Here is a 111,143-nt window from a genome sequence, read left to right as displayed (position 1 = left end):
GCGTTGTCACGCTATCGCCTATGCGCAGGCCGCCACGGTATTCCCCCTCAAGGGGGAACTGGTGCTGGAGATGCTGGCGGAGGTGACGTCCGAGCTGGCGGCGCAGCGCGCCGCCGAATTCGGTTTTGCGCGCTCGACCGGCGACTGGCGGCAGCTGGTGGCCGATCCGGCGATCGACGTGGTGGACATCTGCGCGCCCAATTTCTTGCACAAAGAGATGGCGCTGGAGGCGATACGTCACGGCAAGCACGTGTATTCGGAAAAGCCGCTGGCGCTGGACGCCGCCGACGCGGCGGAGATGGTGCAGGCCGCTCGCGCCAAGGGTGTGAAAACGCTGGTCGGTTTTAACTACATGAAAAACCCCACCAGCCAACTGGCGCGCGAAATTATCGCCAACGGCGAAATCGGTGAGGTGGTGCATTTTTACGGCACCCACAATGAGGATTACCTGGCCGACCCGCGCACGCCGATCGACTGGCACTGCCGCCGCGCCAGCGCCGGGCTGGGCGCGCTCGGGGATCTGGCGGCGCACATCGTCAATATGGCGCACTACCTGGTGGGCGATATCGTGGCGGTTTCCGGCGATATGCAGACCGTGATCAAACAGCGCCCGGATCCGCAAGACCCGACGCGTCTGCACCCGGTGGAAAACGAAGACCAGGCCAGTGCGCTGCTGCGTTTCGCCGGCGGCGCGATGGGCACTATCGAAACTTCGCGCATCGCCTGCGGGCGCAAGATGGGGTTGACCTATGTGGTCACCGGTACCAAAGGCACGCTGAGCTATACCCAGGAGCGGATGGCGGAGCTGAAGCTGTATCGGCACGATGAACCGGCGGAGCGGCAGGGGTTCAAGACGCTGCTGGTGGGGCCAAAGCACCCGGACTACGCGGCGTTTTGCATCAGCGCCGGGCACGGCATCGGTTTTAACGATCAGAAGACGGTGGAGATCCGCGATCTGGTCAACGGCATCGCCGCAGGCGACCGCATGTGGCCCGACTTTGAAGAGGGGTGGAAGGTGTCCTGCGTGCTGGATGCGATAGCTGCCTCCGCCGAACAGCGGCGCTGGCTGGAGATCAACCGCGATTGAAAATGAAATGGCGCTCTCCCGTGGACAGCGCCATTAATTTATTATGCTGTTAGCTTAATACCTTATTAAGTTAATTTTATAATAAGTTATTGGCTTGATAGCTTAGAACGAGAAACACGAACAGCCGAATGCGCCCCAGAAGGCATTCTCATCCGACACCGGGATGCTGGAGCGGCGAGCGATGTCATGCTGGTGTGCGTGCACGCCGCACGGGCCGCAGCATTGATGCGCCTGGCTCAATACCCCGACGCGGGCCGCCGCCGACGGCGGTGCGGAGCGGTAATGGCCCGGCACCTGGGTGACCGGCGACCAGTCCGGCAACACCGGCAGCGGTGGCGGCGCCAGTGGCGAGAAGCTGCCGGCGGCGTAGACCACTTTGCCGTCCACCACCGTCATGACCGACTCGATGCCTTTGATCTGCTCTTCCGGCACGCTGAAGTAGTCCTGCGACAGCACCGCCAAATCCGCCAACTGACCGACCTTGATCTGGCCTTTCTTGCCCTGTTCGGTGGAGAACCAGGCGCTGCCCTGCGTCCACAGCATCAGTGCCGTTTCGCGATCCAGCCGGGCGCTGTCGTCGTACATCGCCATGCCGCCGACGGTGCGGCCGGAAACCAGCCAGTACAGCGCCGTCCACGGGTTGTAGCTGGCGACGCGGGTGGCGTCGGTGCCCAGCCCGACCGGCAGCTCGGCCGCCAGCATTTTCGCCACCGGCGGCGTATGTTTGGTGGCTTCGATGCCGTAGCGGTCGGCGAAATACTCACCCTGGAACGCCATGCGGTGCTGCACCGCAATGCCGCCGCCCAGCGCCTTGACCCGCTCGATGTTGCGTTCGGTAATGGTCTCGGCGTGATCGAACAGCCAGTGCAGTCCGTTGAACGGAATGTCGCGGTTCACCTTCTCGAACACGTCCAGCATGCGGCTGATGGATTCGTCATAGGTGGCGTGCAGGCGGAACGGCCAGCGGTGCTCGACCAGATGGCGCACCACCCGCTCCAGCTCGTCTTCGGTGCCCGGCGGCAGATCCGGGCGCGGCTGCAGGAAGTCTTCGAAGTCGGCGGCGGAAAACACCAGCATCTCGCCGGCGCCGTTATGGCGGTAAAAGTCGGTGCCCTGACCCGGCTTGAGCATATCGGTCCACAGCTCGAAGTCTTCCAGCTCCTGCTTCGGCCGCTGGGTGAACAGGTTATAGGCGATGCGGATGGTCAGCTGCTTTTTCTCGTGCAGCTCGGCGATCACCTGATAGTCCTCCGGGTAGTTCTGGAAGCCGCCGCCGGCGTCGATGGCGCTGGTGAGGCCGAGACGGTTCAGCTCGCGCATAAACTGGCGGGTGGAGTTGACCTGCTGCTCCAGCGGCAGCTTCGGCCCTTTTGCCAGCGTAGCGTACAGGATCATGGCGTTGGGTTTGGCGATCAGCATGCCGGTCGGGTTGCCGTTGGCGTCGCGTTGGATCTCGCCGCCCGGCGGGTTCGGCGTGTCTTTGGTGTAGCCGACCACCTTCAGCGCCGCGCGGTTGAGCAGCGCGCGATCGTAGAGGTGCAGAATGAACACCGGCGTGTCCGGCGCCGCCTGGTTGATCTCGTCCAGCGTCGGCATGCGGCGTTCGGCGAACTGGAATTCGGTCCAGCCGCCGACCACCCGCACCCACTGCGGGCTCGGCGTGCGCAGCGCCTGTTCTTTCAACATGCGCAGGGCGTCGGCCAGCGAAGGCACGCCTTCCCAGCGCAGCTCAAGGTTGTAGTTCAGGCCGCCGCGGATCAGGTGCAGGTGCGAGTCGTTCAGGCCTGGAATGGCGGTGTGGCCGTGCAGGTCGATCACCTGGGTTTCCGGCCCGGCGTGTTGCATGACTTCGCCTTCGCTGCCGACCGCCAGAAACTTGCCGTCGCGGATGGCGACCGCCTGTGCGGTAGGATTTTGGCGATCGACGGTGTGAAACTTGCCGTTGGTGATGATCAATGAAGCGTGGTGGTTCATAACATTCTCCCGGCGAACCGCCTAGCGGCGGGTCAGCCATTGATGAAAAACGCGAGTCACGATAGGCATCCACAGGTACACCACCAGGGCGACCACGGTGGCGTCATTGAGAAAATGGCCGAGCAGCGTGCCGTCCAGCTGCGGCAGCACCAGCCCCCAAAACCAGGGCACCAGATTGGTGGATGGAAAGATCACCAGCAGGGTGATGATGAATTGCTTCCACTGGGGCGGCTGGCGCACGCTGGGGTTGGGCGGGGTAAACCAGAACTCCGCGCCGGGGCGGATCTCGATATGGTCGTTCTCCAGCAGCAGCGGGGCGACCTCTTCGATGTATTGCTTGCGCAGCGGCGAGTGGATCCAGCGGTACAGGTTGTCGAGATTGTCGAAGCGCACCAACACCGTATAGGCCTGTTCATCGCCGGAAGGGCGGATAACGTTGACGCCCAGATGGCCGGTGAAGCTTGCGGCATCCGGCATGATGCGGTTCAGCCAGGCCTCATAGGCTTGCTCGTTCCCCGGCGCCAAACGGTGGGTGATCACCAGCGTGACATGCTGCGGATGGGCCATAAAACCAACTCCTGAAAATACCCCGGCACAGGGCCGGGGCAAGGGGGGATTATTTCACCGTGCGCGCCGGTGCGTGGTGCACCATGGTGTAAGCGTAGTCGACACCCATGCCGTACGCGCCGCTGTGTTCGCGCACCAGCGCCATCACCGCGTCGTAGGTGTCTTTGCGCGCCCAGTCGCGTTGGTATTCCAGCAGCACCTGCTGCCAGGTGACCGGCACGGCGCCGGCCTGCACCATGCGGTCAATCGAACGTTCGTGCGCATCGACGGACGTGCCGCCGGAGGTGTCGGTCACCACATACACTTCATAGCCGGCTTCCAACGCCATCAGCGCCGGGAAGGTCAGGCACACTTCGGTCCACAGCGCGGAGATCACCAGCTTTTTGCGGCCGGTGGCTTCCACGGCTTTGACGAAGGCCGCGTCTTCCCAGGAGTTCATCGAGGTGCGTTCAATCGGGGTGATTTCAGGGTGTACCGCCAGCAGTTCCGGCCAGATGTAGCCGCTGAAGCTTTCGGTTTCGACCGAGGTGAAAAGGGTGGGGACGTTGAAAATCTTGCCTGCCTTCGCCAAACCAACAACGTTGTTTTTCAGTTGCTGACGATCAATATTAGCCACGCCGAAGGCCATTTGTGGTTGATGGTCGATAAAAATCAGTGCGGAATTGTCTTTATCAAGCAGTTGAAACTTGGACATAATTTACCTTCCCAGTGATATTTCGGTTGAACATCTGATGAGTGTAACGCCGATAAAACCCATGGTAGGCAGAGGGCGATTTCAAAGATACCGCAGAATTTTTGCCGACTTGTTGAGTTTTTTTATACACGGGAGAAAGCATGAGATTAAACCTGGAAGCGCTGCTGATTTTGGACGCGCTGGACCGGCACGGATCTTTCGCCGCCGCGGCCGCCGCACTGTTTAAAACCCCTTCGGCACTGAGCTATATGGTGCAAAAGCTGGAGAACGATCTCGACATCACCCTGCTCGATCGCTCCGGGCATCGGGCGAAGTTCACCGATACCGGCAAGCTGATGCTGGAAAAGGGGCGGGTGCTGCTGCGGGCGGCGCAGGATCTGGAACAGCAGGCGCGCTATGTCGAAAACGGCTGGGAAAGCGAGATCACGCTCGGGATTGACGCCTCTTTCCCGTTTGCCCGCCTGTTGCCGCTGATCGACGAGTTCTACCAACAGCATCACCATACCCGGCTGCGCTTCAGCCACGAGGTGCTGGCCGGCTCCTGGGAGTCGCTGGTCTACGGTTGCGCCGACATTATCATCGGCGCCATCTGCGAGCCGCCGTCGCGGGTGGGCTATGCGTTCAGCAGGCTGGGGCAGCTGGATTACGTGTTCGCCGTCGCGCCGCAGCATCCGCTGGCGGCATTGCCGGAACCCTTGCCGAAGGACGAAATCCGTCAGCACCGGGCGGTGGTGGTGCGCGACACTTCGCGGGTCAACGCGCCGCAGAGCCTGAATCTGCTGGAAGAGCAGGATACGCTGACGGTGTTCGGCTTCGACGCCAAGCTGCAGGCGCAGCTGGCCGGGCTGGGCTGCGGCTATCTGCCGCGTTCCTTGGCGGAACCTTACCTGAACAGCGGTGAACTGGTGGCGAAACGCGTCGAGTCTGAACGCTGCAGCGACGTCGCCTATTTCGGTTGGCGGGAAAGCGCCAGCGGCCTGGCGGCCAAATGGTGGCGCGAACGGCTGCAGCGCTACGCGGATGACGGCGAGGCCTACCCTTCGGGGCAGTAAGCGCCGTCATATAAGGATCAACAACCCGATAAGGACATAGGGAATGAAAAAGAGACTAAGTCTGTTGGCGCTGCTGCTGTTGAGCGGTTGCGGTACGAGCGCCGGGCGTCAGGCCGGCATACCGTTACCGGCGCCGCAGGCTGAAGCGTTGGCCACGACGCCGCTCAGCTATCCGGTGCGGGTGCATAATGCGGTGAGTCGCGAACTGCGTTTGCCGGAGCACGCGCGCGGGCAACGATGCACCATCGGCATTCGTCTGCTGCCGAACGGCAAGCTGGCGAGTAGCAAGATCGTAAGAGGCGATGCGCCCCTGTGCGCGGCGGCCAGCGCGGCGGTGCAGCAGGCGCAGTTTCCGCCGATGGCCAGCGCGACCGAATACGCGCTGTTCAACGCCGTGGTGCTCGATTTTGTTCCCTGAAAACCTATGACCGACGGGCCGCTTGCGCGGCCCGTTTTTTCTCGTTTCGCCGTTTGCATCTTCGCGCTTTTCCGCCAATAGTGTTCTCCGGACATGCAGCAAGGCGATTTTTCATTGGCCGGTCAACGGGAGAAAAAGGCATGAAAGGCGAGCATCATTATCAGGTGGCGGTCACCTGGCAGGGGAATTTGGGCGCAGGCACCGAAGATTACCGCGCCTATGGGCGCGATCACCTGATCGGCGCCGTGGGCAAGGCAGATATCGCCGGTTCAGCCGATCCGGCCTTTCGCGGTGACGCGACGCGCTGGAATCCGGAGGATTTGCTGGTGGCTTCGCTCAGCGCCTGTCACAAATTATGGTATCTGCATCTGTGCGCTACCTCGGGCATTTCCGTACTGGCCTATCAGGACAACGCCGTTGGGGTGATGCGTGAAGATGCGGCGCGCGGCGGCTTTTTCACCTCGGTGACGCTGCGGCCGCAGGTCACGGTGCGCGACGGCGACGATCTGCGGCTGGCGCAACAGCTGCACGAGAAGGCGCATCACCTGTGCTTTATCGCCAACTCGGTGAATTTCCCGGTGGCGTGCGAGCCGCAGGCCGAGTACGCAACCCGCTGAATTTTCACTTAGCTTTGCCATTTTCGTTATTTTGAACGCCGTTACGGCTCACGGATACTGGGGGGAAAATCCTCAACCGCGAGCCGCAGCATGTCCCACGCCCACTATTTGCATCCCGAACAGCGCGAACGCATCCGGCGGCTTCATCGGCGCTGGTATTGGCGGCTGGAGCTGCCCACCTGGGGAATGATGGCGGCAGTGTATGGCGGCTGGTTCGGCGTGGCGCACTATTGGCAGGCGTTGGGCCCGTGGCTCGGCGCACCGGCGCTTGTCCTGCTGACCACCTGGTACCTGTCGTTGCAGCATGAGCTGATCCACGGCCATCCGACGCGCTGGCCGCGCGTCAATCAGCTGTTCGGCCTGTTGCCGCTGGCGGTGTGGTATCCCTATGGGCTGTATCGCGATTCGCATCTGCGCCATCACCGCAACGATCACCTGACCGACCCGCACGAAGATCCCGAGAGCTACTATTTCAGCGCCGCGCAGTGGCGGCGCTATCCTCGCCTGTTGCCGCGGCTGGCCGCCGTGCGCAATACGCTGATTGGCCGAGTGTTGTTCGGCCCGGCGCTGGATATCGTCGCCACGCTGTTCGGCGCCGTGAAGACGCTTGCGGCGGGCGATCTGCGCGCCTGGGCGATGTGGCTGACGCATCTGTCGCTGTTGGCGATGCTGCTGAGCTGGCTGCAGACGCAGGGCATCGGCGCGGCGTTTTATCTGTTGGCCATCAGCTACCCGGCGCTGGCGCTGACCAAGGTGAGATCGTTTTTTGAGCATCGTGCCGTGGACGCACCGCAGGCACGTTCTATTATTAATGAGGCGGGCTGGCCGTGGCGGCTGCTGTTTCTCAATCTGAACTACCATTTAGTACATCACGATCTGCCCGGTTTGCCCTGGTATGGCCTGCGCGAAGTCTATCTGGCGGAACGCGAGGCGTATCAGCGCCGCAGCCAGGGATTCGTCGCGCAGGGTTATGGTGAGTGGCTGCGCGATTACGCGCTGACGCCGATCGACGTCGGCGTGCATCCGCTGAGCGCCGGTGAACGGCGTGAGGAACGCGATGCCCTGCCGAAGAAAAAATTTATTGCGCGCTGGAAGCGCGTTTCTCAGGATTTTCCAACCGAACTGGCCCATGAGCCGGAAAACGTATAACCAGAGGAAAAGTATGGCAATCACCTTATCACGCAGACGTTCCTTTGCCGTCGCACTGACGCTGCTGGCCACCAGCGGTCTGGCGCAGGCGGCCGACTCGGTGCGCGTCGGCTCCAAGATCGATACCGAAGGTTCGCTGCTCGGCAACATCATCGTGCAGGTGCTGGAAGCCAATGGCATCAAAACCACCAACAAGCTGCAGCTCGGCACCACCAAGGTGCTGCGTGGCGCCATCACCTCCGGCGAGATCGACATCTACCCTGAATACACCGGCAACGGCGCGTTTTTCTTCTCTGATGAGAAAGATCCGGCGTGGAAGAACGCCCAGGCCGGTTTCGAGAAGGTGAAACAGCTCGACTACGACAAAAACAAAATCGTCTGGCTCGATGCGGCGCCGGCCAACAACACCTGGACCATCGCCATTCGGCAGGACGTGGCGGACGCCAACCATCTCAAAACGCTGGCGGATCTCGGCAAGTGGATCAACGGCGGCGGCAAGTTCAAGCTGGCGGCCTCGGCGGAGTTTATCGAGCGGCCGGATGCGCTGCCGGCATTCCAAAGCGCCTACGGCTTCAAGCTGAATCAGGATCAGCTGCTGTCATTGGCCGGCGGCGACACGGCGGTGACCATCAAGGCGGCGGCCGAGCAGACCTCCGGCGTCAACGCGGCGATGGCCTACGGCACCGATGGCCCGGTAGCGGCGTTGGGGCTGCAGACGCTGGCGGACCCGAAAGGCGTACAGCCTATCTACGCGCCGGCGCCGATCGTGCGCGAGGCGGCGTTGAAAGAACACGCCAACCTGCCCGAGTTGCTGAAACCGGTGTTCGCCTCTCTGGACGGGCCGACGCTGCAAAAGCTCAATGCACAGATCGCCGTGGAAGGGCAGGACGCCAAACAGGTGGCGGCCGCTTACCTGAAAGAGAAAGGGTTTGTTAAGGGATAACGCCGAGGTGCCCCCTCTGTCGCCGGGAGAGGGGGTGAACCGATGGAGCCGGAGAGTTTCTTTGATTATCGCCGTAAAACATCGCGTCTTGTTGACGCTGTTCATGCTGTTGCTGCTGGCCGCCTTCGGCCTGCCGTTCCTCAGTTACGCCCCCAATCGTCTGTTGTCGGGTAAAAGCCTTTCCTTGTACTCCCTGCTGCACGGCCCGGCGCTGTGGCTGCTGTTGCCGCTGGCGACATTGGCGATCCTCAGCCTGCTGCCGCCGACGCGGGGGCGTGCGCTGCTGGCGGCGTTGGCCGCCTGTGGTGTACTGACGCTGGCGTTCTGGATCAGCGGCCAGGCCGCCGGACGTCTGGCGCAGGAGGGATCGCGGTTGGCTCGCACCTCCTGGGGCAGCGGCTGCTGGTTGACGATGGCGCTGAGCCTGCTGATCGCCGCCGACGCCATGGCGCGTCTCACGGCATCGCACCTGCGGCGGATGCTCGGCAATGCGCTGGTGCTGGTGCCGCCGGCGCTGCTGCTGTTCGGCCATCAGCTCGATCAGCTGTCGCTGCTGAAGGAGTACCATAATCGGCAGGAGGTGTTTGACGCCGCGCTGTTGCAGCACCTGACCATTCTGCTGGCGACGATGGCGCCTGCGCTGGCGATCGGTGTGCCGCTCGGGGTGCTGTGCTTTCGTTCCGAGCGCTGGCAGCGGCCGATCTTCTCCGTGTTGAACATTATCCAGACCGTGCCGTCGATCGCGCTGTTCGGCCTGCTGATCGCACCGCTGGCGGGGCTGGCGGTGGCGGTGCCCTGGCTGGCGGAACACGGCGTCAGCGGTATCGGCATGGCGCCGGCGATCGTGGCGCTGGTGCTGTACGCGCTGTTGCCGCTGGTGCGCAGCGTGGTGGCGGGGCTGCAAAGCGTACCGGCCGGCGTGATTGAGTCCGCTACCGGCATGGGGTTGACGCGCGGGCAGATCTTCCTGCGCGTGCAGCTGCCGTTGGCGCTGCCGCTGTTCCTGACCGGCGTGCGTATTCTGGCGGTGCAGACCGTCGGCATGGCGGTGGTGGCGGCGCTGATCGGTGCCGGCGGCTTTGGCGCCATCGTATTTCAGGGGCTACTCAGCAGCGCGCTGGATCTGGTTCTGCTGGGGGTGATCCCGGTGGTCATGATGGCGGTCATCGTCGATTCGCTGTTTAAATTTTGGGTTTCAATCCTGGACGTATCGCGCCGATGATTCACTTTGAGCAAGTCAGCAAAATTTTTCAGGGCAAGCCGGCGGTGGACGATCTCACGCTGCACATCGCCGAGGGCGAATTCACCGTGTTGATCGGCACCTCGGGCTCCGGCAAGTCCACCACGTTAAAAATGATCAACCGCCTGATCGAACACGATCGGGGCAAGATTTTCTTTGCCGGCGAAGAGATCCAGTCGTTTAAACCGCAGGATCTGCGGCGGCGCATGGGCTACGCGATCCAATCGATCGGCCTGTTTCCGCACTGGACGGTGGAGGAGAACATTGCCACCGTGCCGCAGTTGCTGAAATGGCCGCGCGCGCGCATTCGCGATCGGGTTAGCGAACTGCTGGAGCTGTTGCATCTGGAGCCGGATCTGTTTCGCCGCCGCTATCCGCATCAGCTTTCCGGCGGGCAGCAGCAGCGGGTGGGTGTGGCGCGCGCGCTGGCGGCCGATCCCGAGGTGCTGCTGATGGATGAACCGTTCGGCGCGCTGGATCCGGTCACCCGTGCGGCGCTGCAGGCGGAGATCGCCCGCATTCATCAGCTCTCCGGCCGCACCATCGTGCTGGTTACGCACGACATCGACGAAGCGCTGGGCCTGGCGGATCGTCTGGTGCTGCTCGACCAGGGGCGGGTGGTACAACAGGGCACGCCGCTGGAATTGCTGACCGCGCCGGCCAACGACTTCGTGCGTGACTTTTTCGGGCGCAGCGATCGCGGCATCAAACTGCTGTCGCTGGGGACGGTGGCGGAGCGGGTGCGGCCCGGCGTCGCCGCGGGCGAACCTATCGCCGCCGCCCTGAGCCTGCGCGAGGCGCTGTCGGTCTTTGTGGCGCGCGGCAGCGACTGCTTGCCGGTGGTGGATGAACGGGGCGAAGCGTTGGGGGTCTTGCATTTCAACGATCTGATCGCCGGGCAGGCGCTGTCATGAGCGGGCGCATCGGGCGCCTGCTGCGCGATCCGCTGCTCTGGACGCTGGCGCTGCTGTTGGCGCTGGTATTTGGCATGGATCATTTACGCGGTCTGTTCGCCGCCTGGTTCCCCGACCTGGATCGGCCAATTTACCAGCAAGACAGCTTCATCGCGTTGGTGGCAGCGCACCTGCTGCTGGTGGCGATCTCCAGCCTGATCGCGGTGGCGATCGGCGTGGCGGCCGGTGTCGCCGTGACCCGGCGCAGCGGCCGGGAGTTTCGTTCGCTGGTGGAAACGGTGGTGGCGGTGGGGCAGACCTTTCCGCCGGTGGCGGTGCTGGCGGTAGCGGTGCCGGTGATGGGCTTCAGCGAACAGCCGGCGATCATCGCGCTGGTGCTGTACGGCCTGCTGCCGATCCTGCAGGGCACGCTGGCGGGTATCGAATCGGTGCCGCCCGCCACGCGAGAGATCGCCCGCGGTGTGGGGATGAGCGCCTGGCAAATTCTGTTGCGGGTGGAACTGCCGCTGGCGGCGCCGGTGATCGTCGCCGGGATCCGCACCTCGGTGATCATCAATATCGGCACGGCGGCCATCGCTTCCACCGTCGGCACCAAGACGCTCGGTTCGCCGATCATCATCGGCCTGAGCGGGTTTAACACCGCCTATGTGATCCAGGGCGCGGCGGTAGTGGCGCTGTTGGCTATTATCACCGATATGCTGTTTGAACGTTGGGTGCGTTATCTCACCGCCTGGCGTCAGCAGACGCTGGCGACCACTCCGGCGGGGTAAGGGGGAAATGATGCAGGTGTCTCTACCGATGTACGGCGTTGGCCGGGAGCAGGCCGAATCCTTCTGGCAGGTTCTGCGCGACAAACTGCTGCGGCTGGGGTTGCCGGCCGCGCCGGAGCAGCTCAGTTGGCCGGACGATCTGGCGCAGCACTGGCGGCGCGAGGATCTGCTGCTCAGCCAGACCTGCGGTTATCCGTTGGTCAGCAGCCTGCCGCAGGTGCAGCTGATCGGCACTTACCATTACCGGGTTGAAGGGTGCGACGGGCCGAATTATCGCAGCTGGCTGGTGGTGCGCGCCGACGATCCCGGCGAGCGGCTGGCGGATTTTCGCGGCCGGACGGCGGCCTATAACAGCACCGATTCCCAGTCCGGCTACAACGGCCTGCGCGCGCTGATCGCGCCGCTGGCGCAGGACGGGAAATTCTTCGGCGCGGCTATCGCCTCCGGCGCGCATTATCAGTCGCTGAAGCTGATCCGCAGCGGGCAGGCCGATATCGCCGCCATCGATTCCATCAGCATGGAACTGCTGCGCCGCGCACAGCCGCAGGCGCTGGAGGGGCTGAAAATTATCGGCCGTACGGCGGCGGTGCCGGGTTTGCCGCTGATCACCGCCGCGGGCACGCCGCCGGAGCAGCTGGAAATTCTGCGCGCCGGCGCCCGAGCGATGCTGGATGAGGCGGTCAGCGATCGCCTGCTGATCGGCGATTTCAGCCTGGTGCCGCGTTCGGCCTACCAGATTATCACCGTGCTGGAACAGCAGGCTGCCGCGCAGGGCGTGACGGCGCTCTAGCCGCCGTTACAACAGGCCGCCGCCGTCGATGTCGATCACGCTGCCGGTGACGAAGCCGTTCTCCATCGCCAGCAGGTAACCCGCCGCGACGTCGGCCGGCTGGCCGATGCGACCGACCGGCAGACTGCCGCCAACCCGTTCGAACAGTGCCTGACGCTGTGCGGCGCTCATGCCGTCATAGGCTTCGGTGGCGGTGATGCCGGGGCTGACCACGTTCACCCGCCGCGGCGCCAGCTCCTTCGCCAGCTGTTTTCCGGCCGCTTCCAGCGCGGCATTGATGGCGGTTTTGACCAGCTGGCCGCCGAGGTATTTACGCGACAGCTGACCGGAGGTCAGGGTGATGGAACCCTGCGGCGCCAGCGTCGGCAGCGCGGCCTGCACCGCGCGCAAACTGCCCCAGAATTTGACGTTGAAGTCGGCCTGCGCCTGTTCAAGGGCGGTCTCCGCCAGCGGTTTCGCCTGCACCAGCGGCCCGGCGGTGATCACCAGATGGTCGAAAGCGCCGACGGCGGCAAACAGCGCCTGCAGCGACGTTTCATCGGCCAGATCGGCCTGCATCAGGCGCAGCGCACCGTTTTTCTCCCCGGCCTGAGGAAGGCGGCGCGAAGCCAACACCACTTCAGCGCCGCGCGCCGCCGCCGCGTAGGCCACCGCGGCGCCAATGCCGCTGGTACCGCCCAGGATCACCAGCTTTTGTCGTTTCAGGGGGGAATCGGGAATCGTCATGTTAAGGCCTCTTTTAGGGTAAGTTTCAACGTGATCTATCTTTCCTGATTGAAAATCACCTAACAATCGGCCTTACTGACAAACACTTGTTAATGAATTTTAAAGATCATGCCGCGCTAAAGCGGGCGTTTAACTTCTGATCCACGATAATCTCGAAATCGGTAAACAGCGCGCGGGGTTTCACCGAACGCCCCTGTTTTTCCAGCGCCACCAGGCCGTGCCCGCTCAGCGTTTTCAGCGTGGTTGACAGGTTGCTGACCTGGCGGCCCGACAGTTCGGCCAACTGACTGATGGTCTCTGGGCGGGCTGTGTCGATCAGACGCAGCAGGGCGATATTCTCGTTGCTGAGCACCTGGGCCAGCGCAATCATCGACGTGAACCACACGTTGGGCTCACGCTCCTGCGGCTGATATTCCCCTTTTGCGATCGCCAGTATGCGTTTGCGAATCAGTTCTTCAGGCATCACGCCAATCAGTGCTTTCATCATCAACCTCGATTTTCTCTCTTGCGTATGACTTCATCTATCCGGGTAAAAAAATCCTCCACCAACTGATAAGCGGAATAAAACTCGTAGGGTGAGCCTTCGTCCGTTGGGGAGTCGTGTTGGTGATCGTAAACGACGCGGCCAGAAAACTTTCCTTTGCGGGGCGTTTTAATGGCATGCGCGTTATCTATGCCAAAAATCCGGGTATTGTGGTTATCATGCAGGGTCAAATTGTAACGGATGCCATGAGGGATAAAGGCCGTTTGGGTCACCGTCCAGGCCTCTATTTTCCACCAATAGCCATCCTCACGATTAACCCGCGTGCCATGCAGGCTAAGGATGTAGTCCAGTCCATTGCGTTCATCCATTGCTCAAAACTCCATTTGTTATGATCTAATCATAATCATTGGGCGTTTTATCGTCAACCCGCCATGCCGCGAAGTCGGCTTTCTAAGAAGGGAAATGCATGACCTCATTTGTCGATCTCGAGGTGTTTGTCCGCACGGTGGATGGTGGCAGTTTTTCCGCTGCCGCGCGCGCGCTGGATATGACGCCGGCGGCGGCCAGCATTGCGGTGAAAAGGCTGGAGCAGCAGCTGGGCGCGCGGCTGTTGGTGCGTTCAACGCGCAGCCTGAGGCTGACGGAGGAGGGGGCGCGCTATCTCGACAGCGCGCGCCTGGCGTTGGGGGCGTTGGCCGAAGGAGAGCAGGCGATCCGCGAGAAGCATCAGGGGCTGTCCGGGGTGCTGCAGATTTCCGCGCCGTCGGATTTCGGTCGCAATCTGCTGCTCGGCTGGCTGGATGAGTTTCGGCTTCAGCACCCGCATATTCAACTGCAGCTCCTGATCAACGATCGGCAGGCCGATCTGTTTCGCGAGCCGGTGGACGTGGCGTTGCGTTTCGGATCGCTGGCCGACTCTTCGCTGGTGGCGCTGCCGATCTTGCCACAGCATCGGCGGTTGATCTGCGCCAGCCCGGATTACCTGCGGCGGCACGGCGAGCCGCAAACGCCGGCCGATTTGGCCAGGCACAGCATTCTGGTGTATCAACCCAGCGGCAAACGGCAGGTGGAATGGCGGCTGTGGCGCGGTGAGGAGCTGGTCGAAGTGCCGCTGAACGGCAGCTATTTTACCGATGACGGTGAGGTGGCGCGGCGCTGGGCGCTGGCCGGGCACGGCGTGGTGCGCAAGTCGGCGATCGACGTGGCGGCCGACATTCGTGCCGGGCGGCTGGTGCAACTGTTGCCGGAATGGCGCAGCGACGCGGTGCCGATCAATCTGGTCTGCCCGCATCGCTCGCAGATCTCGGAGCGCGTCAGGCAGCTGCAGCGCTTCTTACAGCAGCGCTGCCAGCGTTGGATGGACGATCACTTGGCCTGAAGGGTTTCGGTTTGCGCCGGCGTGGCGGCGGCGTCCCCGGCAGGCGCGCTTTCTTCGTGCGGGGTGGTGGAACGGGTGTAGATGTTCAGCCCGGCGAGGAACACGCCGCCCAGAGAACCGAAGGCGCACAGGGCGATGACGATGACGAACGCTTTTTTCAGCATAGGAATAATTTCGCAGGTTGCTTGGAACAGCGGGAATTATAGCCCCTTCGCCGGGTGAAACAAGAATCGTTTTTAACTGCGGCCCGCAGACCGCCCTTTGTGATCGCTACCGTTCGCTGTCGATGGCCTGCACGCGGGCCGGGCGGGCGAACAGGTATTTTCCCAGCGTCACCAGCACCACCGCCGCCACGATGATCACCAGCGCCAGCCACTCGCGCGGCGCCAGTGATTCGCCGGCAAAACCGATGCCGAGCAGCACCGCCACCACCGGGTTGACGTAGGCATAGCTGGTGGCGACCGCCGGGCGCACGTTCTTCAACAAGAACATATAGGCGCTGATCGCCAGCATCGAGCCGAAGACGATCAGATACCCCAGCGCCAGAAAGCCGCTGGCGCTCGGTATCTGAGTCAGGTGCTCGCCGCTCAGTTGGCTGGCGACCAATAACACTACGCCGGCCACCAGCATCTCCGCCGCACCGGCCATCGGCCCGACCGGCAGCGAGATGCGCGATCCCAATACCGACCCAAAGGCCCAGCTGGCCGACGCCAGCAAGATCAGCAGCGCGCCGGTCGGGTTGCCCACCAGGTTGTTGCCGGTGTTAAGCAGCACGATGCCCACTAGCCCGAGCGCGATGCCGGCCCATTCCAGTTTGGTGTTGCGCATGCCCCACAGCAGGCTGAAGCAGAGGGTGAACAGCGGTACCGTCGCCACCATCACCGCCGCGATGCCGGAGGGCACGTGTTGGTGTTCCGCCACCGTCACCAGGCCGTTGCCCACCGCCAGCAGCAGAATGCCGATGACGCCGGCGGCCAGCCACTGCTTCGGCGTCGGCAGCGCGTGACCGCGCCAGGCCAGGAAACCGAACAGCACGATGCCGGCTGTCAGAAAGCGAATGCCGGCCATCATCAGCGGCGGCCACTGCGCGACGCCGAGACGAATGACGAAATAGGTGGAACCCCAAACGATATATAACGTGAACAACGCCCCGATCAACGGCAGGACGCTACGGCTTTGTTGGCTAAGCATAGGATTGTATTTTGCAGGGATGATTATTATTAGAACGCTCAGTAAACCCGATCGGGCAACCGATAAGCAATGGCCTTCGGCATTATTTTTCCGGCTGCCGAAAGCCGTTCAATGGTCCTGCTGTTTCCACTGCAGCCAGCTGACTGCCGGCAGGTAAATCGACCAGCCGATGGCCAACAGCAGCAGCATGAACTCCGGCGGCACGCCGGGCAGCAAGGCGTCCAGCTTCCAGGACACGGCGTAGGCGAAGGGGCCGACGGCGGCGCCCAACACCGCCAGCGGCCAGGGCGCCGCTCTGACCACGTCCAGCAGCCAATACCACCAGCAGCCGAAGCCGATCCACAGCGCGATGGTCCAGAGCGGCAGGCCGTGTTGCCCGCTGTAGTGCAGCACGCCGCTGTAGCTCCACAGCCCATCCATGCCGATGCCGCCCAAGGCAGTCAGGGCTGCGCCTTTGCGGCGGGCAGCGGGGGTAAAGATCAATGCCAGCGCCGCGCCGGCCAGCAGTATGCCGTTGAGCCGATCGCGAGTCAGCAGCGCCAGCAGCCAGCAGACGCCCAGTCCCAGCGTCGCCAGCCAGAATCCGGCATGCGGCTTCTTCATCGTTCAACTCCCGTGGGGTTACTCTGCCGCTGCGCGCTAAACGCGCCGACGGATTTGCCTGAGCGGGCGCGAGGCCCGCCGTTTGCCTGAATGTTCGTTAATTAAACCTTAGAAGGGAAGGTGCAGGGTGCACAAGCAGAATAATCTGTACCGGTTGAAAACCGGGGCAAAAATCGGCGTTACAGGAGAGAAATCCGGTAGGCGCAGCGGCGCGAGCCGGCCAGAATGTGCTCGGCGCGTTCCACCTGGGCCTGCAGCACTTCGGTGAAGATGCTCAGTTCCGCCCGGCAGAAGCCCTGGCAGACGGTGGCGGCGGCGCAGATCGGGCAGTGGTTCTCCACCAGCAAGTAGGAACCGTCCTCTTCGCGGCCCCATTCGGCCATATAGCCTTCGCGGCAGCGGATTTCGGTCAGGCGCGCCACGCGCTCTTCCAGGTCAGCGGCGCCGATCATCGCCTGCTTGTAGTTGATGCGGTTTTCCTGCTCGCGGGTCTCGATCAGCACGTCGATCGCCTGTTCGCCCAGCTTGTCGCGCACGGTGCGCAGCAGCTGTACCGTCAGGTCCGCATGGGTATCGGGAAAGCGCGCGTTGCCGGCCGAGGTCAAATGCCACAACTGCACCGGGCGGCCCACGCCGCGCGTTTCGGCTACCGCTTCGACCAGTCCCTCTTTCGCCAGCTTGACGAACTGCTGGCGGGCCGCTTCACCGGTGGTGCCGAGCACCTTTCCTGCATCAGAAGCTTGCTGCGGGCCGCGGGTTTTCAATAGCGTCAGCAATCGGTCACTGACCGATTGTGCGGTGCCTCCGCCATTTTCCAAGTTTATTCTTGACATATTTCTCCGCCTCGCCCTAACTTATTCCAAGATAACTCTTGTTAAATTTAACGCAATCTCATGACCAACTCAATGCCATTCCTCTGAAAACAGGACGACAACCGTGATAACCCATGACGATAGCCGCTGGAGCGACCTTTTCTCCGGCAAAAATGCGGCCAGTGCGATCGCACTTTCGCTCGGCGTAGCGCTGCATGCCATCAATATTCTGGTCGCCACCACCATTCTGCCCTCGGTGGTGCAGGATATCGGCGGGCTGGATCTCTATGCCTGGAACACTACGCTGTTCGTGGTGGCGTCGATCCTCGGCTCCGCGTTGTCTGCCCGCTTGCTCAGCGGTTACGGCGCGCGTAGCGCCTATCTGGTGGCTTCGCTGTTCTTCCTCGCCGGGGCGGCCCTGTGTGCGCTGGCGCCGAGCATGCCGGTGATGCTGATCGGCCGCACGGTACAGGGTTTCGGCGGCGGGCTGATCTTTGCGCTCTCTTACGCGATGATCAACCTGGTGTTCGAGCAGCGGCTGTGGCCGCGCGCCATGGCGCTCATCTCGGCGATGTGGGGCATCGCCACCCTGGTGGGGCCGGCGGTGGGCGGCATTTTCGCCGAACTGCACGCCTGGCGCTGGGCCTTCGGCATTCTGCTGCCGATCATGGCGCTGTACGCCGCGTTTACCTTTGTGATCCTGCCCAAGGGCAAGGCGCAGCAGGCGGCCGCGCCATTGCCGACCGTACAGCTGCTGTTGCTGACCGTGGCGGTACTGGTGGTGTCCGCCGGCAGCCTGGCGCACAGCGCCTGGATCAACCTGGCGGGCATCGCGCTCTCGTTAGCGCTGATGGCCTGGCTGCTGAAACGCGAAGCGCACTCGCGCGCCCGCCTGTTGCCGCACGGCGCGCTGCGGCGCGGCTCATCGTTGGCGGCGTTGTACATCACGACTGCGTTGCTGGTGATCGGCATGACCAGCGAGATCTTCGTACCGTATTTCCTGCAGCTGCTGCACGGCCAGTCGCCGCTGATCTCCGGCTATATCGCCGCCACCATGGCCGCCGGCTGGACGCTGTCCGAGATCCTCAGCTCCGGTTGGCGCGGGGCGGGCATTCGCCGGGCGATCGTCAGCGGGCCGCTGTTCGTGCTGGTGGGGCTACTGGCGCTGGCGATCCTGATGCCGGTACCGTCCGGCGGCCACTGGCAGGTGCTGACGCCGATCGTCATTGCACTGTCGCTGGTGGGGTTCGGTATCGGTTTTGGCTGGCCGCACCTGCTGACGCGCATTTTGCAGGTGGCGCCCGAAGCGGACAAAGATATCGCCGGCGCTTCGATAACCACGGTGCAGCTGTTCGCTACCGCGTTCGGTGCGGCGCTGGCCGGGATGATAGCCAACCTGGCGGGGTTGAACGATCCGGGGGGCGCGGCGGGTGCGGCGTCGGCGGCGCGTTGGCTGTTCCTGGCATTCGCGCTGGCGCCACTGCTGGCGGTATTCAGCGCCTGGCGCTGCGCGGCGATTGCACCACCGGGCGCCGAGACGGGCAATTTTGTACAAAACCCGCCCTCGCGCGAGTGCTAGAATGCCTCTCATTCAGCGGAGGTAGGCAAGATGAAGGCGGAAGGCGCAGCACGCAAAGCATCCCGGGAACAGGCCCATTTCATGCACGTCGACGATCTCGGCGGGCTGGAAGTGCTGCAGGCCACCTACCGCCGCCAGAGCTTCTCGCGCCATAGCCATGAAGGCTTTTGCGTGGGCGTCATCGACGACGGCGCCCAGCGCTTCTACCGTACCGGCGGTGAACACGTGGCGCCGCTGGGCAGCATTATTCTGGTCAACGCCGACGACATCCACACCGGCAGTTCCGCCACCGAAGAGGGCTGGTCATATCAGGCGATGTATCCGACGCCGGAGCTGCTGGCCTTTTTGTCGCGCGATCTGAAAACCGGCGCCGGCGCGACGCCTTATTTCCCCAACCCGGTGGTGCATGACATCGGCCTGGCCGGTCAGCTGCGGATGGCGTTCAGCCTGCTGCGCAGCGATGAGAACCGGCTGATGAAGGAGACCATGGTATTCTCGGCGCTGACCTGGCTGATGTTGCGGCACGGCAAAAGCCGCATCGACCCTGCGCCGCAGAGCCGGGCGCAAAGCCAGGTGGCGCGGGTGAAAGCCTTTCTCGACGATTTTCCCGAGGCGGACATTTCGCTGCTGGAGCTGGCGGAGCGCGTGGCGCTCAGCCCTTATTACCTGCTGCGACAGTTTCAGCAGGCCACCGGTCTGCCGCCGCATGCCTATCAAATTCAGGCGCGGTTGCGCAAGGCGCGCGGCATGCTGAAGGCCGGCAGCAGCGTGCTGGACAGCGCACTGAGCTGCGGTTTTCACGATCAAAGCCATTTCCACCGCCATTTCCGCAAATCAATGGGCGTTACGCCGGGCGACTACGTCAAATCGCTGAAATAGCCGGGCAATCGGGTGCAATACCCGTGTGCACGCGCGCCGTAAGCTGGCTTCTTCAACCCAAGGAGAAGCGCATGACTGATTCAATCCCCCTCATCACACCGCCGTCCGCCCGCCTGCGCCCTGCGCTGCAGGGCGGGGCGGCGATCTTGCCGCTGTGCCTGGCGGTGGTGCCGTGGGGCGTACTGGCCGGATCGATGGCGATGCAAAGCGGCCTGACGCCGGCGCAGGGGCTGGGCATGTCGGCCATCGTGTTCGCCGGCGCGTCGCAGCTGGTGGCGATAGGCATGATCAAGGGCGGCGCCGGGCTGCTGGCGATCTTGTTATCGACCTTTTTCGTCACCGCCCAGCATTTTCTTTACGCGCTGCGGTTGCGCGAGCGCATCGCGCCGCTGCCGCTGCGCTGGCGGCTGGCGCTGGGGTTCTTGCTCACCGATGAGCTGTTCGCGCTGACCGGCGAACAGACGCCGGCGCGTTTTAACCGCTGGTATGCGCTGGGCGCCGGGCTGACCTTCTATTTGTGCTGGTTCCTCTCCACGCTGCTCGGCATTGTGGCCGCCGGCAGCTCCGGGGATCTGGACGGTTACGGGCTGGACTTTTCCATCGCCGCCACCTTTATCGCCATCGTGGTGCCGCTGGTGCGCAGCCTGCCGGTGTTGGCCTGCGTGCTGACCGCGCTGCTGCTTTCCATCGTGCTGCACCATTTTCAGACGCCGGGCGCATTGGTGATCGCCACCGTGGCGGCGATGCTGGTCGGGCTGCTGTGCAGCGGGGGGCGCGGATGATCTGGCTGACGATCGCCTTGATGGGGCTGGTGGTGTTCTTCAACCGCTACTGTTTTCTGGCGCCGGGGTTGCCGCTGCGCCTGTCGCCGCGCGTTAAGACCCTGTTGAGTTTTTCCGTACCGGCGGTGCTGACGGCGATTTGCGGGCCGATTGTCGCCTTCAGCGGCGACCAGCTGCGAGCCGCGCCGGACAATCCTTACCTGTGGGGCGCGGTGTTTGCGGTAATACTGGCATTTTTCCTGCGCAACATGCTGGCGGTGGTGTTGCTGAGCATGCTGATTTTCATCGCGCTGCGCGGCGTTTTTTAAAATCCGCTTGCCATATCTCTAATTTGAGATTATTTCTCTTATATGGGATTTTGACGCGGAGTATGAACGGTGGATAACGGTCTGGATCATGCCGACCTGAGGTTGGCGCAACGGCTGGCGGATTTGCGTCAGCAACGAGGGTGGTCGCTGGAGGTGCTGGCGCAGCGCACCGATCTTAGCCGGGCGACCCTCTCGCGGGTAGAGCGCGCAGAAACCAGCCCGACGGCGTCGTTGCTGAACCGGCTGTGCGCCGCCTACGGGCTGACCATGTCGCGCCTGCTGAGTGAAATCGAAGACGAACCGCCGGAGCTGCTGCGGCTGCAGCAACAGCCGGTGTGGGTCGATCGCGCCAGCGGTTTTCAGCGCCGCGCCGTTTCTCCTCCCGCCGCGCTGTATAAGGCCGAGTTTATCGAAGCCCGGCTCGATGCCGGCACGCAGATCGATTACGACCTGCCGTCGATTCCGGCGCTGGAGCATCACCTCTGGCTGCTGTCCGGGCAGCTGGAACTGACGCTGGAAGGGCGCGTTTTCCGGCTGTCGCCCGGCGACTGTCTGCGCTATCGCCTGTTCGGCGCCTCCCGTTTCCATGTCCCCGGCGCTGAGCCGGCCCATTACACGCTCGTTATCTGCAGGCCCTAATCATGATTGAACTGCAACAGTGGGACGCCGGCGCGGCGCAAAGCGCCATTGCCGACTTGGCCGAGATGCTGCACGCCAGCGTAGCGCACGGCGCCAGCATCGGTTTCGTCATGCCCTTTACGCTAGAACAGGCGCAGGCGTTTTGGCAGGGGCTGCTGCCGGCCCTGGCGCGGGGAGAACGCGCGATGCTGGTGGCGCTCGCGCACGGCCGGCCGGTCGGCACCGTGCAGCTGCTGCTGGCGATGCCGGACAACGGCCGCCACCGGGCGGAAGTGGTCAAGCTGATGGTGCACCCGCAGGCGCGGCGGCAGGGCGTCGCGCGGCTGCTGATGCAGGAAGTGCAGGCGCTGGCGGCGCACCATCAACGCAGCCTGTTGGTGCTGGACACCCTGAGCGGCAGCGCGGCGCAGGGGTTATACCGCCAATTGGGATTCGAGGCGGCGGGCGACATTCCGCAATACGCCCGCGCCAGCGACGGCGGGGCGTTGGAGGCCACCTGCTATATGTACAAACTGCTGTGAGGGTTAGCGCCCGCTCCAGGCGTTGATCGCCTGCTGGCGCACCTGCAATTTTTGCTGCGGCGTCAGCTTGTTGTAGTCGCGGGCCAGGCCGCTTTCCCAATCGCCGTACATCGGGTTGGGCAGCACGATGAATTCGGTGCCGAACTTACTCTGGTTCTCGCTGACGAACGCCCGGCGCTGCGCGTTATCCTGGTGGTAAGTCGCGGCGCCGAAGTCGTTCAGGTTGTCGCCCGCGTACACCACGATGTCATAACCGGCTTGTTTGATGGCGTCGAAGCGCGCCTGCTTATTGGAGGTGTCGGTGCTGAGCAGCACGGTTTTTTCCGACATGCCGGTGAAACCGAGTTTCTGCATGTTGGCCACCGTGGCGGCATATTCGCTCTGTTTGCGGTTCGAGACGTAGAACATCGTCCCCTGATGGCCGTTGACGTAGCGGGCGAACGACACCGCGCCCGGCACCGCGCGGGCCTGTTCGGCTCGCGTCCATTGGGCCCAGGTGGCGCCGTCGTACGGCTGGCCCTGCTGCGCCTGCCAGCCGGAGTAGGCGCTGTTGTCCAGCATGGTTTCATCCAGATCGACCACCACCGCCTTTTTGCGGCCCGGTGCGGCCCTGGCCTGATCGAAGGCGCGCTGCGCGCTGTTGAACGCCTGATGCGCCAGCGCCTGGTATTCGCCGGACTGCTGGAACCAGTTCACCGCCAGCACCGATTGATCCGCCAGCCGCTGCTGGGCCTGCGCATCGGTGCGCGGCGGCTGCGCGCAACCGGCCAATGTCAGCAGCGCGACGCCAATCGCCGCGCCGAGGGTGAGTTTCCGTACCTGTTTTCCTGCCATCGTTATCTCTCGCTTTTTATTGTGGACTGTCCAGCAGCATATCCATCTCGAACTGACGCAGAGGATCCTGCCGCCAGCCAAGATGCGTAAAGAAGGGGGCGGCCACCTCCGGCACAAAGACGTTGGCGGTCAGCGGCAAAGGGGCGAACTGCGCCTGCAGCGCGGCCAGCAAGGTGCGGGCATGCCCCTGGCCGCGGTGCTGCGGCGGCACGTAGATCAGGCGCAGCCAGCAGTGCTCGGCGCCGGGCATCACCACGGCGTAAGCCTGACGATTGAGCGTATAAGCTTGCGGTTTGCCCGGCAGTTTGAACAGCGATTCGGGGGCGATCAGCCAGGGCAGGTCGGTGGCGCCTTCCGCCGTCAGGCGATGGCTGACGGTCAACGGATCGACCGCCTGCAGAGTCGCCGTGCCAGACGGCACTTCCGCCGGCGCCTGATGGCCGGTCAGAGTGCGCACGATGCGCAGCCCGGCGCCATGATACAGCGCCAGCGCGGCGTCGTTGCCTTCGATCACCTCCAGCGACAGCCGCCGATCGCCGCGCTGGCGGGCATCCGCCACCAGCCGCCGCATCAGCGCCTTGCCCAGCCCCTGGCCGCGCATCTCCGGGCGCACGGAAAAGGCCGCCACCCGGCTGTGCTGGCCGCGGCGGGCGATCAGCGCCACCGCCACCGGTTCATGGCGATGGGTGACGATCAGGCTGTCGTTCAGGCTGAGGTCTTCGGCGCCGAAGCGGGCGGCGAAGGTCGGCCCGTCGACAACGAAGCGCACGATGTAGTTTTCAAAACAGTGGTTGAGGATGTTGGCCAGTTCGTCGCTGCTGTAGCGCAAGGCGTTGTGGTAATCGAAGCGTCCGTCGTTATGCATGGCTGATTCCGCTCGGGGGGAAAGCTATACATGTAGACCCGTTTGTTTGGCAAGGCAAGCCGGGGGATTCGTTGGCGGGAAAATAAAAACAAAAAAGCCGGACGCAGCCGCCCGGCGAAATAAAACTCTGGGTATCAAGTGACGCTAAAGTTTGCAGTGGTGGTTATTCATTCATCACATCAGAACTGATAGGTCAGGGCGACGGCAATCACGTTGTCGTCTTTCAGACCCAGCTTGTTATTGCTGTCGAGCTGGTTGATTTTATAATCGACATAGGTCGACATGTTCTTGTTGAAATAATAATACGCGCCCACGTCGATATATTTCACCAGGTCGGTATCGCCGATGCCTTCAATATCTTTACCCTTCTGCTGAACGTAACCCAGCGATGGACGCAGACCGAAATCGAACTGATATTGTGCAACCAGTTCCAGGCCTTCGGCTTTATTGGCGAAGCCGCTGACGGAGGTGGAACGGTTATTGATGGTGGCGGTGCCGGAAATAGGCGCGATGTTGCGGCTTTCCGAGTAGGTCGCGGCCAGGTAGACATCGTTATTGTCGTATTTCAGACCGGCGGCCCAGATATCGGCCTTGTCGCCTTTACCGAAGGTGCCCGCTTTCTGGCTGGCGGTACGGTTGGAAGAGGCATAGGCGGCGCCCACGCTCAGACCGTCGATGATTTCATAGCTGGAGGAAAGGCCCCAGCCGTCGCCGTTCGCCTTGCTGGCGGAGCGGCCGTCGTTTTCGTTTTTGCCCTGGTATTGCACGGCGAATTTCAGACCGTCGACCAGGCCGAAGAAGTTGTTATTACGGTAGGTGGCGACGCCGTTGGTGCGGCCGTTCATGAAGTTGTCGGTTTTGACGTAAGCGTCGTCGCCGAATTCAGGCAGCATATCCGTCCAGGCGCCGACGTCGTAAATAATGCCGTAGTTGCGACCGTAGTCGAAAGACCCGAAGTCTTTATATTTCAGACCGGCGAAGCCCAGACGCGTTTTAGTGTCTTTGGTGCCGTCAGATTCAGAATGGTTGGCGGCGATCTGATATTCCCACTGGCCGTAACCGGTCAGCATGTCATTAATCTGGGTGGCACCTTTAAAGCCGATACGAACGTAGGTTTTATCACCGTCGTTGCCGGCATCATCGGAGAAATAATGCAGGGCTTTCACACGACCGTAAAAATCGAGTTTGTTGCCGTCTTTATTGTAGATTTCTGCTGCCTGTGCCGCTTGCGCAAGTAAAAGTGCCGGAATAATAACGGCCAGAAGATTACGTTTCATGGGTTACCCTGCTTTATTCGATTAAAAGACGCTTATCATCAGTTGCATTGCTGTTTTACTGTGCCGCCTGACTGTTGGCGGCGGAGAATTTTTACCGTAGTAATGTGATCTATTTATGACAAAAAATTCATTTTCATGTCGAACGATTAAAAAAGTCGCGCAAAGGGTGAATTTTTTCTTCAGCCGACGGTCAGCGGCTGGTCTACAGTTACCGATACCTTGTTTCGCTGCCGGAGGAATCATGCACGATACTTATACGTTGTTCGGTACGCAGGGCTGTGGCTCGACGATCGTGGCCGCCGCGTTGGTGTTGACCACTTTCCCGTGGGGCTATGAGGAAGTGGATTACACGCAGGACGGCCCGGAGCGGGAGCGTCTGTTCGCCCTGAACCCGCTCGGCCAGGTGCCCACCTTAGTGTTGCCCAATGACGAAGTGATGACGGAGAGCGCGGCGATTATTCTGCTGTTGCACGATCGCGCGCCGCACGCCGAGCTGGCACCCCCTGGCGGTTCGCCGCTGTTGCCGCGTTTTCTGCGCTGGCTGTTGTTCATCAACGCGGAGATTTACCCCACCTTCACCTATGCCGACCATCCGCAGCGCTGGCAGCCGCAGGCGGCGGGGGCGGAACAGCTGAAAAACGCGGTAATGGCGTATCGCGAGCGCTTATTGCAGCAGCTGAACGCCGCCGCCGGCGCAGCGGGCCCGTGGTTTCTCGGCAAAAGCTTCAGCGCGTTGGATCTGTACGTGGCGGTGATGTGCAACTGGCGGCCGGGCCGTGCGTGGTTCCGGCAACACTGCCCGCGGCTGTACGCCATCGCCGAGCGGGTGGAGCAGCGGCCGGAGCTGAACGCGCTGTTGAGCGCCCATTTCGACGGCGTTGCCCCGCAGGTATCGTAAAATCCTCCCCGCCGCCGGCGGGGAACCCTCCCGTTTTTCTGAACCGAGCCTGCCGAAAATCCCGATTTTCACTCGCTGCGGCGGCGGGTAGCGTAAGGCTATCCGCAACTGACAGGAGAGTGTGATGCCATCAAAATCCCAGGCCGGGCAACAGGCGTTCGGCGATATCGCCCCCAAGCTGGCGCAGCTCAGCGACAGCGTCTTGTTTGACGATGTTTGGCAGCGGCCGGCGCTGAGCCCGCGCGAACGCAGCCTGATCACCGTCGCCGCGCTGGTGGCGCTTAACCGCGTGGAACAGCTGCCGTTTCACCTGCAGCTGGCGCAGCGCAACGGCGTGGCGCATCAGCAGCTGGCCGAGCTCATCACCCATCTGGCGTTCTACGCCGGCTGGCCCGCGGCGGCGTCGGCCGTGGCGCGCCTGCGCGAGCTGGAACAGGAGGACAACCATGCCGTTTAGCCGCATCGCCCTGCATCAGGGCAAGTCCGCCGACTATCTGCAAACCTTGTCCGACAGCCTGCATCAGGCGCTGGTGGAGGCCTTCGAGGTGCCGCCGGCGGACAGGTTTCAGGTTATCGATCAATACCGCCCCGGCGAACTTATCTACGATCGCGATTATCTCGGTGGGCCGCGCAGCGCGGATTTCGTACTGTTTTACATCACCGCCGGGCGGCCTCGCGACACCGACACCAAGCGGCGCTTCTACGGGCGGCTGGCGGCGCTGCTGGCGGAAAACCTGCGGCTGAATCCTGAGGATGTGATGGTGGTGATCACCACCACCCAGCGGGACGAGTGGTCGTTCGGCGCCGGGCGCGCTTCGATGATCGATCCGCAGGCGTAACTCGGGCTGACGTCGCCGGCGGTCTGTGGGACAATAGCGCCATCATTTCGTTTAGATAAGAGTTGAATGGCGCTCTCCTCCGCAGTTAAAGATCAGATTGGCCAGTGGTACAAAGCCCTGCAGCAGCAAATACCGGATTTTATTTCCCGCGCGCCCCAGCGCCAGATGATCGCCGAGGTGGCGAAGACGCTGGCCGGCGACTACCCGCGCCATCTGGCGATCGAGGCGCCGACCGGCGTCGGCAAAACGCTGTCTTACCTGATCCCGGGCATCGCCGTCGGGCGGGCGGAGAGCAAGCCGCTGGTGGTGAGCACCGCCAACGTGGCGTTGCAGGACCAGATCTACAGCAAAGATTTGCCGCTGCTGAAGAAGATTATCCCCGATCTGAAATTTACCGGCGCCTTTGGCCGTGGGCGCTACGTGTGCCCGCGCAACCTGGCGGCGATGAGCACCGACGTCAGCCAACAGGGCGATCTGACGCTATTTCTCGACGACGAGCTGGCGCCGTCCAGCGGTGAAGAGCAGGCGCTGTGCCAGAAGTTGACCAAGGCGTTGGCCCGCTTCGAGTGGGACGGGCTGCGCGATCACTATCAGCAGAGCATCGACGATCCGCTGTGGGCCAAGCTGAGCACCGACAAGGCCAACTGTCTGGGGCGCAACTGCCACTACATCCGCGAATGCCCGTTCTATATCGCCCGCAAAGAGATCGAAAGCGCCGACGTGGTGGTGGCCAACCACGCCCTGGTGATGGCGGCGCTGGAGACGGAATCGGTGCTGCCAAACCCGAAAGAACTGCTGCTGGTGCTGGACGAAGGCCACCATTTGCCGGAGGTGGCGCGCGACGCGCTGGAGATCGACGGGGAAATCACCGCGCTGTCGACCAACCTGCAGCTGGACATGATCGTGCGCCAGGTCGAGCAGTGCATGACGCAGTACCGGCCGAAGAACCCGCCGGGGCTGAGCAACAGCGAGCGGCTGAAGAACCATTGCGAAGAGCTGCGCGAACTGGTGCAGATCTTCGAGCATCAGGTCAGCGCCTACCTGCCCGGCGACAGCGTGGCGGCCGAGCACCGTTTTGAAATGGGCGAGCTGCCGGCGGAGATGGTGGAGAGCTGCGCTCGGCTGTTCAAACTGACCGATGCATTGCGTGGGCTGGCGGAGTTCGTGCTTAACGATCTCACTGAGCAGACCGGCAAGCACGACATCATGCGCCTGCATCGCGCCATCCTGCAGATGAGCCGCACGCTGGGCTATCTGGAGGCGATGAGCAAGCTGTGGCGGCTGGCGGCGCTCGACAAGTCGTCGAACGCGCCGATCTCCAAATGGGTCACGCGCGAGCTGCGCGATAACGTCACCCATCTGTATCTGCACTGCGTCGGCATTCGCGTCAGCGATCAGCTGGAGAAGCTGCTGTGGCGCAAGGTGCCGCACGTGGTGGTCACCTCGGCCACGCTGCGTTCGCTGAACAGCTTCGCGCGTTTGCAGGAGATGAGCGGGCTGAGCGAGAAGGCCGGCGATCGCTTCGAAACGCTCGCTTCGCCGTTCAATCACGTCGAGCAGGGCAAGATTGTCATTCCGCAGATGCGTTATGAACCGGCGCTCGCCAACGAAGCGGAGCACCTCGAGGAGATGGCGCGCTGCTTCCGCGCCGAGCAGGCGAGCGGCAAGCACAAAGGCATGCTGATCCTGTTCAGCAGCCACCGGGCGATGCAGACCTTCCTCAGCTACGTGACCGATCTGCGGCTGATGCTGCTGGTGCAGGGCGACCAGCCGCGCTACCGGCTGGTGGAAGAGCACCGCAAGCGGGTGGAGAAGGGCGTCGCCAGCGTGCTGGTGGGGCTGCAATCGTTCGCCGAAGGGCTGGATTTGAAAGGCGAGCTGCTGACCCAGGTGCATATTCACAAAATCGCGTTCCCGCCGATCGACAGCCCGGTGATCATCACCGAGGGCGAGTGGCTGAAATCGCTGAAGCGTTATCCGTTCGAGGTACAGAGCCTGCCGAGCGCCTCGTTCAACCTGATCCAACAGGTCGGCCGTCTGATCCGCAGCAACCAATGCCACGGCGAGATCGTAATCTACGATCGCCGGCTGCTGACCAAAAATTACGGTTCGCGGCTGCTGGCGTCGCTGCCGGTATTCCCGATCGAACAGCGCGCGGTGCCGGAGGCCGACAAGGCGCATCTGGCGGCGCTGAAATCCGCCGCCGACGCGGCCAAAAAAGAGAAGAAGCGCGGCAACCCGTTCGCCCGCAAGCGTCGGCGTTAATCAGAGCAGCGGCGGCAGGCGGCGTTTAACCGGCGTGGTTTTCACGATTGAGGTGTTGCTCTGCGCATGCTCGGCCAGCCGGTCGAGGGTGTGGTCGAGCTGCTCCATCGAGTGCGCCACCAGCCGCACGATAAAGCAGTCTTCGCCGGTTACCTTGTCGCATTCGACCACTTCCGGGATCGCCTGAATCAGCTGTTCGACCTTCTTCAGCATGCCCGGCAGCGGCTTGATGCGCACCAGCGACTCGAAGGCGTAGCCCACCGCCTGCAGATTGACGTTCAGGGTATAGCCCTGGATCACGCCGCTTTCCTCCAGCCGCCGCAGCCTTTCCGAAGTGCTCGGCGACGACAGCCCCACCTGCGCGCTCATCGTCTTCAACGACGCGCGCGCGTCCTGCGCCAAAAGAGTCAGGATCTGGCGATCGATATCATCCATAACGCCTCCGTTAGGTATTTTCTTGATTATAGCTACGAGAAAAAGGCAGTTAAGCATATCTGCCTTTTTTATGCCATGGAAAGCCGCCCCGCAAAGCCGCAAGCTATGTCTCTGGACCGATTTGGAGAAACGCACCATGAATGCAGAGATAAAACGCGGATCGCTGGAGATGACGGCGGCGATGTTGATTTCCGGCTCCATCGGCTGGTTTGTGCTGATGTCCGGCCAGCCGGTGGTCAACGTGGTGTTTTGGCGCTGCGCGGTAGGGGCGCTGGTGCTGCTGGCGGTGTGCGGCGTATTGGGGCAGCTGCGACGCGATGCGCTGACGCGCGCCACGCTGCTGCTGGCGATCGCCGGCGGCGTCGCGCTGGTGATCAACTGGCTGCTGCTGTTCGCCGCCTATGCCTATGCGTCTATCTCCATCGCCACCGCGGTGTACAACACCCAGCCGTTTATGCTGGTGGGGCTGGGGGCGCTGTTTCTGGGGGAACGGCTGACCGCCCGCAAGCTGTTATGGCTGGGGCTGGCGTTTGGCGGCATGATGCTGGTGGTGCTGGCGCAGCCACGGCAGGCGGGGGGACAGAGCCATTATCTGGTGGGCATTGCGCTGGCGCTCGGCGCGGCGTTTTTCTACGCCCTGATGGCGCTGGCGGCCAAGCGGCTGAAAGGCACGCCGCCGCACCTTATTGCGTTGATTCAGGTGGCGGTGGGAGCGGTGATGCTGCTGCCGTGGGTGGATTTTCATACCTCGGTAAGCGCTGGGCAGTGGGGAATGCTGGCGACGCTCGGCGTGCTGCACACCGGCCTGATGTACGTGTTGATGTACGGCGCTCTGCAGAAGCTGCCGACCAACCTGATCGGCTCGCTGTCGTTCATCTATCCGATCGCCGCCATGCTGGTGGATCGGCTGGCCTTTGGCCACCGGCTGGCGGTGTGGCAGCTGCTGGGCGCGGCGATTATCCTGCTGGCGGCGGCGGGCATGAACCTGCTGGGCGAACGGCGACCGCGATTGACGCCGCTGCCGGCCAGCCGGCGCGATGGCTGATGCTCAGTTCGGTTTTTTCAGCCGACGCCATAAAGTGGTGCGGCTGATCCCGAGCAATCGGGCGGCGGCGGCGTGGTCGCCGCCGCATTGCGCCAGCGCTGCTTGGGCGGAAAGGGGCGGCTCTGGCGCCTCGGGCGAGGTTGGCGCCGCCAGTTCCGGCAGCAGCCACTGCAGCGTTTCACCGCTTGGCGCGGCGCCGGTGCTCAGCATCAGCGCCAACCGTTCCATCATGTTGCGCAGCTCGCGCAGGTTGCCGGGCCAGGCGTAGTGACTGAGCGCGGCGTAACAGCCGGCCATGGCGGTGCGCAGCGGCTCGCTCAGCGGCACGTCGAGCGCCGCCAGCGACTGTTTCAGAAAGTGTTCCGCCAGCATCGCGATATCGTCGCCGCGCGTCCGCAGTGGCGGCAGCTGCAGCCGCAGGGCGCTCAGGCGGTAGAACAGGTCTGCACGAAATTCGCCCAGCTGAATCGCCTGTTCCAGCCGGTTGTGAGTGGCGCTGATGACGCGAAAATCGACCGCCACCGGCTGTTGCCCGCCGACCCGGGTGACGGTTTTCTCTTCCAGCACGCGCAGCAGCCGGGTCTGCAGATGCAGCGGCATTTCGCCGATCTCATCCAGAAACAGGGTGCCGCCGTTGGCGGTCTCCAGCAGCCCACGCCGGCCGCCGCGCCGTGAGCCGGTAAAGGCGCCTTCCTCATAGCCGAACAGTTCTGCCTCCAGCAGCGATTCGGCGATGGCGCCGCAGTTGATGGCGACGAACGGCGGTGTTGCGCCTCTGGACGGCGCGCCGCGCCGGGAAAAGTATTCCCGGTGGATCGCCTGCGCCGCCAGCTCTTTGCCGGTGCCGGTTTCTCCTTCGATCAACACCGCCGCCGGCGAGCGGGCGTACAGCATGATGGTGCGCCGCGCCTGCTCCATCTGCGGGGAGTCGCCCTGCAAATCGCCCAGCCCATAGCGCGGCTGCAGGGTATTGCGCGCGGCGTAGTCGCCGCGTTTGGCGTTGCCCAGCATCAGGCGCGTCACGTCCAGCGCATCGCTGAAGGCGGCGCGCAGGGTGGCGGCGGAATAGAGAAAAATGGCGGTGAGCCCGGCCTCTTCCGCCAGATCGCTGATGAGGCCCGCGCCGACCACGGCCTGAATGCCGGCGGCTTTCAGCTCGGCGATCTGGCCGCGGGCGTCCTCTTCGGTCACGTAGCTGCGCTGCTCCAGCGGCAAATCGAAGGTTTGCTGGAACTCCATCAGCGCGGGCAGCGGCGTTTTGTAGGTGATGACGCCGATCCGATCGGCGGTTCTGCGCGCCTTGCTCAGCGCCTGCAGCAGATCGAAGCCGCCGGGTTTGACCAAAATGACCGGCACCGACAGGCGGCTTTTCAGGTAGGCACCGTTGGAGCCGGCGGCGATGATGGCGTCGCAAGGCTCGGTCGCCAGGCGAGCGCGAATATGCTGCACCGCTTCCTCAAAGCCGAGGCGGATCGGGGTGATGGTCGCCAGGTGGTCGAACTCGAGGCTGATATCCCTGAACAGGTCGAACAGACGGGTGATGGAAACGGTCCAGATCACCGGTTTGTCCGGCGTGCGGGGTGGCGTGATGTGATCGCTCATAGTCTGTTACCGAATGAAAGTGGTTGCAGTAGGTGTAGCCTTGTTTCAGTCATGTTTCAAATATGCCGCGTGAAACAGCGATTGAAACGTTAACTGAAACGTTTTTTATCGCTTGGCCTGCCCAATGGCGACGCGGATTTTATAACTCACTTATTTTTATCGTTTTTAATTTTTTCCCTCACCGAAGTGCAACCTGGCCCGCCCCTTGCTCTGTCTGTTTCATCTAGCTAATCGGAGAGAACGTCATGACGCTGCGCTCACCCGGGCTCGCCTTTCGTCAGGCCCTGAGTAACGAAAAACCCCTGCAAATCGCCGGCGCGATCAACGCCAACCATGCCCTGCTGGCCCAGCGGGCCGGATTCCAGGCCATCTACCTTTCCGGCGGCGGCGTGGCGGCCGGTTCGTTGGGGTTGCCGGACCTGGGCATTTCGACGCTGGACGATGTGCTGACCGACATTCGCCGCATCACCGACGTCTGCCCGCTGCCGCTGTTGGTGGATGTCGACAGCGGCTTCGGCGCTTCGGCGTTCAACGTCGCCCGCACGGTGCGCTCGGTGAGCAAGGCCGGGGCGGCGGCGCTGCATATTGAAGATCAGGTCGGCGCCAAACGCTGCGGCCATCGGCCCAATAAGGCCATCGTTTCCACCGAAGAGATGGTGGATCGCATCAAAGCGGCGGTGGATGCGCGCAGCGATCCGGACTTCGTGATCATGGCGCGCACCGACGCGCTGGCGGTAGAGGGGCTGGAGGCGGCCATCGAGCGTGCTCAGGCCTACGTGGCGGCCGGGGCCGACATGTTGTTCCCGGAGGCGATTACCGAACTGGGCATGTACCGCCGTTTCGCCGAAGCGACCGGGGTGCCGATCCTCGCCAACATCACCGAGTTCGGCGCGACGCCGCTGTTCACCACCGATGAGCTGCGCAGCGCGCAGGTGGATATGGCGCTGTATCCGCTGTCGGCTTTCCGGGCGATGAATCGGGCGGCGGAGCGGGTGTACCGCGCCCTGCGCGAGGAGGGCACGCAGAAAAACGTCATCGACACCATGCAGACCCGCAACGAGCTGTATGAAAGCATCAACTACTATTTGTTCGAAGAGAAACTCGACGCTCTGTTCGCGCGCCAGCGCGACGAATAAGCGCCATTCACGCAATAGCCAAATGAGGACAGTATGAGCCAAGCGATCCCTCCGCAAAGCCCGACTGGCGATAAGCCGAAAAAATCCGTGGCGTTATCCGGCGTGCCCGCCGGGAATACCGCGCTGTGCTCCGTAGGGCGCAGCGGCAACGATCTGCACTATCGCGGTTACGACATTCTCGATCTCGCGCGCCACTGCGAGTTTGAAGAGGTGGCTCACCTGCTGATCCACGGCAAGCTGCCCAACCGCGACGAACTTCATGCCTATAAACATCGCTTGAAAGCGCTGCGCGGCCTGCCGGCCAGCGTGCGCACGGTGCTGGAGGCCCTGCCGGCGGCGTCTCACCCGATGGACGTGATGCGCACCGGCGTCTCGGCCCTTGGCTGCACCCTGCCGGAAAAAGAGCAGCACGGCGCGGCCGGCGCGCGCGACATCGCCGACCGGCTGCTGGCGTCGCTGGGATCGATGCTGCTCTACTGGTATCACTACAGCCACAACGGCGAACGCATTCAGCCGGAGACCGACGATGACTCCATCGGCGGCCACTTCCTGCACCTGCTGCACGGCGAAGCGCCTTCCGCCAGCTGGGAGCAGGCGATGCACGCCTCATTGATCCTCTACGCCGAGCATGAGTTCAACGCCTCGACCTTCGCCGGCCGGGTGATCGCCGGCACCGGATCCGATATCTATTCGGCGATCGTCGGCGCCATTGGCGCGCTGCGCGGGCCGAAGCACGGCGGCGCCAACGAGGTGTCGCTGGAGATCCAGCAGCGCTATGAAACGCCGGACGAAGCGGAAACCGACATTCGCCGTCGCATCGATAACAAAGAGGTGGTGATCGGTTTCGGGCATCCGGTGTACACCGTCTCCGATCCGCGCCATCAGGTGATCAAAGAGATCGCGCTGCGCCTGTCGCAGGAAGCGGGCGCGATGAAGCTGTATGACATCGCCGACCGGCTGGAGAGCGTGATGCGCGACACCAAAAAGATGTTCCCCAACCTCGACTGGTTCTCGGCGGTGTCTTATTACCAGCTGGGCGTGCCCACCGAAATGTTTACGCCGCTGTTTGTCATGGCGCGCGTCAGCGGCTGGTCGGCGCACATCATCGAGCAACGGCAGGACAACAAAATCATTCGTCCGTCCGCCAACTATACCGGGCCGGAAACGCGGGCGTTCGTACCGCTGGATCAGCGCTGAGCGCCGATCGTTATCGTGTCATTTTCACTATGGAGCCTTTGGGAATCATGATGCTTGAGTCTGCCAATACCCGCCGCCCGTCGTTCGATCGCGAAATGGTCGATATCGTCGATTATGTGATGAAAGAGGCCGTCGATACCCCGGCGGCGTATCGCACCGCCCACTATTGCCTGCTCGATACCCTCGGTTGCGGGCTGGAGGCGCTGAGCTACCCGGCCTGCAAGAAACTGATGGGGCCGGTGGTGCCGGGCGCCGAGGTGCTGAACGGCAGTCGGGTGCCGGGCACCCGCTTCCAGCTGGATCCGGTGCAGGCGGCGTTCAATATCGGCGCCATGATCCGCTGGCTCGATTTCAACGACACCTGGCTGGCGGCGGAATGGGGCCACCCGTCAGATAACCTGGGCGGGATCCTGGCGGTGGCCGACTGGCTCTCTCGCCAGGCGGTGGCGGCGGGCAAAGCGCCGCTGACCATGCGGCAGGTACTGATCGCCATGATCAAGGCGCACGAGATCCAGGGCTGCCTGGCGTTGGAAAACGCCTTCAACCGGGTGGGGCTGGATCACGTGCTGCTGGTGAAAGTGGCGTCCACCGCGGTGGTGGCGCAGATGCTCGGCCTGAGCCGCGCGGAGATCCTGAACGCGGTATCGCTGGCGTGGGTGGACGGACAGTCGCTGCGCACCTATCGCCACGCGCCGAACGCCGGCACCCGCAAATCCTGGGCGGCGGGGGATGCGACCTCCCGCGCGGTGCGGTTGGCGCTGATGGCTGCCACCGGCGAGATGGGTTATCCCTCGGCGCTGACGGCGCCGACCTGGGGGTTCTACGACGTTTCTTTCAACGGCAAACCCTTCCGCTTCCAGCGGCCGTACGGCGCGTACGTGATGGAGAACGTGCTGTTTAAAATTTCGTTCCCGGCGGAGTTCCATGCCCAGACCGCCGTGGAGGCGGCGATGACGCTGCATCGCCAGATGCAGGCCGCCGGCAAAACCGCCGCCGACATCGCCAGAGTGAGCATCCGCACCCACGAGGCCTGCCTGCGCATTATCGACAAGCAAGGGCCGCTGGATAATCCGGCGGATCGCGATCACTGCATTCAGTATATGGTGGCGATCCCGCTGCTGTTCGGGCGGCTGACGGCGGCCGATTACGAGGATCGGGTGGCCGAGGATCCGCGCATCGACGCGTTGCGCGGCAAGATCCACTGCCATGAAGATCCCGCCTTCACCCGCGATTATCACGATCCGGAAAAACGCTCGATCGCCAATGCGCTGACGGTAGAGTTCACCGACGGCAGCCGTCTGGATGAAGTGGCGGTGGAGTACCCCATCGGCCATGCGCGGCGGCGCGAAGAGGGCATCCCGCTGCTGATCGAGAAGTTCAAAATCAACCTGTCGCGCCAGTTCCCGGCTCTGCAGCAGCAGCGCATTCTCGAGGTGTCACTGGATCGGCAGCGGCTGGCGCAGATGCCGGTCAACGAGTACCTGGATTTGTGGGTGATCTGACGCGAGCGGCGCTGACAAGCCATGTCGGCGCCGCTATGATGAATGCTCCATTCCCGTCCGTTTTCTTATCAGGTGATTCATGATTGATGCCGCAACGCTGCTGTTGTTTTCCGGCGCCTGCGTGGCGCTGGCGCTCACCCCCGGTCCGGATATGCTGCTGATCGCTTCGCGCAGCGTCAGCCAGGGGCGGCGCGCCGGTTTCGCTTCGCTGGCGGGCATCCAGCTCGGTACGTACTGCCACGCGCTGGCGGCGGCGCTGGGGTTGTCGCAACTGTTCGTCGCCGTGCCGCTGGCCTACGACGCGGTGAGGATGCTGGGTGCCGCCTATCTGCTCTATCTGGCGTGGAAAACGCTGCGATCCGGCAGCAGTCTGCAGGCTTCTTCCGGGTTGCAGGCGGTGCCGACGACGCGCATTTTCCGTCAGGGATTGTTCACCAACATTCTCAACCCGAAAATGGCGCTGTTCGTGCTGGCGTTGTTCCCGCAGTTTATCGATCCGCGTGCCGGCTCGGTGGTGGGGCAGATGCTGGCGCTGGCGACGGTGTTGAATCTGGTGGGCTTGCTGATTAACGGCGGGGTGATCCTGGCGGTCAGCGGCATGAAAAGCCGCTTTGCCGGCCGCCGTTTCAGCGCCCGTTGGCCGAACTACCTGCTGAGCGGGGTATTCGCCGGGCTGGCCTGCAAACTCATTTTCGACAGTCGTCGTTAACCCTCGCGCAGCAGCGCTTCAAACGCCGCGCTGGCCGGTTCGTCCGGCAGCGCGCTGTACATCACCAGCCGCAGGTGATTCTCTTCGTCGACGATGAAAGAGGCATGGTCAAAGGTGACCGGGCCGATTTCCGGGAGGGTGAAGCTGCGCCGCCCCTGGCAACGCCCGTGAATGTCATGCTGCCGCCAGAGCTGGCGGAACTGCGGCGATACCCGCTCCAGCGCCTGCACCCGTTGACGCATCACCTCATCCTCCGGCGCACGGGCATAGTCGCGCCGGAAACTGGCCAGGATCTGCGGCGCCTGCGCCCGCCACTCCAGCAGGCGCGCATTGAGCTGCGGATCGGCAAACAGCATCCACAACATGTTGCGCTCTTGCGCCGGGCGCTCGTCGATGGCGAACAGCCGCTGCGCCGCCGGGTTCCAGGCGATGATGTCCCAACTGAGGTTCATGACGTAGGCCGGCCGCAGCGCCAGATCGTCCAACAGCCGCCGCACCAACGGCGAAACCTGGCACCACTGATGTCCGACCGGCACCGGTGGCCGCTGATGCGCCAATAAGAACAGGTGGTAGCGGCCGGCGGCATCGAGCTGCAGCACCCGCGCCAGATTTTCCAAAAACGCCACCGAGGCATTGATTTCCCTGCCTTGCTCCAGCCAGGTGTACCAGGTGAGGCCGACGCCGGCCAGCGCCGCGACCTCCTCACGCCGCAATCCCGGCGTGCGGCGGCGGCTGCCGCTCGGCAAACCGACCGCCTGCGGCGACAGCTGTTCTCGTTTTTGACGCAGAAAATCCGCCAGTTCGTGGCGGGTGCGTTCCAGGGTGCGTGGGGGCATGGCGGCCGTCCTGTTGCTGTTAGTAATAGTATAACTGGCTATATAGTAACAGTTTAAACCCTGTTCCATACTGCGGCCATCATAATCTCTGGAGGTGGTATGGAACATTCATTATCTGGTGAACGGCGGGGATTGCCCGGCCTGCCGGTACTGCTGTTGGGCGGTTTTGTCACGGTGTTCGATCTGTTTGTGGTCAATGTGGCGGCGCCGGTGATCCAGCAACAGTTCGCCGCCGATTTCGCCGCTATCGGTTTGATCGTCGCCGGTTATGAGCTGGCGTTTGGGGTACTGCTGATCGCCGGCGGACGCCTGGGGGATCGCTTCGGGCGTCGGCGTCTGTTCAGCCTCGGCATGCTGGGATTCACGCTGAGTTCCCTGTTGTGCGGGCTGGCGGGGTCGCTTAGCCTGCTGATCGCCGCCCGTGTTCTGCAAGGCGCGGCGGCGGCGCTGCTGTTCCCGCAGATCTACGCCCTGATGCGGGTGCTGTACCCGCCGCAACAGCGGCGGCGCGCTTTCGCCTGGCTGGGGATGACGCTGGGATTGGCGGCGATCTTCGGACAGATCCTCGGGGGTTTCATTATCGAGGCCAATCTGTTCGGCAGCGGCTGGCGCATGATCTTCCTGATCAATCTGCCGATCGGCGCGCTGGCGCTGTGGGCGACGCGCCGCATTCCCGAATCGCGGGTGGCACAGGCGCAGCGGTTAGACGGCGTTGGCCTGCTGCTGGCGGCGGCCGGCCTGTCGCTGTTGCTGCTGCCATTGCTGGAAGGGCCGGCGCGCGGTTGGCCGTGGTGGATCGCGCCGATGCTGGCATTGGCGCTGCTGACGCTGTGGGGTTTCCTGCGTTGGGAACGCCGCCTGGCAAAGCGCGGTGGCGATGCGGTGCTCGATCCGGCGCTGTTCCGCCAGGCGGGCTTCGCACCGGGCATGGCGGTGGTGTTGGCGATTTATGCCACCGCCTCCTCGTTTTTCTTGTGCTTCGCGCTGCTGCTGCAGGCGGGGGCGGGGCTGACGCCTTTTCAGGCGGGCAGCCTGTTCGCTCCGGCCAGCGCGGCCTTTATGCTGGCCTCGATGCTGGCGCCCCGGCTGGCGCTGCGTTGGGGTAACGATGTGCTGAGCGCGGGCGTGGCGATTTACGCCGTCGGGTTGGCACTATTGATGACGCAGGCGCTGTGGGGGGCGGCGCTGGCACATCCCCTGCGGTTGCTGCCGGGGTTGGTGGTACTGGGATTCGGCCAGGCGCTGAGCATGACGCCGCTGCTGAATCTGGTGCTCGGTTTGGCGCAGGAGCGGCAGGCGGGCATGGCGGCGGGTCTGGTTGCCACCGTGCAGCAGGTGGGGGGGGCGCTGGGCATCGTGGTCAGCGGCGTCGGCTTCGTGCCGCTGTTGGCGAGCGGCGGCGCGGCGGAGCGCTATGCCCAGGCGTTCGCTGGCGCCATGGTGTTTAATCTGTTGGCGATGGGCGTCGCCCTGCTGTTATTAAACCGGATCAATCGAAATAGCCGGAAAGCGGATCTTAAGTAGGCCGCCGGCGGGTGCTTTACTGTCGTCATCATGAGAGAGCGATAAGGAGCCACACTGATGTTTCAACCCGCCGCATTTCGCGAAGACGATCTTGATACCCAACTGGCGCTGGTGCGCGCCCATCCGCTCGGGCTGCTGGTCAGCCACGGCGAACAGGGATTGACGGCCGATCCGCTGCCGTTTGTGGCCGATGTCGAGCAAGGGCAGCTCCGGCTGCGGGGGCACCTGTCGCGCGCCAACGAACACTGGCGGCGGTTGCAACAGGTGGCCGAATGTCTGGTGATCTTTCAGGGCGTGGAGGGCTATGTGTCGCCCGGCTGGTACCCGAGCAAGCGCCAGAGCGGCAAGGTGGTGCCGACCTGGAACTACAGCGTCGTGCAGCTGTATGGCGTGCCGACGGTGACGGACGACCCGGCCTGGCTGCGCCGGCAACTGATCGATCTGACCGCGCAGCAGGAAGGGCGGCGTCCTGAACCCTGGCGGCTCGACGATGCGCCGGCCAACTACATCGCCGCACAACTTAAAGGCATCGTCGGTATTGAGATCGCCGTCACCCGGCGCGAAGGCAAATGGAAGATGAGCCAAAACCGCAGCGCCGACGATGCCGACGGGGTGATCGCCGGGCTGCGCGACGGCGATGAAGCGCAGCGGCGGCTGGCGGCGGAGGTTGAGCGGCGGCGCGGATAGGGTATGCTAACCGAAGAGTGAGCTGAGGGAACCTTCGGATGGATTACACCAAAATTATCAAAGAAATAGGCCGCGGCAAAAACCATGCGCGCGACCTGGACCGGCAGACCGCTTTTCAGCTGTATCAGGCGATGCTGGCCGGGGAGGTCCCCGAGCTGGAGCTGGGCGGCATTCTGATCGCGCTGCGCATCAAGGGCGAAGCCGAAGAGGAGATGCTGGGCTTCTACCAGGCGATGCAGCAGCAGGTGCTGCCGCTGCAGGCGCCGCAGGGGCGGCCATTGCCGGTGGTGTTGCCGAGCTACAACGGCGCGCGTAAGCAGGCCAATCTGACGCCGTTGCTGGCGCTGCTGCTCGCGAAGGTGGGCCTGCCGGTGGTGGTGCACGGCGTGCTGGACGACAGCACCCGCGTGACCAGCGCCGAGATTTTCCGCGCGCTTGGGCTGCCGTGGTCAGAACAGGCCGATCACGCCCAGCGGCGTCTCGATAGCGGCGAGGCGGTATTCATGCCGGTTTCCACGCTGTCGGCGCCGCTGGCGCGGCAGCTTGGGTTGCGTTGGCGCATGGGGGTGCGCAACAGCGCCCATACGTTGGCCAAGCTGGCGACGCCGTTCGGCGAACAGGATGCGCTGCGCCTCGCCAGCGTTTCACACCCGGAGTATGTCGGCCGGGTGGCGTCGTTTTTCCGCCAGATCGGCGCCCGCGGGCTGCTGATGCACGGCACGGAAGGCGAAGCTTACGCCAACCCGCTGCGCTGCCCGCAAATTCACCATATCGTCGGCGGCGAACAGCGCATCTTGCTGGAACGCACCTTGCAGGATGAAACGCCGCTCTTGCCGGCGGCGAAAGACGCGGAAACCACCGCGCGCTGGACCGAGCGCTGCCTGGCCGGCGAGGTGGCGATCCCGCTGGCCATTCAGCGGCAGATCGCCTGTTGTCTGGTGGCCACCGGCGAAAGCGAGACGCTGGAGCAGGGGCTGCGGCGCCTGCATCAGGCCTAAGCGAGACTATACTGGGATATTTCCTCATCGGCTGAGAAGGACGGTTATGCAACAGGCTCTCGATTACTTCAATCAATTGAACCAGGATTACCTCGACGTTCACCGTGCCAAAGAAGAGCTGTTCTGGCAAAACTACATGGGCACCGGCGGCGAAGACGTCTCGGCGCGCTTTTCCGCCGCCGAAAGCGCCTATAAGCGCTTTATCGCCGAACCGCGCCGGCTCGGGGAGATCCGCACTCTGCTGGCCGGGCTGGAGGCGCTGCCGCAGGAGACGCAGCGCGATGCGCTGATCCACGGCCTGCAGGGTTGGCTGCGCTTTTTCGACTGCAACGCCATTGAAGATCCTCAGGCGCAGGCGCTGTTGGATCAGATCATCCACGCCGAGTCCGATCTCTACTCGCGCCGCAAGGGCTATCAGGTCACCCATCTGAACGCCGACGGCCAGCGCGTGGCGGCTTCGCTCGGCGAGCTGTTGACCAATCAGGCGACCAACCCGAACGAAGAGTATCGCCGCAGCTCGCAGCAGGCGCTGCGCGATCTGGAGCAATGGCTGCTGCATAACGGCTTGCCGGAGCTGATTGGCCTGCGCAACCGCTTTGCGCGCCAGATGGGCTATCGCAACTATTTCGACTACAAGGTGAACAAAACCGAGCGTATGACGCCGGAACAGCTGTTCGCCATTCTGGATCGCTTCGAGCGGGAAACCCGCGAGGCCAACGCGCGCAGCCTGCAGCAGCTGGCGGCCGAGAAGGGCAGCCAGGCGCTGGAGCCATGGAACGTGCGCTTCGCCAGCGCCGGCGACGTCACCCGCCAACTGGATCCTTATTTCCCGTTTTCCCGTTCGTTGGAACGCTGGGTCGACAGCTTCAAACGCCTGCACATCGGTTTTGGCGGCGCGGAGATGAACCTCGATCTGCTGGTGCGCAAAGGCAAGTATGAGAATGGCTTTATGCATGGCCCGGTGCCGCCGTTTGTGCGCCAGGGGGAATGGGTGCCGGCGCGCATCAACTTCACCAGCCTGGCGCAGCCGGGGCAGGTAGGCAGCGGTGCCTACGGGCTCAACACCCTGTTCCACGAGGGCGGCCATGCGGCGCACTTCGCCAATATTCGCCAGAACGCGCCGTGCTTCTCGCAGGAGTTCCCGCCGACCTCGATGGCCTATGCCGAAACCCAGTCGATGTTCTGCGACAGCCTGCTCGACGACGCCGACTGGCTGAAACGCTATGCGAAAAACGCCGCCGGCGAAGCGGTGCCCGATGCGTTGATCGAGGCCGGCATTGCGGCGCGTCAGCCGATGCGCGCGTTCAATGAACGCCATATTCTGTTGGTGCCGTACTTCGAATGGGCGCTGTATCAATGGGATGACGCGCAGCGCACGCCGGAAGCCATCACCGCGCTGGCGCGCGAGATCGAGCAAAAAATCCTCGGCATCAGCGGTAGCCCGCGCCCGACGCTGGCGATCCCGCATCTGCTGTCGCTGGAGTCAGCCTGTTCTTACCAGGGCTATCTGTTGGCGATGATGGCGGTGGAACAAACCCGCCAGTTCTTCCTGCAGCGCGACGGTTACCTGACGGACAACCCGGCCATCGGCCCGGATCTGGCGCGGCACTATTGGTTGCCGGGCAACAGCGTCAGCCATGACGACACGCTGCGCAGCCTGACCGGCGAAGGGTTCAACCCGGACTATCTGGCGCAGGCCTGCAATCAGACGGTAGCGCAGGCGTGGCGGGAAGCGCAGCAGACGATGGCCGCCGCCGCCGAGCGCCCGCAGCCGCCGGCGGATTTCGATTTGCAGGCGCATATTCGGGTGGTGGACGGCGAGACGGTATTGGCGGATAACGCCGACGGTGACGAACGAATGTGCCGCGACTTCGCTGCGGCGATAGAGGCGCGCCTGGCTTAAGGCGGATAATAAAATCCACGCCGCGGCGTGGATTTTATTTAATGGCTAAACCGGACGCTATGTTATTCGAAATAGACGTCGGGATTATCTGCCAGAGACACGAAGCTCTTGGTGTTTCTGTCCAGCGTGCGAATTTCGCCGCTTTCGATGTCATAGACCCAGCCGTGCAGGCGCAGCCCGCTGTTGCGCAGACCCACAGCCACAGAAGGATGGGTTTTGATATTATTTAGCTGAGCTATAACGTTCTCTTCAACCATAGCGTTAACTTTGTCTGTTTCGCTATTCCAGGTTTTCTTCTCGACCACCGCTTTTGCCGCATCGGCATAGTGTAGCCAGTGGGCCACGGCCGGCATCGGATCGAGGCACTGACAGGAAGCGATGGCTTTCATGGCGCCGCAGTTTGAGTGGCCGCAGATAACGATATCAGTCACGCCCAGCGCCACAACGGCATACTCGATGGTCGCGGATACCCCGCCCGGCTCCGGGCCAAAGGAAGGGACGATGTTGCCTGCGTTGCGGATAACGAAAAGTTGCCCCGGTTCTTGCTGGGTCACCAGCTCGGGCACCAGACGGCTGTCAGAACAGGAGATAAAAAGCGCTTTAGGATTCTGGCTGGAGGCAAGGCTGCGAAACAGTTCCTTACGCTGTGGGAAAATCTCTTTCTGGAAACTGAGGAAACCTTCAATGATATGTTGCATACAACGCTCTCTGCATCTGTAGTCTGCGTAACATGATTAATCATCCTTCCCCGTTAGTCCAGCAATGGCTAGGTAAAAAATGTGTGCTCAAGCCACCCTGCAAACCCCATTGAATACAGGGTTTCTGCCGATTTTCGGCAACATGACCCGGCTCGTTTGCGCGTGGGTTGTCGATAGTGCGGACGGCCAGGCGCGCGCTGTCGTACCCATTCAGCGCCGAGGCACGCAAACATAAAAAAAGCCCGCCGGAGTCATATCCGACGGGCTTTCTGACGACTGGGGCAAGGATTATTTGTAGATAACCGCGGTCGCGTGCATCAGGTTATTGCCGCTGGTAGAGGTGATGGTGAAAGCCTTGGCGCCTGCGGCATCGGCTTTGGCGGCCAGCTGAGAGGTCAGGCTGCTCAGGTCGGTCGCGCCGCTGGCGACGATCACGCCGGCTTTTTCGAATTGGGCGGCATCCTGGGCGCTGACGTGTTCAGCGGCGAAAGTGGTGAAAGAAACGGTAGCCAGGGCGATAGCGGCAGCAAAAGTTTTGATGGTTTTCATGTTGGTCATTCCTGTCAAAGTGAATTAGGGAGAAAGGGGTTTGCCTTTCGATGGGAAGATTATTGCGCAGTGACAGGCGGGATGAAATCGGAGAGTGTTGACTGTTTTATTCAGATTTTTTGATTGTTAATTCCCCCGTTCATCTTCTGCATAAACGGGGGAGACGATCAGCGCATCGGGCGCGTCAGGTCGAACCGGTGCTGTTCCGAAATGCCGTAGTAGGCGGTCGGGCCGCCGGCGCGCAGGATAGGTTCGGCGGCGGCGGTCTGATACACGCCGTGTTCGTCCAGCAGCGCCGGGTCGAGATGCACCGCCACCACTTCGCCCAACACCAGCCAGGTTTCCACCTGTGCGCCATCGGCGGTTTGCAGCTGAATGCACTGGGTCAACCGGCATTCGAAGTTCACCGGGCTTTCCGCCACGCGTTCGGCTTTGACCCGCCGCCCGGGCAGCGGCGTAACGCCGGCGAAGGCGAATTCGTCCTCGCCGCGCGGCAGGTTGATGGCACTGTTGTTCATCGCTTCCGCCAGCGGGCGCGTCGCCAGGTTCCAGACGAACTCGCCGGTTTCCACGATATTCGCCACGCTGTCTTTCCAGCCGGTGCTGGCGAAACCGATGATCGGCGGACGGTAGTTGAAGCAGTTGAAAAAGCTGTAGGGCGCCAGATTGCGCTGGCCGGCGGCGCTGCGGGAAGATATCCAGCCGATCGGACGCGGGCCGACGATAGCGTTCAGCGGATCGTGCGGTAGGCCGTGGCCGGCGGCGGGTTCATAATAATAACGAGATTCACGGCTCATGGGGGACCCTGTGGCAATCGATGAAGCTTTCATTGTGCCGGGTTTCCCGCCGCTGCGCCATTGCGGGCCGGATGTGTTATCTTACGCGCCGGAAATACCTTCAAGAGAGCCCGTCACGGTGGAAAAAAAGAAAACCTTCCCGCAGCAGAAAAGCGGCCTGCATCCGCGCAACCGTCATCGTTCGCGCTACGACTTCCCGGCGCTGATCGCCAGCTGCCCGGCGCTGGCGCCGTTCGTAAAACCGAACGCCTGGGGCGATGTCTCGGTGGACTTCGCCGATCCGGCGGCGGTGAAAATGCTCAACCGTGCGTTGCTGCAACACTTTTACGGCATCGAACACTGGGATATTCCGGCTGATTACCTGTGCCCGCCGATCCCCGGCCGTGCCGACTATCTGCATCACCTGGCGGACCTGTTGGCGACCAGCAACGGCGGTGAGATCCCACGCGGCAAGGGCGTGGCGATCCTCGACGTCGGCGTCGGCGCCAACTGCATCTACCCGATCGTCGGCCTGCGCGAATACGGTTGGCGTTTCACCGGATCCGAAATCGATCCGGTGTCGCTCAACTCGGCCAAAATGATCGTCGAGATGAACCCGACGCTGCGCAACAGCGTGCGTCTGCGGCTGCAGAAACAGCCGGAGCTTATTTTTACCGGCATTATCGGCGCGGCCGAGAAATTCGACGCCACCCTGTGCAACCCGCCGTTCCATGCCTCTGAACAGGAAGCGCGCGCCAGCACCCGCCGCAAGCTGCATAAGTTGGGCAAAGGGGAAGTGGCCGACAAGCCGGTACAAAACTTCGGCGGCAAGAACAACGAGCTGTGGTGCGAAGGCGGCGAAGAGGCCTTTGTGCGCAAGATGGTGGAAGAGAGCGTCGGCAAGGCCAACAACTGCCTGTGGTTCACCTCGCTTATCTCAAAGAACACTACGCTGCCGGCCATCTACCATGCGCTGAAGGTGGCGGGCGCGGCCGAGGTGCGCACCATCGAGATGGCGCAAGGGCAGAAGATCAGCCGCTTCGTCGCCTGGACCTTCCATGACGCCGAGCAACAGGCCGCCTGGGCGGCCGAACGCTGGCGTTAATCCTTCCGGCGCCGGCTATCCTGTCGGCGCCGACAAAAATCCGCATTTTACCTTTCAATTTTCATGGCTTACGTTATTCTCAATACGAGTTTAATAATAAAAATCTTAGTCTGTTGGTTTATTTAAAATCGAATAATTACTTTACTGAATAAATAAATTTAATCCGGTTAATAGCAATAACCAGAAGGATCGGCGTTGCCCGCTCCTTCCGCAATGGCACGTCTGCGTGTGGGCGCGGCATGTGGCCAGGAAAATAAGAAAAGCGCCATCATCTGCCACAAGGACTACACCTTATGCTGTTACGATTCAGTCAGTTAACTACCCACACCGGCGCCGAACTGAGCGCGATAGAACACGCCGTGCCAATGATCGTATTCTCGCCAGAGGGCAGGGTATTGCGCGCCAACGATCTTTTTCTCAGCACGCTGGGATTTCAGCGTGATGACGTGATAGGCCAGCATCACCGTATTTTCTGCGATCCGAACTATGTCGCCAGCCCGCTGTATCGCAAACATTGGGAGACGCTGAATCAGGGGCAACCCATCACGGACACCATAAAGCGCATCGCGAAAAACGGCGAGGCGGTATGGCTGCAGGGCACTTACGCGCCGGTACTGAATAAACAGGGTAAGGTGGTGGAAATCGTCAAGATCGCCAGCGAAGTGACCGAGCGAGTGACCCAGGCGCAGGAACATCGCAGCCTGCTGGCGGCGCTGAATCGATCGATGGCGATGATCTCTTTTACGCCGCAGGGCACCATTGTCAGCGCCAACGACAATATGCTGGCGCTGATGGGTTATCGGCTGGACGAGGCGCGTGGGCAGTCGCATGCGGTGCTGTGCCTGCCGGAGTTCGTCGCTTCCGACGACTATCGGCGGCACTGGCAGCGTCTGGCGCGCGGCGAGTTTATCACCGGGCGTTTTGAACGCATCAATCGGCGCGGTGAGCGAGTATGGCTGGAGGCCAGCTATAACCCGATCCTCGACAACGAAGGTCAGGTGGTGAAGGTGGTGAAGATTGCTCAGGACATCACTCGGCTGATGCAACAGCAGCAGCATGAAGAAGAAATGGTGCGCAGCGCCCATCACCTGTCGCTCGATACCGATCGGCAGGCGGCGCAGGGCGCGGCGATCGTGCAGCAGGCGGTGCAGGGCATGCAGCAGGTTGAAGCGGCGGCGCGTGAAACGTCGGCGGTGATCACCGAACTGGGCCAATGCTCTCAGCAGATTGGCACCATCGTCGAAGCCATTCGTAAAATTGCCGCCCAAACCAACCTGCTGGCGATTAACGCCTCCATCGAAGCCGCCCACGCCGGTGAGCACGGGCGCGGCTTTGCGGTGGTGGCCAACGAGGTACGCACGCTGGCGGAACAATCGCGCAAGGCGGCGACCGAGATCGAACGCATGACCAAGTCTATCCAGCAAGGCGTGGCGGCGGCGATCGCCGGCATGGCGACCTGCGTGGAACAGGCCGGCGGCGGTGTGGCATTGACCCATGACGCCGGAGAAGTGATTAACCAGGTCAACATCGGCATGCATGACGTCGTGAAGCTGATGCAGGCGTTTACTTCGGTGAAGCAGGGCGACGCGCTGCACTGAGTTTGCCGGACGCCGCCCCTGAAAACGGGGCGGCATTTGTCCCCTCCCTCCGATCTCTGCGCCGTTGAGCTGCGGTTCAACGTTGCCATCCTATGCTATGCTTAAAAGTGAACGAACGTTCGTTCATTAATTTATATTCATTTGTGGCGCCAGGCGCCCCTTTCACCGTTTCGGAGCTGCCGATGGGAAACCGAGAAAAGATTGTCGACGCCGCGCTGCACAGCTTTACCGATAAGGGATTTCACCAGACCAGCATGCGGGATATCGCACAGGCGGCGGGCGTCAGCGTCGGCAACCTCTATAACCACTTTACCGGCAAGGAAGCGCTGATCGGCGAAATTGCGCTGCTTGAGAACGACGTATTCACCGAGCTCGCCGCCGGATTGCAGGGGGACAGAAAACGGCCGAAACAGGCGCTGTCGGCCTTTTTTACCGCCTATCACGCCTTTGTCTCTGCCCCCGGCAATGTACAGCTGTCGGCTGAGATCGTGGCCGAAGTGGGGCGCAACCCGGCGTTGGCCGAGCCGTTCAGCGCCAACCAGCGGCAGCTGATTGAGGCGCTGGCGACGACGATCGCCGAGGCTCAGCAAACCGGCGAGATCGCACCGGCGGTCGCGCCGTTAGCGCTCGCGCAACTGGTGCTGGACGTGATCGAAAGTCAGGCCTGGCGGCAGGCGATCTTTGCGTCGCCTTCGCCGGAGGAGACCACGCCGGTGCGGCTGCTGGAACAGCTGCTCTACCGGCATCCTTAGTCGAGGTTGATATGCTGCACATTGAGCCGTATCGCGACGCTGACCGCCTGCAAACGGCGGCGTTGATCTACGCCGCGTTCTGCGACAAGTTCCAGCGTGCGCGCCGTTTGAGCGCCCGCCGGCAGTGGCGTCTGTTTTATCGGTTGTGGAGCTGGAAGCAAAGCGGCAGCCGGGAGCGCAGCTTCGTAGTGAAACAGGATGAGCAGGTGGTGGCGGCCTTTGCCCTCAATGCGGCCGCGGCAGAGGGCGACGCCGGGCCGCGCCCGCGCGCATTGCCGATTTGGCGGCTATGCCGCTGCTACGGCTGGCTGAACGTGTGGCGCATGTATCTGCAAATTGCGGTATTGCAGCATACTCCGGCGGCCGATGAGCTGTATCTCTCTTATCTGGCGGTGGCGGAGAGTCAGCGCGGTAAAGGGGTAGGCAAGCGACTGCTGCAGTGGATGAACGATTATGCCGCCGGACCGGGCGCGGGCCGGCGTCTGAGTTTGCACGTCAGCCGGCGCAACGTCGATGCGCAGCGTTTGTATCAACGCTGCGGTTTTCAGGTGCGGCGTGAAGAGCACTACGCTTCGCTGGGGCTGCTGTTCGGCCAGGCCGACTGGGTATTGATGGAGAGACGCTGCGGGGAGGCGAGGTGCGAAAAATAGGGCTGTTCATCGTGGCGCTGCTCCTGGCGGTGCTTGGCTGGATAATTTACGTCAATGATTTTCGCTTCGTCACCGAGCCTGTGACGGTGACCGCCGGCGGCAATCGGTTGACCGGCACGCTGGTGCTGCCGCAGCATGCGCCAGTCAAACCCGGCGTCGTGGTGTTCGTGCACGGTGATGGGCCGGCCAACGCCAGCCGCGACGAAGGTTACTACGCCATTTGGGAGACGATGGCGCAGCAGGGCTACGCGGTTTTATCCTTCGATAAGCCGGGCGTTGGCGGCTCCGGCGGCAACTGGCTGCATCAGACCATGGCGGATCGCGCGCGGGAAACCGCCGATATCATCGATTGGGCCCGGCGGGACGGGCGTTTCGATGCGCGCTGCGTGGGGCTGTGGGGCGCCAGCCAGGCGGGTTGGGTGATGCCGGAGGTGGCGCGCTTGCGGCCTGACATTGCTTTCACGCTTGCGCTCTCGCCGGCGATCAACTGGCTGCGGCAGGGGCGTTATAACACCCGGGCGGCGATGGCGGCGGCAGGGGATGATGAGGCGCTGATCCAGGCGCGCGAGGCGCACTGGCGCCATATCCAAACGCTGCTCGAACAGCCGGACGGCTACGCGCAGTACCGCCGTGACCATGACGGCGGCGCCCCATTGAGCGCCGACCGCTGGCGCTTTATTCGTGCCAACATGGCCAGCGACGCGACGGCGGGACTGCGCTATTTCAACACGCCGGTGCACCTGATTCTGGGCGGCCGTGACGTCAACGTGGACGCGGACGAAACCGAGCGGGTGTACCGGCAGAGGATCCCCGCCTCGCTGCTGACGGTGACGCGCATCGACGAGGCCGATCACGTGATGGTCAAGCCGCTGTTCGCCCGCCATCCGTGGCTGATCAACGCGGTTGGCCTGTTTGCCCCGCGCTCGGTGCAATACGATGCCTACCGGCAGGACGTGGCGGCCTTCCTGGCCGCCCAGCCCTGCGGCAGAGGGCGCTAACCGCCGGGAGCCGCGGGCGGTGTCTGTTCTTCATGCGGCTGCGGCGCGCGAGAGATCTGCATCGCCTGTTGCGGCATGCCGATGCCGGCCCGATCGAAATGGATTTTCACCAGCCGATCGAGGGCGTATTGCACCACCCACTGTTTCAGCGCCTGCGTGCGCACCGTCACGCGGGTGGTGAACGAGCGATCGCCCAGCGCCACCACGCCGTTGAAGACCGGCTCGCCAATCAGGAAATGCTTCACTTGTTCATCCTGCTTCAGCGCCGCGATGGCCTGATGCAACACCTCGTTGACCCGATCGATGTCCTCGTCGCGGCTGACGGTGTAGTTGGCGCGGTATACCCCGAACTCACGGGCATAGTTGGCCAGCGTGGCGATCGACGAGTACGGCACGATGTGATAGACGCCGTAGTCGTCGCGCAGGCCGATCGAGCGGATGGTCATGCGCTCCACGGTGCCGGTGATGCCGCTGACGGTGACGTATTCGCCGGTGTTCATGCCGTTTTCGAACTGGATGAACACGCCGGTGATCACGTCTTTCACCAGCGTCTGGGCACCGAAGCTGATGGCCAGCCCCAGCGCGCCGGCGCCCGCCAGCAGCGGCGCGATATTGAGCCCTACCTGCGACAGCACGATCATCACGGTGATGGTGCTGATAACGATAGCCAGCACGTTGCGAAACAGCGTCAACAGCGTGCGTTCGCGCGCGCTCGGCCGCACGCCGTTGCTCAGCTCCAGCGCCAGGCGATGCTCGATCATGCTGGCCATCAGCGTCCAGCTGAACACGGCGATCAGCAGGATCAGCAGGATATGCACCAGCCCGCCGAGCGCCCGCTGGCCATTTTCGCTGCCCGCCCACTGGTACAGGTTGATCAGGTGCCAGGCGTCGAGCAGGAACAGCGTCACCGCCAGCACTACCATCACCCGCAGTATCTTCAGCCCGTTGGGGATATAGGAATTGATGCGCCGCTCGAGCATCGGGTAGCGCAGATTGACGTCGCTCGGCAGCGAAATGCGGCGAAAAATCCAGCGGGTCAGCATGCCGGACAGCAGGGCGCCGACGCCGATCACCAGCAGGCTTTTCACCGTGGCGCTCATCATAAAGCGCAGGCTGTTGCCGATGTCGAACTGCGACAGCACGAACAACACCAGAAAATAGGCGATCGCCAGCAGGTGCCAGATATGCCCCAGGCCGCGCAGGATCACGCTGAAAAACGCCATCGACCGCTCGGCCAGCAGATTGATCTGTTGCTGTATCGGCTTGCGGTTATGCAGGATTAGCCAGATGGCATACAGCGTCAGCGCCAGCATCACCACCAGGTTGACGGCGGCGGCGGCCGGGTAGCTGATCTGCACCGCCACCACCGGCACCACCACCATCAGGCCATAGCCGATCAGGCCGCTGAGCCAGGCGAGGCGGGTGTTCCAGTAGCGCGCGCTCTGGTCGCTGAAAGGAAAGGGGCGCAGATAGTCGAAGCCGGGGGCGAAAATCAGTCGCAGCACCGCCTTGAAGAATTCAATCACCGCGAAAGCGCTGAGAAACAGGGTCTGCAGCCGCAAAATGGTGGCGCTGTCGGCGTGGACGTGGCGGGCGAACAGGTTGCCCGCCGCCAGCGCCAGCAGCAGCACCAGCAGATCGATGGCGAAAGCGCCGAGAATGGCGGCGGGGCGCTTATACCATGGGCCGCGCTGCAGCCGCGCGTTGTGTCCCCAACTGCCCATGCGTTTGTACAGCGGCGCGATCAGCCGCCGGATCAGATGGAACAGGGCAAAGGTGACCGCCACCGTCAGCAGAAAGTAGCCCAGCGCGCGGAAAAAGCCGGCGGGATTGAAAACGCGCTTCGGGCCGGAATCGATCAGCTTTTGCAGCGCGCCGAGCTTCTGGTTAAAGGTGCCGATGCCTTCCTGCGCCAGCGAGTTCAAGCTGTCGCTCAGCGTGGCCGGCGTCGATGCCTCCTGGGCGGCCGGCGCGGCGGCGGGGGCGTCACCGGCGGCCTGTTTCAGATGGTTGATGAGGGCCGCGCGCGCCTGGTCGTCTTGCAGCAGATCGGCCAGCGCGGCATAGGCGGCCTTCTGCTGCTCGCTCTTGTCGGCGGGGGCGGGCGGCGCATTTTGCGCCAGGGCCGGTGGCGCGAAGACGCTCAGGGTCAGCGACAGCAGCAGGAAAAGCAGATGTTCTCGCAGATGAGAACCTCGTCGGGAGTATGCGTTTGGCGGCATTGTTCCTCTCTTTGGCGTTCTGTGATCGGCGGATGTCAGAGCAATACGATGAAAACAATGAATATAGTAGGAAAGGAAGCGCGATGATGCGTGGGAGAGCGTGCGGAATGAAAGCGGCGGGCGCGCGGCGCGCCCGCCATTAATCCGCCGGGATCAGGATACGTGTTGCAGGAACTCCCGCAGGCGCGGGCTCGGCGGATGGTTGATAAGATCGTGCGGGTTGCCGTCTTCGGCAATCCGGCCTTTGTCGATAAAGATCAGGCGCGACGCCACTTTTTCGGCAAAGCCGACTTCGTGGGTGACGATAACCATCGTCATGCCTTCCTCGGCCAGATCCTGCATCACCTTCAGCACTTCGTGGCGCAGCTCCGGATCGAGCGCGGAGGTCGGCTCGTCGAACAGCATCATTTTCGGCTTCACCGCCAGCGCGCGCGCGATCGCCACACGCTGCTGCTGGCCGCCCGACAGTTCGGACGGGTAGTGATGGGCGCGTTCCGCCAGACCGACCTTGGCCAGCAGCTCGCGCGCCAGTTTTTCCGCATCGGACTTCTTCGCGCCACGCACGCGAATCGGGCCGAAGGCGACGTTTTCCAGCGCCGTCAGGTGCGGGAACAGGTAGAACTGCTGGAACACCATGCCGGCTTCCTGGCGGATCAGCCGGTCGTCCACTTTCGGATCGTTGGCTTTCAGGCCGTCGACGATCAGATCGCCGCTGGTGACCTCTTCCAGCTTGTTGATGCAGCGCAGCAGGGTGGATTTGCCGGAGCCGGACGGCCCGATGATCACCACCACTTCGCCTTTGTCGATCTTCAAATCGATGTTGTGCAGCACCTGGGTTTGGCCAAAATGCTTGGAGACGTTTTTAAATTCAATCACAGGATTTTCATCCTTCTTTCCAGACGACGCAGCACGAAGCTCAGCACCAGGGTAATAATCAGATAGATAACCGCCACGGCGCTCCAGATTTCCAGCGCACGGAAGTTACCGGCAATAATTTCCTGACCCTGACGGGTCAGTTCCGCCACGCCGATCACGATGAACAGCGAGGTGTCTTTGATGCTGATGATCCACTGGTTGCCCAGCGGCGGCAGCATGCGGCGCAGCGCCAGCGGCATAATGACATAGCGGATGGTTTCGCGGCGCGACAGGCCGAGCGCCAGGCCGGCTTCGCGGAAACCGTTATGAATCGACAGCACCGCGCCGCGGGTGATTTCCGCGATGTAGGCGCCGGAGTTGATCATGATGGTCACCACCGCCGCAGTGAACGGGTCGATGCGCAAGTCGCTAAATGCCATCGGTAGGGCGAAGTAGATGAACATCACCTGCACCACGATTGGCGTGCCGCGGATCACTTCGATAAACACCAACGCGATGTGGTTGGCGATCCAACCGCCGTAGGTGCGGGCAAAGCCGGCGACGAGGCCGATGATCAGGCCGCCAATCAGACCGAGGACCGAAATCCACAGGGTCATTTTGGCGCCCTCTAACAAGATAGGAATGGCGGGCCAGATGGCGCTCCAGTCGAACTGCATGATATTTCTCCCGGTGATCCCAAACGTGGGCATCAGATACAACGAAGCGCAGGGGGTTAAGCGACCCCCTGTGCTTAAGTTAATAACTTGCGAAATTCACAGCTTACTTAGGTTCGGTGCCGAACCACTTCTTGTAGATCTCGTTATAGGTGCCGTTCTCGCGCAGGGTTTTCAGCGCGCCGTTCACCTTCTCGCGCAGCGCGTCGCTGCCTTTAGGGAAGGCGATGCCATACTGCTGTGCTTCCAGCGAATCGCCTACGGTTTTGAACTTGCCCGCGCCGGCCGTCTTAATGAAGTATAGGATGTTTGGCGTGTCGTGCAGCACCGCATCGGCGCGCTTGGTGCCCAGCTCCATGTAGGCGTTGTCGATGTTAGGGAACTGACGCAGGTCCTTGGTTTTGATGTGCTGCTTGGCGTAGTCCACCGAGCCGGTGCCGCTCTTCACCGCCACCACTTTACCGTTGAGATCGTCGATGCTCTTCACGCTGTTGTTGTCGGCATTGACCATCACCAGCAGGCCGCTTTTGTAGTAGCCGTCGGAGAAGTCGATGGCTTTCTTGCGTTCATCGGTGATGGTGATGCCGGCCAACGCCAGATCGACGTTTTTGGTCTGCAGCGCCGGAATGATGCCGCCGAAGTCCATTGGCTTCAGGGTGTAGTCCAGCTTCAGCTCTTTGGCGACGGCGGCCCACAGATCGATGTCGAAGCCGACGTATTTGTCGCCTTGCTTGAACTCAAAAGGAACGAAAGCGGTGTCGGTGGCGACCACCAGTTTGTCTGCTGCGTGGGAACTTACGGCAAAGGCCAGAGAGAGTGCGGCCAGGGAGACTTTAAAAATCGACTTCATGAGAGGAATTCCTGTACAGGTTGCGGATTACCCATTTTTTATATTGCAGTTGGTGCCATGAAAAAATCGTGCCATGTTTTCAACTACTATAAAAACAAAGAGTTATTGCGTGATGTTGTGCCGGTCAGGCGAATTGTTATGGTTATGCACCACAATGAGGCACCGAAATGGTGCGTAAGAATTATCTTGGTGCACGGGGCTATCATTAACCAAATTTTGGCTGTGAAACAACCGATCTTTAACCTTTTTGCTTCAATATTGATAACTAACTCTAACTTTCATGAAGCACTGACGGTGCAAGCGGGGCCGCGAGAGGGGGAAAAGGGGAGCAGATAATGCTAGCGCAACTGGCTGTCTTTGCTGCCGCGCCGGTTGTACAGGCCGTTGGCCGCGTGTTTTTTGTCCTGCTCGGCCTGGCAGGCCAGGCAAAAACGGACGCCGGCTAGCGCCTTGCGGCGCGCTTCGGGGATCGCTTCCCCACATTCCTGACAATAGCGTTCGCTTTCGCCGTGCCCAAGCGCACCACGCGCGCGCTGCACCGCATCGTCGACGGTGGAATCAATCTGATCTTGTACGGCGCCGTCCGCCGCCCAACCGTTAGCCATCATGACCTCCTTACCAGGTTACCTTAGGGTTAATATGGGGCGTTTTTTGTACAATGCAACGGTCGTGTAAAAGAAAACAGGCCGGGCAAGAGCCCAGCCTGTTTTTCCCGCGATGAGAGGCGGTCTGTAACGCCTTATGGCGTTATTCGATGTTGGATTCGATGAACCACAGGAACTTGTCCAGATCGCGTGAGGCGGCGGTGAACATATCGGCGGTGTCTTCGTCTTCCACTTCGGTAATGGCTTTACGGATGTCGTTCGCTACCGCGCCATAGCGATCGGCCAGCGCTTTCAGGTGCTCTTGCACGCTGTGGATATTGGTCGGGTAGCTTTTCAGCGGCGTCCGATCGTTAACGACCTGGACCGTGCCCAGCGCCACGCCGCCCAGTTGCACTACGCGCTCGGCGAAGGTGTCCTGGTGCTCGATGATGGCGGTGCGGAAGCCGTCCAGCATTTCATGAACCGCGATGAAGTTTGCGCCGCGCATGTTCCAATGCGCCTGTTTGGTGATCAACGAGAGATCGATGAATTGCACGACCTGATGGTTCAGCGCCTTAATGGCGGCCAGTTTGATTTTTTCGTCCAGATCGTTACGTGTATACAGCAGATCAGAAGATTTCGTTTTCACCAGTTTAGCGGTACTCATATCAGATATCCTCTTGATTAGTCGTTGTCCTATTTCGTTACGGGATCCATTATAGCAGGAGGATTTATTTTTGCCGTACGAAAATGGCTATTGCACAAATAGGAATAGCCTGGTGTAAATATTTTTACTCGGATTTTGTTTTTTATTAATGCATTGAATTATATTGTTATTTTATTTTTACTGTGCCGTAATTATTATTTACCCAGGTGACGGTTTTTCTGGGTTATCTTATTTTCATTGAGCACACTGAGCTCAGGGGAATACCCGTCTTGTTATCGTGGTGTTAAATTTAAGCCGATTCAGATTGATAGCCGCCATTGATGCCGTTACAGTAGTGAGATTATCCCCATTCTTTATATTGGCGAGTGATGAAAATTAACGTCGTCGGCACCAGCGGCAGCGGTAAAAGCACCCTGGCGCGCCAACTTGCGGAACGGCTTGGCGTTCCCTATATCGAGATGGACAGGCTCTATTGGCGGCCCGAGTGGCAGGGAACGCCCGATGACGCGTTTCTGGCGCGGGTTGAGCAGACGCTGGCTGAAGCGGGGGAGGGTTGGGTGCTGGATGGCAACTACAGCCGTTCGCAGCCAATCAAGTGGCGCGAGGTCGACTATATCCTGTGGCTGGACTACGGTTTCTGCCGCACGCTGTGGCAAGCCGTGCGCCGCGCGTGCCGGCGTGCGGCCAGCAAAAGCGAGCTGTGGCCGGGCACCGGCAATCGGGAGAGCTTCCGCCGCTCTTTTTTCAGCCGCGAGTCGATTGTGCTCTGGACGATCCGCACCTATGCCAAAAACCGGCGAAAATACCTGGCGGAGATGGCCCGAGACGATGTCGGGCACCGTTTCGTGCGCTTGCGTTCACCCCGCCAGACCGCCGATTTTCTACGGGCGCTGAGGCAGACTCACAGCAGCAGTCGGTGATGGATTTTCACCACCGCTTTCTTAATTTGCTGCGGCTGCTGCCACAAGCAGCCGGCTTTGTATGGCTCCATCTGGAAAAAAATCGCGAACATGCCGTGTGTCATATGCAGCGTTTGCGGGTGGCGTTTGATGTCCAGCAGCAGCAGGTCGCCGTTTTCCGCGTGGGGATGTTCGCGATGTCCGTCGCCCGCCAGACCGTATTCGATGCGCTCTTCGCCGCTGATCAGCAGGTGCAGAGTAATGTACTCCTGCTGCATTTCGGCCTGTTTCTCCGCCGCCGCTACCGTGGTCAGAGTCATCACGTCCATAAAGATGCTGTCGCCGTCGATCGGGTGTCGTCCCGGTGCCAGTTCGGGCAGGTCGCATCGGCGCAACTCGGTCAGGGTTGAAACCAGCGCCGGCGCGAGTCCACGGCCGAAGCGGGGGTTGAACAGGCTGTTGTGAATCACTGTTATTCTCCATGTGAGCGAAAGTCCAAATAGCCTGCGTGCAGGCCAAGAGGAAGTATGCCGGCTTGTCTCGCGGAAAACAGTTAACCCGCCTGCATTCCCGGCGTTGCGGTATGCAGGCGAGCAGGCGCTCAGGAAAGGCTTTCGAGGCGTGGTTTAGGACGGATGGTCAGGGTGGAGCCCATGGAGGCGGCGATGATGGCCGCCAGCGCCAGCCATTGCACGCCACTCAGGTGTTCGCCGAGGAACAGCATGCCGGACAGCGCCGCCATCGCCGGTTCCAGGCTCATCAGGGTGCCGAAGGTGCGCGCCGGGATTTTGGGCAGGGCGATAATCTCCAGCGAGTAAGGCAGCGCGGTGGAGAGAACCGCCACCGCCAGCGCCACCGGCAGAATATCGATGTTGAACAGTGCGGCGCCGGTTTGCCACGCGCCGATCGGGCAGAACACCAGCGCGGCGATCAGCGAGCCGAGCGCCACCGTGCCGGGGCCGTGATCGCCGCCGGCCTTCTGACCGAAGATAATATAGACCGCCCAGCAGGCGCCGGCCCCGAGCGCGCAGGCGGCGCCGAACGGATCGATCCCGGCCACGCCGTGGCCGAGCGGCAGCAGGAACCACAGCCCGGCGATCGCCAGTGCCACCCACAGGAAGTCGATCGGTCGCCGCGACGAAAACATGGCCACCGCCAGCGGGCCGGTGAACTCCAGCGCCACGGCGATGCCGAGCGGCACCGTGCGCAACGACAGATAGAACAAGTAGTTCATCGCGCCGAGCGACAGGCCGTAGATCAGCAGCGGCAAGCGGCTGCCGGCGGTGATGCGCATGCGCCACGGGCGGAAGATAATGAACAAAATCAGGGTGCCGAGGAAAAGACGCAGCGTGGTGATGCCTTCCGCGCCCACGATCGGGAACAGGCTTTTGGCCAACGAGGCGCCGCTCTGGATCGACACCATGGCGATGATTAATAAACAGATAGGCAGCAGCGCGGAGGGCGCTCTGCCGGAAGTAGATAACGACATCCTTAACGGGCCTTTTATGCGCCGTTCCTCAGCCTTGAGAAAACGGTCGAAACGGGGATGCGAGCAGTGTAAATGAAATGACGAAAATCTGTCTGAGAAAAGCGCGTATCGCGGTGAAATCCGCCGATCCTCGGATGAGATGTGGCGAATTTGGTCAAAAAGTGCGCTTTTTCTTAAGAATTATCTGGATATTAAATAGGTGATTTTTGTCACAGAAAGCCGTAGAATACGGCCGAAAATAGAGCGAAAAGAAGAGGATACACTGTTCTTGAAATCTTCTGTTACACGATATAAAGCATTAGACACTCATTTCAAGGCAGAGTTTCACGCTAATTTTTGTTATATTTTCAAAGCATGAACAAATGGATGTACTTAATAATAAAACGCGTTTGAGGTGGTTATGAAAAAAATTGCATGTCTTTCCGCAGTAGCAGCTTGCGTATTAGCAGTTAGCGCAGGTACCGCATTCGCTGGTCAGAGCACCGTATCCGCTGGCTATGCGCAGGGTGATTTCCAAGGCGTTGCTAACAAGGCCGACGGTTTCAACCTGAAATACCGTTACGAGTTCGACAACAACCCACTGGGCGTAATCGGTTCCTTTACCCACCTGGAAAAGGACGGTTCTCAGGACGGTTTCTACAACAAAGCTCAGTACAACTCTATCTCTGCCGGTCCAGCATACCGCATCAATGACTGGGCGAGCATCTACGGTCTGGTTGGCCTGGGTTACGGTAAATTCACTACCAACGCTCAGAACGGCACTTCTCGTCACGACACCGCTGACTACGGCTTCACCTACGGTGCCGGTCTGCAGTTCAACCCAATCGAGAACGTTGCCCTGGATGTTGGTTACGAGCAGAACCGCATTCGCAGCGTTGACGTTGGCACCTGGAACGTTGGCGTAGGCTACCGCTTCTAAGTGTGTTCGTGCCTGCGGGCATGAACCTGCGGCAAGCTTTGCCGCACTCGATAAAAAATCCGCCTCCGGGCGGATTTTTTTTATCTGTTACTTGCCGCCGCGCTCCGTCGGTTGCGTCGAGAACCGTGCGCTGCGGGCATCGCGCTCGTAGCCCTGCGGCTCGGTCAATAATCCATACAGCTCGGGGCGTCGTCCGTAAATCCAGCGGCGACCGGTGCTGAGCGGGATCAATGTCAGATCGAGTTCTGCGCTGACCATCCGGTCTTCCGCCGCCCAGGTCTCTGCCACGATGCGGCCGTAAGGATCGAGGATCATGGCGTTGCCGGTGCGTATCTCATCATCATCGCGGCCCACGCCGTTGCTGAATAGCAAAAACACGCCATTGTCGTGAGCGCGCGCCGGTAGCCAGCGCATCAGCCAGCCGCGGCCGTGTTCGCCGCGAAAAGCGGCTTCGATCGCCTGCGGATCTTCCGCGCGCCGCTGCCACAGCGCCTGCGGGATCGGCTTCATGCCGTGCGGGCTACGCGAGTGGGTGCCACCGGTCTGGTGCGGGGCGATCAGCACCTCCGCTCCCAGCAGCGCCGTTGCGCGCACATTCTCCACCAGATTATTGTCCCAGCAGATCAACACGCCCACGCGCACGCCCCAGGGCGTATCGAACACCGTATAGCGGTCGCCGCTGGCGATGGCCGGGTGCTCGAAGGCGTGCAGCTTGCGGTGCACGTGCAGTTCGCCGTCCGGCAGGCAAACGGCGTAGGCGTTGTAACAGCGGCCGTCGTCGCCCAGCTCGATCAGCCCGACGCCAATCGCCATGTTGTAACGCTCCGCCAGCGGGCGAATGCGCGCCAGCGAAGGGCTGTTCGCCATCGGTTCCGCCAGCGCCCGCACTTCGGCGTCGGACAGATGGCGCACGTGCCAATAGCCGGTGATGCACATTTCCGGGAAGGCCAGCAGCTGTATCTGCTGCTCGGCCGCCTGGGCGATAAAGCGCTCGATGATCGACAGGTTGTAATTCTTATCGTTGGCGCGATGCTGGAATTGCACCGTGGCGGCGCGTAATGAAGGGGTCATGGTCTCTCTCCGGTTGGGGTCTGCGTTGATTACAGCAGGCAGATTGATTACTGTATAATCAATTAAATTCCCTATTCGATAACTTGATGGAATGGATATAAAACAACTGCGCGCCCTGGTGGCGCTGGCCGAACAGGGCAACTATCGCCAGGCGGCGAGCCAGCTGTGCATCAGCCAACCGGCGCTGAGCAAGCAAATTCAGGCGCTGGAAACCCAGCTCGACGTTCGGTTGTTCGAGCGTGGCCGGCAAGGGGCGGTGCTCACCGCCGGCGGGCAGCGGCTTTACCCGGAGGCGCAGGCGCTGGTGGAGCAGTACCAGCAGTTTCAGCGGCGCGCGCGAAAGGTGGCGTCAGGAGAGGCGGGGCGGCTGGCGCTGGGGTTTGGCCTCTCCAGCTTTCATCTGGCGCCGCAGCTGGTGGCCGCTTTCCGCCAACGCTTTCCCGAGGTGGCCATCGGCCTGGAGGACATGCCGTCGGAGCGGCAGTATCAGCTGCTGCTGCAGGGGGAGTTGCAGGTGGGATTCGTGCGCTTGCCGGTCAATACGCCGCTGTGCGGCGTGGCGTTGCTCTGTGACCGGTTGGTGCTGGCCGCGCCGGGCGCGCTGGCGCTGCGAGCCGACGATCTGATGGCGCGTTTCAATCAGCTGCCGCTGTTGCAGTTGACCCCTAAACGCGGGCGCGGATTGAGCGATCAGTCGCTGCGGTTTATCGCCGCTCACCGCCTGACGCCGAACGTGGTACAGCAAGCAGGCGATATCCAGACGCTGCTGGCGTTGGTCGCCGCCGGCGTCGGCGTCGCGCTGCTGCCGCACAGCATCACGCATATCGCGCCGGCCGGCATCGATATTTTAGCGCTGAGCGGCGAGGAAACGGAGTGGCAGGTCGGTATCGCCTGGGATCCGCAGCGCACCGATGCGCTGCGGGACAACTTCGTGCAGACGGCGCTGGCGGTACAACGCGCTTAGGCATTCAAAGCGGACAATGCATCACCACGATCGGGCTTTGATGGTACTCGCTGCGGTGGCTTTCGCTGAAGCCGACCTTTCTCGCCAGCGCCAGCGAAGCCTGGTTGTCAGGCGAGATGATGCAGACGGTTTTCTCCCCCGGCAGGTGCGTTTTACCCCAGGCCAGCGCCGCCCGCAGCGCCTCGGTGGCGTAGCCTTTGCCGTGCGCCGAGCTCACCAGCGTCCAGCCCATCTCCGGTGCGTCGAGCGCCGGGGCGATGTCGCGCAGGAAGTTGGAGAAGCCGATGCTGCCGAGGTACTCGCCGCTCTGCTTATCGCGCACCGCCCAATATCCGTAGCCTAACAACGCCCAGTGGCCGACGTAGCGCATCAGACGTCCCCAGGAGTCTTCCCGGTCGCGCGGCGTGCCGCCGATATAGCGCACGACCTGCGGATCGGCCCACAGCGCGGCCAGCGAGTCGAAGTCGTCCAGCGTGTGCGCATCCAGCCTCAGGCGTTCGGTGACAAGCGTCGGCGCGGTGTTGATTACGGTCATGTTGCTGCTCCTGCACAGGGTGAAAGGCGATGAAAAACAACGGCGTTCAGTATGCCAGAGAAATCACGCCGCCAGCCACCACCGCCGGATGAACCGGGAGCCACCCAGGCCGAGTTGGGGCGTCAGCGGCCAACGGCGCGCGACGAATCCAAACAACGGTGTCTCAGGCTCGCGTCGCTAATAATATGCCGGGCAGGCATTGCCGATATTCGTAAGCTTTCCCTTTCATTATTATTTACCATCAACCCTGGCTGAACCTAAATTTTAACATTTACGTCGTGACGAGTGCGTCAATTCATCAGGCTAATGCGGGTGGCCTGCAGTATGTGATTATGCTCAACATTCACTTGTTATTATTTTTTTATTAAAATTTAGTTCGGCGGTCTTTTTTTGAGATGATTTTCCTTAAAATTGATAATTTGCGATACAAAAAACTAACTTTATGGTTTTTGGCGTGTCAATATATCAATGGATGTGGTGATTGGTTAACCTTTGGTTATGGTTTGCAAGAAAAATCCTATATAAACGATGGTGAGGTGAAAAAGCGTATTTCGTGGCGTTAATTGAGTGGTTTTTCTTGCCTGTACTTGGGTATTTTCGCGAATTACCTGATTAAATATTTATTTAATATTTCATTAACATTTGACGCCAAACTATAAATGATCGCTATAGTGAAAACATGTGAATAAAATGAAATATAGATTTAATGACCATATTCTCTTTGACGCAGACACCAGAACCCTTAGTCCAACAGATTTTTCTGACGATCCCATATCCATATCCAGTCCTTCCAAACGGTTGCTGCTGCTGTTGATTGCCCACCATGGCGAAGCCGTAGGGCGTGAACTGATATTCAAGAAGGTCTGGGACGATTACGGCATGGTTTCCAGCAATAATAATCTTAATCAATGCGTCAGCAAATTGCGGCGGGTGATTAAAAATCTTGGCGTTGAGGATGAGGTCATTGTTACGGTCCCTAAAGTGGGTTTTATGTTGCGTGATGAGATTACCATCGAGTCTTATGAAGACGCGGAAGATATTAACGACGCAGAGCCTGCCGCGATGTTGCTGGGATCTGCGCCTGAAGCGGCGGTAAATCCGCCGCCCGAAACCGTCATCAATGGGGCCGACTCTCAACCTGGTTATTCCCGCCGCTGGTGGCTGATGCTCAGCGCGTTGGTTCTGGGGGGGCTTTTCGTGGCTATTGCGATGACGACCTATTTCAGCGGTTCGGGGGCCCGGCAGGAGAGCTACCTGGGAAAGTCGGGCAATTGTAAGGTGTTCATGTCGCTGCCTGATGCCTCAAGCTCGGTCAGCGCCAGCCTGAATCGGGACATTCTGGCTTACGCCGCGCACCAAACGGGAGAATGCAGCGGCGATGAGTTTTTGCTGGTAGTGCGCAGCAATCAGGTCAGGGCTTACATTTCCGGCATATCCCGTTTATTCCTGCTGCGCTGCAAGATCTTGCGTGAACATAAGATGGAGATCTGTTCCGGTTTGGAAAGCGACAATGCCGAGTTTATTAATTGACCATTGAAGCCATTGCTCAACGCGATTGAAAGGGCGACGAATATGACAAAAATATTACAGCGTTGAAATAGAACGTTTGATTTCATTTGGCGAGTCGCCGTGTGGCGTTTATCGAGAGGTATTTCCTTTTTTCTACCGCTTACTACCTAATTATGGTGATTATGTATGGTTAAAGCCGATTTCGGTGATGCGTTGCTATTCTTTGAACCCAGCTTTTTAGTGAGAAGAGGAATGAAAGCATTTCTCGTTACCCGATCAAGCGACAGGTATTTTATCGATACTTTGACGGCGCTGGAGAGGGCATTGAAAGAGGGAAAGCCTCATGCGCTAATTATGGAGTTATATCATCATAGCGAATATTTGTATGATGTATTACGGTTCGTTCTGACGGCAAAAAATGTCTGGCCGGAAATTCCCCTGGTGATTTTCACCGCTGTAGAACACCCCGGCATATTAGCGTTGTTGGCGACGGATGCGCGCATAGCTATCGTGGCAAAGGATGATCCTTTGCATTGTCTGAGTGACGCCATTGCGGCTGCCGGTGAGTTCTCCGGCTATCTTTCCCCACATATTCGCGCCCGGTTGACGCATTCGGCCACCGCATTATCTGACAGCGAATGGCGCGTTTTAGCCATGATGGCTGCCGGTGCTTCTCCAAGAAGCATCGCCAATGTGACCCGGCGAAGTTACAAAACCATAAGCTCCCATAAACTGAATATTATGCGAAAGTTGGGTCTCAATCAGGCCGGCTTTATGCGGCTAATTCTTACCTTGAGAACCCGATACCCTTCCTGAAACGTGGCGAAAAGCCACCTTTTCTCTACGGCGGCCGATCTTGATTGGCTGCTGCCCCCCTGTGTGAATCTCATCAATCTTCCCTCCCAAAGAATAACGCCGGCGCTGAAATTCTGCGCGGGTATGGGAGTGAGGGACAGGGCTGCCAAATGGCTAAATAATCGCCGCCTGATGGGGTTAAACCACAATGTGATTGTGCTTTCATCAAATGCTTAACCCGCTTTTTAATGTGATTGACGGGGAGGTAAAACATTAATTATGGAATTTAAATCTAAATATTTGAACTTTAATAGTTAATGATTCTTTTTTGATCGGCTGGGGATATTCTTGTGGCGTCAAGCAGACTGGCTAAACGCAGTGATGCAAACGGCTGGCTGAGAATGGACGAAAGAAAGAAAACATATTCAACATTGAAGGGAGTTACACCATGAAGAAAATGACACTGGCTCTGGCGATCGTTTCCGCCTTTGCAGCGGTCAGTACTGCACAAGCCGCCGACGTTACCGCTCAGGCGCTGGCAACCTGGTCTGCAACCGCCAAGAAAGACACCACCAGCAAACTGGTCGTGACGCCGATTGGCAGCCTGGCCTTCAACTATGCAGAAGGCATTAAGGGTTTCAATAGCCAGAAAGGCCTGTTTGACGTCACCGTGGAAGGCGATACCACGGCAACCGCTTTCAAACTGACCTCAAAACTGGTCTCCAATACGCTGACTCAGCTGGATACTTCCGGTTCTACTTTGGAAGTCGGGGTGAACTATAACGGTGCGGTGGTCGGGAAAACGGCTGAAACCACCATGATCGACACCACCGCCGGTATTTTGGGCGGCAATCTGAGCGCCTTGTCCAACGCCTACAACCAGGCCGGCCGCACCAGCGCGCAGGATCAGTTCACCTTCAGCATCATCGGCGCGACGTCAAACGGCACCACCGCCGTCACGGATTTCAGCACGCTGCCGGAAGGTATCTGGAGCGGCGATGTCAGCGTCGAATTCAACGCGACCTGGACTTCCTAATCCCCGAACGATCTGCATCTGGCAGGGGGGAGACCTCCTGCTATTTATCGCCCATCAACGCCAGTGGAATACCGTAATGACACGCTTTTCTCTCGCCGTCACCCTGATGTTAATGCTGCTGCAGCCGGCTTTGGCTCTCGATGTGGGTGAGATCAGCTCCTTCATGCCGGGCGACAGCGCGCGTCTGAGTAAGGAAATCAAAAACACCACCGACAGCGGCCGGCTGGTCAACGTCAGCATCGAACGCATTTCCAGCCCCCTGGCCTCCGGTACGGTGATCCCGATGAGCAGCCGGGATGAAATGCTGCTGTCGCCCGCCAGCCTGATCTTGCCGGCCAACGCCAGCGATGTGATCCGCTTTTACTACAAAGGGCCGAACGACGCGCAGGAGCGCTATTACCGCATCGTCTGGTTTGATCAGGCGCTGAGCGAGGCGGGGCAAAATTCGGCTCGGCGCAATGCCGTGGCCACCACGTCGGCGCGCATCGGCACCATTTTGGTGGTGGCGCCCCGGCAGGATCGCTTCGCCTATCAGTTCGCCAATGGGCGGATCAAAAACACCGGCAATGCCACGTTCAAAGTGGTGGCCTACGGCAATTGCAGGAACAAGCAGGACGGCAGCGACTGCAAGGAAAACTATTTCGTGATGCCGGGGAAGGATCGCGCCTTCAGCAAGGTTGACGTCAACGATAAAAAAGGGCGTGTCGCGCTGTGGCACGGCGAACAGTTTATCCCGGTGAAGTAATGCGCGCGTTATCCACGATGGATGCAAAACAATCACGCAAGGAGTGGCATGTGAACGCTGTGCTGTTGAAAACGCTTTTGGCTGCCGGTGCGCTGGCGCTCCCGACGCTGTTGCCTGAACGTATGGCGATGGCGGCCGGTTTGACGCAGATTAACGGCGTGCTGATCCCGCAAACCTTCAGCCTGGCGTTGCGCGAGGGGATGAGCATTCCGCTGTTGCTGCATTATGAAAAGAGCGATGGCGTCAAAGATGACAGCCGCATCGGTCATGCCTTTCTCTACCTGGATCAGGACAGCCTAAAGATTCGTCGGGTGACGCTGGAGGATAACGACGACGGCGCCCGGCTGACGGCGGCGATCGCCGCTCAGCTGCAGGCTTTGCAGGATGCGCCATTCGATCGCCGGCAGCATATCCGGGTCGCGGACGACGCCTGGCTGGCGCTGGATTTCCGGCAGCTCAACCTGCAGCTGGTGGTCAAGGAATCCGCCTTGGGAACGGTACTGCGCAGCCGCTCCAGCGATATCGGCGCGTCCAGCGTAGATGCAGTGAGCAGCACGCTGGATTATAACCTGGGGGTCTACGACAACCGCGCCCGCGCCAGTGAAGGCAATACCTCCAGCTATTTATCGCTCAACAGCGTCACTGCGCTGCGTGAACACCACGTGGAGTTGAACGGTTCAATCTACGGCATCGGCAGCGGCGATGAAAACGCCACGCTGTACAAAGCGATGTACGAGCGCGATTTCGCCGGCCGCCGTTTCGCCGCCGGCATGCTGGACAGTTGGAACCTGCAGTCGCTGGGGCCGGTCACGACGCTCAACTCGAGCAAGATTTATGGTCTGTCATACGGTAACCGCGCCAATTCGACGGTATTCGATAACACCCAATCGTTGACGCCGATCGTGGTGTTTTTCCCATCGGCCGGCGAAGTGCATCTGTCGCGCGACGGACGGCTGCTCAGCGTGCAGAACTTCGCCATGGGCAACCATGAAGTGGACACCGGCAGCCTGCCCTACGGCATTTATGACGTCGAAGTGGAGGTGGTGGTCAACGGCAAAGTCGTGGATAAACGCATGCAGCGAGTGAATAAACTGTTCAGCCCCAACCGCGGCGTCAATGCGCCGCTGGCCTGGCAATTCTGGGGCGGGATGCTGCGCATGGACGACTGGCGTGGCGAGCGGGAACGCCACCGCCCGGCAAAGGATTCTTATTTGCTTGGCGCTTCGGCGACCGGCAATCTGCAAACGCTGAATTGGGCGCTGTCGGGGTACTCGTTTGACGGCAACGCCGTCGGCGAGAGCCGTATCAGCCTGCCGGTGACCGAGTCGATTCAGTTCAACCTGCAAAATATGGCGGCCTCCGATCGCTCCTGGAGCCTGATCAACAGCGTCAGCGCCGCGTTGCCCGGCGGTTTCAGCAGCCTGTGGGTCAACCAGGAGAAAACGCAGATTGGCGATCGTCTGTTGCAAAATAACGCCTATAACCGCGCCGTTGGCGGCAGCCTCAATCTGGGGGCGCTGTGGTCTCCGCTGGGCACCCTGAGCGTCAGCTACAACGACGATAAAAAGAACGACAGCCACTATTACAACGCCGACTATTACCAGAATATCTTTACCGGCCGTTTCGGCACGCTGGGCGTGCGTGCGGGCGTGCAGCGCTACAACAACGGCAGCAGCAACGCCAATACCGGCAAATACATCGCGCTCGATTTTTCACTGCCGATGGGCAACTGGCTCAGCGCGGGCGTCTCCAACCAGAACGGCTACACCACCGCCAACCTGGCGGCGCGCAAAGACATCAAGGACGGGCCGATTCGCACCCTGGGCGCCAACCTGTCGCGGGCGATTTCCGGTGATACCCGCGGCGACAATAGCTTTAACGGCGGCGGCTATGCGCGCTTCGACACCAAATATTCCACCGGCACGCTCAACGTCAGCAGCTCCGCCGACGGCTACGTCAACAGCAGCCTGACCGCGAGCGGCAGCGTGGGCTGGCAAGGGCGTGATATCGCCATCAGCGGCCGCAACGAAGGCAACGCCGGGATCATCTTCAACACCGGCATCGAAAATGACGGTCTGCTGACCGCGCGGGTTGACGGCCGGATGGTGAAACTGAGCGGCAATAAGAACTACCTGCCGTTGTCGCCTTACGGCCAGTACGACGTTGAGTTGATGAACAACAAAAACTCGGCGGAGAGTTTCGACATCGTGACCAAACGTAAGAGCAAGCTCACTTTGTATCCGGGCAACGTGGCGGTGATCTCGCCGGAGATCAAACAGATGGTGACGGTATTCGGCCGCATCAAGGCGGAGGACGGCACGCTGCTGGCCAACGCCTATATCAAGAACCATATCGGCCGCACCCGCACCGATGAGAAAGGCGAATTTATCATGGATGTCGACAAGAAATTCCCGGTTATCGATTTTACCCACAGCGGCAATCAGACATGCGAAGTGGATTTGGATCTGAGCAAGGCGCAAGGCGCAGTGTGGGTCGGCGACGTGATCTGCACCGGGCTGAAAACCTATGCGGGCAATGTTTCATCCGGGGAGTTTGACCATGAGAGCTAACGTTGCGCTGTTGTTATTGCTGGCGCTGATGGCCCCTGCGCTGCAGGCGGCGGTCAGCCAGACCAACTGGCCGGATGCGGCGGTCATGAAATTTGTCTTCGTGGAAAACAACGCCGACGACAACTTTTTCGTCACGCCCGCCGGCGGGCTGGATCCGCGCATGACCGGCGCCAATAAATGGACCGGGCTGAAATACGGCGGTTCAGGCACTATCTATCAGCAAAGCCTGGGGTATGTGGATAATGGCTACAACACCGGGTTGAATGCCAACTGGCGTTATGACATGTGGCTGGAAAATGCGCCGATCAAGAATCCGTTCCTCGGTTTGCGCTGCATCAACTGGTATGCCGGCTGTAATATGGATACCAGTTTGATCCTGCCGCAGACCACCGACGAAAAGGGGTTTTACGGCGCGGTGGTCACGACCGGCGGTGCAAAATGGATGCACGGCATGATGTCGCCGAGTTTCTATCAGTATCTGAAACAGATGGCGGCGGGCGAAGCTTTCAGCATGCAGATCAACGGCTGCCAAACGTCGGTGGCGTACGACGCCTCAGCCGGCGGCCGCTGTCGGGATCAGGCCAGCGGCAGCTGGTACAAGCGCACCGTCACGCACAGCAAGGCGGCGCACCTGCGTTTTATCAACACCAACGCCGTCTCGGAAGTGTTCGTCAACAGCGATGGGGTGCCGATCATCGGCGAGGGCAATGCCGATTGCAAGAACCAGACCATCGGCGCCCGCTCAGGCATCATGTGCAAAATGGTCAGCTACGATTTGCAGACCGACGGCAGCGTCAGCAATACCTCGATTCATATTTTTCCGGCGATTAACCATGCGGCGCTGTCTTCAGCGGTGAATGCCGCCGATCTGCAGTTCAGTCTGAACGGCAACACCTGGAAAAATACCTCGGGCACCGGCAGCTACTATACCTTTAACGAGCTGAAGAGCAGCAACGCGGTCTATGTGTTCTTCTCCAGCAACTTCTTCAAGCAGATGGTCGCGCTGGGGATATCCGACAGCGGCACCCGCGATCTGATCAATTTCCGCTTTCAGAACACCACTTCGCCGGAGTCGGGGTGGTATGAGTTTTCCACCTCAAACCAGCTGATTATCAAACCGCGCGATTTCAGCATCAGCATTATTTCCGATGACTACGACAACAGCCCACACCGTGAAGGGTATGTCGGCCCGGCGGAACCGGCGCTGGAGTTCGGCTACTTCGTGACCACCAGCGGCAAAACCGCCGCCGATCAGGTGAGGGTGATGGCGACCGGGCCTACTCAGGCGATCAACGGGGTGAACTATTGTCTTTTTTCCTCTGCGGATAACAGTACCCGGGTGCCGTTCCCCGCCACCCTCGGCATCACCACCAGCACCAACGGCCAGCAGAGCTTCGCCGCCGGCTGCGATGGCCAATGGCACGACATGACCAACGCGCTCTGGAGCAGCACCCCGTGGAATGATATTTCCGGCGAAGTGGGGGTGCTGAACAAGACCCGCGTGACGTTCAGCATTCCGATGAATAATCCGATCTCGCTGAGAACCGTCGACGGCAACGGTTGGTACGGCGACGTCAGCGCCGCCGGTGAAATTCATGTCGAAGCCACCTGGCGCAACATTAATTGAGGACAGCGTGTGAAACGGGTGCTGATAGGATTGCTGTGTCTGTCTTTTCCCTTTACCGCCGCCGCGATCAATGTCGGCACCCTGACGTTCGCCATGGATCAGGACCGTTCATTCACCGCCAAGCGAGTGTTGAATAACAACCGCAGCGCGCGCCTGTATCAGGTGAGCATTCGCGCCATCGATCGGCCGGGAGAGCGCGAGGCGCGCAGCCGGCCGGCGGATGGCGAACTGCTGTTCGCCCCACGTCAGCTGACGCTGCAGGCCGGGCAGGCGGAGTACTACAAGTTTTTCTATCACGGGCCGCAGGATAATCGCGAGCGTTATTACCGGGTCTCATTTCGCGAAGTGCCGACCCGATTGTTCGAGCCGGGGCCGCGTCAGGGCGCCGGCGTCAACCTGGAGCCGATCGTGGTGATGGACACCATACTGGTGGTGCGCCCGCGTCAGATAAACTTTGCCTATCGGCTCGATGCGCAACGCGGCACGCTCACCAACACCGGCAACACCTACTTCAAGTTCCTGCTCAAACCGGGCTGCAACAGCACGGATGAAGAGGGCGTCACAGAATACCTGCGCCCCGGCGATACGCTGACCCATCCCGGCATTCGGCTGAAGGGACAGAAATTCATTATCTATAACGACAAATTTATCAGCGTAGACCGCAGCTGCCTCGATTAACGCGGCGGAATGGCGAAGCGGAAGCAGGCACCGTTTGGCGCTTGTTCGATCAGCTGAATGTCGCTGTCGTGCAGCTGCAGAATGCGCCGCACGATCATCAACCCCAGCCCGCCGGCAGGGCGCCGGGCGCCGCTGATGATCGACGGGCGTACAAACAGATCGGCGCGCAACGCCTGCGGAATGCCGGGGCCGCTGTCGCTGACCTGCACCATCACCTGGTCTTCCTGCCGCCACAGCCGCACGCCGATATCGCCGCCGGGCGGCGTATGGCGAATGGCGTTGTCCAGCAGGTTGGTCAGCACCCGCTCAATCATGCTGAGATCGGCGAACACCGGCGGAATGCCGGGAGCGATGTCGGCGTGCAGCCGCTGGTTACGCGCCTCCGCCGCCAGCTCGAATTTCTGGAATACGTCCTGCAGCAGTTCGCTGAGGGAGAAGGGTTCTTTCTGCGGTTTCACCACGCCGTATTCCAACCGCGCCAGCTCAAACAGCTCCTGCGCCAGCTTGCCCACCTTGCGGCTCTGCGCCAGCGCGATCTCCAGATAGCGCCGCCGATCGGCTTCGCTCAGGGTGGCGGCCTTGACCGACAGCGTTTCCAGATAACCGTGCAGCGAGGTGAGCGGGGTGCGCAGATCGTGCGAGACGTTGGCGATGAATTCACGCCGCAGCCGATCCTGCTGCGCCAGCGTTTGCCACTGTTCGGCAAGGCGCTGCGCCATGCGGTGGAAGGCCTGTTGCAGCTGGCTGACCTCGTCACGCCCGGCCGGCGTCGCCGGCTGCGCCGCGTAGGCCTGCACCGCCTCAATGCCGCCGCTGTCCAGGGCATTGACCTGCCGGGTCAGCCGACGGATGGGGCGCGTGACCCAGTAGAAAGCGAAACCGCCGGCCAGCAGGCTGAACAGCACCATCACCCCGGAGGTCCACAGCGCCATCCTGACCGCCGAGTTGAACTGGGCGTTGCTGGCCAGCGCGGTATAGTCTTCCCCGAGCAAGACCACATACAGATAGCCTTCGATTCGGCCGTCGACCTTCAGCGGCGCGACGCTGAACACCTTGCGCCCGTCCGCGCTGCGTGGATCGTCGCCATACACCGGCATCTGCGCGCCATCGAGCAGCGCCTGCAGCGGCGGCAGCGCGACCCGCTGCCGTTTCAGGTGCCCGGCCGGCGCGGCATTGCCGATAATCGCCCCTTGCTTGTCGAGCAGGTATACCTCAACGCTGGGATTCACCGCCATCAGCTGATCGAACAGGGTGTGCACCGCCTGCGGATCCGGGCCGTTCGCCCCCAGCAGCGGGTTGCTGTCGGCGATGTGCTGCGCCAGGCTGCCGGACAGGCGTTGGATCACCGCCTGACTGTATTGGGTGCTGCTGCGCACCTGCATCCAGCCGGAAAAGGCGCAGCCGATGACGATCAGCAGTGCGAAGATCAGCGTAAGGCGTGGCGCTAACGTAAGGTTTTTCATGGCTCACTCTTGCGGCGTGGCCGCGAATTTATAGCCCATGCCCCACACCGTGAGGATGCGCTCGGGTTCCGCCGGGTTGCGCTCGATCTTGATGCGCAGCCGGTTGATATGGGTGTTGACGGTGTGCTCATACCCTTCGTGCTGATAGCCCCAGACCTGATTCAACAGGCTGAGGCGGGAGAACACCTGGCCCGGATGGCGGGCGAAAAAATACAGCAGGTCGAATTCGCGCGGCGTCAGTTCGATCGGCTGCTGCTGCAGGCGCACCTCGCGGGCGATAGGGTCGATGGTCAGATCGTTGAAGCTGAGCACGCCGGCGTCCATGCGCAGGTTGCGGCTCATCGCCTCCTGGCGGCGAAACAGCGCCTTGACCCGCGCCACCAGCTCCAGCATGGAAAAGGGTTTGGCCAGATAGTCGTCGGCGCCCAGCTCCAGCCCCAGCACGCGATGCACCTCGCTGGAGCGCGCGCTGGTGATGATGATCGGCGTGTAGCGCGTCATGGTGCGCGCCCGGCGGCAAATCTCCAATCCGTCTACGCCCGGCAGCATCAGATCGAGGATCAAGGCGTCCCAGCCGCCCTGTTCCAGCATCGCCATGCCCTGATTGCCGTCGGCGGCGTGGCTGATGGCGTAACCCTCGTCACGCAAATGCAGCTGCAGCAGTTCGGCGATGTCGCCATCGTCCTCGACGATCAAAATGCGTTTTGGCTTTTCCATTCTCATTACCGCTGATTGCCCGATTCTCTCTGAAGTCTACACAACCCCCACCGGTGGAGTTATCACATTTTATTTAACTTTGCGTGAGGTCTTGGGGAACAAATCCGGGGAATACTCGGTTCATCGCATCATTAGTCGGCAGGAATCGCCATGAATCTCACTCTCACCCCGGAACCACGCCAGACCGTGCATCCGCTGTGGCTGCGGTTGACGCATTGGCTCAATGCGCTGGCGATGCTGATCATGGTGACCAGCGGCTGGCGCATCTACAACGCTTCGCCGCTGTTCAACTTCAGCTTTCTCAACGAGCTGACGCTTGGCGGCTGGCTGGGCGGCGCGTTGCAGTGGCACTTCGCCGGCATGTGGCTGTTCGGCGTCAACGGGTTGTGCTACCTGCTGATCAACCTGGCCAGCGGGCGTTTCAAACGCAAATATTGGCCGCTCAGCCTGAGGCAGTTTCTCACCGATTTCGGCGCGGCGCTGCGCGGCCGGCTGCAGCACGCCGACTTGCGCCACTACAACATGGTGCAGCGCGTGGCCTATTTGTCGGTGATGGTCATCGGCGTGCTGAGCGCGTTGTCCGGATTGGTGTTGTGGAAGTCGGTGCAGTTTCCCCTGCTGCGCACGCTGCTCGGCGGCTATGAAGCGGCGCGCTATATCCACTTTTTCGCCATGTCGGCGCTGGTGGCCTTCGTGGCGATTCACCTGGTGATGGTGGCACTGGTGCCCCGTACGCTGCTGGCCATGCTGCGCGGACGTTAAGGAGTTCACGATGGAAAAGGATAAAACGATCATGACGATCGGCGAGGGACAGGCGATCGTCAAAGAAGCGCAGCGCTTGCTGACCGCGTCGTCTCGCCGCCGCTTTCTGCGCAATGGCCTGACGCTGGGCGGCATCGCCATGCTCACCGGCTGCGATCTCAGCGACAACGCCAATGTCGAACAGGCGCTGAGCCGCATTTCGCGTCTCAACGATCGGGTGCAGGGCTGGTTGTTCAACGGCGAGCGTCTGGCGCCGGTCTACCCGGAATCGATGATCACCCGGCCGTTCCCGTTCAACGCCTTTTACGCCGAGGAGGAGGCGCCGGATATCAACGGCGACGACTATCGGCTGGAGGTGGCCGGGCTGGTGCGGGACAAGCGCGCCTGGAGCCTGCCGCAGCTGCACCAAATGGCGCAGGTCAGCCAGGTGACGCGGCATATCTGCGTCGAGGGCTGGAGCGCCATCGGCAAGTGGGGCGGCGTGCCGTTCGCCACCTTTCTCAAGGCGATCGGCGCGGATCTGAGCGCTCGCTACGTCAGCTTCAAATGCGCCGACGACTACTACACCAGCATCGACATGGCCACCGCGCTGCATCCGCAGACGATTATCGCGCTGACCTATGACGGCCAGATCTTGCCGCGCAAGTATGGCTACCCGATGAAGCTGCGCATGCCGACCAAGCTGGGCTACAAGAATCCGAAACACATTCAGGTGATCGAGGTCACCAACCGCTTCCCGGGCGGTTACTGGGAAGACCAGGGTTACAACTGGTTTGGCGGCAGCTGAGGCGGCCGCCGGCCATTCTCCGGCACTCCGGTGCCTTTGACATGACGGAAGGAAATACCATGAAAAAGTTATTCGCAATGATGATGTGCAGCGCGTTGATGCTGGGTGTGGCCGGCGCCAACGCCGCGGACAGCATGAGCAAAGACGCGATGAAAAAGGACGGCATGAGCCAGATGTCGCACGACGGCATGGCGAAAGACGGCATGAAGAAAGATTGCATGGGCAAGGAGTGCATGAAGAAAGACAAGATGGCCAAAGACGCCATGAAAAAGGATGGCATGGCGAAAGACGGTATGGCCAAAGACGGCATGAAGAAAGACGAGATGAAAAAGGACGCGATGGGGCATTAAGCCGCCGCGATCCGCGGCCGGAAGCGGGCGTTCCGCTGCGGCCGCGGACAACATAAGGAGAGGGGATGATGCAGGCGACATGGCTGCGGCGCTTTCAGCGCTCGAACGGGGACGTTATCTTTATGCGCGCGGCGCTGGTGGTGATCTTCGCCGCTTTCGGCTACGCCAAGTGGTTTGATTACGAGGCGCAGGGGCTGGTGCCGCTGATCGGCAACAGCCCGCTGCTGAGCTGGATGCATCAGGCGTTTGGCATTCGCGGCGCCAGCTATGCGCTGGGCGTCGCCGAATGGAGCTTCGGTTTATTGCTGCTGGCGGGATTCTGGTCGCGGCGTCTGGGCCTGCTGGGGGCGATCGGTTCGACGGTGACTTACCTGACTACGCTGACGCTGATCTTTTCCACGCCGGGCGCCTGGGAGCCTTCCGCCGGTGGTTTCCCGGCCATGGCTGGGGCCACCAGTTTTTTAATCAAGGATCTGGTGTTGCTGGCCGGCTCCCTGGTGCTGCTGAAAGCCGATTTGCCGGCCGAGCAGGCATAAAAAAGGGCGTAGCCTAGCTACGCCCTCTCTCCATCGCCGGTTATCACATATCCGGGAAGGTCAGGGTGCCCCCCGGCGCTTCGCGATGAATGTGCAAGAAGTTCAGGTGCTTCTCGTACTGGTCGAGGATATCGCCAATCACCTGTTCCTTGCTGTAGTCCATCAGGTCGTTGCCCTGGGTGCCCTCCATCAGGAAGGTCTCCAGCCGGTAGTAGTGCGACTTGCCGGAACGGGCGCGGTAGGTGAAGCCCGGCACCGAGTAACGCATCGGCCAGATCTGATAGATGAAGTTCTGTTCTTCGCCCAGGTGCACCAGCAGCTCCAGGTGATTCAGGCGTTCGTCTTCGGTCGGCGGCACTTCGCTGAACTCCACCTTCGCGCCGCGCAGCGCCAGCTCGCGCGCCACGTCCTGCATCGCCGGGCGGCAGACCTTATCCAGCATTTTTTGCGTGTACTGAGTACCCGGGTAGTTCATCACCCGCGACAGGCGCTGTTTCCAGTTGAGCACGTCGTGGCTGGAGACCGGCACCGGCGCCAGGGTGCTGAGCGCGCTGGCCTTGCGGTAGTCTTCCACCCGCAGCGATTTATACAGCCCGGCCATCACGAAGAAGATCACGAAACTGAACGGCAGGCCCATGATCACCGTGGTTTTCTGCAGCGCCGGCACGCCGTCGGTCATCAGCATGCCGATGGTCAGCAGGCCGATGGCTACCGACCAGAAAATCCGCAGCCAGTTCGGCGCATCATTATTGATGTCGGCCAGCCGCGAAGTGAAGTTGCCCAACACCAACGAGCCGGAGTCCGCCGAGGTGACGTAGAACAGCAGGCCGGTGATGGTGGCCACCGAGGCGCTGAAGGTGAAGCCGGGATATTGCGCCAGCAGGCTGTAGAAGCCGCGCTCCGGGAACTGCATCACTTCCTGCGCGAATTCGGCGTTGCCGTGAATGATCTGATACAGCGCGCTGTTGCCGAAGATAGACAGCCACAGCAGGGTGAACACGAACGGAATAATCAGCGTGCCGACCACGAACTGGCGAATGGTGCGCCCACGCGAGATGCGCGCCAGGAACAGGCCGACGAACGGCGACCACGCCACCCACCAGGCCCAGAAGAACAGCGTCCAGTTGTTCATCCACTCCACCGGCCGATCGAAGGCGAAGCTGTTGAGCGTCATGCCCATAAAGCGGTTGACGTAATCGCCGACGTTGAGCACCAGCGCATTGAGCAGGAATTCGGTGTCGCCGAAGAACAGCACGAACAGGATCAGGCCCAGCGCCAGCAGCACGTTCAGCTCGGACAAGATGCGGATGCCCTTGTTGACGCCCGAAGTGACCGAGATGGTGGCCATGATCACCGACAGCAGGATCAGCGAGCCCTGTACCGTCAGGTTTTCCGGGATCTCGAACAGCACCTTGAGGCCGTAGTTGAGCTGCACTACGCCGATACCCAGCGTGGTGGCGATGCCGAAGATGGTGCCGAGCACCGCGGCGATGTCCACGCTGTGGCCGATCGGGCCGTTGATGCGTTTACCGAAGATCGGGTACAGCGCCGAACGGATGGTCAGCGGCAGATTGTAGCGATAGCTGAAGTAGCCAAGGGCGATGCCCATCAGCGCATACATCGACCAGCCGGTCAGGCCGTAGTGGAACAGCGTCCAGACCATCGCCTGGCGCGCCGCCTCCAGCGTTTGCGCGTCGCCTTCCGGCGGCATCATGTACTGGGTCACCGGCTCGGCGACCGAGAAGAACATCAGATCGATGCCGATGCCGGCGGCGAACAGCATCGCTGCCCAGCTCATCAGGCTGAACTCCGGTTTGGACTGTTCCGGCCCGAGCTTGATCGAACCGAAGCGCGAGGCGGCGATAAACACCACGAACACGATGTACAGCGTCGCCGCCAGCAGGTAGTACCAACCGAAGGTGGTCGACACCCAATTCAGCGTGCGGGTGATCCACTGCCCGGAGAAGTCGGTGAAAAAGATGGTCATCAGCGAGAAGGCCAGGATCAGCCCTGCCGAGGTGAAGAAAACCACAGGGTTGAGGCGGTCCTGCTGCGGTTTGGAGGAGGTTTCGCGTGTTGTCATCGTCATCCTCTGAACTGAGTAAAATCGTGCCGCTCCGCATTCTGGGGCGCGTTGGCGCCGCCGGAAAACGGGCGAATGAAGGCGGCGGCCATCCCCACGGGGATGGCCTGAGTGATGCCGCTTTCGCCTGTTGCTGAAGCGCCGGAGCGCTTCGCGGCGGGAACCGCTTACAGCCACTGATTTTGGTCAGATTCGTTAATTACCTCACAAAAATCAGCCAGTTCCACAACCAGATAGTACAAATTTTTAACCAGGCGGCAATAAAATATATGCAATTTTTATTGAACGTTCAATCAAAAAAAAGTTTAATAGTCCGCATGATGACCTGAATCACGGGCGAAACGGCAGTGAAATTTGCCCGCTGAGATAAGGCCGAAGTCGGTTTTGTGAGAGTCGAAATATGCCAAAGGTAGGAATGCAGCCAATCAGAAGGCAGCAGTTGATTGATGCCACGCTCGCCGCGGTAAACGAAGTGGGAATGCATGACGCCACCATTGCGCAGATCGCGCGGCGGGCCGGCGTTTCCAACGGCATCATCAGCCATTATTTCAAGGATAAGAACGGCCTGCTGGAAGCCACGATGCGCTACCTGATCAGCCATCTGGGCGAGGCGGTGAAGCTGCGCTTGCAGGCGCTGACCGACCACAGCCCGGCGGCGCGGCTGCAGGCGATTGTCGCAGGCAACTTCGACGACAGCCAGATCAACAGCGCGGCGATGAAGACCTGGCTGGCCTTTTGGGCCAGCAGTTTGCATCAGCCGCAGCTCAATCGGCTGCAACAGGTGAACGGCCGCCGGCTCTATTCCAACCTGTGCGCCGAGTTTCGCCGCGTTATGCCGCAGCCGCAGGCGCGGTTGGCGGCCAAGGGGTTGGCGGCGCTGATCGACGGACTGTGGCTGCGCAGCGCGCTGCGCGGTTCGGCGTTCAATCAGGCGCAGGCGCTGGCGCTCACGACCGAATACATCATGTTCCAACTCCGGGGGCAAACGCCGCCTGGAGGATAACCCAAGGAGATCCTATGTCCCGTTTTGGCTTGCAGAAGCTCTATATTCATGGCGCCTATGTAGACAGCACCGCTGGAAAAACCTTCAACGCCATTAACCCGGCGAATGGCGAAGTACTGGCCGAAGTCCAGTCCGCCGGCGCTGAAGACGTCGATCGTGCGGTGGCCAGCGCGGCCAGCGGGCAGAAAGTGTGGGCGGCGATGACGGCGATGGCGCGTTCGCGCATCCTGCGTCGCGCGGTGGATATTCTGCGCGAGCGCAACGATGAACTGGCGGCGCTGGAAACGCTGGATACCGGCAAAGCGATGTCGGAAACCACCGCAGTTGACATCGTCACCGGCGCCGACGTGCTGGAGTACTACGCCGGCCTGATCCCGGCCATCGAAGGCGAACAGATCCCGCTGCGCGATACCTCGTTCGTTTACACTCGCCGCGAACCGTTGGGCGTGGTGGCCGGCATCGGCGCCTGGAACTACCCGATTCAAATCGCGCTGTGGAAGTCTGCGCCGGCGCTGGCGGCGGGCAACGCGATGATCTTCAAACCGAGCGAAGTCACGTCGCTGACGGCGCTGAAGCTGGCGGAAATTTACACCGAAGCCGGCCTGCCGGACGGCGTTTTCAACGTGGTGACCGGCAGCGGCGCGGAGGTGGGGCAGTACCTGACCGACCATCCGGGCATCGCCAAAGTGTCCTTCACCGGCGGGGTGAAAACCGGCAAGAAGGTGATGGCCAACGCGTCGGGGTCGACGCTGAAGGAAGTCACCATGGAGCTGGGCGGCAAGTCGCCGCTGATTATTTTCGACGACGCCGATCTGGATCGCGCCGCCGATATCGCCATGATGGCCAACTTCTACAGCTCCGGCCAGGTGTGCACCAACGGCACCCGCGTCTTCGTGCCGGCGGCGCTGCAGGCGCAGTTTGAGGCGAAGATCCTCGAGCGCGTGAAGCGCATTCGCCTCGGCGATCCGACCGATCCGCAGACCAACTTCGGGCCGCTGGTCAGCTTCGCGCACATGGAGTCGGTGCTGCGCTTTATCGAGAGCGGTAAAAACAGCGGCGCGCGCCTGCTGTGCGGCGGCGAACGCGTCACCCACGGCGAGTTCGGCAAGGGCGCTTACGTGGCGCCGACGGTGTTCAGCGACTGCCGCGACGACATGGAAATCGTGCGCGAGGAGATCTTCGGGCCGGTGATGAGCATCCTCAGTTACCAGAACGAAGAGGAAGTGGTGCGCCGCGCCAACGACACCACCTTCGGCCTGGCCGCGGGCGTGGTGACCAACGATCTGGCTCGCGCGCACCGCGTGATCCATCAGCTGGAAGCCGGCATTTGCTGGATCAACACCTGGGGCGAGTCGGCGGCGGAAATGCCGGTCGGCGGTTACAAGCAGTCCGGCGTCGGCCGCGAGAACGGTCTGACCACGCTGGAGCACTACACCCAGATCAAATCGGTGCAGGTTGAGCTGGGCGATTACGCCTCGGTATTCTGATCTTCCCGTCGTCTTTCGAGCCGCAGCCGCGTTGGCTGCGGCCGACAATTCCCAGAGAGCCAAATACACCGCCTGTTGTGGATCCGCGCTTCGCGTTTTCGTCTCATGCAGGCCTATAAAGTAAGGAGATAATGAATGGAATTTGACTACATCATTATCGGTGCCGGTTCCGCCGGCAACGTGTTAGCCACCCGATTGACCGAAGACGCCGACGTCAGCGTCCTGCTGCTGGAAGCCGGCGGCCCGGATTACCGGATGGATTTCCGTACCCAGATGCCGGCCGCGCTGGCGTTTCCGCTGCAGGGTCGCCGCTACAACTGGGCGTATGAAACCGACCCTGAGCCGCACATGAACAATCGCCGGATGGAATGCGGCCGCGGCAAAGGGCTGGGCGGTTCGTCCCTGATCAACGGCATGTGTTACATTCGCGGCAACGCGATGGACTTCGACAACTGGGCCAAGGCGCCCGGCCTGGAAGACTGGACCTATCTGGACTGCCTGCCGTATTTCCGCAAGGCGGAAACGCGCGATATCGGCCCGAACGATTACCACGGCGGCGAGGGCCCGGTGAGCGTCACCACGCCGAAAGCCGGCAACAACGAACTGTTCCACGCGATGGTGGAAGCCGGCGTGCAGGCGGGCTATCCGCGTACCGACGATCTGAACGGTTACCAGCAGGAAGGCTTCGGCCCGATGGATCGCACCGTGACGCCGAAAGGGCGCCGCGCCAGCACCGCTCGCGGTTATCTGGATCAGGCGCGTTCGCGGCCAAACCTGAAGATCGTCACCCATGCGCTGACCGATCACATCGTATTCGACGGCAAGCGCGCGGTGGGCGTCAACTATTTGCAGGGCGACAGCAATCAGCTGACCCACGCCAAAGCGCGCCGCGAAGTGCTGCTGTGCGCCGGCGCCATCGCCTCGCCGCAGATCCTGCAGCGTTCGGGCGTCGGCCCGGCGGCGCTGCTGAACAGTCTGGATATCAAGGTGGTGCACGATCTGCCGGGCGTGGGGGAAAACCTGCAGGATCACCTGGAGATGTATTTGCAGTACGCCTGTAAGAAACCGGTGTCGCTGTACCCGGCGCTGCAATGGTTCAACCAGCCTAAGATCGGCGCGGAGTGGCTGTTCAACGGCACCGGCATCGGCGCCAGCAACCAGTTCGAGGCCGGCGGCTTCATCCGCAGCCGCGAAGAGTTCGCCTGGCCGAACATTCAGTATCACTTCCTGCCGGTGGCGATTAACTACAACGGCAGCAACGCGGTGAAAGAGCACGGTTTCCAGGCGCACGTCGGCTCGATGCGTTCGCCGAGCCGCGGCCGGGTGCAGGTGAAGTCGAAAGATCCGCGTCAACACCCGAGCATTCTGTTCAACTACATGGCGACCGAGCAGGATTGGCAGGAGTTCCGCGACGCCATTCGCATCACGCGCGAGATCATGGCGCAGCCTGCCCTGGACGAATACCGCGGCCGCGAAATAAGCCCGGGGCCGGAGGTGCAGACCGACGAGCAGCTGGACGCCTTCGTGCGCGAGCATGCCGAAACCGCTTTCCACCCGTCCTGTTCGTGCAAAATGGGCGAGGATGAGATGGCAGTGGTCGACGGCCAGGGCCGGGTGCACGGCATGGAAGGATTGCGGGTGGTGGATGCGTCGATTATGCCGCTGATCATCACCGGTAACCTGAACGCCACCACCATTATGATCGCCGAGAAGTTAGCCGATCGCATTCGCCAGCGCGCGCCGCTGCCGCGCAGTACCGCCGACTATTACGTCGCCGGCGATGCGCCGGTGCGCAAGCTGTAACCGACACGCCCTCTCGCCGTTGAGGGGGAGGGCCGCCGTAGCAAGCAACCCCTCTCCATATGCTCTTCCCCAAGGCGAGGGGGCAACTCTCTTTTTTATCCCTTATCCCATCATGCCGCCGGCAGCGAGATCGCCTGATCGAAACTGGTGGGCGTCGCCATGCGCCACATGCGGGCGTAGAACTCGCTTTTGATCTCCGGCTGCAGCAGCGCGCCCGGCTCCAGATAGTAATAGATATCGGCGTATACCTTGATCTCGGTCGGCGTGATGCGACGCAGCATATGGTGCGAGGTCAGCTGCTCCGGGCGGCTGACGCCGGCCGCCGCCAGCATGTCCGCCAGCGCTTTCACCGTATTTTGATGGAAGTGATAGACGCGCTCCGCCTTGTTCGGCACCACCAGCGCCTTTTGCCGCAGCGGATCTTGCGTCGCTACGCCGGTCGGGCAGTGGTTGGTGTGGCAGCTTTGCGACTGGATGCAGCCGACGGCGAACATAAAGCCGCGCGCCGAGTTCACCCAGTCTGCGCCGAGCACCAGCACGCTGGCGATGTCGAAGGCGCTGATGATCTTGCCGCTGGCGCCTATCTTGATTTGGTCGCGCAGGCCGCAACCCACCAGCGTGTTATGCACGAACAGCAGCCCTTCGCGCAGCGGCATGCCCATATAGTTGGAAAGCTCGAGCGGCGCGGCGCCGGTGCCGCCTTCCTTGCCGTCCACCACGATGAAGTCCGGCAGGATACGGGTGTGCAGCATCGCCTTGACGATGGCGACGAACTCCCACGGGTGGCCGATGCACAGCTTGAAACCGACCGGCTTGCCGCCAGACAGCTCGCGCAGCTGCTGGATGAACTGCATCATTTCCAGCGGGGTGGTGAAGGCGCTGTGCGAGGCCGGCGAGATGCAATCGACGCCTTGCGGCACGCCGCGGGTGGCGGCGATTTCCGCATCCACCTTTTTCGCCGGCAGAATGCCGCCGTGGCCCGGCTTGGCGCCCTGGCTGAGCTTGATTTCAATCATTTTCACCTGCGGGCTTTGCGCCTGTTCAGCAAAGCGGCGTGGATCGAAATGACCGTCGGCGGTGCGGCAGCCGAAATAGCCGCTGCCCAGTTCCCACACCAGGTCGCCGTTGTTTTCGCGGTGATAGCGGCTGATGCTGCCCTCACCGGTGTCGTGGTAGAAGTTGCCCTTGGCCGCGCCGAGATTGAGCGCGCGAATGGCGTTGGCGGAGAGCGCGCCGAAGCTCATCGCCGAAATGTTGAAGATTGACGCGGAATAGGGCTGGCGGCAGTCGGCGCCGCCGATAGTGATGCGGAAGCTGGTCGGGTCGGCGGCTTCCACCGGCCGCATGGAGTGACCGATGCACTCATAGCCGGTTTGGTACACATCCAGCAGGGTGCCGAACGGCTTGTCGCCCATCTCGTTTTTCGCCCGGCGATACACCAGCGTGCGCTGGGTGCGCGAAAACGGGATCTCTTCATTATCCTGTTCAAGGAAATACTGGCGCAGCTCCGGGCGGATGAATTCAAAGAAGAAACGCAGGCGGCCGATGATCGGGTAGTTGCGGCAGATGGCGTGGCGCTGTTGCGTGAGATCGTAGATACCCAGCACCATCAGACAGCCGCAGGCCAGGGCCGGCAGCCAGAACCACGGATGGTTGTGCATCATGATCAAGAAAACCAGGGTGAGCAAGATGCTCAGCACAAAGCAGGTATAGCGGCTGAATAAGGACGACTTCATAACATCTCCTGATGTTTATTTTAATCCACACGACATGACTCACGGATAGTCCGTGTGCAAATCGTAGCCAACAGGAGAGGATGTTGTGTGTCTGTTGCTGCTTTGTCGCCGGTTGTTACATTAATTTAACGCGGCGAGGGGGCGGGTTGCCGCGCGGCGCACCGCGCAACAAGCCAGGGCAGGTTATTTGCCGGCGACGAAGATGGTGCTCATGCTGCGCAGCCGCAGCTTTTTCATCGCGCTGTATTTCTGCGAAAAGATGGTTTTCGGGTGCGTACCGCGCTTTTCCGCAATGTGCAGCAGGCTGTCGCCGCGCAGCAGATTGAAGATCACGTCGCTTTCCGCCGGGCTGAGCTCGCGGGTTTTCTGCACCTTGATGCCGCCCGGTTCTGTGCTTTCCAGCAGCCGCTGGATTTTTTCCTGCAGCGAATAAAGCGGAATGCGGGTGGAGACCAACTCGACGGAAATCCCCAGGATCGACAGCAGTTTCACCACGCGTTCGTCGTCATAGAACACCAGCAGGCGCGTCTTGCTGTTGTACTGCTGGTGCAGCGACACCAGGCTTTCTATCACGTTGACGCTCTGTTCCAGATTTTGCGAGGTGAAAATCAGCGCAATGTCGTGCTTGGTGATCTTCTCTGCTTTGGCGCCGCCGTGCATGAAATCGGAAAACAGGCGGATATCGTAGGCGCCGTAATGTTTCTTCAGCAGCACCGACAGGCCAACATAGCTGTACTTACACTCACTAATCACAAGAACGTTGTTTTTAGACATAGGGCAAACACCAATACCGAGTTAAAAGTATTCAGCTGTAAGAAGCGAGTTCAAATCCTTGATGCTGGATTCCTTCCACAGCTTTCCCTGCAGTGCGTAATATGGCATTTCATCCAGCCATTTCTTGTGTTCGGGAGTTTCAACTCCTTCGATAATTACCTTGTAATGATTAAGGTAAAAGAAGCGCAGCAACGCGCGCATCAAGCCCTCGCCGCCGGACTTTTTCATAAAGTCCCAAAGCAGAAAACGATCGAGCTTAACGAAGCGGAACTGACTGTTGTACAACGCGGAAAAACCCGCATAGCCAGAACCAAAATCATCGAGCCAAAATGAATAACTATTCAATGACGGATCGCCGTGTACGCGATCTTTCACCAGCCGGGTTGAATTCTCACTGATCTCGAAATGAATACAGCGCATAGCATTAATTCTTTCGGCAAAGTGACTATTCGCCAGCGATTGCAGGGAATAATCGTCAACATTCAAAGTGGCTATCACTTGGTTTTCATGAAACCAGTGTTTGTATTTATCGATCAGATTGATCTGATCCATCAAAATCGCAATCCGGGTGGCGCTGTCGGCGTGGCGAAAGAACTGTTCAGGAGAAAAATGGGCATATTCGCTATTAAACGTAAAGCGAGACAGACATTCAACGGCCAGCAATTGTCCCGATTTTGCGAACATTGGCTGAAAAACATAATTAATGCCGTTATTTTTCTCTCTGAAAGAACCGCTCATTTCCCAATCCTTGGATTGATATTTAACTTGTTGATTTTAAATAATAAAAAAGAAAGTTACTCCGGGGTTATTGGTAAATTTCTTATTTAAAGCGCCAGAATGGCCGAAGCGTGTCGACAGACCATTTAACGCGTAATTCGTGCCAAAGTCCAAACGTCGCAATCTGTTACTAAATGTAAATATTCGGGATAATATTCTGATTTTCAGGCCTTATCGCAAAATCTTGAACTCTGCAGCTTTCCCAAACACAGATTATTCCTATTCGTATGAATCGTCAACATCGATCGATAGGTATTCGCCGATAGTTTATTCCTATCAAGAGGGGCCTTATGAATGTTTTAAACGATTTAACATTAAGAATATGCTTAGTCTATATTTCGTCCGGCAATGAGTTCATCGAGGCAACGCTCCTTTTCAGCAAGGGAGTGCTATCGCTGAGTGTATGCTCAGTGGCGGCAATATATATATAAGCCCGCCACTGAATCGATTATTTTATTGTTCTATGGAGCTGGAAATGAAAAAAGTATTATTGCCTTTGGCTGCCCTGGTATTGTCTGCAACTGCTTCCAACGCAATGGCAGCAAACGGCACTGTTAAATTCACCGGTGAAATCAAACAGTCTACCTGCCAGGTAACTAGCGATACTCAGAATAAAGAAGTTTACTTGGGTACTTACCCAACTTCTGCTTTCCCAACCGTGGGTTCTAAATCCGCTTCTAAAGCTTTCCAGATCTCTCTGGAAAAATGTGATGCCGGCGATTACAGCCTGCGCTTCGACGGTAACACCGTTGCTGGCAACCCAGACCTGCTGTCCGTAAGCAACGTTGGCGGTACTGGCGCAGCAGCTACCGGCGTGGGTATCGAAATCACCGATAACAATGGCAAGCCATTCGCTATCGGCGACGGTTCCAACATCAACGACGACGTAGCGAAAGTCACCATCGCTGCTGACGGTAAAGCGACCTTCAACCTGCAGGCTCGTTACCGTTCATTCGATAGCAACGTAACTGCAGGTCTGGCTAACGCTACCAGCCCGTTCACTATCGAATACAAATAATCGTCTTTCAGGACACACACGGCCAAGGATGGCCCGTAGAGGAAACCGATGAAAAAGTTCTTTGCTGCTCTGCTGATGCTGGGCGCCTTTAACAGCTACGCCGGTATCCAGGTAGATGCCACTCGCGTGATCTATAAAGGCGATGACAAATCCGCCTCTCTGCCGATTCATAACGATGCTTCAGAAGCTTATATGGTGCAGACCTGGCTGGACACCGGTGACAGAAACCAAGTGCCGAAAAATCTGCCTGTCGTTGTCGTTCCACCGATTCTGAAATTGGACGCTGCTAAAACTGCAGTTCTGCGCTTTATCTATTCCGGTAATGGCTTACCTCAGGATAAAGAAACTCTGCTGTGGATTAACGTGCAGGAAATTCCACCGGCGCCGAAGCAAGAAAACGTGCTTCAGGTTGCGGTGCGTACCCGAATCAAACTTTTTTACCGGCCGGTGGCGTTGAAAACGACGCTGGACGAGCAAGTGCAAAACTTGCGTTGGCAGCGTGAAGGTTCACGTCTGCAAGTGGTTAACGATGGGCCGCTGCATATTACCTTTGGGGCGCTGCACTTGAAAAACAGCGCAGGCAAGACCGTGGATGTGGACGCCAACATGGTGAGCCCGAAAGATCGCTTATCGATCAACATCCCGGCGGGCGTCAGCGTCGGCAACAAGATTGCTTTCAGTTATATCAACGATTTTGGCGGTAGAACGGAAGTCAAGGACGTTCCAGTACAATAAGAGAGACAGGGAATGGCAAATCAACGAAAAGTAGCAGGCGGAACGACGCGGCTGACACAGCTGATCCGAATTGCAATCATTGCTGCCAGTGCGCCGATGTTATGGAGTGAAGCGGCGCTGGCAGAGTTTAACATGTCGTTTATTCACGGCGATGAAAACCTGAGCAACGCGGAAGCGGTCGCCCAGGGCGATGCTTTGCAACCGGGCGTTTACCCATTCGACATCTACGTCAACCTGACCCAGGTCGATCATAAGGATGTTACTTTTCGTCAGGTTAAAGGCCAGACCGCGTCTCAACCCTGCCTGAAAGTTGAAGACCTGCGCAACTACGGCATCAAACTGCCGGAAACGCTGCAGGCCGGCAGCTGTGTTGATGTGTCTGAGTTGATTAAAGACGCCACCGTCAGCTATGACGCGGCGGTGCAGCAGATCAACATTTCCGTGCCTCAGACCATGATGGATCTGAGCGCGATCGGGGCGATCCCGCCAAGCATGTACGATGAAGGCATCAACGCGCTGTTCGCCAACTATAACTTCAACTATAACAAGAACAGCTATCGCCGAGATGACGCCGACGACAGCGAGTACATGTTCCTCGCGCTGAACAGCGGCCTCAACCTGGGCAGATGGCGCCTGCGCAACAACTCCACCTGGGACAAGCAGAGTGGCAGTAGCAGCAACTGGACCAACGTCTCCTCCTGGGCCGAGACCGATATCGTGCCTTGGCGCAGCCGTTTGGTTATGGGCCAGGCGAGCACCAACAACAGCGTGTTCAACAGCTTCCAGTTCCGCGGGGTGCAACTCTCCAGCGTTGACGACATGCTGCCGGACAGCCTGCGCGGTTATGCGCCGGTGGTGCGCGGCGTGGCGGCGACCAACGCCCGCGTCGAGATCCGTCAGAACGGTTACGTCATCTATAGTACCAACGTCGCGCCGGGTCCTTTTGAGATCCACGACGTCTATCCGCATACTAACAACGGTGACCTGCAGGTCACCGTGAACGAGGCCGACGGTTCGCACAAAACGTTCAGCGTCGCCTACTCTTCCGTGGCCAACATGCTGCGCGAAGGCATTTGGAACTTCCAGCTGACCGCCGGTAAATACCACAACGGTAACGGCGGCTATCAGCCGAAACTGATTCAGGGTACTGCGGCATACGGCATGAACTATGGCCTGACGCCGTTCGGCGGCGCCATCATCGCCGAGCACTACCGTTCTGCTGCCGTGGGTATCGGTAAGAGCCTGGGATCATGGGGTGCCATCTCCGTGGACGGTTCTATCTCTGATACCGAGCTGGCGAATGGCGATCGCAAGCAGGGGCAGAGCTTCCGTTTCCTGTACTCCAAGTCGCTCAACCAGATGGGCACCAACTTCCAGTTGGCGGGTTATCGCTATGCGACTTCCGGTTACTACGATCTGAGCGATGCGGTCCAGGAGCGCAACAGCTGGCGCAACGGCATTTATGCCAACGATTACTGGGATCCGAACGATCTGCAGCCGGGCCAGCCTTCCTGGAGCAACAACCAGAAACGTACCCGATACACCGCGCGCTACGGCAACAAGCGTGAACGCGTCGAGCTGTCGCTCAGCCAGCAGCTGTGGGCGGGCGCCAGCCTGTACGCCAACGTGAGCCACCAGAACTACTGGGGCGTGTCCGGCAACGATCGCACGATTCAACTGGGTTACAACGACGGCTTCAAGCGTATTTCCTACGGGGTTTATCTGCAGGATACGCGCGGCCAGTACGGCTATTCCGATCGCAGCGTGAACTTCACAATGTCGATTCCGCTGGATTGGGGCCAGAGCAACAACTCGACCACCGCCAACTTCAGCGCGGCGCACAGCAAACAGAGCGGCGACAGCTACTCGACCGGCATCAGCGGCACCATGCTGGACGACCGTCGCATGAACTACTCAGTTTCCACCGGGCATACGCAGTCCTCCGGTCAGAGCAGCAACCTGAACCTGGGCTACAGCAGCAGCATCGGTAACATCGACGGTAGCTATGCCTACAGCTCGAAATACCGCCAGGAAGGGCTGGGCGTCTCCGGCGGCCTGCTGGTGCACTCCGGCGGCGCGACCCTGACGCAGCCGTTGCAGAACACCATCTTGCTGGTGGAAGCGAAAGACGCCAAAGGCGTGCGTCTGGAAAACCAGCCGGGCGTGACCATCGATCGCTTCGGTTATGCGGTTGTGCCGTCGGCCAACCCGTACCGCTACAACTATGTAGCGCTGCGCACCGAAGATTTCGGGCCGGGCCTGGATGTGCCGGTGGCCAGTAAGCAAGTGGTGCCGACCGAGAAGTCGGTGGTGAAGGTGAGCTTCGATACCTTCAAGGGCGTCAGCCTGCTGATTCACGCTCGTCTGGGTGACAACGGTTATCCGGCCATCGGCGCCGGCGTGTTCAACGAGTCCGGCCGCAACAGCGGCACCGTGGGCCTGGAAGGCGCAACCTATGTTTCCGGCGTGAAAGCGGGTGAGAAACTGACGATCAAATGGGGTCCGAAAGCCGATCAGCAATGCGTACTGCCGATTCCGGCGGACGTGGGCGACAAACAAGCGGCCATGGGATATCAGGAACTGACCCTGCAATGCCAAAAACTGTAAGGTACACCATGAACTTGAGCAAATTAGCACGTAACACACTTCTGTCGGTGGTGGGGCTGGCGGGGTTGGCGATGGCGCAACAGGCGGCGGCGATGCAGTGCCGCTTCGGCAACTCGACGGGTTCAAAAAACCCGGTTGGCAGCGTAACGCAGGATATCGACGTCGGCCGCCCGATCGTGCTGGCCGCCAGCGACTTCGTCAAAGGCAACCTGATTTGGCGTTCGCAGAACTTTACCTCCACCTTTACCTGCTGGGATACGGATAACTACCCGCGCGGAGAGAACGCTTACATCTATTGGAACCCGCAGAACTCGTTCGGTGCACTGGATAAGTCGCTGGAGATTGGGGTATCGATCAACGGGCGTGATTATGACGCGATCAACCTGAAGCAAAGCTCCAACCGGCCGACGGGCCCTGATTTGGGGCCGGGTACCAAACCGGGTAGTAACAGAAGAAAAGCCGATCCTCAGGCGGTGACTGCCACCTATTCGGTGTATATCAAAGCCACCGGGGTGAAACCGCCGGCGGGTAACTTCCCGCCATTGGCGCGCGCGTCGCTGTTCCAGATCGATGGTGAGTTGGGGCTGAACGCCACCAAAGACAGCAACTTTAACGCCTATATCAAAGGGTTAGACAAGATCCGCGTGATTCAGTGCAACCCGCAGATCACCGTATTGGCCAACAACGGCGCCAGCGTCGATTTCGGCGTGCTGACGACTTCCAGCGCCAAAACCGGCACTATCGCCAAACAGGTGCCGTTCGACATCAAGGCCAGCCTGAGCGGCGGCGAGTGCGCCGGCCAGTCTCTGCAAGCCAGTTTTAGCAGTACCAATGCCGATCCGTCAGACAACACGCAGATCCTGCCGACCACCCAACCGGGCGTGGCAATCTTCCTGACGCAGCAGCGCGACACCAGTAAAAAACCGATCCCTCTGCAAACTAACGTGGATTTCGGCGGTGTGCTGCAGGATAAGCAGAACGAAGTGAAAGAGACCTTTATCGCGAACCTGAAGTGGTTGACCAATACGCCGAAGACCGGGGTGTTCAACGCCACCGCCAACGTCGACGTCACCTTCAAATAATCCGGTGTCTCTTCGATAAAAAAGGGTTCAGTTCTTCGCGAACTGAACCCTTTTTTTGTACTTTGCAGCGTGCCGATTAACGCAGCCCCATCCAACTGGTGCAGACGCCTTCCGGCGGCTTGCCCGCATACCAACGAGGCAGCGTAGGGGCATCATGGCGCGGTTCGGCCTCCGCCTCTACCGGCTGCGCCGGCCATTCCGCGACGTCCCAGCGGGTGGTGCGGCGGTACACTGCCGGGGTTTTGCCGAACTGTTTCTTGAAGGCGCGTGAGAACGAAGGCTGAGAATCGAAGTGGTATTGCAGGGCGATATCCAGGATCGGGCGTGGGCTGGAACGCAGCGCCTGCGCCGCCTGCGAAAGACGCCGCTCGCGGATATAGCTGCCGAGTGCATGGCCGGTGGTGCTGCGGAACATGCGCTGCAGGTGCCATTTGGAGTAGCCCGACTTGGCTGCGACGTTGTCCAGCAGCAGCGGTTGATCCAGATGAGTTTCAATCCAGTCTAGTAAATCGTGAATGATATTGACGCGATCCATGGTTTTAGTTCTCCCGCAAAAACGACATTCAGGTCACAGTGACTTAGCTTAATTATCCAAGAATATACTTTGATAATAGGCGCGAGCACGCCGTTACGCAAGGGTGAAGCGGGGGTAAAAAGGTGGCCAAAAATGCTCTTTGAGCGGCAGGGGTATAGAAAAAAGGCCGCATAAAGCGGCCTTTTCAGCAAGAAATGATGGGAAATCAGTTGGTTTCCGGTTTCACTTCAATGTAGTTCAGACCCAGCACGCTGCTGGTGTAGCCGCGGATCTTGTTGGTCATCTCGATATCGCCGTTCAGCTTGTGGCCGTAAGACGGGATGATCTCTTTCAGCTTGCTCTGCCATTCCGGCGTCGCCACTTTGTCTTTGAACACGGTTTCCATCAGATGCAGCATGATCGGTGCAGCGGTGGAAGCGCCCGGCGAAGCGCCCAGCAGAGCGGCGATGCTGCCGTCTTCGGAGCTGACGACTTCGGTGCCGAACTGCAGCACGCCGCCTTTATCCGCGTCTTTCTTGATGATCTGCACGCGTTGGCCTGCGGTCCACAGCTTCCAGTCTTCCTGCTTGGCGTCCGGGAAGTACTCTTTCAGCGCGGCGAAGCGATCGTCGTCGTTCATCATCAGCTGGCCGACCAGGTATTTCACCAGATCGAAGTTATCCAGACCGACGTGGGTCATCGGCATCAGGTTCGAGGTGCTCAGCGAGTGCAGCAGATCGAACAGCGAGCCGTTCTTCAGGAACTTGCTGGAGAAGGTGGCGAACGGCCCGAACAGCAGCACGCGCTTGCCGTCCAGCATGCGGGTATCCAGGTGCGGCACGGACATCGGCGGCGAACCTACGCTGGCCAGGCCGTACACTTTGGCCAGGTGCTGGTTGGCGATCTCCGGATTGGTGGTGACCAGGAACTGGCCGCCGACCGGGAAACCGCCGTAGCCGTCGGCTTCAGGGATGCCGGATTTCTGCAGCAGGGTCAGGGATGCGCCGCCTGCGCCGATGAACACGAACTTGGCGTTAACGGTGGTTTCTTTACCGTCGCGGTTCAGATCGGCAACGGTCACGCTCCAGGTCTGGTCGGCGTTGCGCTTGATGTCGCGCACTTCGTGGCTCAGGTTCAGCTTGAACTTGTCGCTGGTGCTCAGCGCGTCAACCAGCTGGTGGGTGATCACGCCGAAGTTGACGTCGGTACCCAGCGGCATGCGGGTGGCGGCGATTTTCTGCGCCGGATCGCGGCCGTTCATCACCAGCGGTGCCCACTGCTTGATTTGCGCAGGATCTTCGGAGTATTCCATGCCGCGGAACAGGGTGCTGTGCTGCAGCGCCGCGTAGCGTTTACGCAGGAAGTTGACGTTGTCGTCGCCCCACACGAAGCTCATGTGCGGCACGCTGTTAATGAAGGATTTCGGATCTTTCAGGACATCGTTTTTCACCTGATAAGACCAGAACTGACGGGAGATTTCGAAAGACTCGTTGACCTTCACCGCCTTGCTGATGTCGATGGTGCCATCGGCTTTTTCCGGCGTGTAGTTCATTTCGCTGAAGGCGGAGTGGCCGGTACCGGCGTTGTTCCAGCCGTTGGAGCTCTCTTCCGCCACGCCGTTCATGCGCTCGTACATGTCGATGGTCCAGGTCGGCTCCAGCTCATGCAGATAGGTACCCAAGGTGGCGCTCATGATGCCGCCGCCGATCAACACCACGTCGACGGTTTTATTCTTCTCTTCAGCCGCCGCCTGCTGCGTGACGCTAAACAGGCTGAGACTGAAAATCAGGACGAGTAATTTTCTCATTGAATTAAATCTCTTGTGTGTAAATTCTACTCATTGCAGGTGAAAGAATTTAGCGGGAGTTACCCTGGAAAATAATGAAGCCGACCGCCCGGCGTGAGCCGATAGGCAGCGATAATGCCTTTTTGTTAATAGGGTTTTTAACGAAAAGTGAACTATTGCAGGCCGTCCGGATGCAAATTGATCGGTTCACGTTACTGGCGGGGTATTATTGTTTGCGAGAATGTTAAAAACTACTTTTGTAACTAAAAAAAATGAATATAAGCAAAAAACGGCCGGTTGTTGTCGCAGGAATAAACAGAGAGGGGGGAAGGGCTATATAACCGCGTTATTTCCAAGGGTTAATTGTCGCGTAATTAGACGTTATTTCGTTATCACACAATAATTGCGGTTAAATTGCAAATACGCATCGGTAACCAATAATAAATGGCCGCCATTGCGGGCGGCCAGGATTCACAAGGCGATTACTTGATGCCCATCGCATCGCGCATGGTGAAGAACAGATCGGTCTGATCGGTCAGGCCCACCACGTTGGCGGCGTGCGGGCCATAGGCCGCAACGCGCAGCTGGGTGCCGGTGTGCCCCTGCGACTCCTCTTCCGAGTTGCCGTAACTCAGGGTCATCGGCGCGCCGTCTTTGGTGGTCAGCGTCTGGGTCAGGCCCGGCGCTTTGGCGTCGGCGGCGACGATCTGGCTGGAATGCGCGTGATCGGCGGTGACGATCACCAGCGTGTTGCCGTCGGCGCGGGCGAAGGCCAGCGCTTTTTGCACCGCTTCGTCCAAATCGACGGTTTCGCCAATCTGCCCGCATGGGTTGGCGGCGTGATCCTGCTTATCGATCGACGCGCCCTCTACCTGCAGGAAGAAGCCGTTCGGGTTGTCTTTCAGCAGCGCGATCGCTTTTTCGGTCATCGCCGCCAGCGTTGGCGTGGCGGCGGTGCGCGCCGGGTTGTTTTCGCAGGTTACCGCCGGTTTGTCGAGGTTGCCGTGGTAGCTGGCTTTCGGCCCCAGCCAGCGCACCGGCATGTTGCCGTCGGCGAACAGGCCCAGCAGCGGTTTTTGCTGGTTGGCCAGGGTGACGGCCTGCAGTTCATCCGCGTTGCTGACCCACTGATAGCCCTGCGCCGCCGCCTGGTCTTTCAGCGATTTCCCCTGCCATTCGCCGCTTTTTGCCAGCTGGTTGAAGGATTTCGCGCCGCCTCCCAGCGTGACGTCGGCGCGGGTTTTCAGCAACTGTTCGGTGATGGAGCCGCGGCCGCCGTTTTCCAGCGCGTTAGCGGCGCATTTCTCGCTGGTTTCCTCCGGGCCATAGCATTTGCGCGAGGTGACGTGCGACACCAGCGCCGCCGGCGTGGCGTCCTGCAGTTCGGCGGTGGAGACGTTGCCGGTGGCCTTGCCGGCCGCCTTGGCGATCTCCAGCAGCGTCGGCTGGTCTTTGCCGTTCACGTCCACGCCGAGCGCGCCGTTATAGGTTTTCACCCCGGTGGCCCAGGCGGTGGCCGAGGCGGCGGAGTCGGTCACGTAATCCGGCTTGTGGGTTTTCTTGTCCAGCGAGTAATGCGTGTATTGCCCGGTCAGCGGCAGGGCGTCGATGCCCTTGAAGTAACCGCCCGCGCCCTCAGCGTAGTTGCGCGCGGCGGTGATCTCGGAATCCCCCATGCCGTCGCCGATCAGCAGGATCACGTTTTTCGCTGGTTTGTCCGACAGCGACGCCTTCAGCGCGGCGGTCTGATCGCCGGCCAGACGACGGGCGCCACCCGGTTCGACGAGGTTGCCGCGCGCGGCGCGCTCGGTCAGGCCATCGGCATTGGCCGAGGTTTCTGCCGCGAGGGCGGAGGAACAGAGCAGGGCGGACAGCACGGCGCCGGCGATCAGGGATACAGCAGGTTGCATGGGGTAAGCTCCTTGTCGTAATACAACAATGTAAATAACATCAAATTGTTACGTAAGGAGAGTAGAGCAGAGGGATGACAATTTTATGACAGCGAAAATGGGACGACCCGACGGTCATCCCGTTTGGCATTCAGGCTGCGCGCGCCGGGATCGCGAGCCCGCGCTGCACTGCCGGCCGAGCCAGACCACGCTCCAGCCACTGTGCGACGCGCGGGAAGCTGTCGAACTCCACCAGCTCGCGCGCCTCATAGAAGCCGATCAGATTGCGCACCCAGCCCAGCAGCGAGATATCGGCGATGCTGTAGTCCGCCCCCATGATCCAGTCGCGGCCTTCAAGGCGCGTTTCCAACACGCCGAGCAGGCGTTTCGATTCATTTTTGTAACGCTCCAGTGGCCGCTTGTCTTCATATTCGCGCCCGGCGAATTTGTGGAAGAAACCGAGCTGGCCGAACATCGGGCCGACCGCCGCCATCTGGAAGAACACCCACTGAATGGTTTCATAACGCTGCGCCGGATCCTGCGGCAGAAAGCGGCCGCTCTTTTCCGCCAGGTAGAGCAGAATAGCGCCGGATTCGAATAGCGGCAGCGGCCGGCCATCGGGGCCGTCGGGATCGATGATCGCCGGGATCTTGCCGTTCGGGTTCAGCGCCAGGAATTCCGGCGTCCAGGTTTCGTTGTTGCCGATATCGATCAGGTGCGCTTCATAGGGCAGGCCGATCTCTTCGAGCATGATAGACACTTTGACGCCGTTCGGCGTCGGCAGAGAGTAGAGCTGCAGCCGTTCCGGGTGCTGAGCCGGCCAGCGTTTGACGATCGGGAATTGGGTGGGATCGAGCATGGAAACTCCTCGGGTTGGCGGGATCGCTTAAGCGTACCCCTTGAGTATTGCAGTAAAACTACCCCGACGCAGAGCTACAGCGTGAGTTCAAAATGTGCGGCCAGCGCTTTTTTACCGGCGTCGGTCAGCTGCAGCTCGCGGCTGTCGAGTTGGCGCAGCATCCAACCGCGTTTGATAAAGGCGTTTAGCAGCGCAGCGCCAAGCGCGCCGCCGAGGTGGGCACGGCGTTCGCTCCAGTCCAGGCAACCGCAGGCGAAACGGCGGCGGGTGGGGGCAGGGGAACAATCGACGCCCAGCCGCGCCAGCGCGGCCTGACCGGCGTCGCTTAAGCGGTAGTCTTCCTCGCCGCTCAACCAGTTCAGCGCATGCAGCCGATCGTGCAGCTTCACCGCTACCTCGCCCGCCATATGGTCGTAGCAGGTGCGGGCATATTGCAGCGAGGTCGGCGTGCTGCTCTTCACCGACGGGCGCGGCACGCCCGTCAGTGCCATCAGGCCTTCCAGCGCGGCGGCCACCGGTTGCCCGGCCAGCCGAAAATAGCGGTAACGCCCCTGTTTGAGGCAGGCGATCAGCCGCTGTTCCAGCAGTTTCGCCAGATGCGCGCTGGCGGTGGAAGGAGCAACCTCGACCGCCGCGCTGAGCTCGGTGGCGGTGTAGGCGCGCCCGTCCATCAACAGGCACAGCATACGCGCCCGGGTGCGGTCGGCGATGGCGGCGCTGAGTGCCGCTAAACGGTCTTCTATCTCGATGTTATGCATACTTCGAGGTTAGACGAAGTATGACGGCGCGTCCATCGTTAGCCTGTGGTTATCGCCATCTGGCTACGAGGGAGAAAACCATGTCCGTGTGTCCTTATGCCGCCGCGCTCGCCGCCGAGCCGCAGGCCCATTATCGCGCTCTGCCGCCCCTGAGCTGGGATAGCGCATGGCAATGTTGGGTGGCCGCGGTGCCGCAGCTAGTGAGGGAAGCGCTGCTCAATGCCGATCTCGGCGTGCGGCCGGCCGATGAGCCGGTGCCGGTGGCCTTGCTGGAGACGCCGATGGCGCCGCTGTTCGCCGGGCTGGCGCGGATGCGCGACGGCGAACAGCACCACGCGCTTAAAGCGGCGCTGCAGCGGGCGCTGGCCGTCTGTTCGGATGCCATGATTCAGCAAACCGCTGCACAATGCGCTGAGTGGTTAGCGCCAAAGGTGCCCGATGCGGCGGCGATCACTCGCTTTAACTATGGATTGCCGCTTTGCAGCCTCGGCGCTTTATTGGGCGTGCCCAGGGCGCAATGGCCATGCCTGATCGACGACGGTCTGGACTTCGTCCGCTGTATCGCACCCGGCAGCACACCACCGCAGCTGGCGCGGGGTATAGCGGCAGCGCAGCGGCTCAGCGCCCAACTGATGGCGGAGCATGGCGTGCTGCGCAAGGCCTTGGAGCGGGAGATTGGCGATGCCCGGCTTGAGTTGGCCAATGCGCTCGGCCTGCTGTTTCAGGCCTGTGAGGCGACGGCGGGCTGGATCGGACAGGCGTATTGGCTGGCGCGGCGGAACGGTGAAGTGGACATTGCGCTGGATCGGGTACGGGCGCTAACGCCGCCGATCCAAAACACGCGCCGTTTCGTCTTGCGCGAGACGCAGCTTGGCGGTTGCACGCTGCGCGTGGGGGAGACCGTCTTGTTGCTGCTCGGTGCCGACGGCGGACTGGCCTTCGGCGCGGGGGCGCACCGCTGCCCGGGCGAACGTTGGGCGAGGATTATCGCGCGCTGCGGCGTTGCGCATCTGTGTTCGTTGGATATTGATGAGCGGGCGTTGAAATCGGTGCAGTGGCGCCGTTCGCTGAATGCGCGCGTGCCGGAGTTTTACCGTTGAGAGGAGACGAGGATGATTGCCGTGATTTTTGAACTGCAGGCCGCCGACGGGCAGCGCGATACCTACCTGGCGCTGGCGGCGGAGCTGAAGCCGCTGCTGGCGCAGATCGACGGATTCATCTCCATCGAGCGCTTCCAAAGCCTGGCGGATCCTGCGCGCCTGCTGTCGCTCTCTTTCTGGCGCGACGAGGCGGCGGTGCAGCAGTGGCGCAATCTCGAACAGCACCGAGCGGCGCAGGCGCGCGGCCGTGGCGAGGTGTTGGCGCAGTATCGGCTGCGGGTGGCGGAGGTGATGCGGGATTACGGGCTGGACCGGCGCGAGCAGGTACCACAGGACAGCCGTTGCTATCACCGCACCTGAGTAAAAGCCCGCCGGCGGCGGGCTTTCATCCGCTTATTTCGCCTCGCTGCCCACCTTCATCGCTCCGGCGTAGCTGGCGCCCATTCCCCAGGCGGCGCCGTGGTCGCGGGCGATCTGCAATACGCCTCCCGCCGTGGCCTTGCGGCTCCAGTCTTGCTGCCATTCCAGCATCAGCGCCACCCAATTGATGGGGGTAGCGCCCGCTTGCACCAGGCGCTGCATGGCGTTGTTTTGCGTGTCTGGCGTAATATCGCCGGTGACGTCCGACAGGATATAAACCTCATAACCCTCGCCCAGGGCGGACAGCGCCGGCAGCATCACGCAGCTGGCGGTCCATAGCCCGCCGATGATGATTTTCTTGCGGCCGGATTGCTTGATCAGATCCGCCACGCGCCGGTCCTGCCAGACATTGATGGCGGTGCGATCGTACACCTGCAGGTCTGGGCGCGCCTGCGTCACCTGCTGGAATACCGGTCCGGCGAAGCTTTTGGCGTTGGCCGATGCCAGAATGGTCGGCACATTGAATACCTTGGCGGCCTTGGCGATACCGGCGGCGTTATTCACCAGGTTGGTTTGATCGATAGAAGAAACGGTCATGCCGAACATGTCCTGCAGATCGACCAGCAGCAACAGGCTGTTGTCGGCGGTCAGCGGTTGCACATAACCCGCCTGACGGCTGTCGGCGACAGGGGATTGCGCCAGCGCGACGACGGGGGCGGTGGCGGCGCTCAGGCCGAACATCAGGGCGAATAGGGTCTTTTTCATTATTAACTCCACGATTATCAGTAAATTAAGTTCACTTACCACTCAGGGAAGCGGTTGGATAAAGTCTACTGATGTTGATGGGGTTAATAATCTGTGGTTTATTGAATTTATAATTAACCCGTAGGACATAATATGGATGTGCTACTGACGATGCGCGCCTTTCGCCGCGTGGTCGAACGCAACAGTTTCTATAAGGCGGCGGAGGATCTGGCGATCACGCCGGCGGCGTTGAGCAAGCAGATTAAGCAGCTGGAAAATCGATTGGGTACGCTGTTAATCGTGCGCACCACTCGCAGCATGAGTCTGACCGAAGCCGGCCAGCTCTATTACCAGGAAGCCTGCCGGCTGCTCGGCGAATTCGACGCGCTGGAACAGACGGTGGCGGCCAGCACGCAGCAGGTTTCCGGCATGCTGCGGGTTAATGCGCCGCTCTCGTTTGGCCTGACGGTGCTATCGCCGCTGTTGCCGCTGTTTATGCAGCGTTACCCGCAATTGCAGGTAGAACTGACGCTGGATGATCGCGTGTTGGACGTGGTGGCGGCCGGTTTCGATATCTCACTGCGCATTCGTCGGCGGTTGCCGGATTCATCGCTCAGCGCGCAGGCGCTGGGGGAGATACAGCAACGGATTTGCGCCGCGCCCGGTTATCTGGCGCAGCACGGTGTGCCACAGGCGCCGGAGGAACTGCAGCGGCACAGTTGCCTGGCGTATTCTTTGGCGGAAAGGCCGGGACAATGGCAGTTTAGCGCCGGCAGCGACAGCCTGAGCGTGGCGTTAACGCCGCGCTTCACCGCCAACAACAGCCTGATGTTACGCGATATGCTGGTGGCGGGGTTGGGGATCGGTTCACTGCCGTCGTTCGTGGCCGATCCCGAGATCGCTGCCGGTCGGTTGGTGCCGCTGTTCCCCGCAATGGCCGCCGAAACGCACCAGGTGTTTGCGGTGTATCCGACGCGCCGGCATTTGCAGCGGAAGGTGAGGTTGTTCACCGAGTTTGTGCGTGAATGTGGGCTGAGAACGCCGGATTGACAACGGTATTGGATTGTCATATTCATTAGACATGAGCAAATCTTACCGCCCATTCGCGCAAATTATTATCACCTTTCTCCGAAGGGTGGGATAGCGCGTCTGTCGCAAATAAAAAACCCGCCGGCAAGGCGGGTTTTTTTATCCCCTTCCGGCAAAGACCGGAGAACATTATGAAAACCCACCCTGCAGTTTTACACCTGATGTGCGGCAAGGCCGGCGCGGGCAAATCGACGCTGGCGCAACGTTTGGCGCAGCAGCCGCAAACGCTGCTGCTGGTTGAAGATGCGTGGCTGGCGACGCTGTATGAACAGGAGATGACCACCCTGCAAGACTATGCGCGCTGTTCCGCCCGATTGCGGCGGGCGCTGGGTGGGCACATCGTTCAACTGCTGCGCGGCGGCTGGTCGGTGGCGCTCGATTTCCCGATGAATACGCCGGACCGGCGTCGCTGGGCCAAAGCTCTGGCGGAGGAGGCCGGCGTCGCGCACTGCCTGCACTATCTCGATGTCAGCCATGCGCAGTGCCTGAGCCGCATAGCGTTGAGGAATGCGCGCGGCGAGCATCCGTTTACCCTGAGCGAAGCGGAGTTTGAGCACCTGGCGCAGTACTTCGTTCCTCCGACGGAAGAGGAAGGAATGACGGTGGTACGCTATGGTGAACAGGACTGAAAACCGGCGCCGTAATGGCGCCGGCAACAGGGTTAGGCTTCGGCGTTAAACGCGGCGTGGAAAGCGACCTCCGCACGCGGCAGCCCACCCTGGAAGGCGACGGCGCGGAAGTACTCTTGCGGTACGCCCGGCAGGGTCAGGGCGGTCTGCGCCTGGAAGCCGAAACGGCCGTAATAGTTTGGATCGCCCAGCACCACGCAGCCTGCGGCGCGCTCTGCTTGCAGCTCGGCCAGCAGTTGGCGGATCAGGCGGCTGCCGATCCCCTGGCCTTGGTAAGCCGGCAGTACCGATACCGGCGCCAGCCCGTACCAATCGGCGGCGCCGTTGCTGAGCACGACCGGAGAGAGGGCGGCGTGCCCGATCGGTGTGCCATGTTGTTCGGCGATCAGCGACAGGGTGAGCGCGCCCGCAGCGCGCAGCGCGTTGACGATAAACTGCTCGGTGTGGCTGCTGTGTTCGGCGTGCAGGAACGCGGCGGCGGTCAGGGTGGTGATGGCGCTGACGTCGGCCGGCGTTTCGTGGCGTAAAATGATGCTCATAGTCTTTTCCTTATACGGATAAGGGGGGCCGGCCGGGCTGCCTGCCCGACCGGTATCGATGATTAACGGTTATCCAGCTGCGCGCGCACGGCCTTGAGCCCGGCGACGGTGACGCGATAAGGGCGCCCCTGGCGAGAGAGGATCAGGCGTTTGGTTTTGAGCTTGGTGAAAACGGCAAGCGAGCAGTCGGCCAAGCCGAGCCCTTCGCGGGTGTAGCATTCGACGCGGGTGACGTGACCGGCGTCGCTGCGGGTGAAGGCGATATAGCCGCCTTTGGCCAACACGTGCAGCACGCGTTGTTCCGCTTTGGAAATGTTCATGTTGGGAGATCCTGTAATAACCCCAGATACGCGCATCCCCGCGCAAACGCGCGTCGGATACGTCAGAGTCCCTCGCCATACGGCAAGGAAGCGACTATCGGGTGGTTACAATCTCCAACATACAGGCCTCGGGCAGTGAAAAACGCCAGGGCGGCGTTTCAGCGCGGTTACTGTAGCCAATGACCGATTGGCTGTCAATCCGCCGGCGACGCGGGCCGCCGGCGAAAAGCCCATTAGAAAGGCTTGGTCGGCAGGTATTTGCCGTCCAGGGTGATCACCGCGCGTTCGCCGCCGTCCGGGTCGGCGACCTTCTTGATATCCAGCTTGAAGTTGATGGCGCTGATGATGCCGTCGCCAAACTGCTCGTGCACCAACGCTTTCAGCGTGGAGCCGTAAACCTGCAGCATTTCATAGAAGCGATAAATGGTCGGATCGGTCGGCACGCCGCCGGAGATGCTGCCGCGCAGCGGGATGGTTTGCAGCAGCCGCACCGCCTCTTCGTCCAGCCCCAGCTTGGCCGCTACCGCGCGCGCCGCCGGTTCCGGCAGCGCATGCTGCCCGAGCAGCGCGGCGGTGACGAATGCCAGACTGAGGCCGGTGCCTTCGGTCAGCGCTTCGAACGTCAGGTTCTGGCGGATTTTGGCGGCCATGATGGTGTCGGTAAGCGCTTCGCGCGGGGCGGCGTTATGCAGAGAGTGTGTCATATTGGCTCCTTGTTGGCTTAAAAACGGGCGATCGCCGGCGTGGCGGTCACCTCGGGATGGGTGGCGAGCGGCACGAAGCGGCGGGTTTCACCGTCCAGCGCCTCGATAGCGCCGCTGGCGATGTCATAGACCCAGCCGTGCAGCTTCAGGCGGCCCTGCTCCAGCGCCAGGGCGACAGAAGGGTGCGTTTTGATGTTGTTGAGCTGGGCGATGACGTTCTCGCGCACCATCGACATGACCCGCGCCTCATCGGTGGCGTGCGGATAAGCCTGATTGACCGCCCTGGCCGAATCGGCGTAGCGCAGCCAGCCGGCGACCGTCGGCAGGTGATCCAGACACTGGCAGGTGGCGATGGCGGTCATCGCGCCGCAGTCGGAATGGCCGCAGATCACGATATCCTCCACGCCCAGCGCGGCGACGGCGTACTCGACCGAGGCGGAGACCCCACCGGGTTCGGGGCCGAAGGAAGGCACGATGTTGCCGGCGTTGCGGATCACGAACAGATCGCCCGGCTCGCGCTGGGTGACCAGCTCCGGCACCAGACGGCTGTCGGAACACGAGATAAACAGGGTGCGCGGGTTTTGGCGGGTCGCCAGCCGCTGAAACAGCGCCGTGCGTTCAACAAAGGCTTCGCGCTGGAACTTCAGAAAGCCCTCAATCACCTCTTTCATCTTTTTCTCTCTGGGGTGTCGTTATGCGATGACGGCATGATGAACGCTTCTGGCTATAGGGTCTAAGACCCATTTATAATGATATCTATAGGTATTGCTAATAGCTGGGGCGCTATGCTGCTGCGACACATTCGATATTTTCTGGCCGTTGCCGAACAGGGCAATTTCACCCGCGCCGCTGAAGCGCTGCACGTCTCGCAACCGACGCTGTCGCAGCAGATCAAGCAGCTGGAGGAGGCGCTGGGGGCGCCGCTGTTCGATCGCAGCGGCAGAAGGGTGCAACTGACCGACGCCGGTGAGGCCTGGATGCGCTATGCTCGGCTGGCGCTGCAGGATTTGGACGCCGGCGCGCGGGCGATCCATGACGTAGCGACGCTGGAGCGGGGCCATTTGCGGCTGGCGATGACCCCGACGTTCACCGCCTATCTGGTGGGGCCGGCGATCGATGCGTTCTACCGTCGCTATCCGGGAGTCACGTTGAGCATTGAGGAAATGGCGCAAGAGCGGATCGAAACGCTGCTGGCGCAGGATCGACTGGATCTGGGCATCGCTTTTGAGATGGCGCAGTCGGTGGAGGTGGAAGCCACGCCGTTGTTTAGCGAGACGCTGGAGCTGATGGTCGGCACCGATCATCCCCTGTCGGCGCGGCGTCGGCCGCTGGCGCTGGCGGAGTGGCAACATCTGCCGCTGGCCTTGCTGAGCGGCGACTTCGCCACGCGGCAGTTTATCGATCGCTACTGCACGCAGCTCGGTTTTCGGCCGCAGGTGGCGGTGGAGGCCAATGCGCTGGGCGCCATCCTTGAGATCGTGCGGCGCGGGCAGCTCGCCACGCTGCTGCCGGCCGCCATTGCGCGCGAGAACCGGCAGTTGAAAAAGGTGGTGCTGGCCAACGCCATGCCGGCCCGGCAGGCGGTGTTGCTGCAGCGCAAAGGCGCTTACCGCAGCGCCGCCGCGCAGGCGTTTATCGCCGTATTGCAGCAACAGGGCGTTACGCCAACGCACTCCAGCGCTGCGTCATCCCGAGCAGATGCACCAGCCCGAAACCGAGGCAAATCAGCGAGCTGACGACGATGAAGCGTTGGCTGCGGCCGGTATCGCGCAGGGCGAAGGGGCCGGCGACGCCGCGCAGCAGGTAGATAAAGGTGATGATAAACAGCGCGGGCCGCAGCAGCGGCAGCGGCGCGATCAGCCCGGCGCCGGACAGTGCGTACAGAGCCCAAATAAACAGCACCAGCGCGATACCGGCGGTGACGACGGCCGGGAACTTTTTACCGGCTTCCGCCGCCTTAATGAAGCGATCGCCGGCGCCGCACAGCCGATAGCCGCGCGGCCCGGCGGCGATCACCCAAATATGCAGCAGGGCGGCGATGGCGCTCAGCGCCGCGCCGATCAACAGCGCGGTGTTATAGAGGTGTGGCATGGTAGGGCTTCCCTGTCAGCAGAGTGGTTGGCATGAAGCGTAGACCAGAAAAGACGAATTAACCGAACGCAACAGGGAAGAGGAGCACGTGATGAGAGTGGCGACAGGCATGCTGAGCGTATTGGCGCTGTGGAGCGGGCTGGCGATGGCGCAATCTGCGGCGCTGACGCTGCCGCGGGAAGACAAATCGAGTATTCGTTACTATCTGGATGCCGCCGTGCCTGGGGAGACGTCGCCGGCGCTGCTGGTGATCCTGCAAGGCTCGGATTGCAACAGCGTGCGGCATATTCGTCTGGTCGCGCCAATGCGGCAGGTGTTACCGGCCGCAGACCTGCTGACGGTGGAGAAATACGGCATCGACGACCGGTTGCCGTACAGCGAAGACGTGCCGCGGCGGGATTGTCCGGACGCTTTCGTGCAGCGCGACACGCCGCAGCAGCGGGTGAGCGATGTCACCCAGGTGCTCCAGACGGTGATTAAGCAAAACGGCTATCGACAGGTTGCGGTGCTGGGGGGCAGCGAAGGGGCGGTGATCGCCAATCTGGTGACGGCCTCCTCGGGCCGGATTGACGCCACCCTGGCGTTCAGCGGCGGCGGACGATGGTTCATCGACGACGTGCGCCACAGCGCCGCCGGCGCGCCGGCGGAAGAGAAAGCCGGGCTGAACGCATTTTTACAGCAGGTGCTGGCGGCGCCGCCGTTCCCACTGAACGCCAGCGATCATGGCTATGGCTGGTGGCATGGCATGCTGAGCATCGATCAGCTCGCCACCCTGCGCAGCATCAAGACGCCGGTGCTGATCGTGCAAGGCGGCCAGGATCGTGCCGTTTCGCCGGGGGCGGTCGGGAAAATGATCGCCGAGCTGCGGGCCGCAGGCAAAACGAATATCACCTACCGGAATTATTCGGCATTGGACCATGTGATGCGGCGCGAGAACGGCGACAGCGAGATGACGCGGGTGGTGGCGGATATGCGCGCGTGGCTGGAGCAGCAGCTGCGTTGAGCGGCCATGCCACTCACAAATATTCTTGCTAATCAGGCGGTGCGCTCGTTGGGGCGTTTCGCCTGGGTATTTTCCGCTAAACCGCCTGCGGGCGGATGTGCCCGCAACCGCTCAAAATGTCACCGAAACTTCCCGCGATCTCTGCACCCCGTTGTGGCATAATGCGCGCCAAATCACATTCCCTATGTATAAAGAGCGAGCGCTGTGTTAAGCACTAACAACATCACCATGCAGTTCGGCAGTAAGCCGCTGTTTGAAAACATCTCTGTCAAATTCGGCGGCGGCAACCGTTACGGCCTGATCGGCGCCAACGGCTGCGGCAAGTCCACCTTTATGAAAATCCTCGGCGGCGATCTGGCACCGAGCGGCGGTAACGTGTTCCTCGATCCGAACGAGCGCCTGGGTAAACTGCGTCAGGACCAGTTCGCCTTCGAGCAGTACAGCGTGCTGGACACCGTGATCATGGGCCACACCGAACTGTGGGCGGTGAAGGAAGAGCGCGACCGCATCTACGCCTTGGCGGAGATGAGCGAAGAAGACGGCTATAAAGTGGCCGATCTGGAAGTGGCCTACGGCGAAATGGACGGCTACAGCGCCGAAGCGCGTGCCGGCGAACTGCTGCTCGGCGTCGGCATCCCGGTGGAACAACACTACGGTCCGATGAGCGAAATTGCGCCAGGCTGGAAACTGCGCGTGCTGCTGGCGCAGGCGCTGTTCTCCGATCCGGAAATCCTGCTGCTCGACGAACCGACCAACAACCTGGACATCGACACCATTCGCTGGCTGGAAAACGTGCTCAATGAGCGCAACAGCACCATGATCATCATTTCGCACGACCGTCACTTCCTGAACATGGTCTGCACCCACATGGCGGATCTGGACTACGGCGAACTGCGCGTTTATCCGGGCAACTACGACGAATACATGACCGCCGCCACTCAGGCGCGTGAGCGTCTGCTGGCGGACAACGCCAAGAAGAAGGCGCAGATCAATGAGCTGCAATCGTTCGTCAGCCGCTTCAGCGCCAACGCCTCCAAATCCAAGCAGGCCACCTCACGTGCCCGCCAGATCGACAAGATCCAGCTGGAAGAGGTGAAAGCCTCCAGCCGTCAGAACCCGTTCATCCGTTTCGAGCAGGACAAGAAGCTGTTCCGTAACGCGCTGGAAGTGGAAGCGCTCACCAAGGGCTTCGATGAAGGTCCGCTGTTCAACAAGCTGAACCTGATGGTGGAAGTGGGTGAGAAGGTCGCGGTGCTGGGCGCCAACGGCATCGGTAAAACCACTCTGCTGAAAACGCTGGTAGGCGACGCGCAGCCGGACAGTGGCACCGTGAAGTGGTCGGAAAACGCCCGTATCGGTTACTACGCGCAGGATCACGAATACGAGTTCGACGACACTCTGAGCGTGTTCGACTGGATGAGCCAGTGGAAGCAGGAAAAAGACGACGAGCAGGCGGTGCGTAGCGTGCTGGGCCGTCTGCTGTTCAGCCAGGACGACATCAAGAAGAAAGTGAAGGTGTTGTCCGGTGGCGAGAAGGGCCGCATGCTATTCGGCAAGCTGATGATGCAGCGCCCGAATATTCTGGTGATGGACGAACCGACCAACCACCTGGATATGGAATCCATCGAATCGCTGAACATGGCGCTGGAGATGTACGAAGGCACGCTGATCTTCGTCTCCCACGACCGTGAGTTCGTCAGCTCGCTGGCGACGCGAATTCTGGAAATCACCCCGAACAAGGTGATCGACTTTACCGGCAACTACGAAGACTATCTGCGCAGCCAGGGTATCGTGTAATCCTCACGGCAACGCATCAGGGCGGGAATTATCCCGCCCTTTTTTTATTCGTCATTTCCCGCCGCACACTTCGCAGTGCGGATCCTTTGGCAGTTTCATCTCGCGGAACTGCATGCTCATCGCATCGAACATCAACAGTTTGCCGCGCAGCGGCTGACCATAGTCGGCCAGCAGCTTGATGGCTTCCATCGCCTGCAGAGTGCCGATAGTGCCGACCAGTGGCGCCATCACGCCCGCTTCAACGCAGGTGAGGGCGCTGTCGCCGAACAATCGGCTCAGGCAGCGGTAGCAGGGTTCGCCTGGCTGATAGGTGAATACGCTGAGCTGGCCCTCCATACGGATCGCCGCGCCGGAAACCAGCGGCTTGCGCTGCGCGTGGCACAGACGGTTCAGCGCATCGCGCGCCGCCACGTTGTCGGTGCAGTCCAGCACCAGATCGCAGGCGGCGATCTCTGCCGCGACCGCGTCATCTTCCAAACGGCCGTCGATCGCGTCGATGCGGATATGCGGGTTGATGGCGCTCAGTTCCTGCCTGGCCGAGGCGACCTTGCTCATGCCGATGCGATCGTCGCGGTGCAGGATCTGGCGCTGCAGGTTGGAGAGCGAGACGGTGTCGAAATCCACCAGCACCAGATGGCCGACGCCGGCCGCCGCCAGGTAAGGCGCGGCGGCGCAGCCCAGCCCGCCCAGCCCGGCGATCAGCACGCGGGCGGCCTTCAGTTCCTCCTGGCCGTCGAAGTCAAAGCCGCGCAGCACGATCTGGCGGTTGTAGCGCAGCGCTTCGGCGTCGGTCAGTTCCGGCAGCATGTTCAGCTCCTCAGCAGGGCGTTGAACGGCTCGATCTCCACCATTTCACCCGCCGCCACCGAACCGCGTTCGCGCTCCAGCACGATGAAACAGTTGCCCTGGCTGTAGGAGCTGAACACGTGCGAACCCTGGTGGCCGGTGGTGCTCACCTCCAGTTCGCCCGCGGCGTTGCTGCTGAACACCCCGCGCTGGAAGTCGAGGCGGCCCGGCGATTTCTTCAGCGGTGTCAGTGCCCGCGCGCGCAGGCGCGGCGGCAGGCGCCAGTCGCTGTGGCCGGCCAGCTTCGCCAGCAGCGGTTGCACCAGCTGGTAGAAGGTCAGGGCGGCGGAAACCGGGTTGCCCGGCAGGCCGCAGAACCAGGCGTGGCCCAGTTTGCCGAAGGCGAACGGTTTGCCGGGTTTGATCGCCAGCTTCCAGAAGCTGACCTGGCCCAGTTCGTCGAGCATCTGTTTGGTGTAGTCGGCTTCGCCGACCGAGACGCCGCCGCTGCTGATCACCACGTCGGCCTGGCTGTCCGCCTGTGTAAAGGCGGCGCGCAGCGCGTCGCGATCGTCGCGAATAATGCCGAGATCGAGCACTTCACAGCCCAGCTGTTCCAGCATCAGGCGCACCGCGAAGCGGTTGGTGTCGTAGATCTGGCCCGCCTGCAGCGGCTGGCCGACCGGCTGCAGCTCGTCGCCGGTGGAGAACACCGCAACCTTCAGCTTACGCATCACCTGCACTTCAGCGACCCCGAGCGAAGCCAACAGCGGCAGCTGCGCGGCGCCCAGCTTCACGCCGGCCGGCAACACGCTCGCGCCCCGGCGAATGTCTTCGCCCGCCAGACGGATATTCTGGCCGGCTTCTGCCGGTGTACTAAAACGCACGCCCTGGTCGCTCACTTCGGCCTGTTCCTGCATGACTACCGCCTCCGCGCCGGCCGGGATCGGCGCCCCGGTCATGATGCGCACGCAGCTGTTGGCTGGCCACTCGCCGTTGAACGGCGCACCGGCGAAGGCCTTACCGGCGACCGGCAGCGGCACGCCAGCCTGTAAATCGGCAAGGCGCACCGCATAGCCGTCCATCGCCGAGTTGGCGAACGGCGGCACGTCGAGCGGCGAGACTACCGGCGCGGCGGTGATGCGGCCGGCGGCGGCGGTCAGGGCGACGGATTCGGTTTGCTGCAGCGGGGCGATCTGCCCGAGCATTTTTTCCAGCGCTTGCTCCAGGGAAATGAGATCGGAAGTATGGCAATGATCCATAAGAGGAACTCCGTAATCAGGGTGCGCTCAAAGAGCGACAAAGTGCGGCTATTATGGCAGAGAACGCCGGGGGGGAGAACGGATTATGCCCGCCATCTTTCGCACTGCGTCGTGAGGGCGTTCGGGTATAAACTGGGGAAAACAGAGGAGAATCATGATGCATAAACAGGTTATCGAGTTCTGGTTCGACGAGATAGAACCCATCATGTGGTTCAAAAAGGACGACGACTTCGATCGTCTGCTGCACAGCCGTTTCGGCGAGATCTGGCGGGCGGCGGCGGCGGGGGAGCTGGCGCACTGGCGCGACACCATCGAGGGACGCTTGGCGGAGGTGATCGTGCTCGATCAGTTCAGCCGCAACCTGTTCCGCGGCACGCCGCAGTCGTTCGCCTGCGACGGCATGGCGTTGATTCTGGCGCAGGAGGCGATCCGCAGCGGCGAGTGCGAACGGCTGAGCCGCGAGCAGCGCGGCTTCCTTTATCTGCCGTTCATGCATTCGGAATCGCCGCTGATTCACCAACAGGCGCTGGGGTTATATACCGAGCTCAATAACGGCGACCAGTTGGAGTTCGAGCTGCGGCATAAGGCGATCATCGATCGTTTCGGCCGCTACCCGCATCGCAACGCGATATTGGGGCGCACCAGCACGCCGGAAGAAGAGGCCTTTTTGCAGCAGCCAGGCTCGGGTTTTTAATCGTCGGATCATCTGCGCCCGGCCGGGGAAAAAATAGCAGGCCGGGCGTCGAAATAATGATTATTCAGCGCGAACGTTTATTTCATTACGCTACGCCCCTATTTCCACATGCGGGATTACCATTAATCCCAACCGCGCTGTCAGCGGTTTTTCGATTTTCATAACTCGCTGTTTTTATTCCAATAAGCTATTTCAAGGTGCGAAACGGTCTAAGCGCGCTACGCTAAAAGCGGGGCGTGGACGTTATGCTGTACTTCCACTGTCGGACCAAATAGAGTCGAAAAAGACTGAATAATAATGATACCGCGCTCAGCTTTTTCGCTGTGCAACGGCGGGATTAACACAGGGTGTCAGGCAAATGAGCAAACCAGTGATTGCCATTCATGGCGGCGCGGGCGCAATTACCCGGGCGGCGCTGAGTGCGGAAAAGGAACGGCAGTATATTCAGGCGCTGTCCGAGATCGTGGCCGCCGGGCAGGCGATATTGGCGCAGGGCGGCAGCGCGCTGGACGCGGTGACCGAAGCGGTGCGGCTGCTGGAGGAATGCCCGCTGTTCAACGCCGGCAAAGGGTCGGTGTTTACCCATCAGGGCACCCACGAGCTGGATGCCTGCGTGATGGACGGCCGCACCTGCGATGCTGGCGCCGTCGCCGGCGTCGGCCGCATTCGCAACCCGGTGCTGGCGGCGCGCGCGGTGCTGGAAAACAGCGAACACGTGCTGTTTGCCGCCGAAGGCGCCGAGAAGTTCGCTGCCGCCCACGGCCTAGAAATGGTCCCCCCCGATTTCTTCTTCACTCAGGAACGCTTTGATCAGCTGCACCGCGCCCAGGCGGAGCAGGGCCGGGTATGGCTCGATCACGACGGCGCGGCGCAGGCCGGCGATCCGCTCGATCCCGATCGCAAATTCGGCACGGTCGGCGCAGTGGCGCTGGATGCGCTGGGCAACCTCGCCGCCGCCACCTCCACCGGCGGCATGACCAACAAACAGGCCGGCCGAGTGGGCGACACGCCGATCATCGGCGCCGGCTGTTATGCCAACAATGCCACGGTGGCGGTTTCCAGCACCGGCACCGGCGAAATCTTCATGCGCGGCGTGGCGGCCTATGACGTCTCCGCCCTGATCGAATACGCCGGCCTCAGTTTGCAAGAGGCCAGCGATCGGGTGGTGATGGAGAAACTGCCGGCGCTCGGCGGCAGCGGCGGCATGATCGCCGTCGATCGCCACGGCAATATCGCGCTGCCGTTCAACAGCGAGGGGATGTACCGCGGTTTTGGCTATGTCGGCGATGCGCCGTCCGTCGGGATTTATCGCTAATCGTTCACCGGGAGGGTGCATGACCGACGTTTCATTCCAGCCCGCCGGCGGCGGCGGGCTGTCATTGCCGCCGCAGCGTGTGCTGTCGGTGCGCGATCTGAGCATCAGTTTTCCTCAATCGGAAGGCGCCGTGGAAGCGGTGCGCAACCTGTCATTCGATCTCGATCGCGGCGAGACGCTGGCGATCGTCGGTGAGTCCGGCTCCGGCAAATCGGTCACTTCGCTGGGGCTGATGCGGTTGGTGGAGCAGGGCGGCGGGCGCATCGTCAGCGGCGCCATGACGCTGCGCCGCCGTGACGGCGCGCTGCTCGATCTGGCGCGCGCCTCGCAGAGCACGCTGCGCAGGGTGCGCGGCGCTGACATGGCGATGATCTTCCAGGAGCCGATGACCTCGCTCAACCCGGTGTTTCCGGTCGGCGAGCAGATCGCTGAATCGCTGCGCCTGCATCAGGGGATGGATCACCGCAGCGCGCGCCAGGAGGCGCTGCGCATGCTCGATCTGGTGCGTATTCCGGAGGCCAAAGAGGTGCTGGGGCGCTACCCGCACCAGCTTTCCGGCGGCATGCGCCAGCGGGTGATGATCGCCATGGCGCTCTCCTGCAAGCCGGCGCTGCTGATCGCCGATGAACCCACCACCGCCCTCGACGTCACCATTCAGGCGCAGATCCTGCAGCTGATCCGCGTGCTGCAACGGGAGATG

The 111,143-nt window shown here is 61.0% G+C and carries 114 protein-coding genes (2 of these 114 running past the window's edge); 66 read left to right on the top strand and 48 right to left on the bottom strand.

Annotated elements, in window-relative coordinates; genetic code table 11:
• A protein-coding gene (locus ACRAWE_RS12785) for a Gfo/Idh/MocA family protein (protein ID WP_019454670.1) crosses the window boundary here: on the top strand, positions 1-1,087 show its 3' portion. Its footprint begins 44 nt before the window's first position; 1,087 of the gene's 1,131 nt are visible here — the last part of the coding sequence; its start codon lies beyond the left edge, outside the window; its stop codon occupies positions 1,085-1,087.
• A gap of 102 nt (positions 1,088-1,189) precedes the next feature.
• Here ACRAWE_RS12785 and ACRAWE_RS12780 read toward each other — a convergent pair whose 3' ends face one another.
• From ACRAWE_RS12780 to ACRAWE_RS12770, 3 genes are read right to left on the bottom strand one after another with little or no spacing between them, the layout of a single operon-like run.
• Positions 1,190-3,061, bottom strand: coding sequence for an amidohydrolase (locus ACRAWE_RS12780; protein ID WP_019454669.1), 1,872 nt, complete (start codon positions 3,059-3,061; stop codon positions 1,190-1,192).
• 21 nt (positions 3,062-3,082) lie between these two features.
• Positions 3,083-3,628, bottom strand: a complete 546-nt coding sequence (locus tag ACRAWE_RS12775) for an antibiotic biosynthesis monooxygenase (protein WP_019454668.1) — start codon at positions 3,626-3,628, stop codon at positions 3,083-3,085.
• Positions 3,629-3,677: 49 nt separating this feature from the next.
• Positions 3,678-4,322, bottom strand: a complete 645-nt coding sequence (locus ACRAWE_RS12770; protein ID WP_004939390.1) for a hydrolase — start codon at positions 4,320-4,322, stop codon at positions 3,678-3,680.
• A gap of 140 nt (positions 4,323-4,462) precedes the next feature.
• On the opposite strand from ACRAWE_RS12770, the gene ACRAWE_RS12765 reads away from it, so the two are divergent.
• The 9 genes from ACRAWE_RS12765 to ACRAWE_RS12725 all read left to right on the top strand — a co-directional run bounded on the left by ACRAWE_RS12765 (position 4,463) and on the right by ACRAWE_RS12725 (position 12,215).
• Positions 4,463-5,374 (top strand): LysR substrate-binding domain-containing protein, encoded by a 912-nt coding sequence (locus tag ACRAWE_RS12765; protein ID WP_019454667.1) that lies wholly within the window; start codon positions 4,463-4,465, stop codon positions 5,372-5,374.
• A 43-nt stretch (positions 5,375-5,417) separates the two neighbouring features.
• Entirely contained in the window at positions 5,418-5,792 is a 375-nt protein-coding gene (locus tag ACRAWE_RS12760; RefSeq protein WP_025159996.1) for a cell envelope integrity protein TolA, read from the top strand.
• 140 nt (positions 5,793-5,932) lie between these two features.
• Positions 5,933-6,409: an OsmC family protein gene (locus ACRAWE_RS12755; RefSeq protein ID WP_019454665.1), complete on the top strand. Its 477-nt coding sequence runs from the start codon at positions 5,933-5,935 to the stop codon at positions 6,407-6,409.
• Positions 6,410-6,499: 90 nt separating this feature from the next.
• Positions 6,500-7,558, top strand: a complete 1,059-nt coding sequence (locus tag ACRAWE_RS12750; protein WP_432525433.1) for a fatty acid desaturase — start codon at positions 6,500-6,502, stop codon at positions 7,556-7,558.
• 13 nt (positions 7,559-7,571) lie between these two features.
• Entirely contained in the window at positions 7,572-8,501 is a 930-nt protein-coding gene (gene osmF / locus ACRAWE_RS12745) for a glycine betaine ABC transporter substrate-binding protein OsmF (protein WP_197667355.1), read from the top strand.
• A gap of 61 nt (positions 8,502-8,562) precedes the next feature.
• Entirely contained in the window at positions 8,563-9,723 is a 1,161-nt protein-coding gene (locus ACRAWE_RS12740; protein ID WP_019454662.1) for an ABC transporter permease, read from the top strand.
• A complete protein-coding gene (locus tag ACRAWE_RS12735) occupies positions 9,720-10,655 on the top strand; it encodes an ABC transporter ATP-binding protein (RefSeq protein ID WP_019454661.1) in 936 nt (311 codons plus the stop codon). Before ACRAWE_RS12740 ends, ACRAWE_RS12735 begins: the two co-directional genes overlap by 4 nt.
• The gene (locus ACRAWE_RS12730; RefSeq protein WP_211129552.1) at positions 10,652-11,425 is read left to right on the top strand and encodes an ABC transporter permease; all 774 of its coding nucleotides are present in this window, start codon (positions 10,652-10,654) and stop codon (positions 11,423-11,425) included. The genes ACRAWE_RS12735 and ACRAWE_RS12730 overlap by 4 nt, the downstream gene beginning before the upstream one ends.
• Positions 11,426-11,432: 7 nt before the next feature.
• A complete protein-coding gene (locus ACRAWE_RS12725) occupies positions 11,433-12,215 on the top strand; it encodes a phosphate/phosphite/phosphonate ABC transporter substrate-binding protein (RefSeq protein ID WP_025159995.1) in 783 nt (260 codons plus the stop codon).
• A gap of 6 nt (positions 12,216-12,221) precedes the next feature.
• On the opposite strand, the gene ACRAWE_RS12720 is transcribed toward ACRAWE_RS12725, so the two are convergent.
• The 3 genes from ACRAWE_RS12720 to ACRAWE_RS12710 form a co-directional block, all read right to left on the bottom strand.
• On the bottom strand, positions 12,222-12,941 hold the full coding sequence (locus tag ACRAWE_RS12720) for an SDR family oxidoreductase (RefSeq protein ID WP_019454658.1): 720 nt from the start codon (positions 12,939-12,941) through the stop codon (positions 12,222-12,224).
• 106 nt (positions 12,942-13,047) lie between these two features.
• Positions 13,048-13,428: a MarR family transcriptional regulator gene (locus tag ACRAWE_RS12715; protein ID WP_019454657.1), complete on the bottom strand. Its 381-nt coding sequence runs from the start codon at positions 13,426-13,428 to the stop codon at positions 13,048-13,050.
• The gene (locus tag ACRAWE_RS12710) at positions 13,428-13,793 is read right to left on the bottom strand and encodes a DUF6516 family protein (RefSeq protein WP_019454656.1); all 366 of its coding nucleotides are present in this window, start codon (positions 13,791-13,793) and stop codon (positions 13,428-13,430) included. Before ACRAWE_RS12710 ends, ACRAWE_RS12715 begins: the two co-directional genes overlap by 1 nt.
• Before the next feature lie 98 nt (positions 13,794-13,891).
• Between ACRAWE_RS12710 and ACRAWE_RS12705 the strand changes: the two genes are divergently transcribed.
• Positions 13,892-14,803 carry a LysR family transcriptional regulator gene (locus ACRAWE_RS12705; protein ID WP_019454655.1) on the top strand — a complete coding sequence of 304 codons (912 nt, stop codon included), beginning with the start codon at positions 13,892-13,894 and terminating at the stop codon, positions 14,801-14,803.
• Here ACRAWE_RS12705 and ACRAWE_RS12700 read toward each other — a convergent pair.
• The 4 genes from ACRAWE_RS12700 to ACRAWE_RS12685 form a co-directional block, all read right to left on the bottom strand.
• Positions 14,791-14,967 (bottom strand): hypothetical protein, encoded by a 177-nt coding sequence (locus ACRAWE_RS12700; RefSeq protein ID WP_016928550.1) that lies wholly within the window; start codon positions 14,965-14,967, stop codon positions 14,791-14,793. The genes ACRAWE_RS12705 and ACRAWE_RS12700 overlap by 13 nt on opposite strands.
• A gap of 106 nt (positions 14,968-15,073) precedes the next feature.
• Positions 15,074-15,994: a drug/metabolite exporter YedA gene (yedA, locus tag ACRAWE_RS12695; RefSeq protein ID WP_025159994.1), complete on the bottom strand. Its 921-nt coding sequence runs from the start codon at positions 15,992-15,994 to the stop codon at positions 15,074-15,076.
• A gap of 108 nt (positions 15,995-16,102) precedes the next feature.
• Positions 16,103-16,597 carry a DUF2878 domain-containing protein gene (locus ACRAWE_RS12690; RefSeq protein ID WP_019454653.1) on the bottom strand — a complete coding sequence of 165 codons (495 nt, stop codon included), beginning with the start codon at positions 16,595-16,597 and terminating at the stop codon, positions 16,103-16,105.
• 179 nt (positions 16,598-16,776) lie between these two features.
• Positions 16,777-17,430: a helix-turn-helix transcriptional regulator gene (locus ACRAWE_RS12685; RefSeq protein WP_025159993.1), complete on the bottom strand. Its 654-nt coding sequence runs from the start codon at positions 17,428-17,430 to the stop codon at positions 16,777-16,779.
• A 103-nt stretch (positions 17,431-17,533) separates the two neighbouring features.
• Here ACRAWE_RS12685 and ACRAWE_RS12680 point away from each other — a divergent pair, with 103 nt between their 5' ends.
• The 6 genes from ACRAWE_RS12680 to ACRAWE_RS12655 all read left to right on the top strand — a co-directional run bounded on the left by ACRAWE_RS12680 (position 17,534) and on the right by ACRAWE_RS12655 (position 22,117).
• Positions 17,534-18,988, top strand: coding sequence for an MFS transporter (locus tag ACRAWE_RS12680; protein WP_211129553.1), 1,455 nt, complete (start codon positions 17,534-17,536; stop codon positions 18,986-18,988).
• A 30-nt stretch (positions 18,989-19,018) separates the two neighbouring features.
• Positions 19,019-19,867 (top strand): AraC family transcriptional regulator, encoded by an 849-nt coding sequence (locus tag ACRAWE_RS12675; RefSeq protein ID WP_019454650.1) that lies wholly within the window; start codon positions 19,019-19,021, stop codon positions 19,865-19,867.
• A gap of 71 nt (positions 19,868-19,938) precedes the next feature.
• Positions 19,939-20,649, top strand: a complete 711-nt coding sequence (locus tag ACRAWE_RS12670; protein ID WP_432525432.1) for an AzlC family ABC transporter permease — start codon at positions 19,939-19,941, stop codon at positions 20,647-20,649.
• Positions 20,646-20,957, top strand: coding sequence for an AzlD domain-containing protein (locus ACRAWE_RS12665; protein ID WP_019454648.1), 312 nt, complete (start codon positions 20,646-20,648; stop codon positions 20,955-20,957). Before ACRAWE_RS12670 ends, ACRAWE_RS12665 begins: the two co-directional genes overlap by 4 nt.
• 69 nt (positions 20,958-21,026) lie before the next feature.
• Positions 21,027-21,596, top strand: coding sequence for a helix-turn-helix domain-containing protein (locus ACRAWE_RS12660; RefSeq protein ID WP_211129554.1), 570 nt, complete (start codon positions 21,027-21,029; stop codon positions 21,594-21,596).
• A 2-nt stretch (positions 21,597-21,598) separates the two neighbouring features.
• The gene (locus ACRAWE_RS12655; RefSeq protein WP_019454646.1) at positions 21,599-22,117 is read left to right on the top strand and encodes a GNAT family N-acetyltransferase; all 519 of its coding nucleotides are present in this window, start codon (positions 21,599-21,601) and stop codon (positions 22,115-22,117) included.
• Between the two features lie 3 nt (positions 22,118-22,120).
• Here ACRAWE_RS12655 and ACRAWE_RS12650 read toward each other — a convergent pair whose 3' ends face one another.
• The 3 genes from ACRAWE_RS12650 to ompC form a co-directional block, all read right to left on the bottom strand.
• Positions 22,121-22,951 (bottom strand): 5'-nucleotidase, lipoprotein e(P4) family, encoded by an 831-nt coding sequence (locus ACRAWE_RS12650; protein WP_063919006.1) that lies wholly within the window; start codon positions 22,949-22,951, stop codon positions 22,121-22,123.
• A 16-nt stretch (positions 22,952-22,967) separates the two neighbouring features.
• Complete coding sequence (locus ACRAWE_RS12645; RefSeq protein WP_432525431.1) at positions 22,968-23,816, bottom strand: GNAT family N-acetyltransferase; 849 nt, start codon at positions 23,814-23,816, stop codon at positions 22,968-22,970.
• 179 nt (positions 23,817-23,995) lie between these two features.
• Positions 23,996-25,093 (bottom strand): porin OmpC, encoded by a 1,098-nt coding sequence (gene ompC / locus ACRAWE_RS12640; protein ID WP_019454643.1) that lies wholly within the window; start codon positions 25,091-25,093, stop codon positions 23,996-23,998.
• A gap of 241 nt (positions 25,094-25,334) precedes the next feature.
• Between ompC and ACRAWE_RS12635 the strand changes: the two genes are divergently transcribed.
• The 4 genes from ACRAWE_RS12635 to dinG all read left to right on the top strand — a co-directional run bounded on the left by ACRAWE_RS12635 (position 25,335) and on the right by dinG (position 29,095).
• Positions 25,335-25,991 (top strand): glutathione S-transferase family protein, encoded by a 657-nt coding sequence (locus tag ACRAWE_RS12635; protein WP_432525430.1) that lies wholly within the window; start codon positions 25,335-25,337, stop codon positions 25,989-25,991.
• A 124-nt stretch (positions 25,992-26,115) separates the two neighbouring features.
• Positions 26,116-26,448: a carboxymuconolactone decarboxylase family protein gene (locus ACRAWE_RS12630; RefSeq protein WP_019454641.1), complete on the top strand. Its 333-nt coding sequence runs from the start codon at positions 26,116-26,118 to the stop codon at positions 26,446-26,448.
• Complete coding sequence (locus ACRAWE_RS12625) at positions 26,438-26,830, top strand: tautomerase family protein (protein ID WP_019454640.1); 393 nt, start codon at positions 26,438-26,440, stop codon at positions 26,828-26,830. The genes ACRAWE_RS12630 and ACRAWE_RS12625 overlap by 11 nt, the downstream gene beginning before the upstream one ends.
• Before the next feature lie 66 nt (positions 26,831-26,896).
• Complete coding sequence (gene dinG, locus ACRAWE_RS12620; protein ID WP_154746775.1) at positions 26,897-29,095, top strand: ATP-dependent DNA helicase DinG; 2,199 nt, start codon at positions 26,897-26,899, stop codon at positions 29,093-29,095.
• On the opposite strand, the gene ACRAWE_RS12615 is transcribed toward dinG, so the two are convergent.
• Positions 29,096-29,530 carry an Lrp/AsnC family transcriptional regulator gene (locus ACRAWE_RS12615; RefSeq protein WP_432525429.1) on the bottom strand — a complete coding sequence of 145 codons (435 nt, stop codon included), beginning with the start codon at positions 29,528-29,530 and terminating at the stop codon, positions 29,096-29,098. It abuts the gene before it with no gap.
• Between the two features lie 136 nt (positions 29,531-29,666).
• Between ACRAWE_RS12615 and ACRAWE_RS12610 the strand changes: the two genes are divergently transcribed.
• Positions 29,667-30,575, top strand: a complete 909-nt coding sequence (locus ACRAWE_RS12610; RefSeq protein ID WP_063919010.1) for a DMT family transporter — start codon at positions 29,667-29,669, stop codon at positions 30,573-30,575.
• 3 nt (positions 30,576-30,578) lie between these two features.
• Here the strand turns inward: ACRAWE_RS12610 and prpR are convergent, their stop codons facing one another.
• The gene (gene prpR, locus ACRAWE_RS12605) at positions 30,579-32,177 is read right to left on the bottom strand and encodes a propionate catabolism operon regulatory protein PrpR (protein ID WP_432525428.1); all 1,599 of its coding nucleotides are present in this window, start codon (positions 32,175-32,177) and stop codon (positions 30,579-30,581) included.
• Positions 32,178-32,422: 245 nt separating this feature from the next.
• On the opposite strand from prpR, the gene prpB reads away from it, so the two are divergent.
• The 4 genes from prpB (at position 32,423) to ACRAWE_RS12585 (ending at position 36,721) form a co-directional block, all read left to right on the top strand.
• Entirely contained in the window at positions 32,423-33,313 is an 891-nt protein-coding gene (gene prpB, locus ACRAWE_RS12600) for a methylisocitrate lyase (protein WP_063919012.1), read from the top strand.
• A gap of 33 nt (positions 33,314-33,346) precedes the next feature.
• Entirely contained in the window at positions 33,347-34,510 is a 1,164-nt protein-coding gene (gene prpC, locus ACRAWE_RS12595) for a bifunctional 2-methylcitrate synthase/citrate synthase (protein WP_063919013.1), read from the top strand.
• Between the two features lie 50 nt (positions 34,511-34,560).
• Entirely contained in the window at positions 34,561-36,012 is a 1,452-nt protein-coding gene (locus ACRAWE_RS12590) for a bifunctional 2-methylcitrate dehydratase/aconitate hydratase (protein WP_432525587.1), read from the top strand.
• A gap of 79 nt (positions 36,013-36,091) precedes the next feature.
• Positions 36,092-36,721, top strand: coding sequence for a LysE family translocator (locus ACRAWE_RS12585; RefSeq protein ID WP_432525427.1), 630 nt, complete (start codon positions 36,092-36,094; stop codon positions 36,719-36,721).
• Here ACRAWE_RS12585 and ACRAWE_RS12580 read toward each other — a convergent pair.
• Positions 36,718-37,557 carry a helix-turn-helix transcriptional regulator gene (locus tag ACRAWE_RS12580; RefSeq protein WP_197667367.1) on the bottom strand — a complete coding sequence of 280 codons (840 nt, stop codon included), beginning with the start codon at positions 37,555-37,557 and terminating at the stop codon, positions 36,718-36,720. The two genes, ACRAWE_RS12585 and ACRAWE_RS12580, sit on opposite strands and share 4 nt — an antisense overlap.
• Positions 37,558-37,656: 99 nt before the next feature.
• Between ACRAWE_RS12580 and ACRAWE_RS12575 the strand changes: the two genes are divergently transcribed.
• Genes ACRAWE_RS12575 through ACRAWE_RS12560 form a run of 4 tightly spaced genes read left to right on the top strand, consistent with a single transcriptional unit; the run spans position 37,657 to position 42,669 of the window.
• Positions 37,657-39,081 carry an MFS transporter gene (locus ACRAWE_RS12575; RefSeq protein WP_063919016.1) on the top strand — a complete coding sequence of 475 codons (1,425 nt, stop codon included), beginning with the start codon at positions 37,657-37,659 and terminating at the stop codon, positions 39,079-39,081.
• Between the two features lie 57 nt (positions 39,082-39,138).
• Entirely contained in the window at positions 39,139-39,768 is a 630-nt protein-coding gene (locus ACRAWE_RS12570) for an FMN-binding negative transcriptional regulator (protein WP_019454631.1), read from the top strand.
• Between the two features lie 38 nt (positions 39,769-39,806).
• Entirely contained in the window at positions 39,807-40,766 is a 960-nt protein-coding gene (gene ybiB / locus ACRAWE_RS12565) for a DNA-binding protein YbiB (protein ID WP_154746780.1), read from the top strand.
• A 46-nt stretch (positions 40,767-40,812) separates the two neighbouring features.
• On the top strand, positions 40,813-42,669 hold the full coding sequence (locus ACRAWE_RS12560) for a M3 family metallopeptidase (protein ID WP_432525425.1): 1,857 nt from the start codon (positions 40,813-40,815) through the stop codon (positions 42,667-42,669).
• Positions 42,670-42,731: 62 nt separating this feature from the next.
• Here the strand turns inward: ACRAWE_RS12560 and ACRAWE_RS12555 are convergent, their stop codons facing one another.
• The 3 genes from ACRAWE_RS12555 to ACRAWE_RS12545 form a co-directional block, all read right to left on the bottom strand.
• Entirely contained in the window at positions 42,732-43,367 is a 636-nt protein-coding gene (locus tag ACRAWE_RS12555) for a carbonic anhydrase (protein WP_004939270.1), read from the bottom strand.
• Positions 43,368-43,655: 288 nt separating this feature from the next.
• Complete coding sequence (bhsA, locus tag ACRAWE_RS12550) at positions 43,656-43,916, bottom strand: multiple stress resistance protein BhsA (RefSeq protein ID WP_060432705.1); 261 nt, start codon at positions 43,914-43,916, stop codon at positions 43,656-43,658.
• 167 nt (positions 43,917-44,083) lie between these two features.
• On the bottom strand, positions 44,084-44,713 hold the full coding sequence (locus tag ACRAWE_RS12545; RefSeq protein ID WP_019454627.1) for a flavin reductase family protein: 630 nt from the start codon (positions 44,711-44,713) through the stop codon (positions 44,084-44,086).
• A gap of 118 nt (positions 44,714-44,831) precedes the next feature.
• Here ACRAWE_RS12545 and rlmF point away from each other — a divergent pair, with 118 nt between their 5' ends.
• From rlmF to ACRAWE_RS12520, 5 genes are all read left to right on the top strand, one after another.
• On the top strand, positions 44,832-45,797 hold the full coding sequence (gene rlmF / locus ACRAWE_RS12540; RefSeq protein WP_019454626.1) for a 23S rRNA (adenine(1618)-N(6))-methyltransferase RlmF: 966 nt from the start codon (positions 44,832-44,834) through the stop codon (positions 45,795-45,797).
• Between the two features lie 293 nt (positions 45,798-46,090).
• On the top strand, positions 46,091-47,395 hold the full coding sequence (locus ACRAWE_RS12535) for a methyl-accepting chemotaxis protein (protein ID WP_154746782.1): 1,305 nt from the start codon (positions 46,091-46,093) through the stop codon (positions 47,393-47,395).
• A 182-nt stretch (positions 47,396-47,577) separates the two neighbouring features.
• Positions 47,578-48,147, top strand: a complete 570-nt coding sequence (locus ACRAWE_RS12530; protein ID WP_019454624.1) for a TetR/AcrR family transcriptional regulator — start codon at positions 47,578-47,580, stop codon at positions 48,145-48,147.
• A gap of 11 nt (positions 48,148-48,158) precedes the next feature.
• Positions 48,159-48,797: a GNAT family N-acetyltransferase gene (locus ACRAWE_RS12525; protein WP_063919020.1), complete on the top strand. Its 639-nt coding sequence runs from the start codon at positions 48,159-48,161 to the stop codon at positions 48,795-48,797.
• Positions 48,785-49,795, top strand: a complete 1,011-nt coding sequence (locus tag ACRAWE_RS12520; protein ID WP_432525423.1) for an alpha/beta hydrolase family protein — start codon at positions 48,785-48,787, stop codon at positions 49,793-49,795. The genes ACRAWE_RS12525 and ACRAWE_RS12520 overlap by 13 nt, the downstream gene beginning before the upstream one ends.
• Here the strand turns inward: ACRAWE_RS12520 and ybiO are convergent.
• The 6 genes from ybiO to dps all read right to left on the bottom strand — a co-directional run bounded on the left by ybiO (position 49,792) and on the right by dps (position 55,647).
• Positions 49,792-52,017: a mechanosensitive channel protein gene (ybiO, locus tag ACRAWE_RS12515; RefSeq protein ID WP_154746785.1), complete on the bottom strand. Its 2,226-nt coding sequence runs from the start codon at positions 52,015-52,017 to the stop codon at positions 49,792-49,794. The two genes, ACRAWE_RS12520 and ybiO, sit on opposite strands and share 4 nt — an antisense overlap.
• 153 nt (positions 52,018-52,170) lie before the next feature.
• Positions 52,171-52,893: a glutamine ABC transporter ATP-binding protein GlnQ gene (glnQ, locus tag ACRAWE_RS12510; protein WP_025159986.1), complete on the bottom strand. Its 723-nt coding sequence runs from the start codon at positions 52,891-52,893 to the stop codon at positions 52,171-52,173.
• Positions 52,890-53,549 (bottom strand): glutamine ABC transporter permease GlnP, encoded by a 660-nt coding sequence (gene glnP, locus ACRAWE_RS12505; protein ID WP_019454487.1) that lies wholly within the window; start codon positions 53,547-53,549, stop codon positions 52,890-52,892. Before glnP ends, glnQ begins: the two co-directional genes overlap by 4 nt.
• A 103-nt stretch (positions 53,550-53,652) precedes the next feature.
• A complete protein-coding gene (glnH, locus tag ACRAWE_RS12500; RefSeq protein WP_019454486.1) occupies positions 53,653-54,396 on the bottom strand; it encodes a glutamine ABC transporter substrate-binding protein GlnH in 744 nt (247 codons plus the stop codon).
• A gap of 338 nt (positions 54,397-54,734) precedes the next feature.
• Positions 54,735-55,001, bottom strand: coding sequence for a DksA/TraR family C4-type zinc finger protein (locus ACRAWE_RS12495; RefSeq protein WP_019454484.1), 267 nt, complete (start codon positions 54,999-55,001; stop codon positions 54,735-54,737).
• A gap of 142 nt (positions 55,002-55,143) precedes the next feature.
• Positions 55,144-55,647 carry a DNA starvation/stationary phase protection protein Dps gene (gene dps / locus ACRAWE_RS12490; RefSeq protein ID WP_016928514.1) on the bottom strand — a complete coding sequence of 168 codons (504 nt, stop codon included), beginning with the start codon at positions 55,645-55,647 and terminating at the stop codon, positions 55,144-55,146.
• A 368-nt stretch (positions 55,648-56,015) separates the two neighbouring features.
• Here dps and ACRAWE_RS12485 point away from each other — a divergent pair, with 368 nt between their 5' ends.
• The gene (locus ACRAWE_RS12485; RefSeq protein WP_019454483.1) at positions 56,016-56,567 is read left to right on the top strand and encodes a shikimate kinase; all 552 of its coding nucleotides are present in this window, start codon (positions 56,016-56,018) and stop codon (positions 56,565-56,567) included.
• Here ACRAWE_RS12485 and ACRAWE_RS12480 read toward each other — a convergent pair.
• Positions 56,549-57,016 (bottom strand): YhcH/YjgK/YiaL family protein, encoded by a 468-nt coding sequence (locus ACRAWE_RS12480; protein WP_063919023.1) that lies wholly within the window; start codon positions 57,014-57,016, stop codon positions 56,549-56,551. The two genes, ACRAWE_RS12485 and ACRAWE_RS12480, sit on opposite strands and share 19 nt — an antisense overlap.
• Positions 57,017-57,147: 131 nt before the next feature.
• The gene (gene rhtA, locus ACRAWE_RS12475) at positions 57,148-58,035 is read right to left on the bottom strand and encodes a threonine/homoserine exporter RhtA (protein ID WP_019454481.1); all 888 of its coding nucleotides are present in this window, start codon (positions 58,033-58,035) and stop codon (positions 57,148-57,150) included.
• A gap of 400 nt (positions 58,036-58,435) precedes the next feature.
• Between rhtA and ompX the strand changes: the two genes are divergently transcribed.
• On the top strand, positions 58,436-58,954 hold the full coding sequence (gene ompX, locus ACRAWE_RS12470) for an outer membrane protein OmpX (protein WP_019454480.1): 519 nt from the start codon (positions 58,436-58,438) through the stop codon (positions 58,952-58,954).
• Positions 58,955-59,041: 87 nt separating this feature from the next.
• Here ompX and ACRAWE_RS12465 read toward each other — a convergent pair whose 3' ends face one another.
• Entirely contained in the window at positions 59,042-60,025 is a 984-nt protein-coding gene (locus ACRAWE_RS12465; protein ID WP_063919024.1) for a nitrilase family protein, read from the bottom strand.
• Between the two features lie 91 nt (positions 60,026-60,116).
• Between ACRAWE_RS12465 and ACRAWE_RS12460 the strand changes: the two genes are divergently transcribed.
• Positions 60,117-60,989, top strand: coding sequence for a LysR family transcriptional regulator (locus ACRAWE_RS12460; protein WP_063919025.1), 873 nt, complete (start codon positions 60,117-60,119; stop codon positions 60,987-60,989).
• 4 nt (positions 60,990-60,993) lie between these two features.
• On the opposite strand, the gene ACRAWE_RS12455 is transcribed toward ACRAWE_RS12460, so the two are convergent.
• Positions 60,994-61,524 (bottom strand): GNAT family N-acetyltransferase, encoded by a 531-nt coding sequence (locus tag ACRAWE_RS12455; RefSeq protein WP_019454477.1) that lies wholly within the window; start codon positions 61,522-61,524, stop codon positions 60,994-60,996.
• Positions 61,525-62,214: 690 nt separating this feature from the next.
• Here ACRAWE_RS12455 and ACRAWE_RS12450 point away from each other — a divergent pair.
• The 7 genes from ACRAWE_RS12450 (at position 62,215) to ACRAWE_RS12420 (ending at position 70,484) form a co-directional block, all read left to right on the top strand.
• On the top strand, positions 62,215-63,054 hold the full coding sequence (locus ACRAWE_RS12450; protein ID WP_432525586.1) for a winged helix-turn-helix domain-containing protein: 840 nt from the start codon (positions 62,215-62,217) through the stop codon (positions 63,052-63,054).
• 165 nt (positions 63,055-63,219) lie between these two features.
• The gene (locus ACRAWE_RS12445; RefSeq protein WP_019454475.1) at positions 63,220-63,849 is read left to right on the top strand and encodes a helix-turn-helix transcriptional regulator; all 630 of its coding nucleotides are present in this window, start codon (positions 63,220-63,222) and stop codon (positions 63,847-63,849) included.
• A 427-nt stretch (positions 63,850-64,276) separates the two neighbouring features.
• Complete coding sequence (ecpA, locus tag ACRAWE_RS12440; RefSeq protein WP_004939148.1) at positions 64,277-64,864, top strand: common pilus major fimbrillin subunit EcpA; 588 nt, start codon at positions 64,277-64,279, stop codon at positions 64,862-64,864.
• Between the two features lie 76 nt (positions 64,865-64,940).
• Positions 64,941-65,609 (top strand): hypothetical protein, encoded by a 669-nt coding sequence (locus tag ACRAWE_RS12435; protein ID WP_063919028.1) that lies wholly within the window; start codon positions 64,941-64,943, stop codon positions 65,607-65,609.
• A 50-nt stretch (positions 65,610-65,659) separates the two neighbouring features.
• On the top strand, positions 65,660-68,179 hold the full coding sequence (locus ACRAWE_RS12430; protein ID WP_063919029.1) for a CS1-pili formation C-terminal domain-containing protein: 2,520 nt from the start codon (positions 65,660-65,662) through the stop codon (positions 68,177-68,179).
• Positions 68,169-69,806, top strand: coding sequence for a fimbrial adhesin EcpD (ecpD, locus tag ACRAWE_RS12425; protein WP_019454472.1), 1,638 nt, complete (start codon positions 68,169-68,171; stop codon positions 69,804-69,806). The genes ACRAWE_RS12430 and ecpD overlap by 11 nt, the downstream gene beginning before the upstream one ends.
• 9 nt (positions 69,807-69,815) lie before the next feature.
• A complete protein-coding gene (locus tag ACRAWE_RS12420) occupies positions 69,816-70,484 on the top strand; it encodes a fimbria/pilus periplasmic chaperone (RefSeq protein ID WP_019454471.1) in 669 nt (222 codons plus the stop codon).
• Here ACRAWE_RS12420 and ACRAWE_RS12415 read toward each other — a convergent pair.
• Together ACRAWE_RS12415 and ACRAWE_RS12410 are read right to left on the bottom strand one after the other, a co-directional pair.
• The gene (locus tag ACRAWE_RS12415) at positions 70,481-71,947 is read right to left on the bottom strand and encodes an ATP-binding protein (RefSeq protein ID WP_432525422.1); all 1,467 of its coding nucleotides are present in this window, start codon (positions 71,945-71,947) and stop codon (positions 70,481-70,483) included. The two genes, ACRAWE_RS12420 and ACRAWE_RS12415, sit on opposite strands and share 4 nt — an antisense overlap.
• 3 nt (positions 71,948-71,950) lie before the next feature.
• Positions 71,951-72,664, bottom strand: coding sequence for a response regulator transcription factor (locus tag ACRAWE_RS12410; protein ID WP_019454469.1), 714 nt, complete (start codon positions 72,662-72,664; stop codon positions 71,951-71,953).
• Positions 72,665-72,814: 150 nt separating this feature from the next.
• Here ACRAWE_RS12410 and ACRAWE_RS12405 point away from each other — a divergent pair, with 150 nt between their 5' ends.
• The 4 genes from ACRAWE_RS12405 (at position 72,815) to ACRAWE_RS12390 (ending at position 75,099) form a co-directional block, all read left to right on the top strand.
• The gene (locus ACRAWE_RS12405) at positions 72,815-73,426 is read left to right on the top strand and encodes a cytochrome b/b6 domain-containing protein (protein WP_063919033.1); all 612 of its coding nucleotides are present in this window, start codon (positions 72,815-72,817) and stop codon (positions 73,424-73,426) included.
• 10 nt (positions 73,427-73,436) lie between these two features.
• The gene (locus ACRAWE_RS12400) at positions 73,437-74,213 is read left to right on the top strand and encodes a molybdopterin-dependent oxidoreductase (RefSeq protein WP_019454467.1); all 777 of its coding nucleotides are present in this window, start codon (positions 73,437-73,439) and stop codon (positions 74,211-74,213) included.
• Positions 74,214-74,272: 59 nt separating this feature from the next.
• The gene (locus tag ACRAWE_RS12395) at positions 74,273-74,563 is read left to right on the top strand and encodes a pentapeptide MXKDX repeat protein (RefSeq protein WP_019454466.1); all 291 of its coding nucleotides are present in this window, start codon (positions 74,273-74,275) and stop codon (positions 74,561-74,563) included.
• 65 nt (positions 74,564-74,628) lie between these two features.
• Complete coding sequence (locus ACRAWE_RS12390; RefSeq protein WP_019454465.1) at positions 74,629-75,099, top strand: YkgB family protein; 471 nt, start codon at positions 74,629-74,631, stop codon at positions 75,097-75,099.
• Between the two features lie 43 nt (positions 75,100-75,142).
• Here the strand turns inward: ACRAWE_RS12390 and ACRAWE_RS12385 are convergent, their stop codons facing one another.
• On the bottom strand, positions 75,143-77,182 hold the full coding sequence (locus ACRAWE_RS12385) for a choline transporter (protein ID WP_025159984.1): 2,040 nt from the start codon (positions 77,180-77,182) through the stop codon (positions 75,143-75,145).
• A gap of 400 nt (positions 77,183-77,582) precedes the next feature.
• Between ACRAWE_RS12385 and betI the strand changes: the two genes are divergently transcribed.
• The 3 genes from betI to betA all read left to right on the top strand — a co-directional run bounded on the left by betI (position 77,583) and on the right by betA (position 81,475).
• Complete coding sequence (betI, locus tag ACRAWE_RS12380) at positions 77,583-78,185, top strand: transcriptional regulator BetI (RefSeq protein ID WP_432525421.1); 603 nt, start codon at positions 77,583-77,585, stop codon at positions 78,183-78,185.
• A 14-nt stretch (positions 78,186-78,199) separates the two neighbouring features.
• The gene (betB, locus tag ACRAWE_RS12375; RefSeq protein WP_019454462.1) at positions 78,200-79,672 is read left to right on the top strand and encodes a betaine-aldehyde dehydrogenase; all 1,473 of its coding nucleotides are present in this window, start codon (positions 78,200-78,202) and stop codon (positions 79,670-79,672) included.
• A 135-nt stretch (positions 79,673-79,807) separates the two neighbouring features.
• Positions 79,808-81,475, top strand: coding sequence for a choline dehydrogenase (gene betA / locus ACRAWE_RS12370; protein ID WP_019454461.1), 1,668 nt, complete (start codon positions 79,808-79,810; stop codon positions 81,473-81,475).
• 110 nt (positions 81,476-81,585) lie between these two features.
• Here betA and ACRAWE_RS12365 read toward each other — a convergent pair whose 3' ends face one another.
• From ACRAWE_RS12365 to ACRAWE_RS12355, 3 genes are all read right to left on the bottom strand, one after another.
• Positions 81,586-83,211: an FMN-binding glutamate synthase family protein gene (locus ACRAWE_RS12365; RefSeq protein ID WP_019454460.1), complete on the bottom strand. Its 1,626-nt coding sequence runs from the start codon at positions 83,209-83,211 to the stop codon at positions 81,586-81,588.
• A gap of 183 nt (positions 83,212-83,394) precedes the next feature.
• Complete coding sequence (locus ACRAWE_RS12360; protein ID WP_025159982.1) at positions 83,395-83,985, bottom strand: LuxR family transcriptional regulator; 591 nt, start codon at positions 83,983-83,985, stop codon at positions 83,395-83,397.
• 21 nt (positions 83,986-84,006) lie between these two features.
• Entirely contained in the window at positions 84,007-84,723 is a 717-nt protein-coding gene (locus ACRAWE_RS12355; protein WP_019454458.1) for an EAL domain-containing protein, read from the bottom strand.
• Positions 84,724-85,237: 514 nt separating this feature from the next.
• Here ACRAWE_RS12355 and ACRAWE_RS12350 point away from each other — a divergent pair.
• From ACRAWE_RS12350 to ACRAWE_RS12335, 4 genes are read left to right on the top strand one after another with little or no spacing between them, the layout of a single operon-like run.
• Positions 85,238-85,780 carry a fimbrial protein gene (locus ACRAWE_RS12350; protein WP_033647475.1) on the top strand — a complete coding sequence of 181 codons (543 nt, stop codon included), beginning with the start codon at positions 85,238-85,240 and terminating at the stop codon, positions 85,778-85,780.
• A gap of 48 nt (positions 85,781-85,828) precedes the next feature.
• Positions 85,829-86,515, top strand: coding sequence for a fimbrial biogenesis chaperone (locus ACRAWE_RS12345; RefSeq protein ID WP_063919038.1), 687 nt, complete (start codon positions 85,829-85,831; stop codon positions 86,513-86,515).
• A gap of 12 nt (positions 86,516-86,527) precedes the next feature.
• Positions 86,528-89,122, top strand: a complete 2,595-nt coding sequence (locus ACRAWE_RS12340; protein WP_063919039.1) for a fimbria/pilus outer membrane usher protein — start codon at positions 86,528-86,530, stop codon at positions 89,120-89,122.
• Between the two features lie 14 nt (positions 89,123-89,136).
• Complete coding sequence (locus ACRAWE_RS12335) at positions 89,137-90,204, top strand: fimbrial protein (protein WP_370520183.1); 1,068 nt, start codon at positions 89,137-89,139, stop codon at positions 90,202-90,204.
• Between the two features lie 76 nt (positions 90,205-90,280).
• On the opposite strand, the gene ACRAWE_RS12330 is transcribed toward ACRAWE_RS12335, so the two are convergent.
• The 5 genes from ACRAWE_RS12330 to ACRAWE_RS12310 form a co-directional block, all read right to left on the bottom strand.
• On the bottom strand, positions 90,281-90,739 hold the full coding sequence (locus ACRAWE_RS12330) for a helix-turn-helix domain-containing protein (RefSeq protein WP_019454454.1): 459 nt from the start codon (positions 90,737-90,739) through the stop codon (positions 90,281-90,283).
• A gap of 205 nt (positions 90,740-90,944) precedes the next feature.
• A complete protein-coding gene (locus tag ACRAWE_RS12325; protein ID WP_063919041.1) occupies positions 90,945-92,525 on the bottom strand; it encodes a malate:quinone oxidoreductase in 1,581 nt (526 codons plus the stop codon).
• Between the two features lie 461 nt (positions 92,526-92,986).
• Positions 92,987-94,414 (bottom strand): alkaline phosphatase, encoded by a 1,428-nt coding sequence (gene phoA / locus ACRAWE_RS12320; RefSeq protein WP_019454452.1) that lies wholly within the window; start codon positions 94,412-94,414, stop codon positions 92,987-92,989.
• A gap of 130 nt (positions 94,415-94,544) precedes the next feature.
• Positions 94,545-95,252 carry a glutathione S-transferase N-terminal domain-containing protein gene (locus ACRAWE_RS12315; RefSeq protein ID WP_063919042.1) on the bottom strand — a complete coding sequence of 236 codons (708 nt, stop codon included), beginning with the start codon at positions 95,250-95,252 and terminating at the stop codon, positions 94,545-94,547.
• A 74-nt stretch (positions 95,253-95,326) separates the two neighbouring features.
• A complete protein-coding gene (locus tag ACRAWE_RS12310; RefSeq protein ID WP_432525419.1) occupies positions 95,327-96,010 on the bottom strand; it encodes an ArsR/SmtB family transcription factor in 684 nt (227 codons plus the stop codon).
• Positions 96,011-96,090: 80 nt separating this feature from the next.
• Between ACRAWE_RS12310 and ACRAWE_RS12305 the strand changes: the two genes are divergently transcribed.
• Entirely contained in the window at positions 96,091-97,110 is a 1,020-nt protein-coding gene (locus tag ACRAWE_RS12305; RefSeq protein ID WP_211129817.1) for a cytochrome P450, read from the top strand.
• 12 nt (positions 97,111-97,122) lie between these two features.
• Entirely contained in the window at positions 97,123-97,470 is a 348-nt protein-coding gene (locus tag ACRAWE_RS12300; RefSeq protein ID WP_019454448.1) for an antibiotic biosynthesis monooxygenase family protein, read from the top strand.
• Positions 97,471-97,503: 33 nt separating this feature from the next.
• Here ACRAWE_RS12300 and ACRAWE_RS12295 read toward each other — a convergent pair whose 3' ends face one another.
• Positions 97,504-98,235: an isochorismatase family protein gene (locus ACRAWE_RS12295; RefSeq protein ID WP_084799113.1), complete on the bottom strand. Its 732-nt coding sequence runs from the start codon at positions 98,233-98,235 to the stop codon at positions 97,504-97,506.
• Between the two features lie 132 nt (positions 98,236-98,367).
• Between ACRAWE_RS12295 and ACRAWE_RS12290 the strand changes: the two genes are divergently transcribed.
• The gene (locus ACRAWE_RS12290; protein WP_154746802.1) at positions 98,368-99,264 is read left to right on the top strand and encodes a LysR family transcriptional regulator; all 897 of its coding nucleotides are present in this window, start codon (positions 98,368-98,370) and stop codon (positions 99,262-99,264) included.
• 170 nt (positions 99,265-99,434) lie between these two features.
• Positions 99,435-99,932, top strand: a complete 498-nt coding sequence (locus ACRAWE_RS12285) for an AAA family ATPase (protein ID WP_063919046.1) — start codon at positions 99,435-99,437, stop codon at positions 99,930-99,932.
• 32 nt (positions 99,933-99,964) lie between these two features.
• Here ACRAWE_RS12285 and ACRAWE_RS12280 read toward each other — a convergent pair whose 3' ends face one another.
• From ACRAWE_RS12280 to ACRAWE_RS12265, 4 genes are all read right to left on the bottom strand, one after another.
• Positions 99,965-100,471 (bottom strand): GNAT family N-acetyltransferase, encoded by a 507-nt coding sequence (locus tag ACRAWE_RS12280; RefSeq protein WP_063919047.1) that lies wholly within the window; start codon positions 100,469-100,471, stop codon positions 99,965-99,967.
• 62 nt (positions 100,472-100,533) lie between these two features.
• Entirely contained in the window at positions 100,534-100,791 is a 258-nt protein-coding gene (locus ACRAWE_RS12275) for a YjhX family toxin (RefSeq protein ID WP_063919048.1), read from the bottom strand.
• 233 nt (positions 100,792-101,024) lie between these two features.
• Positions 101,025-101,495, bottom strand: coding sequence for a cyanase (gene cynS, locus ACRAWE_RS12270; protein ID WP_432525418.1), 471 nt, complete (start codon positions 101,493-101,495; stop codon positions 101,025-101,027).
• 17 nt (positions 101,496-101,512) lie between these two features.
• Positions 101,513-102,166 (bottom strand): carbonic anhydrase, encoded by a 654-nt coding sequence (locus ACRAWE_RS12265; RefSeq protein ID WP_063919049.1) that lies wholly within the window; start codon positions 102,164-102,166, stop codon positions 101,513-101,515.
• Positions 102,167-102,280: 114 nt separating this feature from the next.
• Here ACRAWE_RS12265 and cynR point away from each other — a divergent pair, with 114 nt between their 5' ends.
• A complete protein-coding gene (gene cynR, locus ACRAWE_RS12260) occupies positions 102,281-103,231 on the top strand; it encodes a transcriptional regulator CynR (protein WP_432525417.1) in 951 nt (316 codons plus the stop codon).
• On the opposite strand, the gene ACRAWE_RS12255 is transcribed toward cynR, so the two are convergent.
• Positions 103,155-103,586: a hypothetical protein gene (locus tag ACRAWE_RS12255; RefSeq protein WP_019454439.1), complete on the bottom strand. Its 432-nt coding sequence runs from the start codon at positions 103,584-103,586 to the stop codon at positions 103,155-103,157. The genes cynR and ACRAWE_RS12255 overlap by 77 nt on opposite strands.
• 91 nt (positions 103,587-103,677) lie before the next feature.
• Here ACRAWE_RS12255 and ACRAWE_RS12250 point away from each other — a divergent pair, with 91 nt between their 5' ends.
• Both ACRAWE_RS12250 and ACRAWE_RS12245 read left to right on the top strand, forming a co-directional pair.
• The gene (locus ACRAWE_RS12250) at positions 103,678-104,589 is read left to right on the top strand and encodes an alpha/beta hydrolase family protein (protein WP_063919051.1); all 912 of its coding nucleotides are present in this window, start codon (positions 103,678-103,680) and stop codon (positions 104,587-104,589) included.
• Between the two features lie 204 nt (positions 104,590-104,793).
• Positions 104,794-106,386: an ABC-F family ATPase gene (locus ACRAWE_RS12245; protein ID WP_071532835.1), complete on the top strand. Its 1,593-nt coding sequence runs from the start codon at positions 104,794-104,796 to the stop codon at positions 106,384-106,386.
• Between the two features lie 51 nt (positions 106,387-106,437).
• Here ACRAWE_RS12245 and moeB read toward each other — a convergent pair whose 3' ends face one another.
• Both moeB and moeA read right to left on the bottom strand, forming a co-directional pair.
• Positions 106,438-107,193, bottom strand: a complete 756-nt coding sequence (gene moeB, locus ACRAWE_RS12240) for a molybdopterin-synthase adenylyltransferase MoeB (RefSeq protein ID WP_432525416.1) — start codon at positions 107,191-107,193, stop codon at positions 106,438-106,440.
• Between the two features lie 2 nt (positions 107,194-107,195).
• Positions 107,196-108,434 (bottom strand): molybdopterin molybdotransferase MoeA, encoded by a 1,239-nt coding sequence (gene moeA / locus ACRAWE_RS12235; RefSeq protein ID WP_309531037.1) that lies wholly within the window; start codon positions 108,432-108,434, stop codon positions 107,196-107,198.
• A gap of 157 nt (positions 108,435-108,591) precedes the next feature.
• Between moeA and ACRAWE_RS12230 the strand changes: the two genes are divergently transcribed.
• The 3 genes from ACRAWE_RS12230 to ACRAWE_RS12220 form a co-directional block, all read left to right on the top strand.
• Positions 108,592-109,128 carry a DUF924 family protein gene (locus ACRAWE_RS12230; protein WP_432525585.1) on the top strand — a complete coding sequence of 179 codons (537 nt, stop codon included), beginning with the start codon at positions 108,592-108,594 and terminating at the stop codon, positions 109,126-109,128.
• Between the two features lie 358 nt (positions 109,129-109,486).
• A complete protein-coding gene (locus ACRAWE_RS12225; RefSeq protein WP_063919054.1) occupies positions 109,487-110,443 on the top strand; it encodes an isoaspartyl peptidase/L-asparaginase family protein in 957 nt (318 codons plus the stop codon).
• A gap of 19 nt (positions 110,444-110,462) precedes the next feature.
• Positions 110,463-111,143 carry the 5' end (the start) of a dipeptide ABC transporter ATP-binding protein gene (locus ACRAWE_RS12220; protein WP_432525415.1) on the top strand. The gene runs 1,197 nt beyond the window's last position, so the window shows 681 of its 1,878 coding nt (coding positions 1-681); its start codon is at positions 110,463-110,465; its stop codon lies off the right edge, out of view.

It is taken from the genome of Serratia sp. BFP-2025, from assembly GCF_050880365.1.
GTDB lineage: Bacteria > Pseudomonadota > Gammaproteobacteria > Enterobacterales > Enterobacteriaceae > Serratia > Serratia surfactantfaciens.
The sequence above is the reverse complement of the archived record's forward strand: the minus strand, read 5'-3'. Positions and strand labels throughout refer to the sequence as shown.

Bases quoted from the DNA above. Each gene is read 5' to 3' on its own strand.
- ACRAWE_RS12665 (WP_019454648.1), top strand. From the start codon at position 20,646: ATGATCTGGCTGACGATCGCCTTGATGGGGCTGGTGGTGTTCTTCAAC.
- bhsA (WP_060432705.1), bottom strand. From the start codon at position 43,916: ATGAAAACCATCAAAACTTTTGCTGCCGCTATCGCCCTGGCTACCGTT.
- betB (WP_019454462.1), top strand. From the start codon at position 78,200: ATGTCCCGTTTTGGCTTGCAGAAGCTCTATATTCATGGCGCCTATGTA.
- ACRAWE_RS12395 (WP_019454466.1), top strand. From the start codon at position 74,273: ATGAAAAAGTTATTCGCAATGATGATGTGCAGCGCGTTGATGCTGGGT.
- ACRAWE_RS12735 (WP_019454661.1), top strand. From the start codon at position 9,720: ATGATTCACTTTGAGCAAGTCAGCAAAATTTTTCAGGGCAAGCCGGCG.
- ACRAWE_RS12560 (WP_432525425.1), top strand. From the start codon at position 40,813: ATGCAACAGGCTCTCGATTACTTCAATCAATTGAACCAGGATTACCTC.
- glnH (WP_019454486.1), bottom strand. From the start codon at position 54,396: ATGAAGTCGATTTTTAAAGTCTCCCTGGCCGCACTCTCTCTGGCCTTT.
- ACRAWE_RS12555 (WP_004939270.1), bottom strand. From the start codon at position 43,367: ATGCAACATATCATTGAAGGTTTCCTCAGTTTCCAGAAAGAGATTTTC.
- ACRAWE_RS12225 (WP_063919054.1), top strand. From the start codon at position 109,487: ATGAGCAAACCAGTGATTGCCATTCATGGCGGCGCGGGCGCAATTACC.
- ACRAWE_RS12705 (WP_019454655.1), top strand. From the start codon at position 13,892: ATGACCTCATTTGTCGATCTCGAGGTGTTTGTCCGCACGGTGGATGGT.
- rhtA (WP_019454481.1), bottom strand. From the start codon at position 58,035: ATGTCGTTATCTACTTCCGGCAGAGCGCCCTCCGCGCTGCTGCCTATC.
- betI (WP_432525421.1), top strand. From the start codon at position 77,583: ATGCCAAAGGTAGGAATGCAGCCAATCAGAAGGCAGCAGTTGATTGAT.
- ACRAWE_RS12495 (WP_019454484.1), bottom strand. From the start codon at position 55,001: ATGGCTAACGGTTGGGCGGCGGACGGCGCCGTACAAGATCAGATTGAT.
- cynS (WP_432525418.1), bottom strand. From the start codon at position 101,495: ATGACACACTCTCTGCATAACGCCGCCCCGCGCGAAGCGCTTACCGAC.
- ACRAWE_RS12655 (WP_019454646.1), top strand. From the start codon at position 21,599: ATGATTGAACTGCAACAGTGGGACGCCGGCGCGGCGCAAAGCGCCATT.
- ACRAWE_RS12765 (WP_019454667.1), top strand. From the start codon at position 4,463: ATGAGATTAAACCTGGAAGCGCTGCTGATTTTGGACGCGCTGGACCGG.
- ACRAWE_RS12670 (WP_432525432.1), top strand. From the start codon at position 19,939: ATGACTGATTCAATCCCCCTCATCACACCGCCGTCCGCCCGCCTGCGC.
- dps (WP_016928514.1), bottom strand. From the start codon at position 55,647: ATGAGTACCGCTAAACTGGTGAAAACGAAATCTTCTGATCTGCTGTAT.
- ACRAWE_RS12305 (WP_211129817.1), top strand. From the start codon at position 96,091: ATGTCCGTGTGTCCTTATGCCGCCGCGCTCGCCGCCGAGCCGCAGGCC.
- ACRAWE_RS12350 (WP_033647475.1), top strand. From the start codon at position 85,238: ATGAAAAAAGTATTATTGCCTTTGGCTGCCCTGGTATTGTCTGCAACT.
- ACRAWE_RS12710 (WP_019454656.1), bottom strand. From the start codon at position 13,793: ATGGATGAACGCAATGGACTGGACTACATCCTTAGCCTGCATGGCACG.
- ecpA (WP_004939148.1), top strand. From the start codon at position 64,277: ATGAAGAAAATGACACTGGCTCTGGCGATCGTTTCCGCCTTTGCAGCG.
- ACRAWE_RS12230 (WP_432525585.1), top strand. From the start codon at position 108,592: ATGCATAAACAGGTTATCGAGTTCTGGTTCGACGAGATAGAACCCATC.
- ACRAWE_RS12250 (WP_063919051.1), top strand. From the start codon at position 103,678: ATGAGAGTGGCGACAGGCATGCTGAGCGTATTGGCGCTGTGGAGCGGG.
- ACRAWE_RS12385 (WP_025159984.1), bottom strand. From the start codon at position 77,182: ATGACAACACGCGAAACCTCCTCCAAACCGCAGCAGGACCGCCTCAAC.
- ACRAWE_RS12485 (WP_019454483.1), top strand. From the start codon at position 56,016: ATGAAAATTAACGTCGTCGGCACCAGCGGCAGCGGTAAAAGCACCCTG.
- ACRAWE_RS12295 (WP_084799113.1), bottom strand. From the start codon at position 98,235: ATGAAAAAGACCCTATTCGCCCTGATGTTCGGCCTGAGCGCCGCCACC.
- ACRAWE_RS12770 (WP_004939390.1), bottom strand. From the start codon at position 4,322: ATGTCCAAGTTTCAACTGCTTGATAAAGACAATTCCGCACTGATTTTT.
- ybiB (WP_154746780.1), top strand. From the start codon at position 39,807: ATGGATTACACCAAAATTATCAAAGAAATAGGCCGCGGCAAAAACCAT.
- ACRAWE_RS12400 (WP_019454467.1), top strand. From the start codon at position 73,437: ATGGAAAAGGATAAAACGATCATGACGATCGGCGAGGGACAGGCGATC.
- betA (WP_019454461.1), top strand. From the start codon at position 79,808: ATGGAATTTGACTACATCATTATCGGTGCCGGTTCCGCCGGCAACGTG.
- yedA (WP_025159994.1), bottom strand. From the start codon at position 15,994: ATGCTTAGCCAACAAAGCCGTAGCGTCCTGCCGTTGATCGGGGCGTTG.
- ACRAWE_RS12720 (WP_019454658.1), bottom strand. From the start codon at position 12,941: ATGACGATTCCCGATTCCCCCCTGAAACGACAAAAGCTGGTGATCCTG.
- ACRAWE_RS12460 (WP_063919025.1), top strand. From the start codon at position 60,117: ATGGATATAAAACAACTGCGCGCCCTGGTGGCGCTGGCCGAACAGGGC.
- ACRAWE_RS12450 (WP_432525586.1), top strand. From the start codon at position 62,215: ATGAAATATAGATTTAATGACCATATTCTCTTTGACGCAGACACCAGA.
- ACRAWE_RS12530 (WP_019454624.1), top strand. From the start codon at position 47,578: ATGGGAAACCGAGAAAAGATTGTCGACGCCGCGCTGCACAGCTTTACC.
- ACRAWE_RS12365 (WP_019454460.1), bottom strand. From the start codon at position 83,211: ATGAAGTCGTCCTTATTCAGCCGCTATACCTGCTTTGTGCTGAGCATC.
- ACRAWE_RS12340 (WP_063919039.1), top strand. From the start codon at position 86,528: ATGGCAAATCAACGAAAAGTAGCAGGCGGAACGACGCGGCTGACACAG.
- ACRAWE_RS12690 (WP_019454653.1), bottom strand. From the start codon at position 16,597: ATGAAGAAGCCGCATGCCGGATTCTGGCTGGCGACGCTGGGACTGGGC.
- ompC (WP_019454643.1), bottom strand. From the start codon at position 25,093: ATGAAACGTAATCTTCTGGCCGTTATTATTCCGGCACTTTTACTTGCG.
- cynR (WP_432525417.1), top strand. From the start codon at position 102,281: ATGCTGCTGCGACACATTCGATATTTTCTGGCCGTTGCCGAACAGGGC.
- ACRAWE_RS12300 (WP_019454448.1), top strand. From the start codon at position 97,123: ATGATTGCCGTGATTTTTGAACTGCAGGCCGCCGACGGGCAGCGCGAT.
- ACRAWE_RS12415 (WP_432525422.1), bottom strand. From the start codon at position 71,947: ATGAAAAACCTTACGTTAGCGCCACGCCTTACGCTGATCTTCGCACTG.
- ACRAWE_RS12635 (WP_432525430.1), top strand. From the start codon at position 25,335: ATGCACGATACTTATACGTTGTTCGGTACGCAGGGCTGTGGCTCGACG.
- ACRAWE_RS12590 (WP_432525587.1), top strand. From the start codon at position 34,561: ATGCTTGAGTCTGCCAATACCCGCCGCCCGTCGTTCGATCGCGAAATG.
- ACRAWE_RS12265 (WP_063919049.1), bottom strand. From the start codon at position 102,166: ATGAAAGAGGTGATTGAGGGCTTTCTGAAGTTCCAGCGCGAAGCCTTT.
- ACRAWE_RS12580 (WP_197667367.1), bottom strand. From the start codon at position 37,557: ATGCCCCCACGCACCCTGGAACGCACCCGCCACGAACTGGCGGATTTT.
- ACRAWE_RS12715 (WP_019454657.1), bottom strand. From the start codon at position 13,428: ATGATGAAAGCACTGATTGGCGTGATGCCTGAAGAACTGATTCGCAAA.
- ACRAWE_RS12650 (WP_063919006.1), bottom strand. From the start codon at position 22,951: ATGGCAGGAAAACAGGTACGGAAACTCACCCTCGGCGCGGCGATTGGC.
- ACRAWE_RS12325 (WP_063919041.1), bottom strand. From the start codon at position 92,525: ATGAGAAAATTACTCGTCCTGATTTTCAGTCTCAGCCTGTTTAGCGTC.
- ACRAWE_RS12775 (WP_019454668.1), bottom strand. From the start codon at position 3,628: ATGGCCCATCCGCAGCATGTCACGCTGGTGATCACCCACCGTTTGGCG.
- prpR (WP_432525428.1), bottom strand. From the start codon at position 32,177: ATGAGCGATCACATCACGCCACCCCGCACGCCGGACAAACCGGTGATC.
- ACRAWE_RS12575 (WP_063919016.1), top strand. From the start codon at position 37,657: ATGGAACATTCATTATCTGGTGAACGGCGGGGATTGCCCGGCCTGCCG.
- ACRAWE_RS12675 (WP_019454650.1), top strand. From the start codon at position 19,019: ATGAAGGCGGAAGGCGCAGCACGCAAAGCATCCCGGGAACAGGCCCAT.
- prpB (WP_063919012.1), top strand. From the start codon at position 32,423: ATGACGCTGCGCTCACCCGGGCTCGCCTTTCGTCAGGCCCTGAGTAAC.
- ACRAWE_RS12545 (WP_019454627.1), bottom strand. From the start codon at position 44,713: ATGAGCCGTGAATCTCGTTATTATTATGAACCCGCCGCCGGCCACGGC.
- ACRAWE_RS12755 (WP_019454665.1), top strand. From the start codon at position 5,933: ATGAAAGGCGAGCATCATTATCAGGTGGCGGTCACCTGGCAGGGGAAT.
- ACRAWE_RS12445 (WP_019454475.1), top strand. From the start codon at position 63,220: ATGGTTAAAGCCGATTTCGGTGATGCGTTGCTATTCTTTGAACCCAGC.
- ACRAWE_RS12700 (WP_016928550.1), bottom strand. From the start codon at position 14,967: ATGCTGAAAAAAGCGTTCGTCATCGTCATCGCCCTGTGCGCCTTCGGT.
- ACRAWE_RS12355 (WP_019454458.1), bottom strand. From the start codon at position 84,723: ATGAGCGGTTCTTTCAGAGAGAAAAATAACGGCATTAATTATGTTTTT.
- ACRAWE_RS12615 (WP_432525429.1), bottom strand. From the start codon at position 29,530: ATGGATGATATCGATCGCCAGATCCTGACTCTTTTGGCGCAGGACGCG.
- phoA (WP_019454452.1), bottom strand. From the start codon at position 94,414: ATGCAACCTGCTGTATCCCTGATCGCCGGCGCCGTGCTGTCCGCCCTG.
- moeA (WP_309531037.1), bottom strand. From the start codon at position 108,434: ATGGATCATTGCCATACTTCCGATCTCATTTCCCTGGAGCAAGCGCTG.
- ACRAWE_RS12610 (WP_063919010.1), top strand. From the start codon at position 29,667: ATGAATGCAGAGATAAAACGCGGATCGCTGGAGATGACGGCGGCGATG.
- ACRAWE_RS12435 (WP_063919028.1), top strand. From the start codon at position 64,941: ATGACACGCTTTTCTCTCGCCGTCACCCTGATGTTAATGCTGCTGCAG.
- ACRAWE_RS12255 (WP_019454439.1), bottom strand. From the start codon at position 103,586: ATGCCACACCTCTATAACACCGCGCTGTTGATCGGCGCGGCGCTGAGC.
- ACRAWE_RS12535 (WP_154746782.1), top strand. From the start codon at position 46,091: ATGCTGTTACGATTCAGTCAGTTAACTACCCACACCGGCGCCGAACTG.
- ACRAWE_RS12330 (WP_019454454.1), bottom strand. From the start codon at position 90,739: ATGGATCGCGTCAATATCATTCACGATTTACTAGACTGGATTGAAACT.
- ACRAWE_RS12685 (WP_025159993.1), bottom strand. From the start codon at position 17,430: ATGTCAAGAATAAACTTGGAAAATGGCGGAGGCACCGCACAATCGGTC.
- ACRAWE_RS12410 (WP_019454469.1), bottom strand. From the start codon at position 72,664: ATGGAAAAGCCAAAACGCATTTTGATCGTCGAGGACGATGGCGACATC.
- ACRAWE_RS12345 (WP_063919038.1), top strand. From the start codon at position 85,829: ATGAAAAAGTTCTTTGCTGCTCTGCTGATGCTGGGCGCCTTTAACAGC.
- ACRAWE_RS12455 (WP_019454477.1), bottom strand. From the start codon at position 61,524: ATGACCGTAATCAACACCGCGCCGACGCTTGTCACCGAACGCCTGAGG.
- ACRAWE_RS12780 (WP_019454669.1), bottom strand. From the start codon at position 3,061: ATGAACCACCACGCTTCATTGATCATCACCAACGGCAAGTTTCACACC.
- ACRAWE_RS12280 (WP_063919047.1), bottom strand. From the start codon at position 100,471: ATGAGCATCATTTTACGCCACGAAACGCCGGCCGACGTCAGCGCCATC.
- moeB (WP_432525416.1), bottom strand. From the start codon at position 107,193: ATGCTGCCGGAACTGACCGACGCCGAAGCGCTGCGCTACAACCGCCAG.
- ACRAWE_RS12625 (WP_019454640.1), top strand. From the start codon at position 26,438: ATGCCGTTTAGCCGCATCGCCCTGCATCAGGGCAAGTCCGCCGACTAT.
- ACRAWE_RS12645 (WP_432525431.1), bottom strand. From the start codon at position 23,816: ATGCATAACGACGGACGCTTCGATTACCACAACGCCTTGCGCTACAGC.
- ACRAWE_RS12285 (WP_063919046.1), top strand. From the start codon at position 99,435: ATGAAAACCCACCCTGCAGTTTTACACCTGATGTGCGGCAAGGCCGGC.
- ACRAWE_RS12725 (WP_025159995.1), top strand. From the start codon at position 11,433: ATGATGCAGGTGTCTCTACCGATGTACGGCGTTGGCCGGGAGCAGGCC.
- glnP (WP_019454487.1), bottom strand. From the start codon at position 53,549: ATGCAGTTCGACTGGAGCGCCATCTGGCCCGCCATTCCTATCTTGTTA.
- ACRAWE_RS12390 (WP_019454465.1), top strand. From the start codon at position 74,629: ATGATGCAGGCGACATGGCTGCGGCGCTTTCAGCGCTCGAACGGGGAC.
- ybiO (WP_154746785.1), bottom strand. From the start codon at position 52,017: ATGCCGCCAAACGCATACTCCCGACGAGGTTCTCATCTGCGAGAACAT.
- ACRAWE_RS12525 (WP_063919020.1), top strand. From the start codon at position 48,159: ATGCTGCACATTGAGCCGTATCGCGACGCTGACCGCCTGCAAACGGCG.
- dinG (WP_154746775.1), top strand. From the start codon at position 26,897: ATGGCGCTCTCCTCCGCAGTTAAAGATCAGATTGGCCAGTGGTACAAA.
- ACRAWE_RS12760 (WP_025159996.1), top strand. From the start codon at position 5,418: ATGAAAAAGAGACTAAGTCTGTTGGCGCTGCTGCTGTTGAGCGGTTGC.
- prpC (WP_063919013.1), top strand. From the start codon at position 33,347: ATGAGCCAAGCGATCCCTCCGCAAAGCCCGACTGGCGATAAGCCGAAA.
- ACRAWE_RS12405 (WP_063919033.1), top strand. From the start codon at position 72,815: ATGAATCTCACTCTCACCCCGGAACCACGCCAGACCGTGCATCCGCTG.
- ACRAWE_RS12630 (WP_019454641.1), top strand. From the start codon at position 26,116: ATGCCATCAAAATCCCAGGCCGGGCAACAGGCGTTCGGCGATATCGCC.
- ACRAWE_RS12570 (WP_019454631.1), top strand. From the start codon at position 39,139: ATGTTTCAACCCGCCGCATTTCGCGAAGACGATCTTGATACCCAACTG.
- ACRAWE_RS12315 (WP_063919042.1), bottom strand. From the start codon at position 95,252: ATGCTCGATCCCACCCAATTCCCGATCGTCAAACGCTGGCCGGCTCAG.
- ACRAWE_RS12585 (WP_432525427.1), top strand. From the start codon at position 36,092: ATGATTGATGCCGCAACGCTGCTGTTGTTTTCCGGCGCCTGCGTGGCG.
- ACRAWE_RS12465 (WP_063919024.1), bottom strand. From the start codon at position 60,025: ATGACCCCTTCATTACGCGCCGCCACGGTGCAATTCCAGCATCGCGCC.
- ACRAWE_RS12275 (WP_063919048.1), bottom strand. From the start codon at position 100,791: ATGAACATTTCCAAAGCGGAACAACGCGTGCTGCACGTGTTGGCCAAA.
- ACRAWE_RS12750 (WP_432525433.1), top strand. From the start codon at position 6,500: ATGTCCCACGCCCACTATTTGCATCCCGAACAGCGCGAACGCATCCGG.
- ompX (WP_019454480.1), top strand. From the start codon at position 58,436: ATGAAAAAAATTGCATGTCTTTCCGCAGTAGCAGCTTGCGTATTAGCA.
- ACRAWE_RS12360 (WP_025159982.1), bottom strand. From the start codon at position 83,985: ATGTCTAAAAACAACGTTCTTGTGATTAGTGAGTGTAAGTACAGCTAT.
- ecpD (WP_019454472.1), top strand. From the start codon at position 68,169: ATGAGAGCTAACGTTGCGCTGTTGTTATTGCTGGCGCTGATGGCCCCT.
- osmF (WP_197667355.1), top strand. From the start codon at position 7,572: ATGGCAATCACCTTATCACGCAGACGTTCCTTTGCCGTCGCACTGACG.
- ACRAWE_RS12290 (WP_154746802.1), top strand. From the start codon at position 98,368: ATGGATGTGCTACTGACGATGCGCGCCTTTCGCCGCGTGGTCGAACGC.
- ACRAWE_RS12730 (WP_211129552.1), top strand. From the start codon at position 10,652: ATGAGCGGGCGCATCGGGCGCCTGCTGCGCGATCCGCTGCTCTGGACG.
- ACRAWE_RS12310 (WP_432525419.1), bottom strand. From the start codon at position 96,010: ATGCATAACATCGAGATAGAAGACCGTTTAGCGGCACTCAGCGCCGCC.